General features: G+C 43.4%; 95 protein-coding genes and 1 pseudogene (1 of these 96 running past the window's edge). 66 read left to right on the top strand and 30 right to left on the bottom strand.

Going from position 1 to position 115,343, the window contains the following annotated elements; all coding sequences use genetic code 11:
- Window positions 1-353 precede the first annotated feature (353 nt).
- From IE130_RS06945 to sstT, 4 genes are all read left to right on the top strand, one after another.
- Window positions 354-959 carry a cysteine hydrolase family protein gene (locus IE130_RS06945; protein ID WP_189583685.1) on the top strand — a complete coding sequence of 202 codons (606 nt, stop codon included), beginning with the start codon at window positions 354-356 and terminating at the stop codon, window positions 957-959.
- Between the two features lie 325 nt (window positions 960-1,284).
- Window positions 1,285-2,934 carry a leucyl aminopeptidase gene (locus IE130_RS06950; protein ID WP_189583688.1) on the top strand — a complete coding sequence of 550 codons (1,650 nt, stop codon included), beginning with the start codon at window positions 1,285-1,287 and terminating at the stop codon, window positions 2,932-2,934.
- Window positions 2,935-2,969: 35 nt separating this feature from the next.
- Complete coding sequence (locus tag IE130_RS06955; RefSeq protein ID WP_189583691.1) at window positions 2,970-3,446, top strand: DNA polymerase III subunit chi; 477 nt, start codon at window positions 2,970-2,972, stop codon at window positions 3,444-3,446.
- A gap of 325 nt (window positions 3,447-3,771) precedes the next feature.
- A complete protein-coding gene (gene sstT / locus IE130_RS06960; RefSeq protein ID WP_189583694.1) occupies window positions 3,772-4,974 on the top strand; it encodes a serine/threonine transporter SstT in 1,203 nt (400 codons plus the stop codon).
- Window positions 4,975-5,048: 74 nt separating this feature from the next.
- Here sstT and IE130_RS06965 read toward each other — a convergent pair whose 3' ends face one another.
- The 3 genes from IE130_RS06965 to IE130_RS06975 form a co-directional block, all read right to left on the bottom strand.
- On the bottom strand, window positions 5,049-5,381 hold the full coding sequence (locus IE130_RS06965; RefSeq protein ID WP_189583697.1) for a chaperone modulator CbpM: 333 nt from the start codon (window positions 5,379-5,381) through the stop codon (window positions 5,049-5,051).
- Window positions 5,382-5,465: 84 nt separating this feature from the next.
- Window positions 5,466-6,488 (bottom strand): DnaJ C-terminal domain-containing protein, encoded by a 1,023-nt coding sequence (locus IE130_RS06970; RefSeq protein ID WP_189583713.1) that lies wholly within the window; start codon window positions 6,486-6,488, stop codon window positions 5,466-5,468.
- 72 nt (window positions 6,489-6,560) lie between these two features.
- Complete coding sequence (locus IE130_RS06975) at window positions 6,561-6,854, bottom strand: hypothetical protein (protein WP_189583716.1); 294 nt, start codon at window positions 6,852-6,854, stop codon at window positions 6,561-6,563.
- A 472-nt stretch (window positions 6,855-7,326) separates the two neighbouring features.
- Here IE130_RS06975 and IE130_RS06980 point away from each other — a divergent pair, with 472 nt between their 5' ends.
- Window positions 7,327-7,689 (top strand): septal ring lytic transglycosylase RlpA family protein, encoded by a 363-nt coding sequence (locus IE130_RS06980; RefSeq protein ID WP_189583719.1) that lies wholly within the window; start codon window positions 7,327-7,329, stop codon window positions 7,687-7,689.
- Between the two features lie 99 nt (window positions 7,690-7,788).
- On the opposite strand, the gene IE130_RS06985 is transcribed toward IE130_RS06980, so the two are convergent.
- On the bottom strand, window positions 7,789-9,810 hold the full coding sequence (locus tag IE130_RS06985; protein WP_189583734.1) for an ABC-F family ATP-binding cassette domain-containing protein: 2,022 nt from the start codon (window positions 9,808-9,810) through the stop codon (window positions 7,789-7,791).
- Window positions 9,811-10,243: 433 nt separating this feature from the next.
- On the opposite strand from IE130_RS06985, the gene erpA reads away from it, so the two are divergent.
- From erpA to IE130_RS07025, 8 genes are all read left to right on the top strand, one after another.
- Window positions 10,244-10,624 carry an iron-sulfur cluster insertion protein ErpA gene (gene erpA, locus IE130_RS06990; RefSeq protein ID WP_227669969.1) on the top strand — a complete coding sequence of 127 codons (381 nt, stop codon included), beginning with the start codon at window positions 10,244-10,246 and terminating at the stop codon, window positions 10,622-10,624.
- 307 nt (window positions 10,625-10,931) lie between these two features.
- A complete protein-coding gene (gene gshA, locus IE130_RS06995; protein ID WP_444544482.1) occupies window positions 10,932-12,515 on the top strand; it encodes a glutamate--cysteine ligase in 1,584 nt (527 codons plus the stop codon).
- A gap of 74 nt (window positions 12,516-12,589) precedes the next feature.
- Entirely contained in the window at window positions 12,590-13,117 is a 528-nt protein-coding gene (locus IE130_RS07000; RefSeq protein ID WP_189583741.1) for a disulfide bond formation protein B, read from the top strand.
- A 496-nt stretch (window positions 13,118-13,613) separates the two neighbouring features.
- Entirely contained in the window at window positions 13,614-14,252 is a 639-nt protein-coding gene (locus IE130_RS07005) for a copper resistance protein NlpE N-terminal domain-containing protein (RefSeq protein WP_189583743.1), read from the top strand.
- Window positions 14,253-14,623: 371 nt separating this feature from the next.
- Complete coding sequence (mpl, locus tag IE130_RS07010) at window positions 14,624-16,129, top strand: UDP-N-acetylmuramate:L-alanyl-gamma-D-glutamyl-meso-diaminopimelate ligase (RefSeq protein ID WP_189583746.1); 1,506 nt, start codon at window positions 14,624-14,626, stop codon at window positions 16,127-16,129.
- 386 nt (window positions 16,130-16,515) lie between these two features.
- On the top strand, window positions 16,516-16,770 hold the full coding sequence (locus IE130_RS07015; RefSeq protein ID WP_010197661.1) for a GlsB/YeaQ/YmgE family stress response membrane protein: 255 nt from the start codon (window positions 16,516-16,518) through the stop codon (window positions 16,768-16,770).
- A gap of 199 nt (window positions 16,771-16,969) precedes the next feature.
- Window positions 16,970-17,524, top strand: coding sequence for a peptide deformylase (def, locus tag IE130_RS07020; RefSeq protein WP_189583749.1), 555 nt, complete (start codon window positions 16,970-16,972; stop codon window positions 17,522-17,524).
- Between the two features lie 111 nt (window positions 17,525-17,635).
- On the top strand, window positions 17,636-18,811 hold the full coding sequence (locus tag IE130_RS07025; protein ID WP_010197659.1) for a type III PLP-dependent enzyme: 1,176 nt from the start codon (window positions 17,636-17,638) through the stop codon (window positions 18,809-18,811).
- A gap of 91 nt (window positions 18,812-18,902) precedes the next feature.
- On the opposite strand, the gene IE130_RS07030 is transcribed toward IE130_RS07025, so the two are convergent.
- The 3 genes from IE130_RS07030 to dnaJ all read right to left on the bottom strand — a co-directional run bounded on the left by IE130_RS07030 (window position 18,903) and on the right by dnaJ (window position 22,049).
- On the bottom strand, window positions 18,903-19,805 hold the full coding sequence (locus IE130_RS07030) for a secretin GspD/PilQ domain-containing protein (RefSeq protein ID WP_189583752.1): 903 nt from the start codon (window positions 19,803-19,805) through the stop codon (window positions 18,903-18,905).
- A gap of 81 nt (window positions 19,806-19,886) precedes the next feature.
- A complete protein-coding gene (gene dapB, locus IE130_RS07035) occupies window positions 19,887-20,735 on the bottom strand; it encodes a 4-hydroxy-tetrahydrodipicolinate reductase (protein ID WP_189583755.1) in 849 nt (282 codons plus the stop codon).
- A 183-nt stretch (window positions 20,736-20,918) separates the two neighbouring features.
- Entirely contained in the window at window positions 20,919-22,049 is a 1,131-nt protein-coding gene (dnaJ, locus tag IE130_RS07040) for a molecular chaperone DnaJ (RefSeq protein ID WP_189583758.1), read from the bottom strand.
- Window positions 22,050-22,448: 399 nt separating this feature from the next.
- Here dnaJ and IE130_RS07045 point away from each other — a divergent pair, with 399 nt between their 5' ends.
- Window positions 22,449-23,099, top strand: a complete 651-nt coding sequence (locus IE130_RS07045) for a DUF2939 domain-containing protein (RefSeq protein ID WP_189583761.1) — start codon at window positions 22,449-22,451, stop codon at window positions 23,097-23,099.
- A 43-nt stretch (window positions 23,100-23,142) separates the two neighbouring features.
- Window positions 23,143-24,192, top strand: coding sequence for a homocysteine S-methyltransferase family protein (locus tag IE130_RS07050; protein ID WP_189583764.1), 1,050 nt, complete (start codon window positions 23,143-23,145; stop codon window positions 24,190-24,192).
- Window positions 24,193-24,274: 82 nt separating this feature from the next.
- Here IE130_RS07050 and IE130_RS07055 read toward each other — a convergent pair whose 3' ends face one another.
- Window positions 24,275-25,927, bottom strand: coding sequence for an isovaleryl-CoA dehydrogenase (locus tag IE130_RS07055; protein WP_189583767.1), 1,653 nt, complete (start codon window positions 25,925-25,927; stop codon window positions 24,275-24,277).
- 67 nt (window positions 25,928-25,994) lie between these two features.
- Between IE130_RS07055 and IE130_RS07060 the strand changes: the two genes are divergently transcribed.
- Window positions 25,995-26,816 (top strand): PaaX family transcriptional regulator, encoded by an 822-nt coding sequence (locus IE130_RS07060; RefSeq protein ID WP_189583770.1) that lies wholly within the window; start codon window positions 25,995-25,997, stop codon window positions 26,814-26,816.
- Between the two features lie 210 nt (window positions 26,817-27,026).
- Here IE130_RS07060 and IE130_RS07065 read toward each other — a convergent pair whose 3' ends face one another.
- Together IE130_RS07065 and IE130_RS07070 are read right to left on the bottom strand one after the other, a co-directional pair.
- The gene (locus IE130_RS07065; RefSeq protein WP_189583773.1) at window positions 27,027-28,091 is read right to left on the bottom strand and encodes a disulfide isomerase DsbC N-terminal domain-containing protein; all 1,065 of its coding nucleotides are present in this window, start codon (window positions 28,089-28,091) and stop codon (window positions 27,027-27,029) included.
- 418 nt (window positions 28,092-28,509) lie between these two features.
- Window positions 28,510-29,214, bottom strand: a complete 705-nt coding sequence (locus IE130_RS07070; RefSeq protein ID WP_189583776.1) for a pseudouridine synthase — start codon at window positions 29,212-29,214, stop codon at window positions 28,510-28,512.
- Between the two features lie 245 nt (window positions 29,215-29,459).
- Here IE130_RS07070 and IE130_RS07075 point away from each other — a divergent pair, with 245 nt between their 5' ends.
- From IE130_RS07075 to IE130_RS07090, 4 genes are all read left to right on the top strand, one after another.
- Window positions 29,460-30,056 (top strand): YigZ family protein, encoded by a 597-nt coding sequence (locus IE130_RS07075; RefSeq protein WP_189583779.1) that lies wholly within the window; start codon window positions 29,460-29,462, stop codon window positions 30,054-30,056.
- A gap of 111 nt (window positions 30,057-30,167) precedes the next feature.
- Entirely contained in the window at window positions 30,168-31,241 is a 1,074-nt protein-coding gene (locus IE130_RS07080; protein ID WP_189583782.1) for a YheT family hydrolase, read from the top strand.
- Window positions 31,242-31,287: 46 nt separating this feature from the next.
- A complete protein-coding gene (locus tag IE130_RS07085; RefSeq protein WP_189583785.1) occupies window positions 31,288-31,830 on the top strand; it encodes an acyl-CoA thioesterase in 543 nt (180 codons plus the stop codon).
- A 113-nt stretch (window positions 31,831-31,943) separates the two neighbouring features.
- Entirely contained in the window at window positions 31,944-32,321 is a 378-nt protein-coding gene (locus IE130_RS07090) for a DsrE family protein (protein WP_010197632.1), read from the top strand.
- A gap of 125 nt (window positions 32,322-32,446) precedes the next feature.
- On the opposite strand, the gene IE130_RS07095 is transcribed toward IE130_RS07090, so the two are convergent.
- Complete coding sequence (locus tag IE130_RS07095) at window positions 32,447-34,201, bottom strand: GmrSD restriction endonuclease domain-containing protein (protein WP_189583789.1); 1,755 nt, start codon at window positions 34,199-34,201, stop codon at window positions 32,447-32,449.
- Window positions 34,202-34,542: 341 nt separating this feature from the next.
- On the opposite strand from IE130_RS07095, the gene IE130_RS07100 reads away from it, so the two are divergent.
- On the top strand, window positions 34,543-35,586 hold the full coding sequence (locus IE130_RS07100; protein WP_189583792.1) for an NAD(P)H-dependent flavin oxidoreductase: 1,044 nt from the start codon (window positions 34,543-34,545) through the stop codon (window positions 35,584-35,586).
- A 542-nt stretch (window positions 35,587-36,128) separates the two neighbouring features.
- Here IE130_RS07100 and IE130_RS07105 read toward each other — a convergent pair.
- Window positions 36,129-37,073 carry an alpha/beta fold hydrolase gene (locus IE130_RS07105; RefSeq protein ID WP_189583795.1) on the bottom strand — a complete coding sequence of 315 codons (945 nt, stop codon included), beginning with the start codon at window positions 37,071-37,073 and terminating at the stop codon, window positions 36,129-36,131.
- A 198-nt stretch (window positions 37,074-37,271) separates the two neighbouring features.
- A complete protein-coding gene (locus tag IE130_RS07110) occupies window positions 37,272-37,997 on the bottom strand; it encodes an aspartate/glutamate racemase family protein (protein ID WP_189583798.1) in 726 nt (241 codons plus the stop codon).
- A gap of 279 nt (window positions 37,998-38,276) precedes the next feature.
- On the opposite strand from IE130_RS07110, the gene IE130_RS07115 reads away from it, so the two are divergent.
- From IE130_RS07115 to IE130_RS07145, 7 genes are all read left to right on the top strand, one after another.
- Window positions 38,277-38,531, top strand: coding sequence for a DUF2798 domain-containing protein (locus IE130_RS07115; protein ID WP_189583801.1), 255 nt, complete (start codon window positions 38,277-38,279; stop codon window positions 38,529-38,531).
- A gap of 93 nt (window positions 38,532-38,624) precedes the next feature.
- Entirely contained in the window at window positions 38,625-39,866 is a 1,242-nt protein-coding gene (locus tag IE130_RS07120) for a DUF2157 domain-containing protein (protein ID WP_189583804.1), read from the top strand.
- A complete protein-coding gene (locus tag IE130_RS07125) occupies window positions 39,863-41,065 on the top strand; it encodes a DUF4401 domain-containing protein (protein WP_189583807.1) in 1,203 nt (400 codons plus the stop codon). The genes IE130_RS07120 and IE130_RS07125 overlap by 4 nt, the downstream gene beginning before the upstream one ends.
- Window positions 41,062-41,700, top strand: coding sequence for a GDYXXLXY domain-containing protein (locus tag IE130_RS07130; RefSeq protein ID WP_189583810.1), 639 nt, complete (start codon window positions 41,062-41,064; stop codon window positions 41,698-41,700). Before IE130_RS07125 ends, IE130_RS07130 begins: the two co-directional genes overlap by 4 nt.
- 312 nt (window positions 41,701-42,012) lie before the next feature.
- Entirely contained in the window at window positions 42,013-42,990 is a 978-nt protein-coding gene (locus tag IE130_RS07135) for a zinc-binding dehydrogenase (RefSeq protein ID WP_189583813.1), read from the top strand.
- Between the two features lie 276 nt (window positions 42,991-43,266).
- Complete coding sequence (locus IE130_RS07140; RefSeq protein WP_189583816.1) at window positions 43,267-44,244, top strand: zinc-binding dehydrogenase; 978 nt, start codon at window positions 43,267-43,269, stop codon at window positions 44,242-44,244.
- Window positions 44,245-44,310: 66 nt separating this feature from the next.
- Window positions 44,311-45,324 carry a YhdH/YhfP family quinone oxidoreductase gene (locus tag IE130_RS07145; protein ID WP_189583820.1) on the top strand — a complete coding sequence of 338 codons (1,014 nt, stop codon included), beginning with the start codon at window positions 44,311-44,313 and terminating at the stop codon, window positions 45,322-45,324.
- A 77-nt stretch (window positions 45,325-45,401) separates the two neighbouring features.
- Here IE130_RS07145 and IE130_RS07150 read toward each other — a convergent pair whose 3' ends face one another.
- The 5 genes and pseudogenes from IE130_RS07150 to guaA all read right to left on the bottom strand — a co-directional run bounded on the left by IE130_RS07150 (window position 45,402) and on the right by guaA (window position 50,722).
- Window positions 45,402-46,394, bottom strand: a complete 993-nt coding sequence (locus IE130_RS07150) for a hypothetical protein (RefSeq protein ID WP_189583823.1) — start codon at window positions 46,392-46,394, stop codon at window positions 45,402-45,404.
- Between the two features lie 725 nt (window positions 46,395-47,119).
- Window positions 47,120-47,194, bottom strand: a pseudogene (locus IE130_RS14390) (GMP synthase (glutamine-hydrolyzing)); the annotation flags it as partial.
- Window positions 47,195-47,271: 77 nt separating this feature from the next.
- On the bottom strand, window positions 47,272-48,084 hold the full coding sequence (locus tag IE130_RS07160) for a hypothetical protein (RefSeq protein WP_189583826.1): 813 nt from the start codon (window positions 48,082-48,084) through the stop codon (window positions 47,272-47,274).
- Between the two features lie 45 nt (window positions 48,085-48,129).
- Window positions 48,130-48,816: a DUF2628 domain-containing protein gene (locus IE130_RS07165; protein ID WP_189583829.1), complete on the bottom strand. Its 687-nt coding sequence runs from the start codon at window positions 48,814-48,816 to the stop codon at window positions 48,130-48,132.
- A 301-nt stretch (window positions 48,817-49,117) separates the two neighbouring features.
- Entirely contained in the window at window positions 49,118-50,722 is a 1,605-nt protein-coding gene (gene guaA / locus IE130_RS07170) for a glutamine-hydrolyzing GMP synthase (RefSeq protein WP_189583832.1), read from the bottom strand.
- A gap of 463 nt (window positions 50,723-51,185) precedes the next feature.
- Here guaA and IE130_RS07175 point away from each other — a divergent pair, with 463 nt between their 5' ends.
- From IE130_RS07175 to IE130_RS07185, 3 genes are all read left to right on the top strand, one after another.
- A complete protein-coding gene (locus IE130_RS07175) occupies window positions 51,186-52,946 on the top strand; it encodes an FAD-binding oxidoreductase (RefSeq protein WP_189583835.1) in 1,761 nt (586 codons plus the stop codon).
- 172 nt (window positions 52,947-53,118) lie between these two features.
- Window positions 53,119-54,777 carry a glycerol-3-phosphate dehydrogenase/oxidase gene (locus tag IE130_RS07180; protein WP_189583838.1) on the top strand — a complete coding sequence of 553 codons (1,659 nt, stop codon included), beginning with the start codon at window positions 53,119-53,121 and terminating at the stop codon, window positions 54,775-54,777.
- A gap of 170 nt (window positions 54,778-54,947) precedes the next feature.
- A complete protein-coding gene (locus IE130_RS07185) occupies window positions 54,948-56,516 on the top strand; it encodes an FGGY-family carbohydrate kinase (RefSeq protein WP_189583841.1) in 1,569 nt (522 codons plus the stop codon).
- Between the two features lie 62 nt (window positions 56,517-56,578).
- Here the strand turns inward: IE130_RS07185 and IE130_RS07190 are convergent, their stop codons facing one another.
- On the bottom strand, window positions 56,579-57,745 hold the full coding sequence (locus tag IE130_RS07190) for a MalY/PatB family protein (RefSeq protein ID WP_189583844.1): 1,167 nt from the start codon (window positions 57,743-57,745) through the stop codon (window positions 56,579-56,581).
- A 312-nt stretch (window positions 57,746-58,057) separates the two neighbouring features.
- On the opposite strand from IE130_RS07190, the gene IE130_RS14200 reads away from it, so the two are divergent.
- The 5 genes from IE130_RS14200 to IE130_RS07230 all read left to right on the top strand — a co-directional run bounded on the left by IE130_RS14200 (window position 58,058) and on the right by IE130_RS07230 (window position 65,936).
- Window positions 58,058-60,079, top strand: a complete 2,022-nt coding sequence (locus IE130_RS14200; protein WP_201574449.1) for a YadA-like family protein — start codon at window positions 58,058-58,060, stop codon at window positions 60,077-60,079.
- A gap of 153 nt (window positions 60,080-60,232) precedes the next feature.
- The gene (locus IE130_RS07215; protein ID WP_189583847.1) at window positions 60,233-61,075 is read left to right on the top strand and encodes a hypothetical protein; all 843 of its coding nucleotides are present in this window, start codon (window positions 60,233-60,235) and stop codon (window positions 61,073-61,075) included.
- Between the two features lie 516 nt (window positions 61,076-61,591).
- Complete coding sequence (locus IE130_RS07220; RefSeq protein WP_189583850.1) at window positions 61,592-62,836, top strand: DNA cytosine methyltransferase; 1,245 nt, start codon at window positions 61,592-61,594, stop codon at window positions 62,834-62,836.
- The gene (locus IE130_RS07225) at window positions 62,826-65,066 is read left to right on the top strand and encodes an ATP-binding protein (RefSeq protein WP_189583853.1); all 2,241 of its coding nucleotides are present in this window, start codon (window positions 62,826-62,828) and stop codon (window positions 65,064-65,066) included. The genes IE130_RS07220 and IE130_RS07225 overlap by 11 nt, the downstream gene beginning before the upstream one ends.
- Before the next feature lie 15 nt (window positions 65,067-65,081).
- Window positions 65,082-65,936, top strand: a complete 855-nt coding sequence (locus IE130_RS07230) for a hypothetical protein (RefSeq protein WP_189583856.1) — start codon at window positions 65,082-65,084, stop codon at window positions 65,934-65,936.
- A 58-nt stretch (window positions 65,937-65,994) separates the two neighbouring features.
- Here IE130_RS07230 and IE130_RS07235 read toward each other — a convergent pair whose 3' ends face one another.
- Window positions 65,995-66,798 carry a crotonase/enoyl-CoA hydratase family protein gene (locus tag IE130_RS07235; protein ID WP_189583859.1) on the bottom strand — a complete coding sequence of 268 codons (804 nt, stop codon included), beginning with the start codon at window positions 66,796-66,798 and terminating at the stop codon, window positions 65,995-65,997.
- A 215-nt stretch (window positions 66,799-67,013) separates the two neighbouring features.
- Here IE130_RS07235 and IE130_RS07240 point away from each other — a divergent pair, with 215 nt between their 5' ends.
- Complete coding sequence (locus tag IE130_RS07240; RefSeq protein WP_189583861.1) at window positions 67,014-67,730, top strand: LysE family translocator; 717 nt, start codon at window positions 67,014-67,016, stop codon at window positions 67,728-67,730.
- 65 nt (window positions 67,731-67,795) lie between these two features.
- Window positions 67,796-68,833 (top strand): 23S rRNA (adenine(1618)-N(6))-methyltransferase RlmF, encoded by a 1,038-nt coding sequence (gene rlmF / locus IE130_RS07245; RefSeq protein WP_189583864.1) that lies wholly within the window; start codon window positions 67,796-67,798, stop codon window positions 68,831-68,833.
- A 129-nt stretch (window positions 68,834-68,962) separates the two neighbouring features.
- Here rlmF and IE130_RS07250 read toward each other — a convergent pair whose 3' ends face one another.
- The 5 genes from IE130_RS07250 to dnaA form a co-directional block, all read right to left on the bottom strand.
- A complete protein-coding gene (locus tag IE130_RS07250; RefSeq protein WP_189583867.1) occupies window positions 68,963-69,589 on the bottom strand; it encodes a manganese efflux pump MntP in 627 nt (208 codons plus the stop codon).
- A 264-nt stretch (window positions 69,590-69,853) separates the two neighbouring features.
- Entirely contained in the window at window positions 69,854-72,499 is a 2,646-nt protein-coding gene (gene gyrB / locus IE130_RS07255) for a DNA topoisomerase (ATP-hydrolyzing) subunit B (protein ID WP_227669968.1), read from the bottom strand.
- Between the two features lie 500 nt (window positions 72,500-72,999).
- Window positions 73,000-74,214: a DNA replication/repair protein RecF gene (recF, locus tag IE130_RS07260; protein ID WP_189583870.1), complete on the bottom strand. Its 1,215-nt coding sequence runs from the start codon at window positions 74,212-74,214 to the stop codon at window positions 73,000-73,002.
- A 196-nt stretch (window positions 74,215-74,410) separates the two neighbouring features.
- Window positions 74,411-75,586 (bottom strand): DNA polymerase III subunit beta, encoded by a 1,176-nt coding sequence (gene dnaN / locus IE130_RS07265; protein ID WP_189583873.1) that lies wholly within the window; start codon window positions 75,584-75,586, stop codon window positions 74,411-74,413.
- 205 nt (window positions 75,587-75,791) lie between these two features.
- Window positions 75,792-77,237 carry a chromosomal replication initiator protein DnaA gene (gene dnaA / locus IE130_RS07270; RefSeq protein WP_189583876.1) on the bottom strand — a complete coding sequence of 482 codons (1,446 nt, stop codon included), beginning with the start codon at window positions 77,235-77,237 and terminating at the stop codon, window positions 75,792-75,794.
- 579 nt (window positions 77,238-77,816) lie between these two features.
- Between dnaA and rpmH the strand changes: the two genes are divergently transcribed.
- The 8 genes from rpmH (at window position 77,817) to IE130_RS07310 (ending at window position 85,251) form a co-directional block, all read left to right on the top strand.
- A complete protein-coding gene (rpmH, locus tag IE130_RS07275; RefSeq protein ID WP_007394757.1) occupies window positions 77,817-77,951 on the top strand; it encodes a 50S ribosomal protein L34 in 135 nt (44 codons plus the stop codon).
- A gap of 186 nt (window positions 77,952-78,137) precedes the next feature.
- A complete protein-coding gene (rnpA, locus tag IE130_RS07280) occupies window positions 78,138-78,509 on the top strand; it encodes a ribonuclease P protein component (RefSeq protein ID WP_189583879.1) in 372 nt (123 codons plus the stop codon).
- A gap of 1 nt (window position 78,510) precedes the next feature.
- A complete protein-coding gene (yidD, locus tag IE130_RS07285) occupies window positions 78,511-78,885 on the top strand; it encodes a membrane protein insertion efficiency factor YidD (RefSeq protein WP_189583882.1) in 375 nt (124 codons plus the stop codon).
- A gap of 219 nt (window positions 78,886-79,104) precedes the next feature.
- The gene (yidC, locus tag IE130_RS07290; protein WP_189583885.1) at window positions 79,105-80,802 is read left to right on the top strand and encodes a membrane protein insertase YidC; all 1,698 of its coding nucleotides are present in this window, start codon (window positions 79,105-79,107) and stop codon (window positions 80,800-80,802) included.
- Between the two features lie 262 nt (window positions 80,803-81,064).
- Window positions 81,065-82,453 carry a tRNA uridine-5-carboxymethylaminomethyl(34) synthesis GTPase MnmE gene (gene mnmE / locus IE130_RS07295; protein ID WP_189584139.1) on the top strand — a complete coding sequence of 463 codons (1,389 nt, stop codon included), beginning with the start codon at window positions 81,065-81,067 and terminating at the stop codon, window positions 82,451-82,453.
- A gap of 94 nt (window positions 82,454-82,547) precedes the next feature.
- Entirely contained in the window at window positions 82,548-83,024 is a 477-nt protein-coding gene (nrdR, locus tag IE130_RS07300; protein WP_010197173.1) for a transcriptional regulator NrdR, read from the top strand.
- A 38-nt stretch (window positions 83,025-83,062) separates the two neighbouring features.
- A complete protein-coding gene (gene ribD, locus IE130_RS07305) occupies window positions 83,063-84,133 on the top strand; it encodes a bifunctional diaminohydroxyphosphoribosylaminopyrimidine deaminase/5-amino-6-(5-phosphoribosylamino)uracil reductase RibD (RefSeq protein ID WP_189583888.1) in 1,071 nt (356 codons plus the stop codon).
- A 443-nt stretch (window positions 84,134-84,576) separates the two neighbouring features.
- Window positions 84,577-85,251: a riboflavin synthase gene (locus IE130_RS07310; RefSeq protein ID WP_189583891.1), complete on the top strand. Its 675-nt coding sequence runs from the start codon at window positions 84,577-84,579 to the stop codon at window positions 85,249-85,251.
- A gap of 93 nt (window positions 85,252-85,344) precedes the next feature.
- On the opposite strand, the gene IE130_RS07315 is transcribed toward IE130_RS07310, so the two are convergent.
- Window positions 85,345-88,161, bottom strand: a complete 2,817-nt coding sequence (locus IE130_RS07315; RefSeq protein ID WP_189583893.1) for a response regulator — start codon at window positions 88,159-88,161, stop codon at window positions 85,345-85,347.
- Between the two features lie 448 nt (window positions 88,162-88,609).
- Here IE130_RS07315 and fmt point away from each other — a divergent pair, with 448 nt between their 5' ends.
- The 3 genes from fmt (at window position 88,610) to IE130_RS07330 (ending at window position 92,767) form a co-directional block, all read left to right on the top strand.
- Entirely contained in the window at window positions 88,610-89,668 is a 1,059-nt protein-coding gene (fmt, locus tag IE130_RS07320; protein WP_444544483.1) for a methionyl-tRNA formyltransferase, read from the top strand.
- Between the two features lie 66 nt (window positions 89,669-89,734).
- Window positions 89,735-91,342 (top strand): transcription antitermination factor NusB, encoded by a 1,608-nt coding sequence (locus IE130_RS07325; protein WP_189583899.1) that lies wholly within the window; start codon window positions 89,735-89,737, stop codon window positions 91,340-91,342.
- A 78-nt stretch (window positions 91,343-91,420) separates the two neighbouring features.
- Complete coding sequence (locus IE130_RS07330; RefSeq protein WP_189583902.1) at window positions 91,421-92,767, top strand: KAP family P-loop NTPase fold protein; 1,347 nt, start codon at window positions 91,421-91,423, stop codon at window positions 92,765-92,767.
- A gap of 2 nt (window positions 92,768-92,769) precedes the next feature.
- Here the strand turns inward: IE130_RS07330 and IE130_RS07335 are convergent, their stop codons facing one another.
- A complete protein-coding gene (locus tag IE130_RS07335) occupies window positions 92,770-93,306 on the bottom strand; it encodes a hypothetical protein (protein WP_189583905.1) in 537 nt (178 codons plus the stop codon).
- A gap of 215 nt (window positions 93,307-93,521) precedes the next feature.
- On the opposite strand from IE130_RS07335, the gene thrC reads away from it, so the two are divergent.
- From thrC to IE130_RS07400, 13 genes are all read left to right on the top strand, one after another.
- A complete protein-coding gene (thrC, locus tag IE130_RS07340; RefSeq protein ID WP_189583907.1) occupies window positions 93,522-94,943 on the top strand; it encodes a threonine synthase in 1,422 nt (473 codons plus the stop codon).
- A gap of 348 nt (window positions 94,944-95,291) precedes the next feature.
- Entirely contained in the window at window positions 95,292-96,389 is a 1,098-nt protein-coding gene (locus IE130_RS07345) for a LysM peptidoglycan-binding domain-containing protein (protein ID WP_227676156.1), read from the top strand.
- Window positions 96,390-96,437: 48 nt separating this feature from the next.
- Window positions 96,438-97,685 (top strand): DNA-processing protein DprA, encoded by a 1,248-nt coding sequence (gene dprA / locus IE130_RS07350; protein WP_189583913.1) that lies wholly within the window; start codon window positions 96,438-96,440, stop codon window positions 97,683-97,685.
- 297 nt (window positions 97,686-97,982) lie between these two features.
- The gene (locus IE130_RS07355; RefSeq protein ID WP_189583923.1) at window positions 97,983-98,612 is read left to right on the top strand and encodes an L-threonylcarbamoyladenylate synthase; all 630 of its coding nucleotides are present in this window, start codon (window positions 97,983-97,985) and stop codon (window positions 98,610-98,612) included.
- 116 nt (window positions 98,613-98,728) lie between these two features.
- Window positions 98,729-99,247 (top strand): GbsR/MarR family transcriptional regulator, encoded by a 519-nt coding sequence (locus IE130_RS07360; RefSeq protein WP_010197184.1) that lies wholly within the window; start codon window positions 98,729-98,731, stop codon window positions 99,245-99,247.
- A gap of 157 nt (window positions 99,248-99,404) precedes the next feature.
- On the top strand, window positions 99,405-100,358 hold the full coding sequence (locus IE130_RS07365; RefSeq protein WP_189583926.1) for a fatty acid desaturase family protein: 954 nt from the start codon (window positions 99,405-99,407) through the stop codon (window positions 100,356-100,358).
- Window positions 100,359-100,475: 117 nt separating this feature from the next.
- A complete protein-coding gene (locus IE130_RS07370; RefSeq protein WP_189583929.1) occupies window positions 100,476-100,976 on the top strand; it encodes a hypothetical protein in 501 nt (166 codons plus the stop codon).
- A gap of 23 nt (window positions 100,977-100,999) precedes the next feature.
- Entirely contained in the window at window positions 101,000-101,962 is a 963-nt protein-coding gene (locus IE130_RS07375; protein ID WP_189583932.1) for an epimerase, read from the top strand.
- Between the two features lie 27 nt (window positions 101,963-101,989).
- Window positions 101,990-102,697: an NMCC_0638 family (lipo)protein gene (locus IE130_RS07380; protein WP_189583935.1), complete on the top strand. Its 708-nt coding sequence runs from the start codon at window positions 101,990-101,992 to the stop codon at window positions 102,695-102,697.
- Window positions 102,698-103,391: 694 nt separating this feature from the next.
- Complete coding sequence (locus tag IE130_RS07385; RefSeq protein ID WP_189583938.1) at window positions 103,392-104,261, top strand: fatty acid desaturase family protein; 870 nt, start codon at window positions 103,392-103,394, stop codon at window positions 104,259-104,261.
- Window position 104,262: 1 nt separating this feature from the next.
- Entirely contained in the window at window positions 104,263-104,724 is a 462-nt protein-coding gene (locus IE130_RS07390; RefSeq protein ID WP_189583940.1) for a thiol-disulfide oxidoreductase DCC family protein, read from the top strand.
- A gap of 187 nt (window positions 104,725-104,911) precedes the next feature.
- Entirely contained in the window at window positions 104,912-105,946 is a 1,035-nt protein-coding gene (locus IE130_RS07395; RefSeq protein WP_227676157.1) for a metallophosphoesterase, read from the top strand.
- Between the two features lie 156 nt (window positions 105,947-106,102).
- Complete coding sequence (locus tag IE130_RS07400; protein WP_189583946.1) at window positions 106,103-107,230, top strand: metallophosphoesterase; 1,128 nt, start codon at window positions 106,103-106,105, stop codon at window positions 107,228-107,230.
- On the opposite strand, the gene IE130_RS07405 is transcribed toward IE130_RS07400, so the two are convergent.
- Window positions 107,195-108,490 carry an alpha/beta hydrolase gene (locus IE130_RS07405; RefSeq protein WP_189583949.1) on the bottom strand — a complete coding sequence of 432 codons (1,296 nt, stop codon included), beginning with the start codon at window positions 108,488-108,490 and terminating at the stop codon, window positions 107,195-107,197. The two genes, IE130_RS07400 and IE130_RS07405, sit on opposite strands and share 36 nt — an antisense overlap.
- A 424-nt stretch (window positions 108,491-108,914) precedes the next feature.
- On the opposite strand from IE130_RS07405, the gene grpE reads away from it, so the two are divergent.
- Together grpE and dnaK are read left to right on the top strand one after the other, a co-directional pair.
- Window positions 108,915-109,514: a nucleotide exchange factor GrpE gene (grpE, locus tag IE130_RS07410; protein WP_189583952.1), complete on the top strand. Its 600-nt coding sequence runs from the start codon at window positions 108,915-108,917 to the stop codon at window positions 109,512-109,514.
- 256 nt (window positions 109,515-109,770) lie between these two features.
- Window positions 109,771-111,711 (top strand): molecular chaperone DnaK, encoded by a 1,941-nt coding sequence (gene dnaK, locus IE130_RS07415; RefSeq protein WP_189583967.1) that lies wholly within the window; start codon window positions 109,771-109,773, stop codon window positions 111,709-111,711.
- A gap of 245 nt (window positions 111,712-111,956) precedes the next feature.
- On the opposite strand, the gene IE130_RS07420 is transcribed toward dnaK, so the two are convergent.
- Window positions 111,957-112,766: a methyltransferase domain-containing protein gene (locus IE130_RS07420; RefSeq protein ID WP_189583970.1), complete on the bottom strand. Its 810-nt coding sequence runs from the start codon at window positions 112,764-112,766 to the stop codon at window positions 111,957-111,959.
- A 176-nt stretch (window positions 112,767-112,942) separates the two neighbouring features.
- Complete coding sequence (locus IE130_RS07425; protein WP_189583973.1) at window positions 112,943-114,175, bottom strand: 8-amino-7-oxononanoate synthase; 1,233 nt, start codon at window positions 114,173-114,175, stop codon at window positions 112,943-112,945.
- 288 nt (window positions 114,176-114,463) lie between these two features.
- Between IE130_RS07425 and IE130_RS07430 the strand changes: the two genes are divergently transcribed.
- A complete protein-coding gene (locus IE130_RS07430; protein WP_010197225.1) occupies window positions 114,464-115,009 on the top strand; it encodes a porin family protein in 546 nt (181 codons plus the stop codon).
- 110 nt (window positions 115,010-115,119) lie between these two features.
- A protein-coding gene (locus IE130_RS07435) for a porin family protein (protein ID WP_189583977.1) crosses the window boundary here: on the top strand, window positions 115,120-115,343 show its start. Its footprint extends 331 nt past the window's final position; 224 of the gene's 555 nt are visible here — the first part of the coding sequence; it begins with the start codon at window positions 115,120-115,122; the stop codon falls past the right edge of the window.

Here is a 115,343-nt window from a genome sequence, read left to right on the forward strand (position 1 = left end):
TGCCACTTATAAGTCAAATGATATAAAGATAAGCGATAAACGTAACCGCTAATGCTAGCATATTTTGATAAAAAATGACTGTGAAATGTGTGCTAAAAAATCACCCAAGCCTTGCTGATGACGCATGATTCAGTATGAATAAACACTGGTAGACGTTACCAGTAGTCAATAAATCGCATAAATGATAAGACATGACTGGCTGCGGTATTGCGTCAATTTAATTAGCCAGTGTTTTTGCTTTTAGAAAGGTTTGTTTGTCATTCGTATCAAGTCACAAATATGAGTAGCATTAATTGCTAGACTGATTGATTGTCAATACTCATCTCTACCACAATTATTGGAGCATAAATAAAATGTCTAATCCCTCTACCCTACTTGAGCTGGCTGGTGGCGAATTTGATACCCTTGATTGGTCAAACTGCGCTATCGTCTTTATTGATTATCAAAACGAATATGTCGATGGCGCCATGCCATTAGGTCAAGCAGGCAGCAAAGCCACTGCAAACGCGCGCCTATTGCTTGATAAAGCCCGTAAACAAGACGTTCCTATCTTTCATATCGCTCATCATGGCGAAGACAATGGCAATGTTTTTGACCCATTGTCTGCTAACGTCGCTATTGTGGACGAGCTAAAACCAATGGATGGCGAAAAAATAATCACCAAAAAGCATCCTAATGCCTTTCATGACACTCAGCTTCAAGCACTTATCTCAGCGACCGGAAAAAAACAGATTATTTTTGCGGGCTTTATGAGTCATATGTGTGTCAGCTCTAGCGTCAGAGCAGCGTTTGATTTAGGCTTTGATAATTTTGTTTGCCATGATGCCTGTGCCACTCGCGCACTTCCTAATGCTAAAAGAGAGGGTATCAGCGCTGAAGTGATGCACGATACTGCCATGGCGGCCTTGCAAGATAGATTTGCGGCTTTGGTTGCGACTGACGACTTGGTTAATGGTTAATGGTTAATGTCACTGTGCGTAATCGTCATACATTCGTTAGTATGGCGGTTGCCTGCTTTTAGCTCGCTTTTGACTCTTTGTCAGTTACTAGCAGACTCGTCGTAGAACGTCCCATACGCCTTAGCAAGATAGCGCAGCAAATTTAAACGAAAACATTACCTAACCCTTGCCGACTGCGCAGCGATTCGCTGATATGCTACACTACAATAATAAGCAATTTAAAAATTTAAAAAATAGTGAGACGACATAAGAGTAGTAAAATGCTGATATTGTCTTCATCACTGATTTGCACTTCTAAATTTATAACTCTAATAAGGATAACTATATGAATATTAAATTATCTCAGCACCTGCCAAAAACTCATACTCAAAAAATTCTAAAAAAAGAAGCCAAAAATAAAGATGAGGCCTGCCTAGTCGTCCTAATCGATGACAAAAAAAACATCCTTGCTCAATCGGTATTGGCAGACTATAGCACCCGTATCGAACAATTGATCGAAGTCTCGCACTTCAACGGTAAAGCTGGCGAAACGGTAGTTGATTATGCATTAGCGGGTGATAAAAAAACCACTAAGCAAAACCCTATCCAGCTATTATTGGTCGGTGTTGGCAACGTTGATAAGCTCAACAATACGGTCTTGCAAAAAATCACTCAAACTATCTATAGCAGCACACAAAAACGGGTTGCCTCTATCACCGTTGCGTTAGGCGACACGCTTGAAGAAAACCAATTTGGTCAGTTTGCCCTCAATCTGTTGGCCGCGACCTATCGTTTTGACAAATACAAATCTGAGCAAAGCACGCCTGAGCTAACTGATATTTATCTACTAGCTGACGAATCACTACAACCAGCATTAGAATTCGCAGAGTCAGTATTTGCTGGTCAAAGCTTGACTCGCGATGTAGCCAATGAACCAGGCAACATCTGCTTCCCAGCTTACATGGCAGAACAAGCACAAGAGCTAGCAGCAACCTACCCTGACCTATTAACAGTCACGGTACTGGGTGAAGACGAGATGTCAGCGCTGGGCATGGATTGCTTCTTGGCAGTCGCGCAAGGCTCTACCAAAGAAGGTAAGCTGGTACTCATGGAGTATCGCGGTAAGTCAAACTTTAGCGCCGATGCTGGTAAATCCACGACTAGCAGTGCCAAAGTTAGTGGCCTAAAAGCATTGGCTGATAAACTACCAACTAAGGCTGCTAACAAAAAAGCCTCTAAAAAGAACGATGATACTGTGCAAGCAGCAAATGATGATGCGCCTATCGTATTAGTCGGTAAAGGCGTCACCTTTGACTCAGGTGGTATCTCAATCAAGCCCGGTGCGGCGATGGATGAGATGAAATTTGATATGGGTGGTTCAGCGTCTGTACTTGGTACGATAAAAGCTTTATGTGAAGCGCGTCTACCGATCAACGTCGTTGGTGCTCTCGCTTGTGCAGAAAACATGCCATCAGGTGATGCCACGCGCCCAGGCGATATCGTCAAAGCCATGAATGGCAAATCCGTTGAAATCTTAAATACCGATGCGGAAGGTCGCTTAGTATTGGCAGATACTTTATGCTACGTACAGCGTTATCAACCAAAAACTATCATCGATGTCGCCACATTGACCGGCGCTTGCGTGGTTGCACTGGGTCATGTCCGCTCGGCTGTCTTTAGTAATGATGAAGATGTCTTATTTGATTTAGAAAATGCCAGCAACCTATCTGGCGATCTCATCTGGCATATGCCGTTGGATGACGAGTATCAAGCACAGATCGACTCGCCTATCGCTGACATGCAAAACATCGGCGGTAAAGGTGCAGGTGCCGTCACTGCTGCATGCTTCTTGTCGCGCTTCGTCGAAGAAGGTCAAGCATGGGCGCATTTAGACATCGCTGGTACGGCATGGAACTCGGGTAAAGATAAAGCCGCGACTGGTCGCCCTGTGCCGCTATTTATGCAATACTTAAAAAACAGCGCGAATATGGTCTAATCCGTTGACGAAAACCAACTTATGAAAATCAGTTTATGAAAGTTAGCTTTTATGTATTAAGCGACAGTAAAGCCCAAGATTTCTTGGGCTTTATTTGTCAGTTGACCCAAACGGCACTCAATAAAAGCAGCCAATCGCTGCTCATTCTGGTGGGTGATGACGCAGAATTATCATCGACGCTTGATGAGGCGCTATGGGCACAAGAAGCGACAAGCTTTATACCGCATCAACGCCTTTTAGCTAACAATACTGAAGGCGATGATCCTGAGGTTGATATTAACAAACGATTAGCACCTGTATTGCTTGGCGGCTATATGCCAGCAGATTTCAACGGTATCGTTATTAATACAACAGCACAGCCCGTTAATGCTTTTATGCAAGCAACCAGCAATGCCCAACCTACCCGTATTCTTGAGCTGATTAAACCTGACGCGACCAGTGTTCAAGAAGGTCGTAATAAGTATAAAGCCTATCAACAATTAGGCTATGAGCTGACTCATTTTAAAGTTTAAGTTGCAGCCTGCGCCCTAACTTCTCCTCATTTCTCACGAAAAGCACGATTTCTCATCAGAGAATCCACGTCAATTTTTCTCATATTAAGTCTCTACCTTCACCTGTCCCGCCTATGTCGGTTGGTGGTAAAGGTAGGCTCTTATCCTAAAAAATGCTACCATCCTTCGATTATTTTTCTGTTTTCACTATAAACGTCTTATTTACAGTCGAATTATTTCAAAATGGCGACCAAGCAACCGAGCGTACACTGCGTATTTTAAGCAAGGTTAATGCGGTCATCATTTATAAATAATTTGGAGTATTGACTAAATCGAGGATGTATAGATGCGTTCACTAATTGCGATGTACCAGCGTATAGGGCTGGTGCCGCTCATTATTATTGGTTTGATATTAGGCGTATTGATTGGTTGGCTAGCACCAGATACTGGTATAGCACTAGGCTTGTTAGGGACGCTATTTGTGGGTGCACTAAAAGCGGTGGCACCGATACTGGTATTTACTTTGGTTATCGCAGCGATTAGTCAGCATCGTAGCGGCAATGAAGTCTTCGTTAAGCCCGTGCTCATTATGTATATGTTCGGCACTTTTTTGGCCGCCCTGACTGCGGTGGGCGCAAGCTTCTTATTCCCGACCGAGCTGACGTTGGTGAACGCTACTATCGAGCAAGTACCACCAGCGAACTTAAAAGAGGTGTTGACCAATCTGCTGATGAATTTGGTGGCCAATCCTATCAGCGCCATTGCTGAAGCCAACTATATTGGTATATTGGCATGGGCAATCATCATTGGCTTTGCGCTGCGTCAAGCCAGCGATACGGCTCGTACTGTCGTCGGTGATTTCGCAGATGCCATCTCACAAGTCGTGAAATGGGTCATTGCCTTAGCGCCTTTTGGTATCTTAGGCTTGGTTGCCAATACTGTCGCGGAGACAGGCTTTGGCGCGTTGGCTGGTTATGCGCGTATCTTGATGGTGCTGGTCGGTTGTATGCTATTTATCGCCTTGGTCGCCAACCCTATTATTGTCCTTGTTAAGACTGGCAAAAACCCTTACCCGCTGGTATTCACTTGCCTGCGTGAGTCAGGAATCACGGCTTTCTTTACCCGTAGTTCGGCTGCCAACATTCCCGTCAACATGAACCTTGCACGTAAGCTTGGGCTGCACGAAGATACTTATTCAGTGACGATTCCACTGGGTGCGACCATTAATATGGCAGGCGCGGCGATTACGATCAACGTACTCACTCTCGCCGCTGCTCATACCTTGGGTATCGAAGTGACGTTTGCTTCAGCGCTTCTGCTAAGTTTGGTGGCAACGATTAGTGCTTGCGGTGCATCTGGTGTCGCTGGTGGTTCGTTACTACTGATTCCATTGGCGGCGAGCTTGTTTAGTATTCCAAACGAAATCGCCATGCAAGTGGTGGCAATTGGCTTTATCATCGGTGTGATACAAGACTCGGCAGAAACAGCACTGAATTCGTCAACTGACGTACTATTTACGGCAGCTGCTGATCCAACGTATTCTCGTTAAGTTTTAGCCCGTTATTCATTCTGGCAATAAAAAAGGGTCTAATAAGGCCCTTTTTTATTGTCTACTATTTACTGCTAATGCGGATGCTTTGAGTGTTCAATATCCACTTCAATCACTGGTGCTTGCATATCTAGCTGATGTTTTAATTGGCGGAGTTGCTCCACCTCACCTAATAGCTCTAGTATCAAACCAATCGCTGGCACGCTGGCTTCAAAATCACGACTCAAACGCGATGCGCGGCGTACAATCGTTAGCTGATAGCCAGTAAATTGCTCACGTTCTGGCACATCATATTCGATGATGTTTTCTTCAATCAATTCGATAACCCATTGGCGCTCTTGGCCACAGGCCGATACTAGCTCATCTAAGCTCATGATAATATCGGTAAATTCAGGCGAGTGTTTCATAGCGATTATCCTCGTTTGCTCTTTATTTTATTGTTATCGTATGGTCTTTATCTCTGCTTCGATTTAAGTATTTCTTGGCGGTCATTAACGACTGATATTGGTATCAGAAAAAGCTTGTTTCAGCTGCTCATAAGCTTGGGTAGCGGTTTCGGTACTGATATCAGGGTTGACGATGTTTAAAGTTAAATACAAATCGCCCGCTTGCTTGGCGGGGATGCCCTTGCCTTTTAAGCGCAAGTTGCTACCGGATTTGCTATTTTTAGGAATCGTCACACCAAGCGTACCTGCTGGTGTCGTGAGGTTGATTTTTTCACCCAACGCGGCTTCCCATGGGGCGATGTTGACGGTTTGATAAACATCAACACCTTCGATACGAATATTGTCTGCGTGACGGATTTTCACTTTTAAAAATAAATCACCGTTTTTACCATTACCGCCGCCAGCCGCACCTTGACCTGTCAAACGAATTTGTTTGCCATCAGTGATGCCTTTAGGAATTTTAATTTTGAGGGTTTTATTTTCGTAATCGACACTGCCATTAGGCTGACGAACCGGAACGTTTAATTTAATACTGTAGTCGTCACCGCTATACACCGAAGACAAATCAACGGTAATCTCTGCATGTTGGTCTTGACCCTTGCTATCTTGTGTCCCAAAACCGCCACCAAATTGGTCAAAGCCTCCATTTTGAGAGCGACCACCTGCCTGCCCATTCGTTGAGCCACGTGCACCGCGACCAAATGCAGAAAAGATATCATCGAAGCGAAAGCTACCATCGCCAAACGCTTCACCCTCACCAAACTGGTCTTTGATGTCTTCCCAGCGGAAACCACCCTGCCCGCTGCCTGCTGATTGACCACCAAAACCACTAGCGCCACCTTGACCAGCAAACGGATTGTTTAGCATCGCATCGTATTCAGCACGCTTGTCTTTATCGCGGATGGTCTCATAAGCGTTGTTAATCACAGCAATCTTATTATCAGCATCTGGATCATCACTGACATCAGGATGGAATTGACGGACGAGCTTACGGTATTTTTTCTTGATATCGGCGTCTGAGGCGTCTTTTTTGACCCCTAAAATGTCATAGTAATTTTTCTCTGCCATATTGTTTTTCCTTATCGTATTTATTTCTAATAAATTCAGTTAATACATAATATGGGGATAATGAATGAATATTTAATTTTTCGCCTGCGTCATTATATTGGTAGATTTCACAACGATTTTGGCATTATTATTCTTTGACAACTGTTGCCATAATGTCACTTTGATTGGCATGGTTTTATTACTCAATGCAGATGGCACCTTATCTGACTGCTCATTCTTCAAACATAGCATATCTTGTGCAAATAATGCCGTCTCCAAAAACTCAATATCATAAAAACTAAAATTCTCTCTAATCGCACACATCTCGCCATGGAAACGGCTGAAACGCTCGCCAAAAAAAATCATGGCAGCAGCGACTAAAACCATCGCAACTTATTCAACATACCATTTTTGAAGTGAAGATACGCCCTAGAATAATATTCAAGTTGTACGCTTTACAAAAATGTAAGAATCTAGCAATTTTTATTTACATCAACTTATGCTCAATTTTTATTAAAAACACAACAGCGCTAAGTTATTTCAGTAAATCGATGGAAAATTCAGCCACAGCCGCTATTTTGTAAGGCCTAACCGCTATAAAGACGTTGCTTAAATCACTGCTAACATCGTCTACAACACAATAGTTTTTCTTTGGATTTCGTGCTTTATTTTGGACTTTAACGGTCCATTTTCTTAATTTTCGATATGTGAATATGTGACCTCTAGCGTTCTTTTACAGAACGGTAAGGATATGACAAGCTATGTATTGTAAAATGAATATAATGTTTATACTCATAGGGAGTATGAATAATATAGGCAAGCTTATCTGTCTATTTTATAAATCATTTAAAGGTATTAAATGTCTTATTTCATCAAGTCTTTAGTTATCACTTTATCACTACTGCTGACTACCACCGTTTTTGCCGGTAACACCAGCTATTATGGTAATAAGTTTCATGGTAAGCGCACAGCCAGTGGCAGTATCTTCAACATGAACTCCTTGACTGCGGCGCACAGAACGTTGCCATTCGGTACGAAGGTACAAGTGACCAATAGAAAGACAAAGCAGAGCGTGATAGTAAAAATTACGGATAGAGGACCTTTCATCCGAGGACGCATTCTTGATTTATCTAAAGCCGCTGCTGGTAAGATAGACTGTCAACTTTGTACGACCAGTATGAAGATACTCTCTTATGGTGATGGTAGATACCGTAAGGAATAATGTAATGAAAAAGGGAGAGCTAACGCTCTCCCTTTTTTATGTCTGATTTTATCAATTAGCGACCATACAATAAGCTGTTAATTGTGCTAACCATATTGCTTAACGAGCATTTGCTTCCATTTCCTCTAGCGTGGTCATCGCTAGCAATAGCTTTTCTTCATGGTCGCTGTGCTGCTGCTGTAGCGCGGTTTGCTCATTGAGCAACACCAACAAATCAGACTTTCGGCTGTCTTCATAGAGATCCGTGTTGGCCAGTTTTTCTTCTAGAGCAATTAACTGCGCATCAATTTTAGCCAGTGCCTTTTCTGTATTTTCAATTTCACGGCGAATTGGTGCAGTCAACTTACGTTGTTCGGCGGCCAGTTTCCGCTGCTCTTCTTTACTAAGCGTAGGCTCAGCGGCTTTGTTTTTTGAGGGTGCATTAGACGCTTTATTGCTGATTTGACTATTATCTGTTTCACGTGAAACAAACTTCTTACTCTCTTTTTTGCTTTTTTTCTTGCCAGTGTTTTTATCTGGTGCATTCTCTTGTTTACGCTTTTCTGCCAGCCACTTGCCATAGTCGCTGATGTCACCATCAAACTCTTCGATAATACCATCATGTACCAAAAACAGATCATCACAGACATTCGCAATCAATTCGCGATCATGCGAAACCAGTACCACTGCCCCTTCAAAGCCTTGTAAGGCAATGGTCAACGCTTGACGCATCTGTAAGTCTAGATGGTTGGTTGGCTCATCAAGGACGAGGACGTTCGGACGTTGCCAAACAATTAGTGCTAGCGTCAAACGCGCACGCTCGCCACCAGAGAATAATTCACTTGGGGTATCAATGCGCTCTCCACGGAAGTCAAAACTACCCAAAAACGAACGTAGCATCGCATCAGACGTTTTGCCTGCTAGACGACGCAGCATTTCTATTGGGGTTGCCTTTGCATCAAGAATATCCATTTGATGCTGGTTAAAATAGCCAAGTTTAAGGGTATCAGAGACACGATACGTTCCTGTTAATACGCCAAGCTCGCCGACCAATGCCTTGATAAGTGTTGATTTACCTGCGCCATTCATGCCTAGCAAGCCGAGGCGCGTATCCGGCGTCACCTGCACATTGGCATTATGCAGCAGTGGTACGTCACTATAACCAATATCTGCTTTGGTCAACTCAATCAGCGGTGAGCTCATATTTGCTGGCTCGTAGAAGCGGAACGAGAACGGGTTGTCCGCCATCATTGGTGACAGCTCAGCCATACGCTCAAGTTGCTTGATACGGCTCTGCGCTTGCTTGGCTTTACTGGCTTTGGCACGGAAACGACGAATAAAATCATCCAAATGCGCCTTAGTTGCTTCTTGTTTTTCAAATGCTTGCTGCTGCTGCGCCATACGCTCATGACGGGTACGAATAAACTGCTGATAGTTACCCGTATAAAGGGTAATTTTTTGTTGTTCTACATGAAGAATATGACCAACCGTCGCATCCAAAAATGCTTGGTCATGCGAGATGACGATCACTAGACCGGTAAACGCATTGATCCACGTTTCTAGCCACAGAATCGCATCCAAATCCAAATGGTTGGTTGGCTCATCGAGTAACATAAGATCAGCACGGCTCATCAAGGTTTTGGCAAGGTTCAAACGCATGCGCCAGCCACCCGAAAACCCTTCTACTGGTAGCTCATGCTGGCTCGTATTAAAGCCAAGACCTGCCATGATTTGCGCGGCTTTGGTCGGTGTGCGATACCCATCAATTTCGTCGAACTGCTGATGCAACACCCCAATCTGCTCATCACTAACGCTGCTCAAATCATTCAAAGAGGCATTAATCTCATACCACTGCTCATCACCGCTCAATACATAATCAATCGCAGACTGGCTACTTGCACCAACTTCCTGTGCCATATGTGCCACATGCCAGCTATCAGGGATGCTCACTTCGCCCCTATCAAGTGTGACCTCGGTATCGCCAGTGCCCATTCGAGTCAGCAGTAAAGCAAACAAGGTCGATTTACCAGTGCCGTTATTGCCCGTTAAGCCAACTTTGTGGCCCGGATGGAGCTGGAAGCTTGCACCTGCAAACAATTCACGACCATCACGGCGAACACCAACGTCTTTAAATTCGATCATATAATTTCTTCATCTCAACAGTAATATAAAATATAAGGCAATAAGAAAAACACACATCTGGCATGCTGACTGGCGGCTATTATTTCAAACGCTTGCCTTATAGGCAAACGATTAAATAACTATTTCAAAACCAATCAGTTATTATGCTAAAAAAGCCTGTCATAAAACCCACGTTGACGACTGTCACTCTTGACAAACGAATCGTCACCCCCATTATGATATACTGCCAAAAGATTAATGCCAGCAGACTATTAATATAGTAGTAGCCCGAATAGTAGTAGCCCAAATACCAACCTTATAATATTGCAACGACTTTGCCATAACGACAGCACCCAATCGAATCAAACGCCGCGCGTATCTTTATTTGCAACGATGTCAGTTGCAAACCCAAACAGGACGACGACCGCATTTGATCCTAGCAACTGAGGTAGATATGAACGAATCAGCCAACCAATTTAGCCCAAGCTCAAGCCAGCCAGTAGATCCAACGATATTAAGCCTAACTGATAGTGCCGCACAAAAAGTACGTCGCCTACGTGAAGAAGAAGGTGATAGCGATCTTATGCTACGCGTCTATGTGACTGGCGGTGGCTGCTCAGGTTTTTCTTATGGCTTTAATTTCGCCAATGAGTTGAATGAAGATGATGCCAACTTTGACAATGACGATGTGACCTTGGTTGTCGATTCGCTGAGTTATCAGTATCTGCAAGGCTCTACCGTTGACTATACCGAAGGATTAGAAGGCGCACGCTTTGTCGTGACCAATCCAAATGCAACCACGACTTGCGGCTGTGGGTCGTCATTCTCTATTTAATCTGAATAGACTGTAGCACTATGTTAAATAGCCCAAAACATGACAGTCGAAGCATCTATCTCTCGGGTAGATGCTTTTTTTATAAAGACATAATAGTAATAACAAAGCTGTATTCTTGACCAGTTTGCCCAAAAAAAAGTGCCGAAATCCAGACAAATCACTTCGCCTAAAGCTTATTGTATTTGTAATTGTCCGTGGTTTTCAGGGCCGCTTTGAGCTAAACTGACGTCATTATCAACCTAAATACCCACCTCTTTGATGGTCATACACCAGTCGTGTTTTGAGCCGCCATAACAAATAACAATAGATGACTATTATGAGTAATTTTGTGCCTAGCTTTGTTAGCTTTGAAATCCCCAATTGGTTTGATACTCAGCATTTAACGGGTATGCTCCGTGGTATCGAAAAAGAGGGCTTACGCGTTAAGCCTGATGGTTTTTTGGCACAGACACCGCATCCAGCCAAATTGGGCTCAAAACTCACCCATCCGTTTATCACTACTGATTATTCAGAGAGCTTGCTTGAGCTCATCACCGACCCAAAAGCCACCCCAAAAGAGACGCTAAACATGCTGCGTCAGCTGCACGTATTGGTGTATCAGGGTATGCCTGAGGGTGAGCTGATGTGGCCACTATCTATGCCATGTATGCTGTCGTCCAAAGATGAAGATATCCCATTGGCGAATTATGGTAGCTCTAACACTGGTAAGCTGAAAACCCTATATCGCAGTGGTCTAGGCATCCGTTATGGCCGCCGCATGCAGACCATCGCTGGTCTACATTACAACTTATCTTTCGGTGATGGTCTGTTTGAAGCGTGGCAAGTGAAAGCACCCGCCACCCCAACCCAAACGTTGACAGATTTCAAGAACGAGAAATATTTAGGGCTTATTCGCAACTTCAAGCGCTTAACCAGTCTTGTTCTTTATTTGTTAGGTGCCAGTCCAAGTGTGTGTCCTTGCTTTATATCAGGGCGCGAGCACGATTTGGAGCTGCTGAACGATTCAACCTATTATAAGCCTGCCGCCACTAGCCTACGTATGGGCAAGCTTGGCTATACCAATAGTGTGCAGGAACACCTCGATATCCGCTATAACTATCTACCAGAATATGTCGCTGGACTGCGCCGTGCGATTCAAACGCCACATGAGAGCTTTGAGAAGCTTGGTTTAAATGACGCTGATGGCAATCCTATCCAGATTAATAATCATATTCTGCAAATAGAAAATGAATACTATAGCCCGATACGTCCTAAACAAATTGCGATGAGTGGCGAGACCCCTACCGAGGCACTTGAGCGTCGCGGGATTGCTTACGTCGAGTTCCGCGCTATCGATCTTGATCCGTATAGCGATATCGGTATCCGTCTATCTAGTGCTTGTTTCTTAGAAGTAATGGCGCTGTACTGCTTACTGAATGATTCGCCTGAATTGATGCCTGAAGAGGAAGAAGCTTTGGCCATCAATCTTGAGCGCGTGGTCAATGAAGGTCGCCGTGACAATTTGCACATCATTAACAATGGTGCGGAGCAGTCACTAGAAAGCTGGATGCTGATGCACTTAGGTCGTATGCAACCACTAGCAGCCCTACTCGATGCGCATTATGGTGGCAATGATTACCGTGCGGCGGTGGCGTTGATGCAAGGCAAAGCGGGACATTCTGAGTCGACCATATCGGCGCAAGTAAACTCTGATAGCAAACGTCTAGGCAGTTTATGGCAGCTAGGCTTTACCCTAGCGCAGCAACATCGTGACTCTCTATTGCAGCAAACCCTTAGCCCCAATACCCAAGCCAAATATGAAGTATTGGCTGAAAAATCAATACTACAGCAAGCAGAGATTGAAGTGGCTGAAACAGAAGACTTTATGGACTTCCTACAACAGTACCGCTAATTAACCTTTGTTATTGTCCATCGTTTTTATTATTGATAGTGTTTTATTGATTATATTATAAGAGTATTCGACCAATGCAACAGCTAACCACTTATCGTAACTTGCAAGTATTTTTAGTATTAATGGCAGTGATAGGAATGAGTTTTGCGCTGTTCTATTTACAGCGCCATCTGGGTCTATCACCTTGCCCACTTTGTATTTTTCAACGTGTTGGCCTCATAGTAATGGGCGGTTTTGCCTTAATATCAGCACTGTTTAATCCAAAATCTAAAGTGGTAAGACTCATATTATGGCTTGGTAGCTTAGCAGGTATTGGCTGGGCGAGTGCTGTTGCTGCGCGTCATGTTTGGTTACAACATCTACCTGCCGATCAAGTCCCTTCGTGTGGTCCAGGTCTGAACTATTGGATGGACACCCTTCCTATTCTGCAAGTGTTTAAAGAGGTTTTTGCAGGCTCTGGCGAATGCGCCTCTGTCGACTGGACACTTATGGGCTTAAGTATTCCTGAGCAATCACTGATTCTTTTTAGTATTCTATTAATCGTACACGTACTGATATTGTGGCGTATCATCCGCCCTACCGCAGCTGTTCGTCGTGCTTAATGATAACTGAAGCAGTTGACGGTTCAATAAAACGGTAACCCTTTATCTTTTCATAAAATGGCAACTCTCTAGATATAGAGGTTTGCCATTTTTTTTATTCTTTCCTTATCGTCATTACTAATTCTAAACGCCCTTGTTCACTGCCCCTTCATCCCACTTATCCTCTTTATCATACCGCTTGATAACAAAAAGTCCACATAGGCATCTGTGATGCTTTGATATTGTATGACAGCTTATGTGCTCAGTTGGCATAAGGATATGCTTTGGCTATCCTGTCATTAACTGCCAGCTATTGCCTAATAAGCACCATGTCCAATAAGCTTAACCCTATTATTGATCGATACCAACCGATAAACGCATACTATCAGCGCCTAATGCTGATTTAGTCTCGGTAAGCTTGTCCGCTTTTGTCTCTGATGACATCGCCAAATCGATCTTAACTGACAATACTCGTAACGTTTCTAGAATCTATATTAAAAACTGTTTTTGGTATGCCATGATATATCTTACGTCTATTTTCTTTACTACTTCTAAAACCATAAAACGCTCTGGTCGACTGCTGTTAGCGGTGCCCATCTGTTTGCTACTTCTCGGTTGCGACAGTTCTTCGTCTACGACTAATAAAGGGGTGAGCACTAAAGTTGCCCCCGTCGATAATGCGGAGCGCTCTGACCTGCAAGGGGTCGCCGATGACTCGCAAGACAATGGGCAAGCGAACGCTGATGCGCTGGCTAATGCAGATACTGGACAATCCCTTATTAGCGCCGCACAGCCCACTGATGACACGCATGCACGTAGCGCACCGATGATTTCAGAGTCAAATAACGATAGTGCGCTACAAGCTACATTGATGGGCGATTATGGTGGTATGGTTCCTTGCTCGTCTTGCGATAATATCGACATTACTTTGAACTTGTTTGCTGATGGCTCAGTACTAAAAAAGAGCCTCTATAACAATGCTGAGCCGCCGCGCCAGCCACTGCTTGAGTCGGGTATCTATAGACAAGACAATGATACGATTACGATTGTTTATGAAAGCAAGAATATCGAAACTTACCATATCCAAGACAACCACTTGGTGATGATAGATGAGTATAAAAAACCTGACAACGACTACACGCTGTCACGCAAATAAAAAAGCAGTGGGACAAAATATTTAGGGCATGTTGAACAGCCATAAACAGGCGCTTTTAATACCATCGTCGAAGGATCAAACACACCCTAATATCGCGGTATCCAATGATGCTAAATAAGCCAAACCATCCGTTGAATGACGCCTATCTATCAGGCGTTTTTTATTGGTCATCCAACAGTGTTTACTTTACAATAAGCCCTTGTCTGCCCTCCTGATTGGTTGGTGATTACTTTTAGTTCTTGCTACAGTAATATAACCAGTAATAGCGACATTTAGGTTAAGTATGCCCTAAAAAGCCACGGTTGATATCGGTAACTTTTGGGATAATACTGTATTTTTATTCTCTTCATTTAAGCTCGCACGGAACGTCTATGCATATTCATATTCTTGGTATTTGTGGTACTTTTATGGGCTCGTTGGCCTTGTTGGCGCGCGAGCTTGGACATACGGTCACAGGCTCAGATGCCAATGTCTATCCGCCGATGTCCACCCAACTTGAAAACGCGGGCGTGACCATTGAGCAAGGCTATCTGGTGGCGCATTTGCAACCAGCGCCAGATTTGGTCGTCGTTGGTAATGCCATGAAGCGCGGCATGGATGTCATCGAGTATATGCTGGACACAGGTCTACGCTATACTTCAGGGCCGCAGTTTTTATCTGAGCAGGTATTGCAATCGCGTCATGTGATAGCTGTTGCCGGTACTCACGGTAAAACCACGACGACGACCATGCTCGCTTGGATATTACATTATGCAGGCATCGACACTGGATTTTTAATCGGCGGTGTGCCACTTGTCGATACCACTGATGAGCGTTTACAGCAGGTCTTCGCTCACAGCAGTTATTTGGGTGCTGACAAAATTGATAATGACGATTCGGCAAATACTGGCTATTTTGTCATTGAAGCAGATGAGTATGACTCTGCATTTTTTGATAAGCGTTCAAAGTTCGTTCATTACCGCCCGCGTACGGCTATTTTAAATAACCTTGAATTTGACCATGCTGATATCTTCGCAGATCTCAATGCTATTCAGACACAATTTCATCATATGGTGCGCATGATTCCGAGCACTGGTAAAATCATTATGCCCACGGCGACTGCCAGCTTAGAGGATACGTTGGCAAAAGGCGTTTGGACACCCGTTTGGCGAACCACCGTGCTCGGTTCAGCAGCAAACGCTACCAGTGTAGAAGATGATAATTTAGACAATAGCAGCGAGTGGCAGGCTGAGCTTATCAGCGAAGATGGTGGTCAGTTTAGCGTAAGTTTTGTGGCTGACGCTGCTGATAAAAACGCCACGGGAGTCGTCGATTGGTCGATGAGCGGTATTCATAACGTGAATAATGCGCTGGTGGCTGTTGCGGCAGCTTATAATGTTGGTGTGTGTGTCAAAACGGCTTGCGCTGCATTGTCTGCCTTTGCTGGTATTAAACGTCGCATGGAGCTGATCGGTGAGGTAAATGACATCTTAGTCTTTGACGATTTCGCCCATCACCCCACTGCCATTACCACTACGTTAGATGGTGCCAAAAAGAAACTGGCGAACAGACGTATTTGGGCCATCATTGAGCCACGTAGTAACACCATGAAAATGGGCATTCATCAAGACAGCTTGGCTGAGTCTGCTGCCCTCGCCGACTATACACTGTGGTATGAGCCGACAGGACTAGAATGGGGTCTAAAAGACGTCATTGATCAGGCCACTGCTACAAACTCTACTATGAGTAACCAACAAGTGCTCTCTAGTGTCGATGCCATTATCGAACATATCGACACGCATGCAACAGCTGGTGATGCCATTGTGATTATGTCTAATGGTGGTTTTGAAGGTATTCATCAACGCTTATTAACTGCGCTACATAACAAAGCAACGTAAAAAGGCTATGTAAAATGTATCAATGTGCTAATTGATGACACGCCCTAGCCAGTAAAGATTTAGTCTTGAATAAGAGCGTTGCTTATTATCAATGAGCAACGCTTTTTTATTATCAGACTTTTTTATTATTTTGGAATGTCTCAGCATTTGCAATAGCCATAACTCATAAGCCATGAGTTGCGTTTGCGACTTCGCTACCTTCTTAACCTTTCATTTACTTATCCTACGTGTATCTTAGCAAATCGAGGGTTTTCCTCACACAGCTCATACACTGGTAACATTTCGCGCTTACCTTTAGTTCTAGACAGTCCCTACAATGTAGTTATCGAAATTAATAAACGAATTAATAAATAACATATAATTGATAATAAATTTAGGAGAATGATATGAGCTTTATTTGGATGATTATTGTAGGTTTGGTCGCAGGTTTATTGGCACGAGCTATCAAGCCAGGTAGCGACCCTATGGGTTGGATAATGACCATTGTATTGGGTATTGTTGGTGCTTTAGTAGGTGGCTTCTTGGCCGGACTAATCGGCATAAATGCTGACGGTGGTTTTACTGGTCTAATATTCTCAGTAATTGGTGCCATAATCTTGCTGTTCATCTATGAGATGATTATGAGCAAGCGTCGTATCTAATCACGTTTAATGTGATATACGATTGACAAAAAAAGGTCTGGCGATAAGCGAGACCTTTTTTATTGTCTGGCTGTATTGCGCTTATTCATAGCGACATAAACACAGCGATATCAACAGGTGGCATTGATAAGCATTACTTTTGTCCCCATTTATCTTATAATAGCTCCACTATTTTATATTTATTATTGAGGTGAGCCGTATGGCATTACTCCCTATCTTAAGCTATCCAGACCCGCGCTTACGCACCCTTGCAAAGCCTGTCAAGGAAGTCACTGCTGAAATAAAAACCTTAATCGCTGATATGATTGAGACCATGTATGATGCCCAAGGTATTGGTTTGGCTGCCAGTCAAGTAGATCGTCATATTCAGCTCATCGTTATCGATTTGTCAGAAGACAAAAATGCTCCTAAGGTTTTTGTTAACCCGAAAGTCACGCCATTGGTGGAAGAAAAGCAACCGTACGAAGAGGGTTGTTTGTCTGTACCTGAAGTCTATGACAGTGTTGAGCGCCCAAACAAAGTGCGTATTGAAGCCTTAGATGAGAATGGTGAAAAAATCGATGAAGAAGTAGAAGGCTTACTTGCCGTCTGTATTCAGCATGAAATGGATCATCTGAATGGGGTCATATTCGTCGATTATTTATCACGTCTCAAACAAACTCGAGCGCGTGACAAAGTTCGTAAAGTGCTCAAAATACGTGAAAAACAGGGCGAGCAATCCGCTGAAAAACAGCCGCAAACCACCAATGCTTGATACAACCTGTCTTTAGAGCGTTTGGGGCTTTTTTGCTCGACCATTCTAAAGCGACGCTATTTTTTATTATCCACCACATATTGTTTTTATTAGAGGTTTCCTACCATGACCATGATCAAAATTGACCAATATTTTGACCCTGCCGGCTGGCAGAAATTCACCAAAGCTGCCGAAGGTCGCGAAACCCCATTTTTAGTGGTGGACCTTAGCCGTATTAAAACCAAATATCATGAAATGGTTGGTTTTTTCCCGAATGCCAAGTTGCATTATGCGATGAAAGCCAGCCCTGCAGTTGAGGTCATTAATTTACTGGCCGAGCTTGGTTCAAACTTTGATTGTGCGTCCATTTATGAGCTTGACCGTGTCCTTGACTGCGGCGTTGAACCATCGCGTATTTCTTACGGAAACACCATCAAAAAAGCAGAACATGTCAAATATGCATTTGAGAAAGGCATTGATTTATATGCGACTGACTCAGAAGCCGATTTAAAAAATATTGCTAAGCATGCCCCTGGTTCAAAGATATTTGTGCGTATCTTAGTACAAGGCTCTGAGACCGCTGAATGGCCATTATCACGCAAGTTTGGTTGTCATCCGAATATGGCGATTGAGCTGTTGATTCAAGCCCGTGATTTGGGCCTGGTGCCTTATGGCATCTCGTTCCATGTGGGTAGCCAACAAAAAGACGTTGCCGCTTGGGATGATGCCTTAGCCAAGGTCAAATATATGTTTGACTGGATGAAAAACGAAGAAGATATTAAGCTACAAATGATTAACCTAGGTGGCGGCTTTCCAGCCAACTATATCAGCGAAGTCAATCCGGTAAAAGTCTATGCTGAAGAAATCACTCGTTATTTGACGGATGACTATAATGACGAAGACATGCCAGAGATTATCCTAGAACCAGGTCGTTCATTGGTTGGTGGTTCAGGGGTGCTGGTCAGCGATGTGGTGCTTATTTCGCGTAAATCGAACACCGACTTGACGCGTTGGGTATACACCGATGTGGGCTTATTCCAAGGCTTAATTGAAACCTTGGGTGAAGCGATCAAGTATCCGGTTTATACGCCTAAGATGGAAACGTCAACCAGCGAAGGTACGGTCGTGTTAGCCGGTCCAACTTGTGATTCGACTGATATTATGTATGAAGAAGCAGGCTATCAGTTGCCAGAAGAGCTGGAGATTGGTGATAAAATCTTTTGGTTAACCACTGGTGCTTATACTAACTCGTATTCATCTGTTGAGTTCAATGGTTTTCCACCGTTAGAAGTGATTTATATTGACTAGCATTTCGTCAGTATTATTTAAAAAAAGCGCGGTACTGTGATTCGCAGTGCCGCGCTTTTTTATGCCAAAAACAATATTAATCCATGCAATGCTACTGCACCATTATCCAGATTGGTGTGCTGTTAGTATTATTCATAGCGCGATTACTTGCATAAGTTGAGCGTTGAGTTTGGCTATTCTGTGAAATCTGACCGATAGTCACCCACTGTCCACGTGGCACGATAAGGGTACTATCTAAGCGCTGACCTTGAGTGGCTTGATGACTATTTTTATTATAAGACGCATTAGAGCGCACGAGCCTCTCTTCAACTTGTGATAACTGCACTTCGACTTGACCATTGGCAAGCAGCCTTGGCGTAACGGCAATACCTTGCGTCGTTGGCAATAATACTTGCTGCTGAATAATAATCTGTCCCGACGGGCGATTATAAGTTGGGTACGTATAAGTCTGAGTCAGCGCATAGAGCGTGCCTGTGCTGATACTCGCGGCACTGCCTGACAGCGTTTGCACTTGATATAAATTATTTGTTTGCTGCTGACTGTTGCGCTGGTTAATCATGCCTGCGCCTTGGATACCTCGATTGGTGATAATAACCTGCCCTTGCTGGATGCTACCTTGGGTACTGCTATTATTTCCCACACGCACAGCGACCGTTAACGCTTGTGGTTGGCGGTCAATTTGGCTCAATAGCTGCTGTATTGCCTGATAATTAGCAGCAGTCGTGCGGAGTACCAGCTTATCCTGATAGGTTGCAACTGTGCCACCATCGCGACTGGTATTTAGCTGCTGACGAACTGATGGCAACAATGCATCGCCACCATAGGTATGAATGACGTAGGTTTGGTAAGTGGCCGCTTGTACGGTGGCTGGTAAGATAGCTATGATTACGCTAAAGGTCAGGGTAAATGCTGTTTGACGTACGTAGCTAACACTTTTGAGAGAAGTCAAAGCGCTACTGAGCTTAGCTTTTATAGTCAATTTAGCCTTATTCATACGCCTACCTCACCACTATTCAGCACCCATCACACCAGCAATCAAGAAGCTATAATCACTCAAACATTAATCATTCAAATTTTAGTCATTTAGACCCAAAACATCTTGCATATTATATTGCCCGACTTTTTGCTGAATAACCCAAGTTGCGGCACGTACAGCACCAGCTGCAAAGGTCATCCGTGCGCGCGCGCGATGGGTAATCTCGACGACTTCACCGTCAGCAATAAACATCACGGTATGATCACCAATGATTTCACCACCGCGAATGGCATGAATACCAATAGTGCCTGCTTCGCGCTCGCCTGTTTGTCCTTCACGACCATAGACAGCAACGTCTTTTAAGTTTTGTCCACGTGCTTCTGCGACCGCTTCTGCCATCATGTAAGCCGTACCCGATGGTGCATCGATTTTATGCTTATGATGCGCTTCAATGACTTCTACATCTGCATCATTGCCAAATGCTTTTGCCGCCATGCCGAGCAACTTTAATGACAGATTAACGCCTGTTGAATAATTACCAGCATAGACGATGGCAATTTTTTCACTTGCCGTTGCCAATACTTGCTCTTGTTGCTCATTGAAGCCAGTGGTGCCGATGACCATCGCCACACCGTTAGCCGCGCAAATCTGCATATTTTGTTCAGTGGCATCAGGCAAGCTAAAATCAATCAGCACATCGATGTCATTAATGACCGTTTTTAAGTCATCGACAATTTGCACCTCTAAACGTCCGATAGCAGCGACTTCGCCAGCATCTGCACCCACAAGGCTAGATCCTTGGCGTTCAATCGCGGCGTTAAGCGTGGTTTGCGTGTTATCTTGTACGGCTTCGATGAGCATACGCCCCATACGACCACCAGCACCGATGACACCGACTCTGATGGCTTGTTTATTTGTATTTTCTTGCGCTGTTATCTGTTGGCTCATATTTTTACCCTAAAAGCTCTATATTAATAAGAAAGGTTTTGAATGCTATTTGTCGTAAGTTTAGCAAATATCACCACCTGAGTGGTTTTTTATACTTCCAATAAAAACCCCCAGTGTTTCATGTGAAACACTGGGGGTTTTGTATCTAGTCATTCAACCAAACGAGTGATTAAAACAACTCAGTTAATCGAATAAGTCACCAATCTTTTTGAAGAATGATTTTTTATGCGGTGACTGCTGATGCTTGCTATCACCGTCGAGCGTATCTTGGAATTGACGTAACAAGTCTTTTTGCTCGCGAGTCAGATTAACTGGCGTCTCGATGACCACACGGCAGATCAAATCACCTTTCATGGTCGTACGTACTGGCGTCACACCTCTGCCACGGACACGTAATAATTTACCACTTTGCGTCCCTTCTGCGACCTTGATTTTGACTTTGCCATCTAGGGTTGGAATCTCAACTTCTTTACCCAATGCCGCATCGGTAATGCTCACTGGCACGTCCATATAGAGATCGGCACCTTGGCGGGTAAAGACATTATGCGGTTTGACGCGTACTTCAACGTATAGATCGCCATTTTGCACGCCTGCGCCGCCAGCTTCACCTTCGCCCGATAAACGGACGCGATCACCATCATCAACGCCTGCTGGGATAGACACTTCTAGCGTGCGTGATTTGTCTTTGACGCCATTACCATGACAGTCAGAACAAGGGTTTCTAATCTGTTTTCCAGAGCCGCCACACTGTGGGCAAGCTTGCTGAACGGCAAAGAATCCTTGCTGCATACGAACTTGACCTTGACCATGACACATCTGGCAAGTCACGACATCAGAGGCATTTTTTGCTCCCTTACCATCGCAAGTATCGCAAGGTGCAGGCGCGGTAAAGCTGATTTCTTTTTTACAGCCGCGTACCGCTTCTTCTAGGGTCAGCTCTATGACATAACGCAAGTCTGAGCCGCGACGTGAACGTCCACCGCCGCCGCCACGTGATTGACCAAAGATATCGCCAAAGTTGCCAAAGATATCGCCAAAGATGTCTTGGAAGTTGCCGCCACCAGCACCGCCAGCGCCGCCCATGCCATTTTCAAAGGCTGAATGCCCCATGCGATCGTAAGCAGAGCGCTTGCTTTCATCGCTAAGCACTTCATAAGCCATCGACGCTTCTTTAAACTTGTCTTCGGCATCAGGATCATCAGAGTTGCGGTCTGGATGATATTTCATCGCCAGCTTGCGGTAAGCTCGTTTCACTTCCTTACTATCAGCGGTTTTATTGACACCTAATACTTCATAAAAATCGCGCTTACTCATGGGCTCTCCTATCGTCTTTACAGTGCCGCCTGCTGGTCGATTCACCAAACCAAATCAACTATCGCCTTGTTTCTGTACTCGATTGTTCTGTTAGGTTTCACATGAAACATAGCAGAACACGAGCGAATGGAAGCAATAATGGTATGAATCTTATAAGCGAATACGGCGGGATGCTGCTTAGCCAAATCAATTATTAAAAGTTTGCGCTATTTATGGAGATAGCTGAGTAATTTATCAAGCTTTGACCTCATGAAATTACCGACTCGCTAGGTTTGGTCAGATCAAAAAAGATTTTGGTAGTAAATGGACAAAGCTTTTTATACCCGCCCAAGGTTAAGTCGTGCTAATATTTAGCGCCATATTGATGCCGATTAAGTTTGCGATAAGGTAAGAATTTTTATGAAAAAACTGCTGGTTTTATTGATCATAATTGCTGTGACCATCTATGCGGGCTCACCTTATTATAGTGCTTATCAGCTCAAAAACGCTTACGATGCCAAAGACGGTGCCGCTATCGCTGCCGCCATTGATTATGAGCAGCTGCGTCCAAGTATCGAAACTCAATTGACCGATCAATTTGCCAATACCATGACTCAATATCCATTGGTTGCTGAGCTGGGCGGTGCGCCGTTAACTGACGCAGCCAATGGCTTTATCACGCAGGCAGTCGCTGGTGCCATCACCCCGCAAAACATCGAAAAAGTCATCAATACTCAAGGTCAAGCCAATAGCGCGACCAAAGAGCTGGCCGCTGCATGGGCTATCGCGAGCAATCAAGTCGACCTCAAAAACCTGATTCAAAACTTAATCATTCAGCGCGGCGATGTCAATGCAGTGGTTCAAAACCAGATGCAGCAAATCATGAAAAAACAAGCAGCGGAACTCGAGCAGCAGGCGGCACAAGGATCAGACAGCGACAAGCCGACATTGAGCTATTGCGGTATTAATTGCTTCACTATTAGCGGTCAAGTAAAAGGCTACCCGCTCACGATAGAGATGCAGCGCGACGGTCTGATTCATTGGAAAATCGTTGATATCGTGTTGCCTTAATACGCCTAATTTACTATTGCACTATCTTAGAAGTGAGATTGTCATGCCAACTCAAATAAGACCTCAGGGCATTCGCGCTCAATCTGACGCTCGTCCTCCAATCACGTTGTTAGATGGTGGAATGGGACGTGAGCTTGAACGGCGCGGTGCGCCTTTTCGGCAGCCTGAATGGTCGGCGCTGGCATTGAGTTTGGCACCAAAGAGCGTTCGTGATATTCATTTAGATTATATAAAATCTGGTGCTACTGTCATCACGGTCAATAGCTACGCGGTGACCCCTTACCATTTAGGCGCTAAATTCTTTAGTGATGGCGAACAGCTGATAGAAACGGCCGCCAAGCTCGCTTTTGAAGCTGTACAAGAAAGCAAAAAGCTTATTAGCATAACCTCTATTGCCAGTGCTGCCCCTATAATAGCCCCTGTAAAAATCGCTGGTTGTTTGCCGCCATTGTTTGGCTCTTATCGACCCGATTTATTCGACCCAAAGCAAGCACCAGTGATAGCCCGTCCATTATTAGCCGCGCAAATAGCTTATGTGGATATTTGGCTGGTGGAAACCCAAAGCAGCATTATAGAAGCGACAACATGGCAGCAGTTGATTACCGACTTTACAGAGAATGAAAACGAGGCGACGCCAAAACCTATTTGGATTGCCTTTACGCTAGACGACAGTCAGCTAGACATCACTGATAACAGCAGCGAAGCAAACCCAGTAAATACACCCACGCTACGCTCTGGCGAAACAGTAGCAGAGGCCGTTCGCACCATGATGGCTTTGGATGTGGCGGCAATACTGTTCAACTGTAGTCAACCTGAGGTCATGGATTCAGCACTGCAGGTCGCCAAAGCCATTGTCAACGAAGCAGGAGGCACGCAACAACTTGGTGTCTACGCCAATGCCTTTGCTTCCAAGCAAGTCCATAAGCAAGCCAACGCTCAATTGCGCCAAATACGCACAGACACCACACCTGAGCATTACCTAAAATGGGCCACACTTTGGCAAGCATCTGGCGCGGATATCATCGGTGGCTGCTGCGGGATTGGCGTCGAGCACATTGCCTTACTTGCCCAGCATACAAAAGATACACCGTAAAAAAGTGACGCTGGTATTTATACTACGAGCTATCTTAAAGTTCTCACAATCGCCATACACAACGCCACCCTAGCTGGATAATCTATAGCACTGCTGTGGTTGCGCCCGCAGCACGTTCAATTAATTGCGCCACTGGCGCATCGGGGCTCAAGGTGCCAAAGGTCAGCCCGTGCTCACCTGCAATACGCGAGCGGCAAAATTCCGTCGCGATGTCTGTATGATCTCCCAGCAGAAAAATCGACGCCTGTAGCATCAATGCCAAGCGCTCAATCACATAGCGACTTCGGAACTCAAGCGTCTCAAGATCCTCGAAACGTGCCGCCAAGCATTTAAGTTCGGCATCATAATGCGCATTCTTGCCAGCAGCATTTTGCAATTCAGCGAATAAGGCTTCGCGCGTTTCTGGCTCTTTGCGCAAAGCGCGCAGTACGTCAAGGCACTGCACATTGCCACTGCCCTCCCAGATAGAGTTCAATGGCGCTTGCCGATAAAGGCGTGGCAAAATGTTCTCTTCTACATAGCCGATACCGCCTAGACACTCCTGCGCTTCATTGATCAATACGGGTGCACGCTTGCATATCCAGTACTTACCAATGGCGGTCGCAATGCGTGCCAGCGCAGTCTCATGCAGATCTTTGCCGCTCATTTCAACCGCGCGAGCCACGCGCATGGTCAGAGCGATGGCGGCTTCTGACTCCAACGCCAAATCAGCCAATACATTGCGCATCAAAGGCTGATCGACCAGCAGTTTGCCAAAAGCCTCGCGCTGGCTGGTATGATGAATCGCTTGCACAACAGCTTGGCGCATCTGCGCTGAAGAGCCAATCATACAATCCAAACGGGTTAACGCTACCATCTCTAAAATTGTAACGATGCCGCGCCCTTCTATACCAACCAATTCACCGAACGCGCCATGAAACTCGACCTCAGATGAGGCATTGGACCAATCGCCCAGCTTATCTTTTAATCGCTGTATCCGAACCGCGTTGCACGTACCATCGGGCAAAAATCGCGGTACTAAGAAACAACTAAGACCACCTTCGGTCTGTGCCAATACCAAATGCGCGTCACACATCGGCGCTGAAAAAAACCACTTGTGACCGATGATCTCATAGCTTCCATCCTTTTGACGAAGTGCTTTGGTGGTATTGCGCCGTAAGTCTGAGCCGCCTTGCTTTTCAGTCATGCCCATACCGATAGTACAGCCCGTCTTTTGTTCCATCGGCAGGCTACGTGGATCATATTGTGCTGATAACAGCTTGGGCAACCATTTTTCTGCCAGAGCTGGTGCATGGCGTAGCGCAGGAATCGCTGCATAAGTCATCGACATCGGGCAACCAAAGCCAGCATCTGCCTGCGAGCCAAGATACATCACCGCCGCCCGTGCCACATGGGCCCCTTCACGACTTTCATGGCGCCAAGCAAAGCTACTCATGCCGTATTCCATCCCAGCTGCCATCAGCTCATGATAGGCAGGATGAAACTCGACCTCATCTATCCGATGACCATAGCGGTCAAAACTGCAAAGTTTAGGAGGATTTTCATTGGCAGCAAAACCACTATCAATCAAATCGCCACCAGTACGAGCGCCAAATGCACTCAGATGATCCTGCGCCCATGATCCGCCCTCGCGAGCAACCGCTTCCATCAAGGCTATGTCTGTCTGCCATGCATTATAATTTTCTAGCGCAACCGGCTGATTGCACACCTCATGTGTATTGAATTGGTTCATCATCGACAACATCCTTATTTGGTAGATCGCTTTGGCTTGTACCTTCCATAGTACAATGTTAATATTACATATGAAATCAAATATTGTCAAAAATAGTAATACTTTTTGGCCAACGCCGCGTCTTCTCCTTTTGCGACTACTGACTGTAGCGGACGAGGAAACTTTGACGGCTGCTGAGGCCGTTCGTGCGGGTGCGCTATTTGATATGACCGAAAATAGCGTGCGCGTGACCATGGCGCGGCTGGCGCAAGCTGGGCTGGTCGAAGCAGTCGATGCTGCTATTTATCGCTTGGGTGCTGAAGGGCAAAAACTGGGTGCTGATGTAGCGGCATGGTCGACGGCTGATCAGCGCGTGACAGAATGGGACAACTCATGGATCGCTGTTACCACGGGCGGCCTACCGCGTAGCGACCGCAAAGTGCTGCGCGCCTGTGCTCGCGCGCTTTCTTTGTTAGGCTTCCGCGAGCTGGATACTGGTCTCTATCTGCGCCCCAACAATCTATCGGGCGGCGTCGAAATCGTACGCGCGCGACTGTTAGATCTTGGCTTAGGAGAGGAGGCTGCCGTCTTTAAAGCCAGCGCCTTTGATTGTGTTCGACAGGACAAAGCATTGTCACTCTGGTCCGATATGCAGCTGGAAGCAAGCTATAAAGAAATCTCGCAACGGTTGCATGACTGGTCGGCTGCTAAAGATACACTACCGCGTGATACTGCCTTACGTGAAGTCTATATGCTCGGTGATGCTGGTATCCGCAGTGTGATTTTTGATCCATTGCTGCCTGCACCGCTGGTCAATGAGCGCGCACGGCAACAGTTTTTTGATACCGTCAGGCATTTCAATAGTGAAGGTCGTCGCCTTTGGTATGCGTTTTTTAAGGAAGGTAACTTATGAAAAAGGTCATTTGAAAAGCATTATAGTCAGTGAAAAGTAATATCGAACCATCACGCACTGCTGATATCACTTTTTCTTGCTTGCTGTGTCTACGCAGACATACACAGACAGAGGCTACAAAAAATTGATATCAGCAATATCGTCGCTTTTTTAGGATATTTTTACTATATTTTATAGTGGACAGACGATAAGTTATTTAATGCCCAAAGGTTATTTAATGCCCAAAAACTCTAGAAATTCAGGACTCTCAAAGCTCGCTTGGTAAAGTACGCCGTCCTCACGGTAAATAGCAGGCGTGGCTATGACTGCCAGTCCCGCCGCTTTTTCGCGATTGGGCGTCACATAATCAACATTACAGCTGGCAGCGGCTGGCGTCATTTTTCCACTCAGCATGGCTTTATTAAGGGCTTTGCGGCGGCTGTTCTCATCAGCTTGACACCAGATACCACGCATTTGCGCAGGTGACTGCTCGTATATCGGATAAGCGATGGTTTTTACTGTGACGCCTTTAGTATTGAGCATAGGAAATTGTTGATGTAGCTTACGGCAATAAGGGCAATTGACATCGGTAGCCACATAGATAATGGCTTTTTCTGCGCTGATGGCTGGGTAAGTAATCAATTGCGACTCATCTAAAGCGGCAAATACTGATTGATTTTTGCGTTTTTCAAACGTTTCATCAAGCCCGATAAACTGACCGTTTTCGATGACGGATATCTCACTGTCAGTGATGTATTGCGCATCGTCCGATAGCAAGAAAGGCACTCCTTCTAGCGTTGCTCCCCAGATAACGCCCGGCACTGCCGTATAAAAGAAAGGCGTTTTAGCGCTCATATTCTTCAGTGCACTCATATTGGCAAGTAACGATGATTTGACAGCAGCACTAACTGGCTTGCCTATTTGGTCACGATTACTGCGTACTGGCGTTTTGGTTACTACGCGCTTGCTGGGGTTTTTCTGTAGCTCGCCTTGGATGACATAGCGGCCATCCTCAGTGATATGCAATGGCAGCTGTCCTGCTAGGTTGATTTGATACATATTGGGCAACTTAGAAGGCTCAATTGAAGTTATCTGCGTCTTAATCCCTGCTTGCGTTAGCAACTGGCGCAAGCGCTTGTCCACCGACTGGCTTACCGTGCCAGCGGCTGGCGTGGTTTGCGCGCTTGAGCTGATTTTATTATTGGTAGCATCAGTGGCGCTCGGCTGGGCACAAGCTGTCGTCGCCAATAGTATCGCGCTCATCAAACCAGCAGACTTTAATAAAAATTGTTTCACGGAGACAGTCCCATTTGTTATAAAAGAGATGTTTTAACAGACGTGTTCGGCAAGTTTCTCTAACAAGCATCCACTTCATTATGTAAAAACATAGATTAAAAAGATAACGGGACTTTAGCATATGCGCTAACTTTGACAGCGATTAAAAGGCCAAATTTGCAAAATTGCTACTGAGCTTTAAGAGACAGGCAATACAAATATAGATAGGTCAATATAGATAGGTCAATATAAAAAGGATAAAGCGAGGCTGGGATAATTTTTTGCAGCCTCATACGATAATATCGTGTATCTACTTTATTCAGTATCGACTATAGCTGAAAGAAATAACAGACAGCAAAAAAGCAGCGCACTTTAATAGTGGCTGCTCATGTTAAATCTTATTTTCACAAATTATTTTAGGGTTCAATAAGGCGAAAATTTAGAATTTGGCGACTTCTTCTTCGGTTAAGAAGCGGCTATCCCCTTTATCGAGACCGTCTAAACTGATATGGCCGATACTGGCACGATGCAGCTCCGTCACTCTATTGCCAAAGTAGCCCATCATCCGTTTGACTTGATGATATTTGCCTTGCTCTAGGGTCAGACGGGCATGCGTCTCATCCATGAACTCAAGGACGGCAGGTTTGGTCTCTTCGTGATCGCCTTCTAGTAGAATTCCTTCGGCGACTTCTTTGACCGCATTTTCCTGCGCTGCGCTATCCATCGCATCAGCTAAGGTCAGCTCATAGACTTTGGCATGCTCATGCTTGGGGCTAGTGACACGGTGCAACCAGCCGCCATCATCACTGATGAGCAAAGCACCCGTGGTATCGACATCCAAACGCCCCGCGATACGTAAGCTACCCAATTCTGGTACCGAAATCAGCTCGGTGACGATGGGGTATTCTTTCGCTTTTAAGGTACATTCAAAGCCTTCAGGCTTGTGCAATAGGATATAGCGATTGCCCGCTGCGACCGACAGAGGCTCGCCTGCCCACATGACATCATCATTGACGATATCGACATGGACGCCAGGATCTTTGATTACTTGATCGTTGACCGTGATTTCACCCGCGTGCATAATCTTTTTGGATTCTTTGCGCGACAGCTCAGTGGCTTTACTAATAAATTTATCTAAACGCATACGATTGACTACCATCAGTGTTATGTTACCACTTCCAACCCTGCCGCTAACGGGATGAATTTAACGAAATCGCTAATTCTATCCGCCACGCCGAGGCTACTAGATTAGCACTTAGGCGCGACTCGCTCGTTATCTGTAAGCGTGAGAAATGGTACTATAATGAAAAATTAAATGAACACTGCACCCAATATGGCGACAGTGAAAGTTAGACAAGTTTACCATATCCTACCTAGACCTGATGAAATATGAGCTATCAAACGCTAAAACGTGCCGTCACTGCGCGCCTAGAAATCAAGAAATCTGATTTTATCGCTTATGCGTATCCAGTGCACTCACGCGAGCAAGCAATGTTTCACGTGGAACAGCTGCGCGTACAATATGCGGATGCCCGTCACTACTGCTGGGCCTATATCATTGGCGACCCTGATAACACCACCAGTGCAGGCTTCGACGATGACGGCGAGCCAAGTGGCACCGCAGGACGTCCGATATTAAACGTCCTACAACACAAATCTATTGGCAACGTCATCATCATTGTGGTGCGTTATTTTGGCGGGATCAAGTTAGGTGCTGGCGGTCTGACCCGTGCCTATGCAGGTTCTGCGCAAGCGGCGGTCGACCAGATGACCTTAAGCCCTTATGTAGCCATGGCGCAAGTACAGATACTCGCAGAGTTTGCGACCGAAGCGCAATGCCGCTATGTGGTCGAGAGTCTAAACGGCAGCATCGATGATGTCACTTATAGTAAGCAAGTCACCCTGACCGTGACGCTCGCTGAGGCAGATATTGAGACGTTAAAAGAACGTCTTGCGATGGATGGACGGGTATTGGATGACCCTTAAACTATTGATGATTTTGAGTAACCAGACGTTCACTGAAAACCATTGGTTTTCACCATTGCTAGCGTTATGATAAGCCATTGCTTTTCAATGATAATTAAATAAGACCACCCTATGTCAACTTCAAAGTCCACCAAACCTTTCTCACCCGCCCCTTTTAACCCCCCATTTTGGCTCACCAATCCACATCTACAAAGCATTTTGCCCAAGTTTTTTGCCCCAAAAGCACCTACCTACAGAAGAGTGGTCGAAAAAGACTCTTTGGATGAAAGCGATATTGCTTATGACTTTTATGATGCCCATGAGCCAACCCTAGACACAGGTAATGATGCTGCGCTGGAAGAGACACCGCTAATTGTCCTATTTCATGGGATGGAAGGCAGTAGCGACAGCCATTATGCACGCGTATTGGCTTATGAGATGCATGCTCAGGGATGGCACTTCGTCGTCGCTCACTTTCGCAGTTGTGGCGGTATTCCTGCTAGCGGACGCGTGTTTTATAATGCGGGTGACACGGGTGAGGTGCATCACGCGCTAGAGAATTTACGCAAACAGTATGCACATATTTATGCGGTTGGGGTCTCGCTTGGCGGCAATGCGTTGGCAAAATATATGGGTGAGTATGGTGATAAAGCATTATGCGATGGCGCAGTGGTTATCTCTGCTCCCGTCGATATGTCATCGGCTGCGCTGAGTATGCACAGCTTTTTGAGCCATCGTATCTATACACCGTATTTGCTTAATCCTATTATCAAAAAAGCATTGGCAAATGATATAACCAAAGAGGAGATTGCCTCTATTAAGGCGGTCAATCGTATCAGCGATTTTGATGATATCTTCACCGCGCCGCGTCATGGCTACCGTTCCAACAATCACTATTATCAATCTTCCTCTGCCCTCCCGTATTTGATCAATGTAACCAAGCCTTTACTATTAATCAGCGCCAAAGACGACCCTTTTATCGGCTTTACCGCCACGCCAAATGATGTCTCTGACAGCGTCACCATCCTCGACACTAAGCACGGTGGTCATATCGGCTATCTGCGTTATCGTTCAGACAAAAAACAGTCACAGAGTGAGCAGGCAAAGGGTAAAAAAGCCAAAGCCTCAAAATTCGATATCAATTGGATACCCGAAACCGTCAGTGCTTATTTCAATTCTATTGGCGTACCTTCCAATAATAAATAATAATCTGACACGCTAAATCCTACCTTTTAACTTTTGAGACTGCTCTATGTATCCTTTTCTTCGCTATGCCAGTACCATCGCCTATGCCGCGCTGCAAGTAAAGAGGGGCGATACCTTAACGTTTAAAGATACCAGCGAGATTAAGTTGCGCTGCCGGTTGTCAGATATTGATAACTTCTTAGAGATGAATAATGGGCGCGTGCTAACCCTCTATGACATGGGGCGTACGGACTTTGCAGTACGTACCGGACTGGGCAAACAGCTGTTAAAAAATCGCTGGGGCTTGGTGGTCGCAGGCAGTACCATTCAGTATCGCAAGCGTATTCGCGCCTTTGATAAAGTAACGATGAAAACGCACATTGCAGGCTTCGATGAACGCTGGATGTATATTGAGCAGTCGATGTGGGTCAAAGGCAAACCCTGCTCGTCTGCCCTATTACGTACGGGCGTGACCGAAGGCGGTAAAGTCATCGAAACGGCACGTGTGCTTGCGGCCTTAAATCAGTCTGATTGGAAGCTACCGCCAACTGGCTATGTCGCTGAATGGATTGAAAGTGACAGTGATCGTCCATGGCCACCAGTAGGTTAAGTAACTTAAGCAATACTATTTGATAACAATACAGTATATAAAAAAGTATAATAAATGGTAGTCTATTAGTCAGTCAGTTATTTACTATGACAAAACGCTAATAGGAGAACCATATGATTAACACAACAGATTATGTCGGTACGTTATTTGATAATAGTGAATCAAATCCAAGCAAAATTACCCTAGCCTTCACGATGGCAGGCGTGGCGCTTAAAAAAGGTCATTCTGCCTCAGTGATATTGATGGTAGATGCGGTACATTTGGCATTGCCGAACGCTTTAGATAACGTCAATATTGGCGCACCGTTTGAACCTGCTGGCGAGTTGTTAGAAGCCTTTATCGAAAAAGGCGGTCAAGTATTGGTCTGTAGCGCGTGTATGAAACATGGTGGCGTAGAAGAATCGGCCATTGATAAACGCTTCACGGTCATCAGTGGTGATGATGTGGTTGAGCTGCTGATGAATGCGAAAGGGTCGTTGCAGTTGAATTAAGAAGCTAATTGTTAAAAGTGGGTTAGACTTTAAATTGCTAACCCACTATTTTTGCTAAAAACTTTACATACTCATTATTTAGATTTATAAAATAGAAATCAGAAGGTTATATTTTAGATATTCTTTTAATCAAACAATTTGCTTATTGATATTAGTTTACGGCCGTCTAACTCAACGGTCTTAGAGTTTTCTCTAATAAAGCTAGAGCTTCCAACAAAAGCCATTTCATTTTGCTTAGGCACCCGTAATCGAATGACCGTCATTCCCTTGTAGTCAATTACATCTATTTGGCTTAGTACTTGAGATTTCAAAGGTTCTGATAACTCTGATTTTGATATCTTACCCAGTAGCTTATTAATGTAGTCATCGAGACTACCCTTTAATAATTTTAATTCACGATCTATACCTACAATATACCTTTGGTTAATAACTTTAGGCTCAATGTTATCTAAACTTTTAATTCTTACTGCATCTAACTCCTTATCAGCCACTCCAATGAATAAGTAACCGTCCTCATCTGGTCCAATGTTAGCGATACCACAAATTGTCTGTATCATATCTTTGTATAGATTGTCGTTAATTCGTCTTAAGTCTGAAAGATCATACAAGCCCTGTTTGCACTCATACCTATTTGACTCTATTTTGGATCTTCTAATAGAGTTTTCGAAATCTAAAGCTAAACCAGAACCATGACGCAAAACTGGTGGATCTTTTTTTACAAAAAACCTCTGAATTAGGCCTGTAGTAAGATTAATGTTCTTCTCTCTGTCTGAAGTTACTGAATAATTAGCGCTAGATGTCATCTTCTTCTGTAAATCTAAAAGTGCTTGAATAATTTTTTCATTATCAGCTGGCGACTTTTCTTCTTTTACGATTAGGTGAAAAAAAGCCATAAATATTGCGAAGAAAGACTCCTTAGCAGGATTTCGTGCCTTCCTATTGACCGTATTAATTATTGTTGTTTCCGTATCATCGAAAACACTCTCAATTATAGAAAAGGTAACTTTTATTTCGTGTATTAGTCTTTCAACACCATACTTTATAAGCGCGTTATTAAACTCTGTATGTTCAGTTGTTTCACTATCATAAATTTTATTAAATAATTCCCTGCTTTTTGCTAAAGGTTCATCTTTTACTATACTGGCGATTAAGTCTAGAATCATCTCTTCATCTTCACTATCTCGTAGTTGTTTTTTCCAGATAATCCCATTTTTACACCAAAAAATTTCCTCAGCTACTAAACCATATCCAATTTTCTCACGCGTTGAATCGATACTTATTTCCGGCATTTCTGACAAGTTTAAAATATCTTTAGAGGAGTCTCCTCTAATTTCAGATGCTACTTTTCTAACCGTATCTGACAGGATATCTAACATACCTGCTTGTCTCTTTTCTTGTGGACTTAGTTGTTTTCCTCCGGAATTTATCCTACCAAAAATGTTAGTTATTTCATTTTCATCATTTGTAGGATAGATGGTTATAGCTAATTGGTAATCCAAGAAATTTGCACAAGTCTTTGAATCTAAAAGTATATTTTTATCTTCAATAGGTACAAAAACATCTTCTTTCGCAGATTGCATTGCCCTTGAGGATTGAGTTATATCAAAGTACTTATTATTTATCGAGAATCTATTTTCAATAAAAGAAACTATAGCATTCAGCCTCTGTAACCCATCTATTATTTCTAATTTTCCATCTTCCCTCTGAGCAAGTAATATCAATGGTATTGGTAGATCCTTGACAATGCTATCAATCAAATATTCTTTCTCATCTACTGTCCAAACTAACTTCCTCTGATATTTTCTATTTACTAAAAACTTTCCTTCAGAATAGTTCCTATATGCTTCTTGTAAGCTCATACCTCTGGGAGTGATACTCATATTTTTCTCTTTAAAGGTTAATTTTAGTAAGTATAGTGCAACTAATAATTATAATTAGTTTAATACAACAAGCATTTAGCTACAAAACCATAGTCAACTATTTTAACTACAACTTCGTAGTCAAAACCCACCCCTTATATTCAGCAACTAAATACACATTATCTAACACACACGCCGTTCAGCTTTGCTAAAGTAAGTCATGAAAATTTTCTAATAATACCATTCCCAAAAACCAGAGTAGCAAGGAAAACGAGTGCAAGTACTACATTTGGTAGACTAAGCGAGTTTGACACCGCTAATCGTATTTTTGGGTTTGATATAAAATAAAAAGGCGGCCCGTCATGACCTTACTTAACACCCTTGATTTAACCTACCCTATCGTTCAAGCACCCATGGCAGGCGCAACCACACCTGAGCTGGCGGCGACGGTAAGTAACTTTGGTGGACTGGGGTCGTTAGGGAGTGGGACGACTGCACCAGATGTTTTGCATGAGCATATTAATAGCCTTAAATCGCTCACCGATCGCCCTTTTATGATTAATCTAATGGTGTTATCTGAGCGCGATTCTAATACCTTGGATAGCGAAATTCCTACTTGGTTGAATCAGTACTATCAAGTAAATGATATAGACATGGCGCTACCTGAGCGCCCCGCGCCAAACTTTGCAGATCAACTACAAGTGCTCTATGACAATCCAGTTCCTGTTGCCAGTTTTACCTTTGGCATTATCAGCGCTGAGCAAGTTGAGCACCTGCAAAGTCTAGGCATGCGTGTCATTGGTACGGTAAATCATCCATTAGAAGCGAAAGCATGGGCAGAGGTTGGTGCAGATGCGGTATGTGTACAAGGGGTCGAAGCGGGTGGACATCGTGGTGGTTGGTTAGCACAAAGTGAAAATGATCCATTGGGATTATTGACGCTGATTAGTCAAACGCGTGCGTGTACCGATATTCCGTTAATCGCAGCAGGTGGCATCATGACTGGGCAAGCCATCAAAGCGATTCAAGCAGCTGGTGCTGAGCTGGCGCAAATAGGTACGGCTTTTTTGACCACAGATAAATGCGGTATCAATGATATTTATAAGCAAGCGCTGCTCGATGCCAGTCAAGATAAACGCAGTGCTGAGACACGCTTGACGAGGCTGTTTTCAGGTAAGCAGGCACGCGGTTTATTAAACGATTATCTGCGTGACTTTGCGCAATTTGAAAGCGCACATGAGCTGCCGCCTTACCCACAATTAAATGCGATGACCAAAGTTTTGCGTGGCCATGCGACCAATAATTTTGACCCAGAGCATCAGTCTTTATGGGCAGGACAAGCAGTCGCTTTGGTCAGACAAGAAAGAACGATTGAGTTGTTAGAGCGCTTGGTGAAAACGCTATAGTTTGATTGACGTCAGTTAGGTTCCAACCCAGCATTTTAATTTTGCAATTTTTTAATAGGGTCTGTTGAACATTCAAATATGGCATTGGCGGTGGCTATTTTTTAGACAATACGCAGTGAAATTTTTGACGCCTAGTCATTCTAGGTTAGACAATTTCGCCATGTATTGGCAAAAAATAGCCCCGCCCCGAAGGGCTGATGCTAAAATCACCCCAAACGTTGTTATAAACCTAGCTAAGGTCTCGACATTATCGTCGGTTTACGCCTAGTTTGATGCGATTTTAGCGATCAGCAGTCCTAATATTTGAATGTTCAACAGACCCTACTTTTCAGGGTTAAAAACCCAGCTTACAATAGCTAAATTTCAGGCCTAACTATGTCCAGTGGATTCACTTTATACCAGTCGCACCTAACTAGTAATGTATCGATTTTATTCTGAACTGATTATAGTCAAATCATTCAAGTTATTACCCCTAAACAAAAAAAGGAACACCAGACATTGATTCTAGTGTTCCTTTTTTTGAGTACAATTTTTCTAAATCACTACTTTTTTAGTCCTGCACGAAACGCTTTATAATCTTTTGCCGTATCTTCCACCGCTTCTACCATCGGCACGTGACCCACTTCCGACATCATGATGACCTGTGCTTGTGGCATCAGCTCGCTCATTATTTCGGCAGTCTCAGGTTTTATGACCTTGTCCTCTTCTCCCCAAACGATTAACGTCGGGATATTGTATTGAGCGACAACTTTGGCGCGTGCCTCTACATTGTCTTCGATGATCTGTTTGAGTATCTTAGTATTTAGCGCCCGATTGGCGATGCTTTCTTGGGCAAAGACCGCTTGCACGCTTTTTGGAACATAAGGCGGCTTGTACATGACCGTCTTATACATCGCAAAATACTCTTCAGTGTTGTCAATCAATAACGGGCTATTATCAAGGTCTGACGCTTTGAACTCTCGCTGCGTCTCGGCTGACCAAAATCCGCCACTGTCCAATAACCATAGGCTTTTGACACTATTAGGATACATCGCTGCATAGGCGACACTGATAGCACCGCCCATTGAGTTGCCCCCGACGTGAATAGCGGATGCCAACCCTTTGGCTTGTAGCAGCTCGTGCAGGCGCTTTGCTTGAGCATCTGCGCGATAGTCTGCCTCTGACGGTTTGCTAGAATTACCAAAACCTAGTAAATCAGGGACAATCAGATGATAATCTCCTAATTTATCGGCGATACGGGTAAAGTTGTCTTTATTACCACCAAAACCATGAATCAATAATAAGGGCTCGCCAGCTAAGTTGCCGCCCTCTAAATAAGTCATCTGCTCGCCAGATGCCAGCGTCATAGCTTTGGTCTCAAGGTCTGATTTATTGCGCTCATACTGTACGAGCTTTTGGGTCGTAGCGACGGTAAAACTATTGGGCGTCGTACATCCCACAACAGAAAGAGTCAGTAGAGCAGCTAAACTCGTGCGCAGTAATGTCATTGAAACATCCTCGTTTATGGTTGGCAAAACTTCTTGAATACTTAATCTTAGCATAAGCCCATTTATGGCAAATTGGTTTATGATTACGCGCAAGTCAATGTTTTTACGACAACGAGGATATTAAGGTATCTACTTTATTCAATCGACAATGTTCTATGCAATTGATAGTGTTTTAAATAAGCGAATGGATGAAATGCGTTAGTCTTCACCCAGCAAGAATGCTACCGCCGCTGCCGCATGAATGGCAGTAGTATCAAACACTGGTATTGGGCTATCGGCTTGTTTAATCAGCAAGCCAATCTCAGTACAGCCTAATATCACGCCTTCTGCCCCTTGTGCGGCTAAATCCTTAATCACTTGGCGATAATACTGACGCGAGCTGTCTCTAAATTGACCGACACATAGCTCTTGCTTAATAATCCGATGTACCTCTGTGCGCTCATCACTTTCAGGGATAAACACTTGCAAACCTGCATCGATTAAACGCTGTTTATAAAAATCTTGGGTCATCGTAAACTGCGTACCTAATAATGCGATTTTAGTTAGATTCTGCTTTTTGATAGCGTCAGTCGTCGCATCAGCAATATGAATCACGGGTACACTGGTCACGGCTTGCACGTCATCGATCAATTTGTGCATCGTATTAGAAGCAATCATTATCCCGTCTACGTCAGCGGCTTGTAGACGCTGAGCACTACTGGCCATTATTACACCCAGCTCAGCCCATTCATCTTGCTCTTGGAGCTCATTAATGGGGCCGAAATCTACGCTATGTATGAGCAAATCTGCTGAATGTAATCCGCCCAGCTTATCCTTTATCCCTTCATTAATCAGACGATAATAGCTCTCGGTACTCTCCCAACTCATACCGCCGATGATCCCTAAGGTTTTTTGTTGAGAGTGTCGTTGCTTTTGAGCGGTCATGATATTCTCCTAGGTGTTTTTTATTTTACTTATCGTAGCAAAATCGACTGCCTAAATTGATATTTCTTTAAGGATATAGTCATTATTATTAAGATATAACAAAGCTTATGATTGATAATAATCGTTTTCTCAATAGCTTTACACGCTATATCATAGCCTCTAATAGAATGTCGCTAATAAAATTTAGAATAATGCTTTACTCAACCCTTTACCGAATTATAAAGTCATGCTGGTATTATTATTTGAGCGTGGTTTTTTCATGTAGGACAACCGAATACTATGGCCAACTTTCCCACTATTAGAATACGCACGCGCCGTAAGTACTACCGACTTATTTTTACGGGTTTGATGGCGATGATGATGTCGCTCATTATCTCGACGGCATTGATATTGGTCAAATTAGGCTTTATAGATGGTTTCTTTATGGAGCTACTGCACTCGTGGGGACTGGCCTTTGTTTTTGCGTGGCCAAGCGCTTATATCTGCGCCTACCTAGTGCAAGAGCATGTGTTGAGTAAAATTGAGTTTTATTAAGTTAAACGAGCCAGATAAATTTTAAACTTAAGTCCACCTCTACCATATAAAAACAGCTAAGATAAGCCACACCGTTTTTATATAGAGGGCGCTATGACTCAATCAAGGCGTACAATCGAGCAGTTGCTTAACCAAGGTACGCTTCCTACAGAAAAGGCAGATACCGCAGCACTACTTTTAGACGTTTATCCCAGCAAGCGCACTTGGTTGCAATTTTTTGATAAAGCACTGCTGATTGTCGGTGGGGTAGCGTTGGTGCTTTCGCTGGTTTTCTTTATCGCCTATAACTGGCTATATATGGGCAAATTGGCCAAGTTCGCTTTGGTCGAGGGCGCTTTGGTCATCACTATCGCGCTTTATGTGGTGCTGTCCTTTCGGCGTCGCTTTGCCTTTGTTCGGCAGTTGTTATTGCTGATCGCTAGCATCATTACTGGTAGCTTATTAGCGCTGTTTGGGCAGGTGTATCAGACTGGCGCTGATACGTGGCAGCTGTTCTTTGGTTGGGCCGTATTAATCATACCTTGGGTCATCATCGCCCGTTTCCCTGCACTTTGGCTGCTGTGGCTTGGGCTGATTAATACTGTCACTCTGTTTTATATCGATACTTCATTGTTTTTTGGCATAGATTACTATTATCAAGATTTTTGGCAATTCACTGCAATCACTATCATTAATTTTATTGCTTTTTATCTATGGCTGATCTGCTTTGAAGACAAACGTGATTCAGGACTTTCTAATTTAAAGACATCTAATTTAAAGACATCTAATTTAAAGACATCTAATTTAAAGACATCTAATTTGAAGACGTCTAATTTGAAGACATCTAATTTGAAGACGTCTAATTTAAGCCTTTCTGACTTAGGCATGTCTAGCGTTACTGCTGATATCACTACCAATAGCAAATTAGACACCTTCAATCTTACCAGCACTGCCGCCAAATCCAGCCTACATTGGAGTACCTATGTCGTCGGTCTACTCAGTACGTATACCATCACTTATCTAACGATAAGCACTTTTTTTGATAATAAAAATATTCTGCTGTTCTTAGTCGCGATTTCTTTATGGCTAGGTTGGTGTGTGTTTATGCATTGGCGGTTCCGCAAGCGTACGACTGATTTGCTGATGTTGACTTACTTGTCAGGCTCAGTGATTGCGGTTGTTGTCTTTATTTTAGGCAAAGCACTGCTGAGTGATTTTGACGCTGGCGGTTTCTTATTGTTAGGGCTGGTACTGATCGGTATGAGCTCCTATGCCGTCGTCTGGCTACGCAAAGTTGCGCGTCTTAAAAACGAGAACAATTTGCCCCATACCACCGTTAAAGGGGAGCAATTATGACTAATGATATGAACGATGAGCAACGTCGTCGCCTTTTGCTATTACAACAGCACGGATTTATTAACGAGCAAAATGGGAACGATAGCTTGTTAAACCAGACTGAATCTGAAGAGCATACTCCTTGGTTTATCAACGTACTCTTTGGTCTTAGTGGGATATTTGCCAGTTTATTATTCATTGGATTTTTGACGTTAATATTATTTGAGACTGAGATTTTTGACAGTATCATTGGAGTATTGGTTACTGGCGGCATATTGAGCGCTATTGGCTGGTCTTTATTTTATAATGCCCATTTACGTCATAGCCCATTCTGGAACAGCTTAGCCTTTGCGATTACTGTTGCTGGTCAAGGTTATATCGCCTTTGCCTTATTGACTAATGAGATTGAACAGCCCGTAAATGTAATCATCCTATTACTTATACAGCTGTTTATGACCATCGTCATGCCCAATTTTATTTACCGCCTATTAAGCGCTATGGTAGCGCTGGGCTGTGTAATCTATCTACTCAACTTCTATTACCTGCCCGAGTTAAACTTAGGGCTACTGGCGCTTATGACTGCCGTTGCCAACTTACAACGCTATTCAATATTACAGCGAATCCCTATTAAATGGCGGCTGGCGGCCTTTGATATTAGCAAAGCGCTCTCCTACGCCAGCGCTTTGATGTTGCTCAGCATTTCGGTCTACTTTATCGCCGCTGAATATGGAGGCGGCTTTGATAGCCTTGATAATTATGGCGACACCTTTAGCTATAATTACTACCTCGCACAAGGTTTACTGACGCTTGCCAGCCTTTATGCTGCTTTGCTTATCCTTAAGCGCTATTCAGTCAAACGGCTGTCAGCGGCAGGAGTCATCATCACTTTTGCCATCGTTATATTAGGTGCTATGTCAATCTATGTCTCAGGATTACTCGCGACCAGCCTTATCATCGTCATCGCGATTGCCAATAGCCAGCGGGTGCTATTAGGGCTTGGCATAGTGGCGTTGGTGAGCTATGTCTTTTGGTATTATTATCAGCTTGATACGTCCTTGCTATTGAAGTCCGCTTCGATGCTCACCATTGGTATCGGCTTATTACTGATGCGCTGGCTGCTGATTAAACGTTATTTTGGGATTAGCAAAGGGATTAGCAAAGGGATTAGAAAAGGGGGTGGTGAAGCATTGGTGGCTAACGAGAAGGAGCGCTTGTCATGAATAAAAAAAATGATTCATTGCTAGGGCAAAAGTCTGTAGCCAAGCCGCTACCATGGTGGCAAAAGCGTACATTCACCATCAGCGTTGCGCTACTGGGTTTGATTATAATATTAGCCATAATGACCATTAATGTCGCAAAGTTTGAGACCCATTTGGCTACTGGTGATACCGTGCTATTAGAGCTTGCGCCCATTGATCCGCGCGGCTTTATGCAAGGCGATTATATGACCTTAAGCTATGCGTTAGAGCGTGATGTGTTTGACCAATTAAACGAGAGACTTCCAGAAAACGAATACTATATTAAAGCTAGTGAAGGCTATGTCATCGTCACTTTAGATGAAAATAACGTCGGTACATTCAGCCGTTTAGTCGATGCTAAGCCGGACAATGTAGCATCGAATGAAATAGCGCTTCACTACCGCGTGCGCAATAACAAATTGAAGCTGGCGACCAACGCTTTCTTCTTCCAAGAAGGTCATGCTGAAGCGTTTGAGATGGCAGAGTATGGATTGTTTCGCGTGAATGATAAGGGCGAGCCGCTACTCACAGATATGGTTGATGGAGTGTTTAAAGTGATTGAGCCTGAAGTTAAGAGTGTTGAAAATGAGGCAATACAAAATAATCCTCAAGGTTAGGGTCTGTTGAACATTCAAATAAGAGTAAGCAACAACATCACTTAACCAAAGTAATATTGAGGTACTTAAGCATCCCTTGTTACTGTAGATCTTGGCTTATGACTAGGGCGCATCCTCATTTTTAATATGAGGACATGCCCTAGCAGCCATGACCAATCCCTATACATAATCAAAAAAATATCGTTGATTCAACATAATTTGGATACAAGAAAGGCGAGTGAAAGTACTACAAGTAGTAGACTAAGCGAGCCTGACGCTGTATCTGACTTATATAGGATTGACTACACTCAAAAATAAATAAAGGAATACCTTATGCGTAGTGCAACTTATAGCAACTTTGGCAAACCCACGGAAGTCCTCAGTTTAGGCGACAGTCCTACTCCAGAACCCAAAGCCAATGAGGTACGCGTCAAAACCACCCTCGCCTCTATTCACAACCATGACCTGCTCACTATTCGCGGTCAATACGGCTTCAAGCCAGAACTGCCAGCGATTGGTGGCTCTGAAGCAGTTGGTGTCATCGATGCGGTTGGCAGTGAAGTCAAAGGCTTAAAAGTCGGACAGCGTGTGGCAGCAGCGAGCGTACAAGCGACGTGGGCGGAATACTTCGTAGCGTCAGCCGATATGATATTTCCTGTACCCGACAGTCTGAACGATGAGATGGCTGCGCAACTTATCGCGATGCCGCTCAGCGCTCTGATGATGATTGAATTCCTAGAATTACAACCGGGTCAATGGGTCATCCATAACGCTGCTAATGGCGCAGTCGGCAAGTCGCTTGCGATGCTGGCAGCGGCGCGCGGTATCAAAACCATTAACGTGGTGCGCAGCAGTGACGCAATAAAAGAATTGGAAGCGTTGGGGATCAAAAACAATATCAACACCTCAGATGAAGACTGGCAGGATCAAGTCCGTCATATCGTCGGTGATGAGGCCATCAGTGCAGCGGTTGATTCCGTCGGCGGTGAGAACAGTGGCGAGCTATTATCCTTGCTGGGCCATTATGGTACTTTGGCCTCTTTTGGTCTGATGTCAGGTAAGCCCATGGCCATCAATCCTACTGATATGATTTTTAAACAAGCCATAATGAAAGGCTTTTGGGGCAGCAAGCTCAGCCAAGAGATGAGCGTGAAGCATAAGCAGCGTCTAGTAAATGAGCTCATTGAACGGGCGGTCGATGGCAAATTAAAGCTACCTGTTGAAGCTACTTTTGATTTGGCAGATATCACCAAAGCGGTCGATGGCGAATTGCAGTCGGGTAAAAAAGGTAAAGTACTGCTAAAGCCTTAAACTGTCGTTAACTTGTCATTTAGCCAGCCTTACTTTTATTGATAATGGCAGCGTTCTTTACAGTGAGAGCGCTGTCATTTTTTATGAGCAGTTTTTTATAGCTTACCGCTTATAACTTACCTAGTAGTATATTGATAAACAGCGGGCAACGTTCATTTACCAAAGTCAGGTTGCGGGTATCAAGCCCTACTTGCTAAGGTTGATGAGTGATTAATCACCATCATTTAAAGATTAATAATTAACGATAGCTATCTAACAATAAAAAAGGATATAAGTATGCGCAGCGTAACCTACAACGAATTTGGCAAACCGTCAGACGTACTAACGATCACTGACAGCCCAATGCCAGAGCCAAAAGAAAACGAAGTCCGTATCAAGACTATTTTATCCTCCATCCATAACCACGACCTCATCACTATCCAAGGCCAATATGGCACCAAGCCAAAACTGCCCGCTCTTGCTGGTAGCGAAGCCGTGGGTACTATTGATGCTATCGGCACTAGCGTCAAAGGTATGCAAGCGGGTCAACGTGTGGTGGTCACCGGTGTCGAAGGCACATGGGCCGAGTACTTCACCGCGCCTGCCAGCAGCGTCATCCCTATACCGGACGCCATCGATGATGAAATGGCCGCGCAGCTTATTGCCATGCCGATGAGCGCCTTGATGCTCATTGAGTTTTTAGAACTAGAAAAAGGTCAATGGGTCATTCAAAACGCCGCCAATGGCGCAGTTGGTGAATCGCTTGCGATGTTGGCAGCTGAGCGCGGTATCAATACCATCAACGTCGTGCGTAGTAAAGAGTCAGCAAACGAGCTGACCGAGATTGGTATCACCGAAAACAACGTGGTGAGCGATGATGACTGGAAAGATCAAGTCCGTCAACTTATCGGCGATGCAAAAATAAGCGGTGCGGTCGACTCTGTCGGCGGTCAGTCTGGTGGTGACTTACTAAGCTTGCTCGGTCATGGCGGCATCATAGCAGCAGTGGGTGCGATGTCTGGTCAGCCACTCGCGCTCAATCCGACTCATCTCATCTTTAAGCAAGCGACACTCAAAGGATTTTGGGGCGGTGCATTGATGCAAAAGATGGATGCAGATAATAAAAGCCGTTTAATAAAAGAGCTTATCGAGCGCGCCGCTAGCGGTAAGTTAAAGCTACCAACAGGCGGCATTTATACGCTGGACAATATTAACGAAGCGGTATCTGGTAAGGTACAATCAGGCAAAAAAGGCAAAGTATTGATTAAGCCTTAAGCTGCTGGTTTAAGAGATTCGTTGAAAATACATTCAATACAAAAGCAATAAAATAGGAATAGTATCATGTCTAATAATAAAACCTTTAAAACCTTTAAAGCCTTAGTCGTCCAAGAAACCAGCGACGGTGAATTTAAAAAAAGTATTCAAGAGCGCAATGTCAGTGACTTGCCAGAAAACGACTTACTCATCGAAGTACATTACTCATCGTTGAATTTCAAAGATGCAATGTCAGCATCGGGCAATAAGAGAATCACTAGAGAGTATCCACACACTCCTGGTATCGATGCGGCAGGCGTCGTGGTCAGTGATAAATCTGGCACGTTTAAAGAGGGGCAAGAAGTCGTGGTCTTTGGCTATGATCTCGGCATGAATACCGATGGTGGCTTGGGGCAGATGATTTCTATCCCTGCCGATTGGGCGCTTCCCTGCCCGTCGTCGCTGACATTAAAAGAAGCGATGATTTACGGTACGGGCGGCCTAACCGCAGCATTAAGTGTGCAAAAGTTAGAAAAAATGGGCGCAAAACCAAGCGATGGCCCAGTCGCTGTCACAGGCGCAACGGGCGGCGTGGGCAGCATCAGTATTGCTATCTTGAAGCAGTTAGGCTACGAGGTCATTGCATTCTCAGGTAAGCCTGAGCAAAGCGAGCATCTAAAAGCATTAGGCGCGAGCGAAGTGCGTCATCGCGATACCATCAATGAAATCGGTAACAAACCTATTGGTCGTGAACTGTGGGCAAATGCCATCGATACAATTGGTGGTGATTATCTATCCAACTTGCTCAAGCAAACCAAGGCGGGCGGCGCAGTAACCAGTTGTGGTTTGGCGGGTGGCGCTGAGTTTTCGATGACGGTCATGCCGTTTATTACTCGTGCAGTATCCCTACTCGGTATCGATTCGGTCTATATTCCATTAGACGATAAAAAGGCCATTTGGCAGCGTGTTTCATCCGATATGAAACTGCCTGATCTCGAAAAGTATGCTGAAGAGATTACGCTTGAGCAAACGCCAGAATACTTAGATCGCTTTATGGCGAGTCAAACCGTTGGGCGTTATGTGGTGAATGTGAAAGGTTGAGTTTTTGGTTTAGAAGATAGGTTTTTAAGTAATGGCAGCACTCCATTTAGGGTGCTGCTTTTTCAGATCTGGATAATTTATAAAGACACCGTCACACCTTCGTATTCTTTGCTTGCACCAAATACGTGTTCATGACAGAAAGACACTGTATGTTTATTATAAATTTCTAGTACAGCTAGGTCGTTATGCATACTCTCAACACTGATAGATTTAGGCATCGATTTGAAAAAATCTATAGTTTCTTTTGTTATAAACTCTGGTATATACGCATCTACATCCTCAAAAACATATCTTATAAATGCATAAGAACATAAATTAAACTCCCATACCATCTCACTATTTCCCCCTACATACGTATTATATCCGCGGTCAGAAAGAAGGCACTTTTCGTCATCGTAGGTATACACACACACTCGAACTAAGCGATTCGGGTTCTCATAAATACTCTTTATAAGTCGATCTAAAAAGTTTGGTTGATCCGCTCTCATAGAATTCAATAGAAAAAAGATAGTCGCAAGCCAATATTCATAATCATTCTTTGTTATACCTAATTGTTCGCATAAATGATCCTGCTGTGGCTTATTTCCATTTAGTACACGATTGAAGTTTGCAAGATGTATAGGATCAGTTGGAATCATACCCTTAAGCTCAGAGAAGGTATTCAAAATCTTTTTTATAGAATAAGGATTTCTAATGAAGTTTAGAAATTTAGACCTGAAGATATTAAAAATTTCTAATTTGACATCAGTTTTAGGTGAATGTATTTTAGATAGCAAGCTTTCAGTATTAGCCTTTATTATTACTTCATAGGAATGGAACAGTTTTTCGAAATTGTACTTACTAGCTTCTTTTCCTAATATATCAAAGCTAAATAAATCATTCAAGCTTAGATTTTTGCAAATACTAACACCTATTTCTGAGTCTATGCTGACAGTGCATGAATCACGATCTTGTATGCTAAACGAGTAAATCTTTTGATTTTTACTTTTAGCTTCAGGATTAATTGCATTAAGCCTTTGCTCTACTTGAGGTAAAAAATGCTGATTTTTAGTTACATCACGCAAGTCCATTTTTAACTCTCTATTAGGTTGTATTTCATCATTCTAGCTTATCTAAAAAACTATGGAAATTTTACATTCAAACCAAAAAAAATACCCAACTAAGTTGAGTGCTTTTTTATCATTTAAAACTAAGTATTATCTAGAATCTTGCTCCCACTCAATCGTAACCGCCAGTAGCTGCCTATTTACTAACATTATTGATAACTCTAATAACGTTACTTATGATTTTTAATATTTTCTTAATTGTATATTGAAATTTACTGATGAAGACCACATTTCATAGGTGAGGAATAACCTCGCTAAATTAAAGGATTAAATCATGAGCTTGAAGCCAGGACCGAAACCAATTGCTAAGTCGACTGGGAAGCCAGATCAACGTCGACGTGACAATAAAAACACTCCAGGAAATACTCCATCTGTAAAGCCGAGTAAATCCTCCAAGTGAGGATGAAATAATTTTACTTTTAATGGCAGGCCAGAACTAATTGTACTGGCTTTTCTTCAATACAATAGTACCGAAATTGCCTTTTCTTATTAGCTAATTTGGTCGAGTAAGTCTTAATCTCAGAAATTTACGTTAAACATCCTAATTCAGTGAGTTAGATATAAGAGAGTTAGGTAGTATTCCCAACTTACCAATCTATATGAACTATCAGTGAAAAGATGACAGACATAAAAAAGCCCACGATAACGTGGACTTTTCTAATGATGACAAGCAGTGTCTTATTGGATAATTACTCCCACTCAATCGTCGCAGGTGGCTTACTCGACACATCATAAGTCACACGTGATATCTTAGCAATTGTATTCGCAGTTAGATAAAGATGAAATTAATATGGAGCGAATGACTTACGATCAAACGCAGCCATTTCTACGTCATCAACAACTAGCCACACGCCCAGTCAAAATTGTTATTCAGCAAATCAATTTGACCATTACCACCGCCCATATTGGCATCGCCAAGCATCTCTTCAAACTCAATATAAAAAGGGCTAAATTCTGGCATTGCTTGAATAGGATTAGCTGTACCACCAAAGTGATTTTTTGCATGAAATCTATCAAGATTTAATGCATCGCCTTTAGTAGAAAACATCGGAATATAAGCATTTTCATCACCTTCATCTGGCCACTCATCAAGCATTTTTCCGACATTAGGATCATCTATTCGGACAACGTGCTGAATAAACTGAGCAGGTGCATCTTTGACAAAGCAAGTACTACTCCACTCTTCTACTTCATAGCTTAGACATATAGTATTTTCTTTATTGGGCATCGGTGTGGACCCACCAGAGAACTCTGCTTCCGTTAGCCAAATCAATGCCCAGCCACCACCAATAATATCTTCCAGATAAGTTTCTTGACGATGACGATGGTTAGCATAATTACTCAATGATGCCCAAAAATCTTCAGCGTCTATATTATTCATCTCAGTGAGGTTAGTAATCATGTCCTCGACACCACCAACCCTATCTTCAAAGGCATCATCCGCTTGAAAAAAAGAGATTGCCACTAGATCTTTCCCTTTTACACGATACGCTTCAGGCACTAATATCGTCCATAAGTGCGCCATCGGTAGACCGTTAATCCTGCTTCGCGGCCATTGATCCGTGGTGATGCCGACTGGGCGACCAAAAGCCCAACCTTGCCCATGATCTTTATCCGTTAGTTCCAAATCATATGCTTGTTTTAATGGTTCCATCACTCTTACCTCGCCTCCTTAGATCAACCTTATTTATTAGAAGTACTACACTATCCAGTACCACTCAGGCGCGAGTAAGTAGGTTATACCGCCCGAAAGTAATATAAGTAAGAGAGTAACACCGATTGAACCAATCCACGACGTGCCACCTTGCTTGGCTAATTGTTCATTAATTACAGCCGAATCTGTATAAGTATCCGTAATCTTCGTGATTTTTTTAACACTGTGTTTAAGATAAAAGTAATTACCTGAAACGCCTGCTAGGCCAGCCCATGCTCCTATAAAAACAGACTGCCCTAACATATTATATTTTTCCATGCCCAACAAATACATTAGAGTTAGATCAACGACTGTTATACCAAGTATGATTAAAAAGGCGGCTAGATACATTTTTCGATAGCAAAACCAAAAAGAGCCCAAGAAAAAACCAGCTAGATTGAAACTTTGGAAATTAATTTTTTTATTATCAGCACTTAAAGTAGGTTTATGATTTTTAAACCATTTATTACGGTAGAAATCATCATACTTTTTACCAACGAAGGCTGCTAATAAACTATCAGCTGTCTGAGAGTCAGATGATGGTGTGTTTTGCATGCTTTGCGCATCTTTAGAAATATTGACCGCTGTTAACGGTGGTGGTGTTTGTCCTTGAATGTCAGACAGATTGTGTCCACAGTTTAAACACAAAACCGCTTCATTTGAGTTTTCTTGACCACAGTTATTACAAAGCATCTTATCCCTTAGTTTTACTGAACAGTTTGTAGTTTTATCTCAACTTCAATGATAAATAAAACCGATTAAAGTCGACCATATTATAGACAATAAAGACAAATGTTCAATAAAAAACTGGGGTATTTGCAACTATCTGATGATTTTGAGCAATAAAAAACACCCAACCAAGTTGAGTGTTTTTTCATTGACGACAAGCTGTATATCAATTCGAAAAATTTGAGTAGCGAGGAAAACGAGTGATAGCACTACATCAAGTAGGCTGAACGAGTTTGACGACGCTAATCAGATTTTTAGTTTGATGTTATTCCCACTCAATCGTTGCAGGCGGCTTGCTCGAAACATCATAAGTCACGCGTGATACTTCAGCGATTTCATTCATAATGCGGTTCGATACCGTCTCGATCAAATCATATGGCAGATGGGCAAAGCGCGCGGTCATAAAGTCTACGGTTTCAACGGCACGTAACGCGATTACCCACGCATAGCGGCGGCCATCGCCGACCACACCGACCGATTTGATTGGTTGGAATACCGCAAATGCTTGTGCAGTCTTATCATACCAGCCTGATTTTTCTAGCTCTGCCATGAATATCGCATCAGCTTGACGCAAGATATCTGCATATTCTTTGGTCACTTCACCAAGGATACGCACGCCCAAACCTGGACCAGGGAACGGATGACGATAGACCATTTTGGCTGGTAGACCCAAAGTAACACCCAGTTTACGTACTTCATCTTTAAACAAATCGCGTAATGGCTCAATCAGCTTAAATGCCAAGTCATCTGGCAAACCGCCAACGTTATGATGGCTCTTAATCACATGTGCTTTGCCTTGATGCGACTTGGCAGATTCGATGACATCAGGATAAATCGTACCCTGCGCCAAGAACTCAACGACTTTACCATCGCTCTGCTCGCTCACTTGACGCGCGCTCTCAGCGAATACGTCGATGAACGTTTTACCAATGATTTTGCGTTTTTTCTCTGGATCAGACTCGCCTGCCAATGCGTTTAAGAATAAATCTTCTGCATCAACACGGATGACTTTAACGCCCATGTTTTCTGCAAAGATTTGCATCACTTGGTCACCTTCGTTCAAACGAAGTAAGCCGTTGTCTACAAATACGCAAGTCAGCTGATCGCCAATGGCTTTGTGCAATAACGCTGCGACCACTGAGCTATCGACACCGCCTGACAGACCTAGTAATACTTGCTTGTCACCGATTTGCTCTTTTAACTGTGCAATACGCATATCAGCGATATTGTCTGGTGTCCAATCGCCTGCACAGTCGCAGATTTGATGAACGAAACGACCAAGCAGCGCTTGACCTTGTAGAGTATGGGTCACTTCTGGATGAAACTGTAGACCGTAATATTGCTTGTCGTCATTGGCCATAATTGCAATCGGACAGCTTGGCGTACTGGCAACGATATCGAAGCCTTCAGGGACTTCAATCACTTTATCGCCATGACTCATCCAGACATTGAGCGTGCCAGCCGCATCTTCGATACCATCGATCAAGGTAGAAGTGCCATTGATGTTGATCGTCGCTGCACCAAACTCATGGATATCACTGGCATGAACCTGCCCGCCAAAACGATCTGCCATCGCTTGCATACCGTAGCAAATACCCAGTACTGGTACGCCCAAATCAAACACCGCATCGTTGATACGCGGGCTATTCTCTGCGTGTACGCTCTCAGGGCCACCCGATAGGATGACACCTTTGGCACCAAAATCAGTAATTCGCTGAGTGTCGATATCAAAGGGTAGCATCTCACAAAACACCCCAGAATCGCGCACACGGCGGGCGATAAGCTGGCTGTACTGCGAGCCAAAATCGAGGATAAGAATGCGGTCTTGCTTGATAGTCGGTATTGCAGAAGTGGCAGCGGCAGTGGTCATAAATCGATGTCCATCAATAAATAAATTGGTGGCCTATTTTAACAAGTTTACGCCCTCTATTGGCTATTAGATGCGTAATTGTTCGCGATTATTGATGGTTATCGATAATTATTAGTGAATATTGATAATTATTCGCCAAAGACGATAATTTTTTATTATACAAATGACGAGTACCTATAAAATTTTTGTTTATATTGTGATATGCTCAAATGATAAGCAATTTAGCTTTAATGCGATAGATTTAGTATCGTTAGCTCACACTCATTACCAGACATTGAGCGGTCGCTAAATTGGCTCTAATAATTAACAGCAAACCTAAATAAAAAGTGACAGTCGGTTCAAGATAATTTGGATACAAGGAAGACGAGTGAAGTGTCTACAGGATAGTAGACTGAGCGCGCCTGACCTCGCATCCGATTTATATAGGATTTGACTATATAATAAATCGAAAGGCTAACTCTCTATGAGCAAAATCAAATCTCTTATCCGTAAAAGTCCTGAATCTGACCAGTCTGAACCTATCGCCGCAAATTCTGATAATAAAAATATCGATAACGTCAGTGTAGATAACGTCTCGAAAGATAATACCTCCTTAAATACCCCCATCGAGCAAACGCGCTGGAATGGTTGGGGCAATGTCAGTATCAATAAAAAAGTCTCGCCACATGGCGCAAAATTGATCAAATCGCACATCGGTAAAACCAACAAGCTAAAGTCTGTGAGCTTGCAACAAGTGCTCAAAACTGTGCCCAAATCGCGCTTGCCTACTGCCCTTACCGATCTTGATACGGTATCTATCGATCAAGAGGTCAGGCTCAGACACGCACGTGGGCAAAGCTTCCCCGATTGGATCGCTATGCATGGTGGCGACTTTGAAGTCTTCCCTGATGGTGTCGCTTTCCCTGAATCGACTGATGATGTCGAGCAATTACTTAAACTAGCTCAAGAGCATGATCTTATCGTCATTCCTTTTGGCGGCGGTACTTCGGTGGTTGGTCATATTAATCCACAGAAAGGCTCGCGCCCCGTATTGACCGTCGCTATGAGCAAGATGGACCAGCTGATTGACTTAGATAATGAGAGTCAAATCGCGACTTTTGGTGCGGGTACGCAAGGGCCTGCGGTTGAGGCACAATTGGACGAGCACGGTTACCGTCTAGGACATTATCCACAGTCTTGGGAGCTGTCAACCCTTGGCGGTTGGATCGCCGCGCGCTCTAGTGGTCAGCAGTCGTTGGGCTACGGGCGCATCGAGCAAATGTTTGCGGGCGGTACGCTAGTTACCCCACAAGGTGTGCTAAATATCGCTGATATTCCGGCTTCATCGGCAGGGCCTGATTTGCGTGAGATGATGATGGGCACCGAAGGTCGTGCTGGCATCTTTACGACAGTCAAAATGCGCGTACAGTCACAACCAGAAGAAGAGCTATTCAAAGTCGCTTTTTTACCCAATTGGGCAGCAGGTAAAGCGGTACTCAAACAAGCGGTACAGAGCAATGTTCGCCTGTCGATGCTACGTCTAAGTAATGCGGTCGAGACCGATGCGCACTTGCATCTGGGCACTACGCCTAGTCAATTCTTGGCTATTAGCACTTATCTAAAAGCACGTGGACTCAGCTCAGATAAAGTCATGCTGACTTATGGCGTTTCAGGTGACAAAGCGCATAATAAATTGGCACTTACCCAGTTCAAAAAACTATTAAAGCAGCACGGTAGTGTCACTGGTAAGCTGACCGATATCATGGGCAATATCTGGGCACACGGGCGTTTTAAGTTTCCTTATTTGCGTGGTACGTTGTGGGAAAAAGGCATCATGGTCGATACCTTTGAGACCGCGACCAACTGGATTAATATCGATGAGCAAATGGCGCAGATGCAGGAGGCGGTGAAAAATTCGCTAGCAGATGAAGGCGAGGAAGTCATGGCCTTTACTCATATCTCGCACGTTTATAAGCAAGGTGCCAGTCTTTATACCACTTACTTCTTTAGAGCGGCAAAAGATCACGCTGCTACCTTAAAACGCTGGCAAAAAATCAAACATGCCGCCAGTGTTAGTTTGGCTAATGGTACAGCCACGATATCGCATCAGCACGGCGTTGGTCGTGATCACGCCCCTTATCTTGGCGCTGAAAAAGGCGCGCTTGGCCTACAAGTTACCAGTGATATGATTAAAAGCTTAGACCCTGAACAACGTATGAATCCGGGCGTTTTACTTGAAGAGTGATTGCTTAAAAAGATGAACGATAAGTGCTATAGCAATATTTTTTACGCAGCCTCTGTCTGGCGAAGCGCACAGCATGCAAGAAAAAATCATTGCTGTAGCACACCGTAATCATGACGCTTTTTTGTTTAAAACTGCCTATGTCATATCAATGGATAACTAAGATGAATCATCTATGAACCAAACCAAACAACGCCAACAAGCTTTAGCCGCTCTATCACGTTCAGAACCTTGGGATATGCTCATTATTGGCGGCGGTATTACTGGTGCTGGGATTGCCCGCGAAGCAGCGCGGCGCGGCTTGGCGGTATTACTTATCGAACAAAAAGACTTTGCTTGGGGCACGTCCAGCCGCTCTAGTAAAATGGTACATGGTGGGCTGCGCTACATCGCATCAGGCGACTATAAAACGACTTTGCTTAGCGTGCGTGAACGTGAGCGCATGCTGAGTGAGGCTGGCGGCTTGGTCAACGAGATGCATTTCGTCATGCCGCATTATAAAGGCAAGTTCCCGCCGCCATGGATATTTAATACTTTGCTTCGCGTCTACGATAAGCTGGCAGGCAAGCGCTATTTTACCTACTTTAAAAAGGACGCTTTTTTGCGTCTGAATCCTCATATCAAGCAAAATAATTTTTTGGGTGCCAGTCAGTTTAGTGATGCCGTGACCGATGACTCGCGGCTCGTGATGCGCGTGCTGGACGAGGCCATACATGACGGTGCGCAGGCGATTAACTATTTAAAAGCTGAGACGTTACTCACTAATGAGCAGGGCTTAGTAATAGGTGCAGCGCTAAAAGATACCGCTGATTCAAATTCTATAGCTAACAACGCTCAAACTTATAACGTTCATGCCAAAGTCGTCGTCAGTGCGACGGGCGCTTGGGCAGATACGCTACGGATGCAAGCCAGCCAACAAACCGAACAAACCTTTAATAAGCAAATTCGTCCGTCTCGCGGCAGTCATTTGGTGGTCAGCCAAGAGCGTTTACCGCTTACGCAAGCCTATACCTTTTTGCACCCTGTCGATAAAAGAGCAGTTTTTGTCTTCCCTTGGGAAAACCGCACCGTCCTTGGTACCACCGATTTGGATCATCCACCGTTAGGCGATGAAGAGGTCGGCATCACCAGCGAAGAGGTGGATTATCTATTGACCGCGACCAATGATCTCTTTGATGACGTCAACCTAAACCGAGAGGATGTGATCAGCACTTGGGCAGGCGTGCGTCCGCTGATATCAGAAGGCGGCGATGGTAAGCGCGTCAGTCCGAGCAAAGAAAAGCGCGACCATAGCGTGTGGTTGGATAATAACCTAGTGACCGTCAGCGGTGGTAAGCTCACGACCTTTCGCCTCATTGCGCTTGATGTCCTTAAAAAGTGTCAAGAAGTGCTCGCCCTTGATGAATCAGTTATTCAAAACAACAACCTAGACAGCGATCAAGTTTTTAGCAATCAAATCCCAACCAATCCTAAATTTGCGACTTTACCAAAACCTTTACAACAGCGCTTACAAGGGTTTTATGGCCGGCAACTTGACAGCTTGCTTGAGCTGGCACATGACGAAGACTTAGCTTACGTCACCGATAGCAATACCATTTGGGCGGAGATTCGATTTGCCGCGCATTATGAGCAAGTGATTCATTTAGATGACTTACTATTGCGGCGCACGCGCTTAGGTTTAATACTACCGCATGGCGCAATGACGCCATTGATTAGCGCCAGATTGAAGCCAATCTGCCAAGAGGAGCTGGGCTGGAATGAGCAAAGGTGGCAGCAAGAAGCAGAGCGTTATCAACAATTATGGCAACGCTATTATCATCTGCCTGCGGCTTAGCGCTTCGTTGAATGTAGATGAAAATTAGTGCTGCTTGGGTAAATTTTTTGCAGCCTCTGTCTGCGTAGGCACAACAAGCAAGGAAAATTTTTCCCAGTAGCATGCCACCAGCGCCACATACTCTAAATGAGCTATATCTCTATTACATTACTACATAGTTAAGGACGACTATGACCACGAACCTTGATGACCCGATTTATTTCTTAGCTATCGATAACGGCACCCAAAGCGTCAGAGCACTTATCTTTGATCAATTCGGCACTGAGATCGCCAAAGCCCGTGTGCCTATCGAGCCGTATTTCTCTAAGCAGCCCAACTATGCCGAGCAACATGCCGACTATTATTGGCAAAAGCTCAGCGAGGCCTGCCAGCAATTATGGCAAAGCTGCGATGTCACCCCAGCACAAATCGCCGGTGTCAGTCTCGCGACCCAGCGCTATACGATGATATGCTTGGATAAGAATAAACAGCCGCTGCGCCCTGCTATCGTATGGATGGATTTGCGCCGCGCTGAGACCAATGATATTGGTTTCCTAAGTCCATTGACCAAAATCATTGGCATGGGCGAGCTAGTCTCCGAGGCGCAGCAAAAAGCGCGCTGTAATTGGCTCGCGCAAAACGAGCCTGAAATCTGGGCGAAGACTGCGCACTATGTCAATCTCTCCGCCTACCTCACCTATCAGCTCACTGGTGAACTCGCTGATTCGACAGGTCACTCCGTCGGCTACCTGCCTTATAACTTTAAAGCACAAAAGTGGCTAAAACCCACAGATCTCAAATGGCGCTTATTCAGTTGTACCCCTGATCAAATGCCCAAAATTATCTCGCCCGGTCAAAAGCTCGGTCAAATTAATGTTCAAGCCGCCGAGGCCACAGGTATTCTACAGGGTACACCGATGATTGCTGCCGCCAGCGATAAAGCTTGCGAAGCTCTAGGGGCAGCGGGTCTCGCTACCGACACGGCCTGCTTAAGCTTTGGTACCACTGCCACTATTAACACCATCTCTACCGATTACGTCGAAGTCCTCAAGCACATGCCCGCCTACACCGCCGCCGCGCCAAACTATTACAACCATGAGTATATGATCTATCGTGGCTTTTGGATGGTCAGCTGGTTTAAAGAGCAGTTTGCTCACTACGAGGAGCAGCTGGCGCAGACTCAGGGTATCGATACCGAAAAACTCCTCGACCAAGCGGTCAAAGACATTCCAGCAGGGTCTATGGGTCTGATGATGCAGCCGTATTGGTCGCCCGGTGTTCGTCATCCGGGGCTTGAGGGCAAAGGCGCGCTCATTGGCTTCGGCGATGTGCACACGCGGGCGCACGTTTACCGCGCTATCTTAGAAGGGTTGGCCTACGAGCTTAAGCTTGGTTTTGATACCATTGAGAAGCGCACGGGCAAGCCCATCAAACACTTGCGCGTCTCTGGTGGCGGCTCCCAAAGTGACTCAGCCATGCAGCTCACAGCAGATATTTTTGGCATGCCTGCCTACCGACCGCATACTTATGAAGCCTCAGGCTTAGGCGCTGCCATCAACTGTGCGGTAGGTCTTGGCGTTTATCCTGACCATTTAACTGCGACACAAGCGATGACCCATTTGGGCGATAAATTCTTACCCATTGATGCCAATGTCCAGCTGTACAAGCGCTTGTATAATGAAGTCTATCTAAAGATGTACGAGCGCTTACAGCCCTTGTATCATAGCATTCAAGACATCACTGGCTACCCTGCCAAATAAGATAAAACGGCTGCGTCAGCCTAACCTTAATATTGATTAGGAGTGATGGCTTGCGTTGCTGTTTAATTGTCATCACTACTTAAGGCTGTATAAATACGGTTCAAGCCTTCTCTCAACACCGCTTGAGGACAGGCCACGTTAATACGCATTTTAAGGTGTCCCTCATTACCATATTTGATACCAGAATTTAGCTCAACTTTAGCGTCTCTAAGCGTTTCATAAAGCACTTGATCCTCTTGACCATACGCCGAGCAATCTAGCCAGATTAAATACGAGGCTTCTGGGCGCATAACCTTAATCTTAGGTAGATGCCCTTCTAAAAAGTGAATCGTTAATTCAATATTGGACTCAATGTAAGCCAGCGCCTGTGCCAACCACTCACCGCCCTGTTCATAAGCACTACACATAGCCGCATAAGCAAATAGATTCAGTTCATATTCATCGTTTAAGTTCTGCTGCTCGCTGATTTTTCTGAGTAATGCCTCATCTTTGGCAAAGATCATCGAGCCTTTAATACCAGCGATATTAAAAGTTTTGGTCATAGAAGTAAGGCTTACTACGTTGTGCTCATAATCTTTTGCTAGCGTCAAAAAAGGCGTGAATGTGTGACCTTGTAAGGTTAAATCTTGATGAATCTCATCGCTGACAATCGCCACATTATATTTTTTGCAAATAGACAGCAGCGCTTCTAGCTCCTCTCTCGACCACACGCGTCCGCCCGGATTGTGTGGATTGCACAGTAAATACAGCTTAACCTTGTACTCAACTATCTTGGCTTCGATATCAGCCAAATCCAAGCGATATTTGCCCTCAATCTCTTTTAATGCAGAGGTCACCAGCTTGCGACCGTTTTGCTCCACCTTAGTCATAAAGGGTGTATAAATGGGATCATTGACCAATACCGCATCCCCTACTTCAGTAAATACGCTCATCATCAGTGCGAGGCTTGGCACGACACCGGGTGAGAACAAAATATGCTGCTCATCCAACCACAAATCATAACGACTACCATGCCAGTCAATAATCGATTTATACAAAGCCGCAGTGGGTTTGGTATAGCCCAATATGCCATGCTGCGCAATTTTCTCAATCGCGTTTAATATCGGCTGGGCAGCCTTAAAGTCCATATCCGCCACCCACAGTGGAATCGTGTCATCGGTATAGTGCCATTTGACTGACCCCGTATCACGCCTATCGATTATCTCATCAAAGTTATATAGCACTGACATTCTCCTAACAGATAGTGGTCACTTATTATAGTCTAGATAATGGCGTTGTCTTTACTGTTTGAATGATTAGGACACGCCCTAGCAGTCTTAGCCTCTTTCAACCGTAATTATCTATTCATCGGCTTAAACGACCTTTGGTAAAATAACCATATTATTAGTGAAATAATGGTTAGAAATTAGTGTTACAGTCATATTAACGTACTCTAATATATCATCAAATCATTTATATCAGAGCATGTCGATAATCCAAGGAAGATGATTTATCAAACCACCTATTAAGCCAAAGATGGCTTTTTTAAAAGGATTAAAATTATGGAAATGGACTTCTCAAAACGCTCAGCACTCAAGCTTAGCTCACTCACATTAGCAGTTGCCGCAGCAACACTGGTATCAGTTTCTGCCTTCGCTGACACAAACCCAAATTGTAATACAAATGCTGGCAATCCAACCGCTCTAGAGTGCGGTGTTAACGCTGCTGCGACGGGCATAGATGCGCTCGCTGTGGGTACAGACTCAGTTGCAACTGGCAATTCTACTACTGCTGTGGGTGGTGAGTCAGTAGCGACAGGTCCAGGTTCTACCGCACTTGGCTGGCAATCCTCTTCTGTTGAGCGTGCTACGGCTGTTGGTCACTTAGCGACCGCCCAAGGAATCCGCTCAGTTGCCATCGGTGAAAATGCTGACGCACAAACCAACCTTTCTACCGCCATCGGTAATGAATCAATTGCCAATGGTACGGACGCTTTGGCAATTGGTGATACAGCCAATGCAACAGGCAATTCAACGACTGCCATAGGCGGTGAATCAGAAGCGACTGGCCCTGGCGCAACCGCAATCGGTTGGCAGGCTATTACTCAAGGAAATCGCTCAACAGCACTTGGACACCAGACTTCTGCAATCGGTGTTCAGTCAGTAGCTGTTGGCGAAGATGCGTCAGCTACAGGCAATGGTGCAATCGCTATTGGCGGTAACAACGACGTAAACGCCGACGGAGTCTTAGATGAAGATGGTGTTGGCTCAAACGCCAATGGTAACGATGCTGTAGCAATTGGTGCTGCTGCTAGTGCTCAAGGAAATTCTACTACTGCTGTGGGTGGTGAGTCAGTAGCGACAGGTCCTGGTGCAACCTCTATCGGTTGGCAGTCAAAAGCAACTGCCGAACGTGCGCAAGCATTCGGTCATTTAGCCAATGCAAGCGGTGTACGCTCTACAGCAGTTGGTGAGGCAGCCGCTGCTCAAGGCGAAGCGTCGGTAGCGTTAGGTAATAAATCCGTGGCAGGTGGCACCAACGATACTGTCGCCATCGGTAACGCGGCAAACGCAGGCATGAACTCAGCCACTGCAGTCGGTGGTCAAGCCAATGCAGCAGGATTGGGTTCTACCTCTATCGGTTGGCAGTCAAAAGCCACTGCCGAACGCGCGCAAGCATTTGGTCACTTAGCCTCTGCGACTGGCCTGCGTTCAACGGCAGTCGGTGAAGCGGCCAGCGCTGAGTCAGACAACGCCATCGCTATCGGTAACAACTCAGTCGCTTCGGGCCTTGACGGGGTGGCGATTGGTGGAGACAGAAGTGGTGTACGTCAGACGACTGCTTCTGGCACTTCTTCAACCGCTGTCGGTGCGCAAGCTCAAGCCACTCAAGCAGGGTCTACCGCAGTAGGTTGGCAATCAACTGCAAGCGCCGAACGCGCGCAAGCTTTCGGTCACTTAGCATCAGCAACAGGGGTACGCGCTACGGCAGTAGGCGAAGCGGCAGCAGCGCAAGGTGATTCTTCTGTAGCGGTAGGTAATAAATCTAGTGCTAGCGGCGCAAATGCTATCGCTATCGGTAATGGTGCAACAGCAGCAAGCGACAACCAAATCGTCTTAGGTAATGCCGGTCAATTACAGGCCAGTACAGGATCACAGTCAGGCGCAACCAACATAGTCACTACCGATGCCAATGGCACGTTAGGCGCTAGCGTCTCTGTCAACTCTTTGGCTACTGCAAACCAGCTAGCCAACACGGATGCTCAAGTCGCCAACTTAGGCACAGCCTCAGTTAGCAATGCGAGACAAATTAACGATTTGCGCAACGAGTACAACCGTCAAGAAGATCGCTTAGATGAAGCGGAAGACGGTATCGCAATGGCGCTAGCGCTCGAGACACCAGTCATTCCTTCAGGCAAACGCTACGCCATGACCATTGGCACAGGCTATTATAATAGTGGCTCAGCACTGAGCACCTCATTTGCTGGACGCGTGAATGACAGCATGACGATCTCAGCGGGTGCAGGATTTGGTCTGGATACTGGAAAAGTCGGGGCACGTGGCGGAGTAACCTTCGCTTGGTAAATGGCGCAAAAATATCGACTCAACCAATCGCTATTTAACTCAATAAAACCTCGCGATTGCGGGGTTTCTTGCGGTATGTCTATTTTACTTATTACTGCACCTACTCTTTAATCACACCAACCAGCCTTTTGGGCTTTTAAAAAGGATTTACTCATGAAAATGGACTTTCTACTACAATCAACACTAAAAATTAGTGCGCTTACCCTAGCCATTGCCGCGACCTCTGCATGCACTGCTATGGCAACAGGCGCTGAGGCTCAACCTGTTACTGCAAACGCTCAAATGATGGCAAACGCTAACCTTACTGCCATTACTTTAGGCAATAGTGCTATGTCTAGCGGCACTAACGACACAGTTGCTATCGGTAATATGGCCAATGCAGGTCTGAACTCCGCAACCGCTGTCGGTGGTCAAGCCAATGCCGCAGGCCTAGGCTCAACGTCTATCGGTTGGCAGTCAAAAGCCACTGCCGAACGCGCGCAAGCCTTTGGTCACTTAGCCAATGCTAGCGGTGTTCGCTCTACCGCAGTCGGTGAAGCCGCCATGGCTGGTGGCACCAATGACACCGTCGCTGTCGGTAACAAAGCCAATGCAGGTCTAAACTCCGCAACCGCTGTCGGCGGCGAAGCCAATGCCGCAGGTCTAGGCTCAACCTCTATCGGTTGGCAGTCAAAAGCCACTGCCGAACGCGCGCAAGCATTTGGTCATATAGCCAACGCTAGCGGTGTTCGCTCTACCGCAGTCGGAGAAGCGGCAGCCGCACAAGGTGCAAACTCGGTCGCTCTAGGCAATAAATCTATGGCTGGCGGCATGAATAGCATCGCTATCGGTAACGGAGCAATGGCAGCCAAGACTAATCAAGTCGTCTTAGGCAGCGCTGGACAGGTGCAATCGAGTACGACCTCACAGTCAGGCACGGTCAGAATCGTCACTATCGATGACAACGGCACGTTAGGTACTATGATGGTTGACTACTATAAAAAATCAGCTAAATAATTATAGTTGAGTGGTTAATACTGACGCTGGTGTAGTTATAGTCAGTCATACTAGATAAAACGAAAACCTCGCGATTGCGAGGTTTTTTTGGTTGGTATGTTTGGTTTGCTTGATGGTATTTTGAAGTGCTGCGTTAGATTTCGTGGTTATCAGAGCTACTATGAAGTGGGAGCCAATCCTGCCATCCGCTATTATCTGCTTGAATAGGCGTGGCGCGGCAACGGTTTGGGTCATTCCTGTTTGGTCACGAGACCGCCCCAAAACCTAGCCTTCGCAACACGCCTATTCAAGCAGGATAGCCGCTACTGTCAGGGCTAGCGGTTACATCATATTCTTGCTTATAGCTGTCGTGATCGAAACTGCTAACTACATTTGTACCAACCTCCTGGACTAAAAACTAATTTTGTGACATGCTTGACAATATAGCGAAATATTGAATTAAACCGTGTACTAATAGCGCCTTAATTCATATAATCTCTATATTACTTTAATATTGTTCATAAAACAGGCGTCTAAATGTCATTTAAAGTGCTAGATTTATTCTCAGGTGCGGGCGGAATGGCTGAAGGCTTTCTTCAGGCTGGTTTTGTCATACCTTATGCAAGTGATATCAGTGAGCAAGCCAAAGAAACATATACAAACCGTCATAAACAGTTAGGCCACGATATTAATTTTTTTCAAGGTGATATCAATGAATTGAAAATATCAGAAAATTTAAATAATTTTCTTGGTAACGATATAAACAACATTGATGTAGTGACAGGTGGGCCACCATGCCAAGGATTTAGCTTAGCTGGAAGACGAGACGAAAACGACACTCGAAATAAACTAATTCATAGCTATATTGAAGTACTTGAAACCGTTAAACCTAAGTATTTCGTAATGGAGAATGTATTAGGTATTCTATCATCTGAACTTAGTATTTTTGATGGGCTAGCAGATACCTATCAGAACGAGAAGCTAACTACAATTCTAGAGAAAGAATTTAAGCATATTGGCTACTCACATGTAGTACGTAAAGTTATGGACGCCAGTCAGTACGGCGTACCTCAGAAACGTATGAGGGTGATATTTTTAGGGACAAGAGATGATGTCTATCCTAAATTAAAACATCCAGAGCCAACATTAGACTATTTGAATTCCGCTCAATCCGCTATTGAAGATTTAGAGAGTATTGATATAGGTAAAAAGGTTTTACAATACAATAAGTCTGCTACCTCAAGCTATCAATTAGATTCTAGACAAGGTAGAACACCAAATATAGATGGAAAAACAATTGAAGCGACATCTCTTCACAATCATGAAGCTAGCCGACATACCGCGATTGTGACCGAGCGATTTAAGATTCTAAAGCCAGGCGAAAATATTCGCAATATGCTCGGCCGTCTCTCGTCTGAAAAGGCAAAAAAACTAGCTACCAAAAAGAATAACTGTAAAAAAATCATAGCTGAACAACCTTCACCAACTGTATTAACCTTACCAGACGACTTGGTTCATTATAAGAAAAATAGAATCATGACGGTTCGAGAAATGGCCCGACTTCAGTCATTTGATGATAGCTTTGAATTTTTAGGAAAGCGTACAACTGGTGGAAGTAGACGCAAAATTGAGACTCCTCAATATACGCTTGTAGGTAATGCTGTTCCACCACTCTTAGCCAAAGCAATTGGTAATGAAATAATGGCCTGTTTAGTTAAGTCTAAATCAATTGATACTAAAAATAGCGAAGTAGCTTCAAAGGAGTTGTTGGATGAAGTTTAAAACAAGTTCTGGTATTAAGAGTATTGTCGGTAAAGACTTAATAACGGATCGTTATGTTGCCATATTTGAGCTCGTTAAAAACAGCTACGATGCTAGAGCTACGGAAGTAATTGTCTCTTTTAACACTTCTAATGATTCTGCAGAAGGTATTGGCTCATTAGATGATGGAAAGATTTACATTGTCGACAATGGTGTCGGAATGTCTAAGGATGATTTAGACAATAAATGGCTTAGACTCGCCTACTCAGATAAACAAGAAGGTTCTCTTGAAGAAGAAGATGCTGATAAAAATAGCTTCAGAGAGATCAAAAACCGTGTTCTAGTTGGTTCAAAAGGAATAGGTAGGTTTTCTAGCGATAGTTTAGGTTCAGTCATCACTATACGTACGAAGGTTAACTATGAAAATATTGAGCATCAATTAACTGTAAATTGGGATGATTTTGACAGAGATCTTAAAACACTATTTGAAGATGTTAGCGTTGAGTATAAAGAAAGTAGTCAGTTATCTCGTTCTAATATAGATAGCTATACAATTATTGAAATTTCAAATCTTAGAAATACTTGGACAGAGGAACAGTTAGACGGTGTTACCGAAAAACTAAGACGGTTGAAGAATCCATTTATTGAAGATGATGATTTAGATATCTATTGTGGTGTCAATATATTCATATTGAACCAAAAGTACAACCTTAATAAATCTAACCTTATTTATAGTAACATTGCAAACGTACTCAAAGAAAAAAGTATTAATATAACTGCGTCTATAAACCGCTCAAATGAAGGGGAATATAAAACTACTATTGCGTTGCATGATAGAGGAAATCTAGTATATATAGTTGAGAAATCAGATGATTCAATTTTAACGCATGTTGATGAAATAGAAATCTCGGTAAACTACCTAACTACTAGTGCTAAATCTACATTTACGAGGCGTATGGGTATACAACCTGTAAATTACGGTAATATATTTGTCTACCGTAACGGGTTTCATGTTAGTCCTTACGGCGAAGAGCACTATGATATTTTTGGTTTAAACTTAAGGAAAACTCAGGGTTATAGTCGCTATTTAGCTACACGTGAGCTTATAGGTTTTATCAGTATAAAAGATAGTAAGAATCTATTTAAAGAGACTTCTTCAAGAAGTAATGGCTTCATTGAAAATGGTTACTTCAAAACTCTCGAAGAGTTTTACATGGATTTCATACAAAGACCTCTTGAACGCTATGTTCAGCTAATAAACTGGGGAGAGATTAAGAAGTCTGGAAAGGAAGTGCATTTAGAAGATGTTGATATAAAAGAAAATGAAAAAAACAATTTTAAAAAGTATATTTCTAGAGATAATTTTAAAGTTTTGAGTTTTAATTCGGAGTTGGATTTTGAAAAAAACAAACCTGAAAAAATAATTGAGCGTATTTCTGAAAGTATTAACAACCCTAAGCCAGACAAAAATAAATTAGATGATGATACTAAAACTCTGAGTAAGCAAATTAGAGACTTAAAAAAAGAGAACACTGAAACCGGGAAGAAAGCTGTTAAAACTGAGCGTAAAGCAGATCTACTTGAAGCTCAAAATAAGAATTTAGTTGAAAAACGCGATGGGGTTTCTTATGGAGAACAAATAACTCATCATTTTACAATATTGGCTGAAAATTTAGATTATGCGTTAGATGATCTTTTAGATATTAAAAAAAATATTGAGGAAAGTGATAAAGAAAAATTCCTTAGTGCTATAGAAGGTATTAGATCAACGAAGCTAGAAATGGAAGTGTTTAGATATCTACTTCTAGGTACTAATTTTGATTTGAAAGCACCAGATATTATTAATTGGTACGAAATTACAGACTGGTATTTAAATAAAGGTGGTAGACGCACTTACTATGATAACTTTAAATCTAGCTGTAATATAATGGCAGATGATAAAAGTGAATGGTTAATAGACTCAAGTCATACTGACTTAGTAATGATGATTGAGAATTTTTATAGAAATGCTTTTGAACATGGAGCTTCTTTCATAGATTTTACTTACTATAAAAATCGCCTTGAAATAACTAGTGATTCTGAACTCATTGATGAATCACTTGTGGAAACGATATTTGAGTTAGGTTTTTCTACGAAAAAAAATGGCACAGGAATAGGGTTATCTCAAGTAAAAAGTTTTTTACTTGATATCGATTTTCAAGTTACAGCTGAAAATACAAATAAATTAGTATGTTTTACTATTTTGAAATAGTCTTAGGATTTCTTTATGCGTTTGGATTTTAACTATATTATAGTCGATGATGATCTTAAAAGATCAAGTAGACAAAGGCGTGTGAAAGAACTCGAAGATAGAATAAATAAGAAGATAATAAGTAAAGGGCTCAATCCTAAGCCCAAATTATATAAGAGTTTAGAAGATTTTTATCGAGATGAATCTAATTTGGATGTTAATAGATACGATTTGTATTTAAGCGATAATAATCTAGGTAATAGTGGTAATACTGTCCAACAAGAGCATGCAAATGATGGTATCGAGCTTTATTTAGCCCTGCATTCAAAGTTCCTATGCGATTTTATTTTATATACTGGATCAACTCAAGATGTAATTATTGATAGATTAATACATCATCTAAAAGATAAAAAAGATCCAGGCTTATTTACTAGGTTTACATTCGTCAGTCGTTCATCTGATCGCAATGTTGACTGGCGAGGTAGTATATTAAGTGTTATTGACTATATAATTTCAAGTCGTGAAGAAATGAATACAATGAGAGGTTTTTATGCCCAGCTAACCTCTCAAATACATTCTTATCTAAAAAACGAGTTTAATAATGAGTTAGATTTTAGTCCAGCAATAAGTTGCTTAAATAGACAAAAATATAAGTATAATTTTACGAATGTCGATATAAATAAATTACACGAGATTCGCAAGATAAGAAATGGACTAATGCATCAGGATGAACGAAAATGCGAAACTAAACCTCATACTTACTATTTAATATATTATGAAGATAATGCAAATACGATTGAAAGAAGAATTTATCTTGAAGATTTTGATACTATAAGAAAAGAATTAAGAGATATGCATGAGAAAATTTGTACTGCATTTAATATTGTATGATTTGATTGAATGAGAAATATAGATTTTGCTATATTCCTCATTCAATCAAAGGGTTATCTTACCTCCCCTTAAACTCAGCCTCACGCCTTTCAACCATCGCCATCACACCCTCTTTCGCATCTTCTGAATGAAACAGCGGCGGCAGATAACTATGGATATTCGCCAATGCAGTTGCAGCCCCATTGCGACTGGCATCTTGCGCTGAAGATAAAGCACCTCTCACACCTAAAGGCGCGGCTTTACAAATCTCTTCTGCCAACGTCAATGCCCGATCGTACTCAGACCCATTAGCCACCACTTCGCTGACCAAATTCAGTCTATCAGCCGTTTGCGCATCAAATGCCTTACCAGTAAGTAGATACGGCATGGCTTTTTGCCAGCCTGCTGCTGCGACAAAACGTACCGTCGCACCGCCAAATGGCATGATGCCGCGCTGGACTTCCATTTGGGCAAAGTTGCAGTTATCACTAGCGATGACCACATCACTATTAAGCATCAGCTCGATAGCCACAGTAAAGCACGTACCTTTCACTGCCACCACAACAGGCTTAGTACGCAATTTCCCACTAATGCCCCACGGGTCGATTTGGTTATCGTCAAACTCAAACACACCGTCATTTAGCTTGTCTTGCAGCTCGACCAAATCCAGACCTGCAGTAAAATGATCTCCATGAGCAAATATTAAGGCACAGCGTAAATTATCATCATCTTCATAGCGAGTGAGCGCTTCAGATAACTGTGCAATCATATGACTGTCAAAGGCGTTGCGTTTATCGGCACGATTTAGCCCGATCAGGCAAATATGGCCGTCTGTTTCTTGGGTAATTCGATTGTCTGTGCGGTTATTATTTTCCATAGTCATGGTCTTGTCCTTTTTAGAATGCTAGTTTGCAGGGTTCACCCTATGCCAAATCAATATTGCTAAAGATTTATTCGACTTACTTTTAATATAGACATACGCCCTCTGCAACGCAAGCACCGTTTTCGCGTTGATGAATAGCTGACATCAATATTAGTTGACCTGATTTGCGATAAGTGCAACTATTATTCAAACTAAGACATGACTCAGAGCATTTTATGGAATTTTGGCACGGTTTTTTGCTGATCACTAGCGTTCATCTACTCGCTGCTGCCTCTCCAGGGCCTGATTTTGTCTTGGTATCACAGCAGACATTGGCAAAAGGTCGGCGCACAGGTTTGATTTGTAGCCTTGGCATTACCTTGGGTCTTGCTGTACACATTATCTATTCGGTGCTGGGACTGGCAACAGTGATCGCTCATTCACAGCCGCTATTGACCGCTATTAAATGGTTGGGTGGTAGCTACCTGATTTATCTCGGATGGCAAGGTATTCAAGCCAAACCGAAAAAATCATTAGATTTAGCAGCTTCAGAAAATGTACGCATTGATGTTCCACAAGCCGCGACTACCGAGCAAGCACAGCTGCTTTCCACCAAAAAACCTTTTATTAATAGAGACTCAACTATTAATAGCGACTCAACTTTCGCCATTCTACGTCGTGGCTTTTTTTGCAATGTATTTAACCCAAAAGCGCCGGTTTATTTTGTGGCGATATTTACCCTCGTATTGTCACCTGACATACCGCTTTGGCAGTTAGCAATCTATGGCGTATGGATGATGGTCTTGCAGATGGCATGGTTTAGCACGGTGGTGATGTTACTTTCTATCCCTGTGATTCATCGCCGCTTTCAACGCTTTGAGCATTGGATAGACCGCGTCTTGGGTACAGCGATGATTGTATTGGGATTAAATCTTATCTTACGTAGCCGATAAGACCTTCGTTACATGCAAAATCTGCTAAAATGGTGCATTATATTCAAACATCAAAGCCCGATACTATGACCAGTAAGCCTATGAACCGTCGCCCGACCGCCAACAATCACAGAAACAGATCGCCTGAGACTGCTAAAAAACTCGGTCAGCTACATCCGCGCAATCCGCACCAAGGTCGCTATGACTTTGCGGTATTGACCCGTGCCTTGCCAGAGCTTGCCAAGCATACGATTACCAATCCTAATGGCGAGCCAACGATTAACTTCTCTGATCATCAAGCGGTAAGAGTGCTTAATCAGGCGCTATTGGCCCATTATTATGGCGTCAAGTTTTGGGACATTCCTGAAGGTTACCTATGTCCACCGATTCCGGGACGCGCAGATTACATTCACTATGTTGCCGACTTACTTGCGCAAACCAGTCATACCAATGACGATAACCTCCCGCCAACGGGCAAAGAAATCCACGCTTTAGATATCGGTACGGGTGCCAGCGCCATTTATCCGATTATCGGTAGTCAAAGTTATGGTTGGCGCTTTACCGCGAGCGATATCGACCCTATTTCGGTCAATACCGCAGCGTTAATTTGCGATGCCAATCCAAAGTTAAAAGGCGCGGTGAAAGTTAAGCTGCAACCTAACCCAAAAAAGTTTTTTGCAGGCATCATCGGTCGTCAAGATTACTTCGATGTGGTCGTGTGCAACCCTCCGTTCCATGCTTCATTAGAAGAGGCGATGGAATCCAATACTCGCAAGCAGCATAATTTGCAAAGACATCGTGGTAAGAACGAAAGCGAGCAAGTAAGCCGTAGCTCAACGAAATCTGGCAATGCCGCACAAAACTTAAACTTCGGCGGTCAGCATAAAGAGCTATGGAGTGAAGGCGGCGAGATTACCTTTTTAACTAAGATGATAAAAGAGAGCCAAGACTTTGCCGAGCATGTTGGCTGGTTTACTAGCTTGGTATCAAAATCTGAAAATGTTAAGCCTTTACAACTATTGTTAAAGCAGCTCGATGTCACACAGATGCGCATTATTGAGATGAGCCAAGGACAGAAAAACACTCGTATATTGGCATGGCGTTTTAACACTGACGAAGAGTAGCAGCTACCGTTTTTAATTCTTAAAGTTTCACGTGAAACAAAAAAAGCACCGCTCTGGAACCCAGAGCGGTGCTTTTTATTGAGAATAATGAGATAGTGATACATTGATTTTATTTAGGTCTAACGATAGCTAAAAAAACATCACCTTTAGCCCAATCGCAATCAGTACAAATCCACCTAATGCCTCTGCTTTATCCTCTAACCATGTGCCAGAGCGCCAGCCTAAATAAACACCGAACAGCCCAAATACAGCAGTGACTACAGCGATAATTAAACAAGCCAACCAAGCATTCAACGCCAATAAATTAAGCGTAAACCCTGCCGCCATGGCATCAATACTAGTAGCAATAGCGAGCGTAAGCATAGTGCGATGATTGATATGGTTGTTTGCAGTATGAATGACTGCCACTTCGTCACCAGCCGTATCAATATCATGGGCTTTTAGATGAAGCGCACTGTCTACCGCATCCTCCCCATCGCCAGCAAACACCTCATACAGCATTTTGCCACCGAGACCGATCAGTATAATGCCACCGATCCAAGGTGCAGCAGCAGCCAGCCAACCTAAAAGTGCCGCGCCTAACAAATAGCCAATAAGCGGCATAATACCCTGCGCAACACCAAAATATAAACCCGCATAGACAGCTAAACGCAGCAAATATTGCTTGCTCTGTTTTTGCGACTTAGCACCCAGCCCAATCGCGACGGCAAATGCATCCATGGCTAGAGCAACAGCAAGTAGCACGACTTCAATCATTTTATTTTTTCACTTATGCTAATAATTTATAACTGAGACAGTTTAATGAAGGTTTATAGTCGTTTCAATTTAAAAAGACTACAATGCTGCTGAAATAAATTTTTCGAAGCCTCTAGAGTGCGCAGCGCACAGCGAGCGAGAAAATTTTATATCAGCAGGATATTATTTTTGATTAAGTTTCACGTGAAACAATCTTAACATTAAAAAACCACCGCATTGATTACCAAAGCGGTGGTTTTTTAGTAAGTCACAATATTATGCTATTTAAATATCTAGGTTAGAAACCGTTAACGCATTCTCTTCAATAAAGATACGACGTGGCTCGACATGATCGCCCATTAGGCAGGTAAACATATGATCCGCGGCGATGGCATCTTCGATAGTAACGCGTAGCATACGACGGTTTTCAGGGTCCATCGTCGTATCCCACAGCTGATCGGCGTTCATCTCCCCTAGCCCTTTGTAGCGCTGGATGGCTAGACCACGACGCGCATCAAGCATCATCTGCTGCCAGAGGTAATCAAAGTCACGGACTGGGATATCTTTGCTAGCGCCCGTAGTATTCTCGCGGCGGATAAACGCACTATCCTCAAGCAAAGTGTTCCATTCCGCCGATAAGCGTAGCAACTTGGTATATTCGCCTGAATTGATAAAGCTTGCATCTAGCAGATAATGATGGGCCAATTGATGCACATAAACCGTAATGCGAGGTAACCATTGTGCTTTAGCCGATAACGCTTCACCGTCAGAAGTGTCGCCATCTTCAGCTGCTACGGCAGGTTTCATACCCAATAAGTCTGCAGCGGCTGCATCCATATTTTTTGGTTGCGGCGCATGAATATTAATCAATTCAATCTCAGGGCTCAGATCACTACCGAAGTGCTCAAGCTGAGTTTGCATAGTCTCTTGCCACCCTTGCATAGCAGACTTATCGTAAGTCATGTCAGTGCTAAGCTTCGGCGTATGCGTTAAAGCATCCAAAATCACCGCTGGAAAACGAATTTGCAAACGGGCTTTGATCAGCTGCGTTTGGTTATAGTCGTTCAATAGCGTTTCTAACGCTTGCCCAGTAATCGCAGGTGCATCCTCACTGATATGTAGCTTGGTATTGTCAATCGTAGATGACAGTAGATACGCTTTAAGCGCTTCATCATCTTTTAGATACAGCTCTTGACGACCTTTTTTCACTTTATATAGTGGTGGCTGAGCGATATAAATATAGCCACGCTCGATCAGCTCTGGCGTTTGACGGAAGAAAAAGGTCAACAGCAAGGTACGAATGTGTGAGCCGTCAACGTCGGCATCGGTCATGATGATGATTTTATGATAGCGTACTTTATCAGGATTATATTCATCAGGGCCGATACCACAGCCAAGCGCGGTAATTAGGTTACCCACTTCCGCAGATGATAGCATTTTGTCAAAACGCGCACGCTCAACGTTTAGAATTTTACCTTTTAGTGGCAAAATCGCTTGAGTCTTACGGCTACGACCTTGCTTCGCTGAACCACCTGCAGAGTCACCCTCCACGATATATAGTTCTGAAAGCGCTGGATCTTTTTCTTGGCAATCGGCCAACTTACCAGGCAAACCGGCGATATCCAAAGTGGTCTTACGACGCGTCATTTCACGCGCTTTACGAGCTGCGTCACGCGCTCGTGCTGCATCAATGATTTTATTTGCAATGGCTTTACTAGCCGTTGGATTCTCTAACAAAAAGTCGTTGAATTTGTCATGCATTGCCGATTCAACAGCAGATTTTACTTCGCTTGAGACCAGCTTATCTTTGGTTTGACTAGAGAATTTCGGATCAGGCACTTTAACCGAGACAATTGCGGTCAGACCTTCACGCGCATCGTCGCCCGTCGCGGTCACTTTCTCTTTTTTAAATAAGTTTTCACGATCCATATAACTGTTTAGACAACGAGTCAATGCTGAACGAAAGCCTGATAAATGCGTACCACCATCGCGCTGCGGGATGTTGTTGGTAAAGCACAGTACCTTTTCGTTATAAGTATCTGTCCATTGCAGTGCCACTTCGACACTGATGCCGTCGTCTTGCTCACTATCAAAATGGAAGACTTCGTTGACGCCATCTTTGCCCGCATTAATATAGCTCACAAACTCTGACAATCCGCCTTTATGCTCAAACTCATGACGCTTATCGATACGCTCATCGGTCAAGACGATGCGTACACCTGAGTTCAAAAACGACAGCTCACGCAAACGCTTGGCTAAAATATCATATTCGAAGATAGTGCCAGTAAATACGTCGTTACTAGGGTAAAAGCGGATTTGAGTACCGGTTTTATCCGTTGCCTCCATTTGCTGAATGTCAGCATCAGGCACACCATCGGTATAAGTCTGATGGTAGTGATAGCCTTCACGCCAGATATTCATTTCCAGCTTTTTAGATAATGCGTTAACGACTGAGACGCCGACACCATGCAGACCGCCTGAGACTTTATAGCTGTTATCATCGAACTTACCGCCTGCATGCAGGACAGTCATAATAACCTGCGCCGCTGACACACCCTCTTCTGGATGGATATCGACAGGGACACCGCGACCATTATCCATGACACTGACCGACTCGTCTTCGTGAATGACGATATCGATCTGATCACAATGACCGGCCAACGCTTCATCGATAGAGTTATCCACTACCTCAAAGACCATATGATGCAAGCCAGTGCCGTCATCGGTATCACCGATATACATCCCAGGACGCACGCGCACGGCTTCTAAACCGCGTAAGACACGGATATCTTTGGAGCTATAATCAGAAGGTAAACTCTCAGGAACGGCGGCAGGGACAATCGTGTCAACGACAGTATCTGACACTGTAGCATCTGAAACTGTCGTATCGGCTGTCAATTGCTCGTAATCGGTAGGTAATGAATCACTCATGTGCATTCCTTAATCTAGCCATCATCAGCCCATCACGGGCGCACCATTACGGTGACGCCTCACGATGTTATCTTAGACTTAACGTTTTATGGTCAAAGTCTTTCATGCGTATTAGTAGCTAAATAGCGTTAGCTACAACTTTGTGGCGGGTCTTTAAAGACATAAAATTAGCGCTCATTTTTTTAATACTAGCTTCTGTTTTTTTGAACATTATTGAAGCCAAGTAAAATAAATAAAACGCATGTTTATCAGCCACTTAGAATTTTATAGATAATAAAAAAACTCTATATCACGCCATAAGATAACTTGCTGAGAATAGGACAAAAATAAAGCCCCATTTTAGCATTTTTTCCCTTCTAAGTCACTGTTTACTGGCAGTTTTATCACTATTCGTCAAGTATTTTAGGATAGTGAAAATTATGTTGGAATAAGGGTGGAATTTATAGATCAAATGCAGAGTTGACGACAAGGCAAGGAGGCAATAATATCAAAAATAATTGCTATTGGGCAGATGAGATTTGACCTTGTTTCACATGAAACATATTAGGTTCTGACCAGAATTTATTGACTAGCGGCACGATATCCTCGGTTAAACTGGTCATAAATACCTGACAAGGCAGCTGTGCTAGCGTTGACAATAAAATCTCAATCGCCCTATCATCCAGCTCTGCGGTGATATCATCTAACAGTACCACGGGTGTCACTCGTGATTTAAAATCATTGTTAGAGTTATCAGTACCTTTTTCAGTATTAAGTAGCAGCGGCAACTGTGATAAGCGCAATGCGGTGATCAATAGTTTCTTTTCACCACGCGACAATACATTAGCGGCCTGCTCTTTTAAAACGGGTAATTTCGTGTGCACATCGCCTTCTACTTTCGTGCTTTTAGTTAGCTGCCCTTCATGCATGGCTAGCGGCTCGCTAGAGCGCCAATGGACATGGATATCAGCACGGTGGTTACCGATGCGGGTATAGCCCAGCTGCAAATCCTGCTCTAAACGCTCATTAAGCTGCACATCGAGCGCAACATTGGTGTCGTAACCGGCGCTATAGCTCAAGCTTAATTGCTCCGCATAAGTAGGCAATAACTGAGCAATGCTTTGAGCAAAATAAGGCTGCCATTCGCTAAATATTCGTTCTCGATAGTGATGGATAAGCGCTGCATGATTGCTCAGACCTTTGTCCCATGCTTTTAGCTCAGCGAGTTGAACTTGGGTCAAATGACGCGATTTTTTTAGCAAACTATTGCGCTGTCTTAACAGGCGTTGATAAGCCACCCACTGCGGATGAAAGCCTTGTTTCATGTGAAACACCAACCAATCCAACAGCTGCCGACGACTGGCACTGCCCTGCTCTAACATGTCCATCGTAGAGGGATCTATCAATAGTGTGGGGAGCTGCTCGGTTAAGATGCTTTGATTGTAGACCGTGGTTTGATTAAGACGTAGTATCGTCGTCGCATCGGCTTGCTTTTGAATCGCTAAAGTACTGCTGTCACTGAGCTTAGCATGTACCGTCGCGTTGTCTTGATGATGCTGAATATAGCGTTTGGGCTGGTGATGACGAAAGCTTTTACCTCTTGATAATAAGAATATCGCTTCTAATAGCGAGGTTTTGCCACTACCATTCGCGCCGATAATGACGTTGCAAGCAGTGGCAGGTAGATTGACTTGGCTGAGGTTACGTAGGTGTGAGATTTGTAGACGTTCAATCATAATGTCGACAGCCGCCTATTTTCGCCACCTACATTTTAGCAGGCAAAAGTTTAATTAGTTAAAGATTTTTTGAGGTTGCAGATGTTAGTTTTGAATATAAAAACGGTCTTTAAAACAACGCTATAAAGATAGCGACACCGTCTAACAGGACAAGTGCCACGGTCTAACCAACAGTCTTCCGAAAAAACTAAAAACACTATATACGCATTGGCATAATGACATATTGATGGAATTCATCATTCAGCTGATTTACTAGCACTGAGGCGTTAGATTGGCTCATATGCATTTGCAAATCACCTTGGATGACACCTAGCACATCTTGCAAATAGGCGGCATTAAAGGACAGCTCCATCGGCTCCCCTTGATACTTAGCTTGTATCATCTCAACTGCTTCATCTTGCTCAGCGTTATTGGCGCGTACTTCTACCATACCGTCGCTGGCGAAATTAAACACCACGCCACGTGATTTTTCGTTACTCAAAATCGCGACACGGCGTAGCACATCCGTCATCTTCTCTTGATTAAACAAAGCCAATTTATCGGTATTGCTTGGCATGACACGGCGATAGTCAGGGAACTTACCGTCGATCAGACGCGCGGTAAAGGTAACCATTAGATTATCACTCACCTGCCCTGCACTATCCACCTCACCGAATGGCAAGCTTACTTGCAAAAACTCGCGACCGAAACTTAGCGTTACTGCGTTATCTTGATCACCTAGCATTTTACCAAGCTCAGAGGCCAAACGCTCAAGCTCAATCACCGCTTTGCGCGGCAGGATGGCTTGCATGTTCAGATCTGCACTCACATCAATAACACTACGCGCCAATGCCAGTCTATGTCCGTCAGTCGCAACGGTGGTTAGCTGCTGCTGTGAAACATCGAACAGCATACCAGTTAAATAATAACGGACATCTTGAATGGCCATGGCAAACTGGGTTTTATGAATCAAATCAGTAAGACGGCTACGGCTGATGGTCAACGGTGTGATGTTTTCAGGATTGCCCAAGCTTGGATAATCTTCGCTAGGCAATGTACCCAAGGTAAAACGGCTCTTACCACTGGTCAACAAACAGCGCTCGTTCTCTTGCGTGGCAAGACTGACTTGTGCTTGTGCTGGTAAAGATTTGCAGATATCTTTCAGCTTGGTCGCAGGTAAGGTGGTTGTCCCTGCTTCCACGCAAGCACCAGCAGGCAATTTCAACGTCGATGTCAGCTCTACCTCTAAATCAGAAGCGGTCAAAATAAGCGCTGACTCAGACAACTGTAGCTTGATATTACCCAAGATAACCATATTGTGGCGTTTGTCAGCGGCTTTGGCGATCAGGTTAATAGCTTTTAGTAACGACTCTCGATTAATCGATAATTGCATGCTTAGTTACTCTTATTTGAATGATTCTTTTTATATAAATGTAAAATAATGACTCAATAATACCTTGTCTACTGACGATAATCCATAAGGTATCTGTCTGTTGACACTCGCAATATTATAAACCATATCAGCCGACTAAAATATAGTGTAACCACAGCCTAAAAATAGTGCAGCCACACCCTAAATTTAGCGACTGCATACGCCTTTAACCTGCTTGTAACATCAGCGCAAGTGTCTTGTAATCCTTATCGAACGCAGGATCGGCGGCGCGCAGCTCATTAACTTTATCACAAGCATGCATCACCGTCGTATGATCGCGACCGCCAAAAGACTGTCCAATCTCCGGAAAGCTATCGCTGGTCAATTCACGTGATAATGCCATGGCTATTTGGCGTGGTCTAGCAATACTACGCGTGCGCTTACGGCCCATCATATCCTTGATAGTCACATCATAGTACTCAGCAACCACTTTACGAATATTATCCATATTCACGGCTTGGACACGCATTGCGACGATGTCTTTCAACGCATATTGCACCATTTCGAGAGTAATCTGTGCACCCGTCAAATTGGCATTGGCAAATACTTGATTTAGAGCACCTTCTAAACGCCGAACATTTGAAACCACATTTTGAGCGATGAATAATGCGCATTCTTTAGGCAGTGTCATGCCATGTGATGCCGCTTTTTTCTGCAATATTTGTACTCGTGTATCAATCTCAGGTGGATCAACAGCCACCGTCAAACCCCAAGAAAAACGGGATCTAAAACGTTCATCAAACTCCGTCATTTGCGAGGGATGACGATCTGATGCCAAAATCAGTTGCTTGTCACCACTGGTAAAATCTGCAAATAACGTTAAAAACTCATTACTACTTTTAGTCTTTCCTGCTAAGACATGAATATCATCTACAATCAATAAATCTACTTTTTTTATTTTCTTTTTAAAATCTTCTATTTTATTATTTCTTAATGAATAAACCAATTGATTAATAAATTTTTCAGAAGTGAAATAATAAAAACTTTGATTATTTTTTAAATAGCGATGTGCTACCGAATGCATTAAATGCGTTTTTCCCAATCCTGAAGGGCCATATATAAATAAAGGATTATGACGGTTTTTTGACTGGCGTTTACCAAGCTCATAACAAGCTTTATACGCCAGATTATTAGACTTACCAGTAACAAAAGTCTCAAAGGTAAAGTCAGGGTTTAGATAGCTCAAAGATTTGGCATCAGCAGAGTCTACTAAGGCAGCGTGACGCATGTTGGCATCGATATCTGCACGCGCATTATTCTGATGTATAGATTCAAATTTGTGCTCGGCAGGGGTAGGGGAGGGTTTGTCCTCTACAAATAGCGAACCTGATTGTGACTGATTATTTTCATCTGACTCTCGACCCGCATTGTCGACCCGCACGATCACTTCTTCGATAACACCTTGACTGTGCTTAGCCACCAGTTGCTGGATATCTTGCAGATGGTTTTTTTTGATATACGTCACAAAATAATCGTTAGGCGCAAGAATGATCAGCGTTTGTGCTTCTTGATGGGCTGACAAAGGTCTTAACCACATAGTAAATACATTATCTTTGACGTTATAACGTAGGTCGTTTAGACATTTATCCCAAATAGTTGCTGTATCTATCATGAAAAACAATAACCCCATAATCCGAAATAATAAAGGTGCCTAAACGGCATAATTGGTCGACCAGCATCCGATATTGTCGCTGAGTACTATCTCAAAAAAACCATTAGAGAATACGCCAAAATCATATATCAAGCAGGGGGCTAATCTAACACAAATACCCTGTGGATAACATCCTGTTTTTTGTGGATAAGACTGTGGATAGTTTTGTGGATAAGTCAATAACCCAAGTTATCCATATTTCACCCACAGGTTATCCACAGGTTTACCCATAGTCTAGTATTTTGATAATAAAGGATAAATAAGACTTAACCCCAGATAATCGTGCTCCCAATAACAACAATATTTATATATATTAATCATTAATTATTATAGAGCACGACGATTTCTGTGGATAACTTTATGAAATTAAGACTGAGATCAGCCAGTCAGTAACTAATAAATTAATGGAATTCTGCAGTTCAGTTGAAAGAATTTAATCATCACGTTGACAACAAAAAATTAGTTTATTGACCAAAATACAATGCAATGGTATAATCCTCCGTTATTACGAATTTAGTCCATTATTTTGATAGGTGAGTTATGAAACGTACATTCCAACCAAGCGTGATCAAGCGTAAACGTACTCACGGTTTCCGTGCTCGTATGGCAACTAAAAAAGGCCGTCAGGTCTTAGCTCGTCGCCGCGCTAAAGGACGTCATCGTCTTACTGTATAATTACTAGATAACGATAAGCATGGCTAATAGTGCTTGTTGTGTTTCTATTGTTTATAGATTGCGATAGTCAATCATCACAACTGACACGTAGCCGTATATCAAAAGCGCCCAAATAGGCGCTTTTTTTGTCTCTATATTTTATGGTTATTTCTGATATTGTCACCAGCTCTTATACTAGGTTGTACTATGTCCACTACTGTTCCAGCTACATCGACTGCCCGCTTCACCAAAGCACAACGCCTGCTAACGCCTGCGGCTTTCCGTGAAGTGTTTGACGCTCCTGAGCGTAAGCTACACCAAAGCCATCTCATGGCTTTTGTACGCACCAATACGCATGAGCAGCCTCGAGTCGGTATGGCGATTACCAAGCGTAAAGTACCTACTGCGGTCGCTCGAAATTTAATAAAACGTCAAATACGTGAGCAGTTTCGCGTAAAGTCTTCAATGTTAGAAAATAAAGATATTGTTTTTATTGTAAAAAAATCAATTAAAGAATTAGGTAACAAAGAATTAAAAAATGAAATAATTAATATTTTTAAAAAAATAGAAAAAAAATAAAATGAATTTAATTTATAAAAAAATAAAATTTTTGTTATATTATTTTTTTTATTACATTATTGTTATTTATCAAAAAATGATAAGCCCAATCATTCCTGCCCGTTGCCGATATTATCCAACGTGTTCTAATTATGGCAAACAAGCTTTAGCGTGGCATGGAGTGCGAAGAGGCAGTTGGCTATTGTTAAAACGTATTGGGCGCTGTCACCCATTAGGTGGCCATGGTATTGATTTTGTGCCTCTGCCCTTAGCGGCTTATAATTACCAGTATTTGCCCTCTACTAAGTTGGGCAATTCTAAAAACTCTGGCTTTGGGGTGTATCGAGACGATAAGAGTTATGTGAGCCGCTTAAACTATTTGCTGAAGACCACCTAAAATAGGTGCTCGACTGGCTGTTTTGTTAGGTCTTCAGAGTTACCCACAAGTTATCCACACTCTTGGTATCATTCGAGGTGGATTTTTAGTAAAATGATGCACATTTTATGTAAATGACTGCCAATACTGTTGTCATGGCGATAATAGATAACGGTGCTTTGTGTTCATGACACATGCCCTAATTTTTCATTCCCTAATTTTTTAATCTAGGAAAGGTTTATGCAAAAGATATTTCGGGTGATGATCATCATTGCGATGCTAATCACCGCTTATCTGCTGATTTTGGCATGGCGAGATGATTATGCCGATGCACCAGCTGTAGACACGGTACCAGAAGCTGCAACGTCAGTAGGTGCTGACATTCCATCTACGACTGGTGCAGCAGGTGATATTCCGGTACAGACACTACCTGTGGATAACGCGACTGCTGTTAACGGCACTGTGACGGCTACTCCAGCGAAAGATGCTGGTTTGATTACAGTTACTACCGATCGCTATGATATAAAAATCAATCCAGAAGGCGGTGATATCGTTTATGCTGCTCTCAAGCAGTATGACGCGACGCTCGATAGCGAGACGCCTTTTGTACTATTAGAAAATAATAGCAATCGCGTTTACGTGGCTCAGTCTGGTCTGATTGGTCAAGACGGTATTGATACCGCAGAAGGTCGTGCCAATTATAGCCATACTGCTAATAACTATGTAATGGAAAAAGGGCAACAAACGTTGTCTGTACCGCTTACTTATAAAAAAGATGGCGTGACGATTACCAAGACCTTTACCTTTACGCAAGACAAATATCCGATTGATATCAGTTATCAAATTCAAAATGCCTCTGCCGCAGCGTGGCAAGGACAGATGTTTGCGCAGTTAAAACGTGATGATAGTAAAGATCCTGGGATGTCTGATAAAGGCGCGCTAAGCATGGCGACGTATTTGGGCGGCGCTTGGGGCACACCTGATGATCCTTATAATAAGTTGAAGTTCGGTAACTTTAGTGATGGTGAGTTAACGACAACCAGTGATAAAGGCTGGGTCGGCATCGTGCAGCATTATTTTGTCTCTGCATGGACGCCTGAAAATTTCACGGGTAAGTTCTTCAGTCGTGAAACTGCTGATGAGTATTTTATCGGCTTTAACAGTCAGCCAGTTAATGTTGCACCGAACAAGCAAGTCACACTAAATGCAACGTTATATGCTGGGCCGAAAGTACAGTCTGAGCTTAAAGATGTGGCAGTTGGCTTGAACAAAACGGTCGATTATGGTCTGTTATGGCCAATATCGAAGATCTTATTTGCTATCTTGGACGGCATCCATAAGGTAATTGGCAACTGGGGTTGGTCAATTATTGTACTGACTATCTTGGTTAAAATTGCTCTCATGTGGTTCTCAAACAAGAGCTACTACTCAATGGCGAAGATGCGTGCCATCGCACCGCGACTTAAAGTGCTCAAAGAAGAGCATGGCGATGATCGCATGAAGATGTCGCAAGAAATGATGGCGATCTATAAAGAAGAGAAAGTCAATCCGATGGCGGGTTGTCTGCCTATCTTGATGCAAATGCCGATTTTCTTAGCACTATATTGGGTACTGGTTGAAAGTGTTGAGTTGCGTCATGCCCCGTGGATCCTATGGATTCAAGATCTATCAGCGATGGATCCATGGTTTATTTTGCCATTGCTAATGGGCGCATCGATGTTTGTACAGCAACAGCTAAATCCGCAGCCCGCTGACCCAATGCAAGCAAAGGTAATGAAATTCTTACCGATTATCTTTACTGCATTCATGCTGTTCTTCCCAGCGGGTCTGGTTTTATACTGGACAGTGAACAACTTGTTTAGTATGACTCAGCAATATATCGTTAATAAGAAAGTTGACGAAGAGCAAAAGCGCCGTACGGTTAAAGTGCTCGACTAATCGACAAGTAGTTAGCTCTATAATAAAAAAACCATCGCATAAGCGGTGGTTTTTTTATACGTCAAACCTAGTATTTGCTTATATTGGTACGCGCTAAAAAGCGCAAAATCCCGCTATGTAAAGATTGCTTTGTCAGCATGCTTTTAGCCGTCTATAATGGGGTTTTTATCTATTGAGAGTAAGCGTGAATTCTGTCGAAGTGACATTAGCACTTGGTTCATCTGAAAAGCCTGATTCCTCTAAAAATCATAAATCATCTGGATTGGCCACCATTGCTGCAATTGCCACACCGCTTGGGCGCGGTGGCGTTGGGGTTATTCGTCTGTCAGGTGCGCGTGCTTATGACATTGCCTGTCAGCTCACTGGTAAGACTGTTTTTGTCCCGCGTATGGCCAGCTTTTGCCGTTTTTATCAAGAGGATGGCACGACCATTGATGAAGGCTTAGTGTTGTACTTTAAGGGGCCGCACTCATTTACTGGCGAAGATGTGATTGAGCTGCAAGGGCATGGCGGCATGATTTTGCAAAACCAGCTGCTAGCACGAGTGTTTGAATTGGGTGCAAAACAAGCCAGTGCAGGGGAGTTTTCTTACCGCGCTTTTGACAACGATAAGCTGGATTTGGTACAGGCAGAGGCTATCGCTGATGCGATTGATGCGACCAGTGCCGCGGCTGCCAGTAGTGCTATACGCTCGCTAAGTGGTGAGTTTTCACAAAAAATTAATGAATTGCTTGAGCAGCTTATTCATCTGCGTTTACATGTTGAAGCCGCCATTGATTTCCCTGATGAAGAAGATGTTGATTTTTTATCTGATGGCGTTATACAAACCAATCTTGAGAACACGCAACACAAGATACAGCAAGTACTTTCGACCGCAAAACAAGGTCAGCTATTACGTGATGGTATTCACGTGGTATTGGCAGGCAGACCAAATGCTGGTAAATCGAGCTTGCTGAACCGTCTAGCAGGACAAGAGCGCGCTATCGTCACTGATGTCGCAGGTACGACACGCGATACGCTACAAGAGACCGTGGTACTGAATGGCTTGACGCTGCACCTAACCGATACAGCTGGCCTACGTGAGACAGAAGATACCGTAGAGCGTATTGGCATTGAGCGCGCGCGTACCGCTATTACGCAGGCTGATATGCTGATGATGGTCTATGATGTGACACGCGACCTTGAAGAAGAAAGTACGCCACTACAGCTGGCTGAGCAGTTATTTGGCAAGCTACCAGAGGCTAAGCGATTATTGATTATTGCCAATAAAAGCGATTTACTAAACGGTTTGAGTGACGAGGATGCCATGTCCGCTTCACAGATTGAAATAAAGAATCGTGGTTATGAACAAGTCAATGTTTCATGTGAAACAGGCGCTGGTATCGATACATTGGTCGAAGCGTTGTGTGCTAAAGTGGGTTTCCATCCGCCCGAAAACAGTCTCATTGCCCGTACGCGGCATTTAGATGCACTCAGACGCACAGCAGACTATTTGGCAGAAGCACACGAACAATTAACTGTCTTTCAGGCAGGTGAGTTGGTGGCTGAAAGCTTACGTCAAGCTCAGCAAAGCTTGGCTGAGATTACTGGTGAGTTCAGTGCCGATGATCTACTGGGTAAAATTTTTGGCAGCTTTTGTATTGGCAAGTAGCTTTTTTAAGCCAGCATAATTAATGGCTTTGTTGAGCTACGCTTGAATAAAACTTTGATGTTGCCGCCTTTAATATTAAGACAAGGAAAGTAGTATGCATTGCCCGTATTGTAATGCGTCAGAGACCAAGGTAATTGATTCACGGCTGGCGGCAGAAGGTGCGCAAGTCCGTCGCCGCCGTTCCTGTAATAGTTGCCAAGAGCGTTTTACCACGTTTGAGATGGTAGAAGTAGTGATGCCAAGAATTATCAAATCAAGCGGTAAAATTGAGCCTTATGATAACGAAAAGCTGCGCCGCTCTATACTATTGCCGCTACAAAAGCGTCCCATCACGATTGATGAGCAAGAGGCAATGATTAGCCGGATAGAGAAGCGCGTACGGCAAATGGGTGAGCGTGAGATTAGCAGCAAGGTCTTGGGCGAGATTATCATGAGCGAGCTTAAAACGCTTGATGATGTCGCTTATGTACGCTTTGCTAGTGTTTACCGTGACTTTCAAGACATTGATGCTTTTCATCAAGAAATCGCTAACATCCGCCCCACCGAAAAAACTGACGATAACGTTAAGTAGTCTTTATTAGCTACTTTCTTATTAAGTGTGACCTCTTTATGACGCTCTCAAACCATCAACTTTCAAACCATGAACAAAATGCTCAAGACCAGTATTTTATGATGCTTGCTATCGAGCAGGGTAAGAGAGGTCTCTATACTACGAGGCCCAATCCAGCGGTAGGATGCGTCATTGTTCAGGCAGAGTCTATTGTCGGTCAAGGCTTTCATCCGAAAGCAGGCGAGCCACATGCCGAGGTGTTTGCCCTGAAAGAAGCAGGTACGCGAGCAGTAGGGGCAACTGCTTATGTAACCTTGGAGCCGTGTAGTCATACAGGACGTACGCCACCTTGTGCGCTTGCGCTAATTGCTGCGGACGTTAAGCGAGTGGTGATTGCAGGTCTAGATCCCAATCCACAAGTCGCTGGACGCGGTGTACGTTTACTAGAAGAGGCAGGTATTGACGTCACTATTGGTGTATTGACGCAGCAAGCAGAGGCCTTAAATCGCGGATTTTTGAAAGCAATGCGCACTCAGATGCCTTATGTTCGCCTTAAGATTGCCACCAGTCTTGACGGTCGTACCGCGATGGCGACAGGGGAGTCAAAGTGGATTACAGGCCCTGCTGCCCGCGAGGATGTGCAAAAGCTACGTGCCCGTAGTGGGGCGATTATCACGGGTAGCGAAACCGTTATCGCTGATAATCCTCAATTAAATGTACGCTCAACTCAATTGGGCGTACATTCTGATCAAGTTCCCACTCCTATCGTAGTGGTGCTGGATAGACGCCGACGCTTGGCGCACGACCTACAGTCTGATTATCAGTTATGCCGCCGTCCTGAAACACTATATTGGCATGAAGATAACTTAATGGCATTATTAAAGAATTTAGTCAGCGAGCATCAGTGTTATGAAGTATTGGTTGAAGCTGGTGCGAGCGTGGCAGGCAGCTTTCTAGCCCAGCAGCTGGTAGATGAGCTTATTGTTTATCAAGCGCCTTGTTTATTAGGAGCACAGGCTCGCCCTATGGTTAACTTTAATCCACTATCGTTGGCGCAGCAGCTGCGTTTTGATATCGATAATTATGAACAAATTGGCGCTGATCTAAAACTGACCTTATTGCCTTTATAACTCGGTTATCCATCACTGGTCTGCTCACAATATGCGTTAGATGTGTGCGGAATGTGGATAAACCAGTAAATCTATTAATGGTTTCACATGGAACTGTGCATAACTTTGTTTCACATGAAACAGAAAAGTCTATTTTTATAAATAATATTAATATATATGTATAAAAATCAATGGTTTATGGTTTAATGTGGGAGCTTTTAGGTTTTTATACCGACCATGACTTTCTGTGGATAACTTGGTAAAAACATAGGTTTTTAATGGAATACGGGTTGATTTACTATGACTTATCCACAACTTATCCCCTATTACGCTTAAAATAGGTGTGTTTCACCTAAAAGCTGTGTGTTTCACTTAAAAGTTAAGGCCAGCAAACGCTGCCATCAATATTGATAAATGCCAATACGTTGTCTATGACGACAATATAACAATGAGATGAGGTTGATATGTTTACCGGAATTATAGAAAGTGTCGGAAAGGTTAAATCCATGCAGCCTACGGGTGGTGATATACGCTTGACGATAGAGTCTGATGGTTTAGACTTCAGTGATGTGAAACTGGGTGACTCTATTGCTTCTAATGGTATTTGTTTGACGGTTGTGGATTTTGGCAGCAATCATTACTCGGTTGATGTCTCACGTGAAACAATTGCGCATACAGCGTTAGAAGATTTAAAGCCAGGTCATATCGTCAATTTAGAGAAGGCGATGTTGCCAACCACACGTTTTGGCGGCCACATTGTCGCAGGTCATGTGGATGGTGTCGGCGTCGTGCGTAAGTTGCAAAAAGACGCGCGTTCTATCTATATTGAGATCGAGATACCGCAAGAGTTGGCGCATTATACAGCGACCAAAGGTTCTATTACCCTTGATGGCATTAGCCTCACCACGAACTTGGTACGCGATAATATCGTCTCGTTAAATATCATCCCGCACACCGCACAAGTCACCAATATTGCTCAGCATTGGCTGGTAGGTGATAAGGTTAATGTTGAAGTGGATATCGTCGCGCGCTATTTGGAGCGGCTGTTAACCAAGTCACAAACTGACAGTAAGACAGCGCACAATACACCAAGTAATATCACTGAGACTTTCTTGGCTGATAATGGCTTTATGAGATAATAAGTAAAAATAGTAAGTAGGGTTTTTCAGCATATTATTTATATTGACTAAGGCGTGCCCTCATTTTGATAATGATAAAAATGAGGGCACGCCTTAATTTTTAATAAGGCTCTGTAACACTGTTTGTAGCTTATTTTTATTGATAGGCTTGGTCAAAAATTCATCCATCCCTACGGCAAAGCAAGCGTCACGATCTTCTGTCGAATTGTTTGCCGTCAGCGCCACAATAGGAATATCATTTCCTTGTGCACGAATGGCCTGAGTCGCTTGTAAGCCGTCCATAACCGGCATTCGGCAGTCCATCAAAATAAGCGCAATCTCTTTATGCTGCGCTTGCAATTGACTCAACGCCTGCTGCCCATCTTCTGCGACCACGGTACGATAGCCAAGCTTGGTTAATATCTTACAAGCTATTTTTTGATTGGTCGGACTGTCTTCTACTACTAAAATAAGCGGCGCTGCGATCTCATCGTTGACAGTATCTGTGATCACGTTATCTGTCTCTGTTACCAGTGCGCCATTTTCTTTATTCACTTTTTGGATTGGTGCGAATGTCTGTCTGGCTGGAAGGGTTAAGCGCAGCAGCTCAGATAACAATAAAGCACTGTCTAAAGGTTTGGCCAAAAAACCATCACATTGATCTAACAGTACAGAGGAGATACGGCGCTCAGGCTTCATGCTCAGCAGTATTTTAGGCATTGAGATAGTGGCCAGTAATTGGCTTAAGGCCTTACGCCGGTTATGACTGATTGTTTTATCGTCTCCTTCTGCTGGTTTAGGAAATACGATAGTGTTGCTCTCATAATATTCATAATCTAGTAGCAGAATGGGTGCCAGTGTTTGCGCATTCTCGGAGAGCTGTTTCGTTAACTGCCTAATGGTCGCACTATTGATCGAGGTATGAATAGTGGCTGGTATGGATAGATAGTCGCACAAACGTTGCAGATGTTCCGCACCCAGCGTTTGATTCATCACTGCAACCAGATGAATATGAGTCAATTGTTCATGAAAACGATAGACTGGCTGATAGTTTGGACGATGACAAGGCAGGTATAGATCAATGCTGATACCTTCATCGGCGGTGCTATTTGACTCAATAAAGCCGCCCAATAATTGTGCAAAACTGTTCGCCGTATTGAGTTCTAAAATTGCTTCAATAGAAGGCTGCTGTACAGGATAGTTGGCTGGGTTGTTTGCTTGATTGATATAAGTAAAATGCTGTGCTTGCTGCTGCGATGGGTTGCTCGTCCCAGTACTTTGTAGGCTAAACTTCACCCAGTTATGCGGATTTTTTGTTGTGCTGTCTTCGCGGATAGCCAGCGGCTCATTCTTGGTGGCTGATGGTAAAGGGTTGTCGGTAATTGCTTCAATCGTTAGAGAAACAGAGCCTGCAAGAGTGGATGTGATGGTACTGTCTAATAAATTTAGTAAAATTTGGCACAAGCGTTTGTGATCCGTACTAATATAACGCGGGCAGCTAGGGGCAAAAAAGTAATGCAGCTCGAGCCCTTGTCGTCGAGTATCATCTGTGACTAAGTCATTGACATGTTGTCCCAGTTTGTATATGTCGACAGACTCAATCCTAAGACGGGTTTTCTTGACGTCGAACTCTCCTACACCCAGCATGTCATTGAGCTTCGTTAACATAGAGTCGCTCGACCTCATTAGCGTCTGTAACAACGCATTCTGCTGCACAGAAAAAGTCTCGGGATTCATGGCTTCAAGAGTGTCGATCATAGTCTCTAGTGGTCTATGCAACTCATGATATATAGCGGGTTTGAGCCCATTAAATTCGTCGATTTTTCCTTGTAGCTGTTGGTTTTGTTGTTGTAGATGCGCGTTCTGATGGATGATTTCATTGACATTATTAAGCAGCACCGTAAAGCCATGTACTTGTCCGTGCTCACCAAACCAAGGGGTAATGTGCAATTGATAGGCTTGTTGATTCTCTAGACCGTGAACGTTTAGAGTACGGGTGACATACAAATTAGAGAGTTTTTGTAATAGTAGCTGGGTGGGCTCATCGTCAGCCGAGACAAAATCCGTCAATTGATAGTTGGTATCGCTTTGAAATGGGGTGGCAAATATCTGCTCAAAACGTTGATTGAAAAAGCTGATCTGACCGTGACGCATGATCATGACCATCGGTAGCGGTGCTTGCTCAACCAAACGTTCAAGACGATGTTGCAGCGTTTGTATGCGTCGGTGGTTACTATGAAGTTGGTAACTGATACGACTGAGCGCATGACCTAGGCGCAAAAACTCAGCCGTAGAATTTTTGTTAATAAAGGGTGGCGGCAGATAAGCGTCTTTCGCCTTGCTACTTAAATTATCGGTATAAGCTATCAGCTGTTGCCAGTTACTTTGGCGATTTAATGTATAGAGTAACGCCATGATGAAGAACATAATCGCCGTCATTAGCGGTAGCCAATAGCGATAGGATATCCAGTCTATCTCAAGTGGTTTGTGGCGTAATATTATATAGAGTTTGTGACCACTCTCAAGCTCAATGGTTCCTGTTAAATTACTAGAGTTGAGCTTATAGGCACTATAATTATTGCTATCAGAAGGCAGTGAAGTAAGGACATTAGGGAAGGTGACGGTGGCAAATGCACGCTCATTAGGACGGACATAGCGATGGATATGAGTCTGCCCAGATGGCATCATAGAAATAATCTGATAACTAACACCTGCAAAAGAAGGCTCGGTCAATATTTCTTGAAGGTCAGAGTTTAGAGGTTCTGCATGTTCAGTAACGGCATGCTGCAATGACTCAAACGTGTCTATACTCTGCTGATGATTATGCGTGTTTAGGTCATCAAACTGCGCGAAGTAATACAGTGACAACATGGCCAGCAATGTCACTGTATAAAAGAGCAGCAAACGCTGTAAAGACTGAAACTGTTGCATGAAAGCCTGACCCTATATCGGAACGATAAAATACAATTATGATGCGTCTGTCACCAATTTAATAAATGCGCGACACTTGTTATGGGTCTGTTCTATGTTGATAAGTCGTTTAGCTCAATTAATAAGTCGCTTGGCTCACTATAAATGATGACACGCCCTAGTGTTGTTACTAGTGACAAACGAGAGAAAATTCACTACGTGTCAATAATGAGTTCCCGTAGTACAAATACAAAGACTTCCTATATATAAACCTCTTCATAAGAGGGTGTTAAAAAGAGATCGTGATGGGCTTTATTGCTATTATAAAGATAAATGGGCTTATTAGTAACGCTGGATTGACACTATTACAATCATGGCACAACGTCGTAAACTCACCTATAATGGGCACATCAATCATATATTATAATGCATGACTATGAACACAATTGCTTCCGCCTCTGATCTGTCTATGGATTCTAGTAAACCTCAGCAAAATCCCATTCTTGGTGCTCAGCAGGGTACTAGCCCTTTAAGGCTAGTATTTGCGGGGACGCCTGAGTTTGCAGCGATTAGCCTAGAGGCTTTGATTCGCCAACAAGAATCCCTGAATATAGAGATTGTCGCGGTGTACACCCAGCCTGATCGCAAAGCAGGTCGGGGACAAAAACTCTCAGCTTCTGCTGTCAAGCAAGTGGCATTAGCCAATGATATCGCTATAGAGCAACCGCTCACCTTTAAAAAATCCAGCACCGAAGGCATGGCAGCGCGGCATACCTTGCGTACTTATCAGCCAGACGTGATGATTGTCGCCGCTTATGGCTTGATATTGCCTATTGGTGTATTGGACATGCCTACTTATGGTTGCCTAAATATTCACGCTTCATTATTACCACGCTGGCGCGGTGCTGCACCGATTCATCGTGCACTATTGGCCGGAGATGATGAGACAGGCATTACTATTATGCAGATGGACAAAGGTCTTGATACGGGCGACATGCTCTATAAAGTCAGCGCCAGTATTGAGCCTACTGATACGGCCGCCAGTTTGCATGATAAGATGGCTGAGCTTGGTTCGACGGCCATTGGCACTGTGCTAAAAGACTTGGTACATTACCAAAAACAGGCTGTATCTCAGGATGACAGCCAAGCCAACTATGCTGAAAAACTGGTCAAAACGGAAGGCGAAATCGACTGGACGCAATCCGCTACTGAGATTGAACGAAAAATTCGTGGACTGACCCCATGGCCAGGTGCTTATACTTTCTTGGCAGGGCAACGCGTCAAAGTATTGGCTAGCTTGCCTGTGAACCGCTCACAGCAAACCAATGAGCCTGTTGGCACTGTTATCAGTATTGGACGCAAAGCGATTTTAGTCGCTTGTGGCAAAGAGAGCGAAGCTGAATCATCAGCCACTACTTTAGCCATTACTCACTTACAGTTTGCCGGTGGTAAGCCGATGACCGCTGAGCAAATTTGCCACGGCAATCAGCTAAATGATGGCGATCAATTTATGACAGAATCAAAATAGCTTTTACTTATATTCAACCTACTTGCACAAGACGCTATCGACCATACGTCAAGGAAATAAAACTTAATGAGACAAACCAGCACTGCGCCAAGAAACAATAAGCTCAAACCGTCAAGCAACCTTATCATGAATGGCAGTGTGCGCGTGCGCGTGATTCGTACTTTGCTCGCTATTCAAAACGGTCAGTCGCTCTCAAGCGTCCTTGATCCATTATTGAATAGTTTGCATGATGGTGACAAAGGCTTCGCCCATGCGCTATTGCTCACGACATTGCGCCAATGGCATGCGCTGGCACGTTTGCTCGATACTTTAGCAGACAACCCTATCGATGAAGTGGAAGTGCGCACCACCATTCAAGTAGGCTTAGTACAGTTGCTGTATTTAGAAGTGGCTGACCATGCGGCGATTCATGAAACCGTTGAAGCTGCAAAAGAGATTGAGTTCGCTCATTCAACTGGTTTGGTGAATGCTATTTTGCGCAAAGTCGCTAAGAATCCAAGCAAATTCCGTAAGAAGTGCGATAAAAAACACAGCCTACCGAATTGGCTCGCTTATCAGCTTAAGCAAGATTGGAGCGAGCAGTATGATGAGCTGACACAAGGCTTGCGCCAACCAGCACCGATGTTTTTACGAGTGAACTCGGCGGTTACTTCGGTAGAGGAGTATCAGCATGCATTGGACGGGGCAGAAATTGATGCAGACATCGTTGAGCTAACGACTGGTTTTAAGGTAGCGAATTCGTCAGAGTCTGCCACTCCTACAACGCTATCAACCAAAGGTCTTAGACTACATCAAAGCACTGCCGTTAACGCTTTGCCTGAGTTTGCTTTAGGGGTTGCCAGCGTTCAAGACATGCATGCGCAACTTGCTGCACCGATTATTAATAAAGCATTGATGGCTAAGCTTAGCGCTGAAAATAACAGTGCTGAAAGTGCGAATACTGACAGCGACAGTGATGAAAGTAATAATAATGAGCTACACATTTTAGATGCTTGTGCGGCACCTGGTGGCAAGCTTGCTCACTGGTTAGAGCTCATAAGTGCTAATGACGAATCATCGTTGTTTCACGTGAAACAAGGTAATGCTGAAACGTCACCTGCAATTACTGATATCAAGGTAACGGCTATTGATAATGAAGCACCACGTATCGAGCGTATTCGTGAGAATTTACAGCGCCTAAATCTGAGTCAGCATGATTTGCAGCAAGCAGAGAAAAGTGTTGCACTTAATATTGTCTGTGCAGATGCAACCAGATGGCAGCATGGCAAGAATAAAAAAGCGGCGACAAATGAACCCGTATTTGATGCGATATTATTGGATTCTCCTTGTACCGCGACTGGCGTGATACGTCGTCACCCTGATATCAGTATCTTGCGTACCGAAGAAGACATCGAGCAAACGGCACTGCTACAAGCAGATATCTTGCATAACTTATGGCCACAACTCAAAGCTGGTGGTTATCTGCTGTATGTGACATGTTCTATCTTAAAGCAAGAAAACGTCGAGCAAATGCAGGACTTTATCACTCATCACAATGATGCGGTAGCGATTGAGTTTACCGACGATTGCAGTTGGGGTATCGAACAAGCGATTGGTCGTCAATGCTTGCCGATTGATAGCGCGAGTGGCGATGGTTTTTATTATGCGTTGTTGCATAAGCAGGGCTTAGGTTAACGTAGCGCAGCAAAGAGCTAATCTAATTGATATTCTAATGTGATAGTACTTGTATATTAAGACTTTAGGGATAAGGCAATGGAATTAAGACGACATAATGTCGAAGTTAATGATGCTGATCCTTTTGCAAACGATTGGTTGGCACGTAAGGGATTTGCTAACCAACTAACGAATATTATTGAGAATAATAAACAAGGTGAAGTAGTTATAGGTCTTAGTGGACAGTGGGGTGAAGGTAAGACGACTTTTGTAAAAATGTGGCAAAAGCATATGGAAAAAAAAGAAATTTCTTCTATTTATTTTGATGCATTTGAATATGACTACTTAGAAGATGTGTTTCTATCTTTAGCTATTGAGATATACAACTATGCCAAGGCAAATGGTCTCACTGTAAAAGAGGACTATCTAAATAAGTCTAAGAGCACTTATCACCTACTACAAGCCATGATAGCAAAAACTGCACCTATCAATATTGACTCAACTCTTCAGGAAAAACTAACCCATGACGAGAGCCCCATACTTGATATTTCTGAAGTTATTAAAAACAGCTTAAATTTTGCGTTAGATAATGCTTTTGAACAAGCATTGAAACAAAAAGAAGTATTTAGGGACTTTAAAGATTCTCTATCTCAACTTGCAACTCAAGCTTCAAATCAAGATATGCCTCTTGTCATCATAATTGATGAGCTAGATAGATGTAAGCCTAGCTTCGCTGTTGAGGTTTTAGAAAAGATAAAACACTTATTTTTAGTGGAAAGTGTCGTTTTTGTTTTATCTATGCATCATGAACAATTAGAAGAATCTATCAAAAAGGTGTACGGTCAGAATATAGATGCTCATACTTATTTACAAAAATTTATAGACTATCCGACTAGACTGCCAACAGCCGATTTATCTAACAACAGCAATCGCAGGAAATACTTTTGGAACCAAGTAGATTTCATAGGATTACCTGTGCGTTCATCTCATTCAATGAATAGGTCATATGAATTGTTTCTAATACTTTCGATTCGTTACGACCTTTCCTATAGACAGTTGAACAAAGCTTTGCAGAATTATAAGTACCTTATAGCTAGCTTAGACCTTAATTCCGATTATTCTTATCCTACAATGTTTTTAATGGTCTTTATAAGCATACTCAAGGTTAAGAGTGGAACTTTAATTTCTAAAATAAGAAATAATTCTGCTACTTATCAAGATTTAGTTGAAGGTATTTCAGAAGTTAGAGGGCAGAATGACTTCAATCTTGAAGTGCTTCAGAATCTTATCAGGATTAGTTTTCTTACCCGCTCTAGTTTTCGAGAAACTGAACATGGTTCTCACGAAAGTGATTTCTATAATAACTTTAGCAGTTTAATAGGAGAGGATGAAAACAAAGTCTTGATGAATTTGGTTCAGCGTTTAGAGTCTTTTGAAGACTATTAAATTTAGCTAAAGAATTTAACTACTTCCGCCGCTGTCACTCCTAGAATACTTGCAATGGTCCCGTTATTAAGGAGGTCAAGTAGTTTGCTTTTCGCTTCGGTATCACCACTCTTTTCAATCTCATTGATTAAGGTTTGTAGATTGATATTAATATCAGTAGCATTATGGGTATTGGTTTGACTGTTGTTATTACCAAATTGTGCATTTCCACTAACATTGTAATTTGTAGTCATTTTTTCTTCCTTGTTGTGAATGATAGCAGTATCAAAACTGTCAATCAGTGTTTGTAAGTTATTTATCGTATCATCATCAGATACTGTATTGCTTTTATTCAAGTACACTCGGTTAAATACGTCTATCACTTGTATATTACAAGCATCATCTCTTAGTATCATAGAATAACCATCTATGAAAGCTATAAATTCATTTTGAACTTCTTCTAAATCACTAACAGTGATACTGTTTGGGTTAGCTAGATATGCATTTATTTTGGTTTTAAAATTAGCTAGTATTGCTACCCATTCTGACTTATAAGACATTAGACTACCTGTAATCATTTGAATTTTAGGTTCATGTTATCTTATATTTCTATACAAGAGCTATGACTTATCGATTGTTTTTCAACGCGTCTAGTAGAGGTTGGCAGGGTTATTCAAAAAAACCTATAAACCGTTTATTTGATATAGCTTGTCGCTAAATATATGCTACCCTTTTTCTATTTTAAATTAATATAATTCTTTCACAGGACAATCCAATGAAATATATCAGTACTCGTGGTCAGACAGCACCAATGGATTTTAGTGATGTGCTTTTGATGGGTCTTGCCCCAGATGGTGGTTTGATGTTGCCTGAGCATTATCCAAACATCGATAGCGCTGTACTCGATGAATGGCGTACGCTTAGCTACCCACAGCTTGCGATGGCGATTATGCAGCGTTTTGCGACAGATATTCCTGTGGCTGATTTGCAAGACCTCATTGAGCGTACTTATACCGCGGAAGTATTTGGTAGTGAAGAGATTGTTCCTGTCCGTAAGCTTGAAGATAACTTATATATTCTAGGATTATCAAACGGTCCGACATTGGCATTTAAAGATGTGGCCATGCAGTTTTTGGGCAATGCCTTTGAATACGTGCTTAAGAAAAAAGATGCGCGTATTACTATCATCGGCGCAACCAGTGGTGACACGGGTAGTGCGGCAGAGTATGCACTGCGAGGTAAAGAAAATATTGAAGTCTTTATGCTGTCACCGCATGGCAAAATGAGTGAATTCCAGCGCGCGCAAATGTATAGCTTGACTGACGATAATATCCATAATATCGCTATCGAGGGTATGTTTGATGATTGCCAAGATATCGTCAAGGCATTGCAGCAAGATGCTGAGTTCAAAGCGGCTTATAACCTAGGCACGGTAAACTCTATCAACTGGGGTCGTATCCTTGCGCAAATCGTTTATTACTTTAAAGCCTATTTTGCCGTGACTGCCAATAACGACGAAAAAGTCAGCTTTAGCGTACCGTCAGGTAACTTCGGTAATATCTGTGCCGGTCACATCGCTCGTGAAATGGGACTGCCAATTGATCGTTTGATTGTCGCTACCAATGAAAACGATGTGCTAAATGACTTCTTTAACCAAGGCGCTTATCAGCCGCGTCCGACTGAAAAAACCTATATCACCTCAAGCCCATCCATGGATATCTCCAAAGCGTCCAACTTTGAGCGTTTTGTTTATCTGCTATTAGAGAAAGACAGCGCGCGCGTTCATGAGTTGTTTGAAGGGGTGAAATCTGGTCAAGGTTTTGATTTATCTGATTTGATGGATGCGGTCAACAGCCGTTACGGTTTTGCGGCTGGCAAGTCTACCCATAACGACCGCCTGCAAACCATTAAAGCGCTTTATGAGCAGCATGGTGAATTGGTTGATCCGCATACCGCTGATGGTATCAAGGTCGCCAAAGAGTTGCAGAAAAAGGGCGAAATCATTGTTTGTGCAGAGACGGCGCTACCTGTTAAGTTTGCAGATACTATCGTTGAGGCCATTGGTCAGATAGACATTGCTCGCCCAGCGCATACTGAAGGCTTGGAGAGTTTGTCGCAGCATGTGGTCGTGCTAGATAATGACGCTGAGCAAGTCGCTGAGCAAATTCGTCAGCATGTCAGGCCAAATCCAGCCTAAATCAAAGCTGGACTTGTTATTAGCTTTGTTTAACCATTAAACAAGCGTCCACATAAAAGTTACGCCATTGTAATAAAGTGTTTATGATTGTGTTATGGTAGATATAATTGTAATATTGGAAACAGCGTCGGCGACTCATCATTTTGCTAGACGCTTTTTTAGCAATCACACCAGCCAATTACACTGAACAGCTGCCCTATAGGCGTTATGATAACCGTACTGTTAAGCCCTTTTATGCTCTTAATTACTTGTCATTAATTTTAATAATGCTCAAAGATTAAGATTAAATCAAGGGTCTAAATAGTATTAATTGTGGCGACAACAGCGGTACATATTGTGGATATAACAATGAAGATGAGCTTAAAAACGATAGCAAAAGCCCTGTTGATCACGACATTTAGTAGTGCGATGCTAATGAATGCTGCCCACGCTAACAATCCACCGCCCACCATCAAAGCGGATGCGCCCAACCGCTATACGGTCAAAAAAGGCGATACATTGTGGGACATCTCAGGACGCTATCTAGACAGTCCATGGCGCTGGAAAGAAATTTGGGCAACCAATAAGCAAATCAAAAACCCCAATCTTATTTATCCTAACGACATTCTTATCTTATGTGTGATTCAAGGTAAGACTTTGATTGGTGTCGATACGGGTGAGGGCTGTGCTGGGATTGAAAAACAATTGACCGGTACTGCAGTTGCCACATCGGTAACAGTCACGTCGACGGCGAATAGCATTCCTCCTATCCCATGGTCTGCTATCCAGCATTGGCTAGATAAAACCATCATCGTTAATCCAGCAGATTTTAATACCACACCTTATATATTAGCGTCTAAAAAAGGCAACTTAATCACGGCAAGCGGTGATAAAGTTTATGCCAAAGGCGTGCCGCTTATCGTTGGTCAGCGTTATGGTATCTACCGTGAAGGTGAGATGTATGTCGAGTCAAAGACTCAGCAAGTCATCGGACTTGAAGTCACACAAGTCGCGACTGGATTGGTTACGTCTACAGAAACCAATGGCGTTACCAGTTTGCAACTTACCGACAGCTACGGCAAAGAAGTCCGTGAAGGTGATCGCGTTTTTGTTGAGTTAAACAACTCTATCCCGCCCGTATTTTACCCAACGCCTGCAACTGTTAGCCGCGGCGGTATGATTGTCCGCGTCATGGACTCAATCAGTTCAGCGGCGAAGGGTAGTGTGGTCGCGATTAATCTGGGCAGCGCAGAGGGCGCCAAACCAGGGGATGTGTTGACTGTCTATCAAAAAGGGGCGTTGGTACGAGATATCAAAGATAATGATGCCTCTGTACGCTTGCCTAGTGAACAGAGCGGTATGGTGATGGTGTTCAATACTTTTGACCATATCAGCTACGCTTATGTGCTTGATTCTGAGCTACCGCTCAATGTGGGTGATCAATTACTACCTCCCCCTTATCTATAAGCCAGACTTCTTGAGTCAGTTGAATCCGTAAATGCGAGTCAGACAATTATGACGGCAGTTTCTCCAGTATTACCCGACGAGCAGCGTGCAATATTGGCGCTGTGGACCGAGGTGAATGCGTCATTATCGGCTTATCATAAACTTATTACCTCTTTTGGTACGGCGGAGCTTGCTTGGCAAGCCAAAGCAGAAGCATGGCGTCAGTTGGGTATTCACCATACGCATCTTGCCCGCCATGAACAGCCAGCGCAAACACAAGCCAGTATCGATAAGATTCAGCAAGCGCTCAACGAGGGACGCTACGGTCTGCTATTTTCTGATCAGCCTGATTATCCTACTCAGCTTTTACAAATCTATGATCCACCACCATTATTGTTTTATCGTGGTAATCATGCACGCCTGCATCAAGCACAAATCGCTGTCGTCGGCAGTCGAAAACCCACCGCCCATGCCCAAAAAATCACTTTCGATATGGCACAGTATTTGGCGCAAGCTGGTTATATCATCACCAGTGGTCTTGCCATGGGGGTAGATAAGCGTGCGCATTTGGGTGCGCTGGCTCAGACAGATAATGAGTATCAAGGTCGAACGATTGGAGTCATGGGTACAGGGATTGATGTCAATTATCCCAATCATCATGATAAGTTATTTACTCAAATCATCGATCAAGGTGGCTGTATTATCAGCGAGCTGTTACCACACACGCAGCCGCATAAGCATACTTTTCCACGCCGCAATCGCTTGGTGGCGGGTTTAAGCTTGGCGACCATAGTGACGGAAGCCACGATTCAAAGCGGCTCACTGATTACCGCGCGCCTAACCTCGGAGCAAGGCAAGCAAGTTTTTGCGATTCCCAGTCATATTGACAATAGCAATGCTGAAGGCTGTCACCATTTGATACGTGAAGGCGCGACGTTGATTTATCATCCGCAGCAAGTAATCGAGGACGTAAATGGTCAGCTGGATTATGACAATAATAGCTATCGACCAGCACAACAGACGGCCAGTGCCAATCATAAGCTATCGGATAGTCATCAACCTTCTCATGCCGCAGAGGCAGACTCTTTGGCAACGACGAGCCAACCGACACCGTCTAATATCAAATCTCCTAAAAGCGCTATCGTCGTCCCAAAGCATTTAGCGCTTGTCTATGAGCAGCTTGATTGGCATGGACAAGATTTAGACGCGCTGTTGGTCAGTACCAAGCTTACGCCACCGCAGCTGATTGGGCAGTTAATGGAGCTTGAGTTACTGAGTGTTATCAGCGTGCAAGGTGGGCGTTATTTACGCGTTTAAAGTCGTACTCTCTCTCTCTACTTTTACGTTTTTATACTTATTAATTTTAAGTGATTGAATACGGTACAATTTCATAAATATAGTCAGTGAAAAGTACTATCGAACCATCACGCACTGTTGATATCAGTTTCTCTTGCTTGCTATGCCTGCGCAGACAGAGGCGACAAAAATAGATATCAGCAAAACCGTCGCGTCGTTAAGATATCTTGACTATATTTGAATTTGGCTCACTTAGTCAGCTTCTCTCCTATGTTATTATTAATGCTTAAACTCCTACCTTTTCGAAGCCTTCAAGCCATGAAAAAATCCGCATCCTTTACTACTGATTCTGTCGTTCAAGCTGCTACGTGGCTAAAAGAAGGGCAGCTGCTTGCGTATCCCACCGAAAGCGTTTGGGGTATCGGTTGTGATGCTTACGACGAGATAGCCGTTCAGCGCATTTTGGATATCAAACAGCGTCCACAAGCCAAAGGCATGATTGTCATTACTGACAGTGCGGAGCGTTTAATGCCTTTACTAGAGCCTTTAGAAGACAGTCAGCGCCAACAAATTATCAAGAGTTGGCAGGCAGATAGCGACAATATAGAGCTGCAATGCAAGCAAGCGCATACTTGGTTGCTACCCATTCCGCAGGCTCTAACGGCAGTGATACCTTCTTGGATAACCGGGCAGCATCAAACAGTGGCAGTTAGAGTTATTGCCCATCCTATGGTTCGTCAATTGTGCCAACAATTGGTAGACGTTCAAAACCCCTTTGGGCTATTGGTTTCTACAAGTTGTAATCCATCAGGGCAACTGCCTGCTATGACTTTCACTGATGCATATGGGTATTTTGGCGAGCAAATCAGCTACTTGCAGGCTGACACTCTAGGTTATACCTTGCCTAGTCAAATTCGTGATGCAACGACAGGATTGATTATTCGCTAGACAAATTACAGTTATTTAAAGATTGATACTTATAATTATTTCACTATTGACAGAAATAAAAGAATAGCGCAAGATAAGTTAATCTAATAGTATAAAAAATTAAGTGAATGGCTCTTATGAAACTAAATCCTGTGACCGAAAAATTTATCTTACATTGGGGTGAGATGGGCTCGCAGTGGGGCGTTAATCGCACCATGTCACAGATACATGCGTTATTGTTTATCATTGGCAAGCCACTAAATGCTGAAGAAATCACTGACACACTTGGCGTCGCGCGCTCTAACGTTTCAAACAGTATTAAAGAGTTACAGCATTGGGGCTTGGTACAAAAGATTTCGATATTGGGTGACCGTCGTGACCACTTTACGACCAATACAGATGTTTGGGAGTTGGCACGTATTATTGTCGTTGAGCGTCAGAAGCGTGAGCTTGAGCCAACAGTGCAGTTTTTACAAGAACTTATGGACAGCCCTGAATTTGAACATGAAAATAATGAGGTAAAGTCACGTATCCGTGATACCCAAGAATTCGTTAGTACCTTAACTACATGGTCATCTGAGATGCTTAAGCTGCCCACAAGCATCCTCAAAAAAGTCCTCAAACTTGGCGCTAGTATTAAAAAGGTTTTGCGTTAACAGTAAGCTGTATGATTTAAAATAAAAAATTTGAGATTTAATTTCTGTTTTGACAGAAATATATGTAATAGATATAAAAGCCAGCTAAGTTTAAGTGACACGAGCTTGAGTAAAAGTAGCAGCAATAAGAAACAGCAACGACAAATGGATGTGTAAAATGACAGTCAATCAAACACACGCTAATAAAGAGCAAGCCATTAAAAAGGCTATCGCTGCAGTCGAGTGGCAAGACTTGCGTCAGTTAACGCGCGGTCAAATCGCTTATAACGTTATTTTGCCTTATCCATTTTTGTTGTTGTCTTGGTGGTTCGCCAGCCAATCTTGGTATGTCTTAGCATGCGAGGCTTCTTACTTATTTTTTGCTGCCGCATTTCGCCAAGCGCACGATGGTTATCATCATAGTTTAGGGACAGGTAAGCGTACGACCACCGCGATATTACTATTGCTTAGCGTGCTACTGATGACCAGTTTGCACAGCATTCGAGCCACGCACATGGCACATCATCGTGATCCGCTGGGCGATAGTGACATTGAAGGAAGTCTAGCAAAAGTGTCATGGTGGCAAGCACTGCTCGGCGGGATAACTTATCGGCTCGATATTTATCGTCAAGGACTGCGTCTAAGCAGCCGTCGCAATCAAAGCTTGGCTTGGCTAGAATTTGGCTTGATTGCTTTAGTTATCTTGGTTGCCTTCGTACTGACCGTATTTACTGTCGCTGTTCCTGCTCTGACCATGTTAGCGCAAGTATTGATATACCACATATTGACCATGATGTTGGCCAATGCTAGCGTTGGCATCATTGCTGTATGGGGCGTGCACCATGATTGTGATGAGACAATCGCTCGCACTGAGCGTAATTCTGTAGTCAATTTCCTAACTTTTAACCTGTTATATCACGTAGAGCATCATCTATTCCCTGCCGTCCCATCAAACCATTTACCTGAACTTGCCAAGCGTTTGGATACGGCTGCGCCACACCTGACTAAAGTACATGTGTTACTGAGTGTGGCTAACGTCATAGATTTCATTAATCATCGTTGGAACAAATTAAAGAATAAATCTCAAAATAATAATGATAGTGAGTGTCCTATTCGTAAGCATTTTGCCTAATAAGTAGGCTAAATAAAATCAAGATACTTATCCATCAATTATCCACAGTAGTTTCATTGGCTTTGCCAACGCCGTATTTATACTCAATTCACGATGAATGTTAATGGGATAAATAGAATGAAAACTAATAATGAGTTAGGTGTGTATCCTTATCTACAAGTTATTATTTTGTTTGCAGGAATTGGAAGCATAGTTGGTGGATTGATTGCAGAACTGGGTTTATTGTTTATTTTTAGGAATGCGGACTTTGCGCAGATTGGTTATCAGCCATTGCTATATGTCGGTCTGCTTGGTTTTATTCCTGCCTTATTAACGGGTATTCTCGTCGCTTATAAGAATATATGGCGCGATGATCATAAGAGTCTACGCACGACATTTTTGATTGGGTTTATAACGTCAGCAGGTTATATGGGCGCAATCGTTTTATATTTAGGCATTAACTCCTTGATAGAAGTTGGCGTGCTACTGGCCTTTATGATTGGTATAGGACTATTTGGCGCTATCAATTCAGCCATCGCTGGCTGCATTGCTTTACCAAAAGCATGTAAAAGTCGTTTTGATATAAAAGTTAAAAAAGAAGACGATGACTATAGCGAATTAAGTTTTACTAAACGATAAGCGAAAAATATAAGGAATAGGACATGAATATTTTAATCAGTGGTGGCTCAGGATTTTTAGGTAGTGCCTTTAGCAATGAAATTATGTCGCGTTACCGTGCCCAAAATAAAGCGCTGCATATTACTTGGCTGACGCGTGATAGCAGCCAAGCACATCCGAATGATATCGAAATGATGACTTATGATGAGCTGACGAGCTCGGATAAAAGCTTTGAGGTTGTTTTAAACCTAGCAGGTGCAGGTATCGCTGACTCGCGCTGGAGCGATGAGCGCAAAGAGCAACTTATGGCGAGCCGTATTAAGCCTACCGAATCCTTATTGGCATTTATTAAGCGCACCAGTATCAAACCTAAGCTATTAGTTAGTGGTTCAGCGATTGGTTGGTATGGCACGCAAGGTGACAAACCTCTTACCGAAAGCAGTGGTTTTGAGACTGATTTTGCTCATCGATTATGTAATGAATGGGAGCAGCTAGCATTGACAGCAACCGAATATGGCGTGCCCATGGCTATTGTGCGTACTGGCGTGGTGATTCATCCTGAGGGTGGTATGCTCGGTAAACTATTAACCCCATTTAAAATGGGTGTCGGTGGACAATTGGGTGATGGTCAGCAGATCATGAGTTGGATCAGTCGTGAAGACTGGGTAGGGGCAGCGATATTCATTATTGAACAGCATCTTACTGATGATGCGAGCAGTCAAACCACGCATGAAAATACCCTACAGACTACAAATGATACGACAGCGGTCGTGTATAACCTAACGGCACCCAATCCAGTGACCAATCATACTTTTACCAAAACGCTTGGAGCATGGCTACATCGTCCGACATTTTTTGCCTTACCAAATTTCTTACTCAAGCTGATGTTTGGTGAAATGTCGACGCTGCTTGTAGACGGGCAAAAGGTATTGCCGCAAGCATTACAGAGCGCAGGTTATGAGTTCCAGCAGCCAACGCTAAAGCAGGCGTTAGAAGGACAGAAGTAAACTTTCGAATATATTTGAGGAATAATTATGAACAAAAAAGCAGTCAGTTTAATTCTACTATCTACGCTGTCAGGTTTTACCTTATCAGCTTGTGGTAAAAATGATAGCGAGAGTAGTATCGAGGAATCTGTAGTAGAGGCCAATAATCTAGCAGACGAAAGGAGTCTTCAAACATCTAAAGCCATTGCTATTGAAGATAAAAATGTTAATGAAGTAGGGCAGACTACAATAGGTAGTGTTGGTTCAACCAGTCCTATGCAAATTGCTCAGGCAGAATCGTTCTTAAATATATATAGCACAACATGTGCCAAGTATTTACCTAACTTGGATGAATTGCGTGACAAGCTCAAAGACCTACCGCAACTAACGGATGTGCAAGCAAAGCAGTTTTTAAAAGGTCATAGTGGCTCTGCTTGGTCAGTGCCGGATGATCATGGAACCTTTGTTTTAACACTAATAGAAGAAAAAAACATGTGCGCCGTATATGCGAATAAGGCAAATTCGCAAGTAGTTGAAAAACAATTTAGCAATATGTTTGCTAGTGCACCCAGTCCATTAACTTCTAATGAAAGAGATAACAGTAAACAGACAACGATATCAGGAGAAAGAACGACGCTATCGTATGAATGGGCCCAACAAGGAGCGCAAAGAAAAATGCTATTCATGCTGACTACTGATAGCTCTGCCGATGCTGATGTACAGGCCTTATTTACAGCATCTATGATTCAAGAATAAATATAGCTTTAGTTATTGAACGGTTAAGTTTTTCGTAGGTGATGTTTCATGTGAAACTTAATTGATTTGTCGTTTGCAATTCAAGTTTCATGTGAAACAATAGTAGAGGTGTTTATGAGTGACATTGAGAGTAGAGCTACAGTTACTGTACCTAGCTCTAGCTATCCGAAGGGTAATGTAATAGGACTCTATGGGTTATTGGGCGGAGTAGTAGGAGGTTTAATTCTCTTTTTATATCTAGCGATAGGACTGTCAATAGATATCGGCATCCCGCTACGAGACTCACTACTCTTCGTCAAGGTGGCCCCAGCATTTATCCTATTAGGTTTTTTCGGAGGTTTACTACCAGCATTATTGGCAGGTTATATCGTCTCTAAATTCAAAATATATTTTAATTCGGTAGCGAAGGTCATTCCCTTATTTATAATAGGTTTTATGAGCACGTTTTCATTCGTAGTGTGGTTCATGATAGGGGATGGCTCTGTAAATTCTTCTATGACAAGTGATATGTTATTTTGCTGTAATGGCGGTGTCAGCGCTATCATCACAGGATGGTTCATATTACCTAGCCACAAATAAAATTTATCCATATATTTCACTTTTGACAGAAATAAAATAAATAAAACTAGATAATTAAATTAAGTGGTCGCGCCAGCAAGACAGCTACTGCTTATCACTAAGTAAGGAGAACATCATGCGTCATCCTTCGTTAGCCAATATTGAATGGCAAGATTTGCGTCAGCTCAAGCCCACTGAGACCGTTTACAATATCTTTTTATCGTTACCATTTTTATTATTGTCATGGTGGAGCGCGTGGCAGGGGTTTTGGCTACTTGCGCTGGCTGCGACGTTTTTCTTTTTTACTGCCGCACTTAGACAAGCCCATGATTGCTATCACCGCACTTTAGGTGTGAGTAAGGTCGCCACAGAGCTCATGCTATTTATGCTGAGTATCACCATGCTTTGTAGTACGCATGCCATTCGGCACACTCATCTCAATCATCATAGAGATCCGCTTGGAGACAGCGATGTCGAAGGTAACTGGGCACGCCTGCCGTGGTATCAGGCGATATTAGGCGGTGGTATTTTTTCGATTATGATTCAGTGGTTTGGTTTGACGCATGGTAGTAGCCGCAATCGCATGCTCGTTGGCTTTGATATGCTGCTTATTTTCGCAGTGATTGCCACCGCTTTTATCACGATGCATCCCGTATTGATGTATCACGTATTGGTGATGATATTGGCCAATACGATGGTGGGATTCTTTGCCGTATGGAGCGTCCATCATGGCTGTGATGAGGTGGTATATGCCCGCAGTGAGCGTCATCCATTGATTAATTTGCTAACCTTTAACTTGCTTTATCACATCGAGCATCATCTGTTTCCAGCGGTGCCGACCAATCATTTACCGGCACTGGCTAAGCGTTTAGATGCTACCGCTCCACAGTGGACGCAGCAACCAGTCATTCCTTTTTTAGCACCAGTCAATAAGTATCCAGTAGTTAACATGAACAAAAATTCTAATAGTCTTAATACTGAGGTATCACTCATAAAGGAGTCATAACATGATTATTCAAAATCATATCAACAGCTATAGAGAGCAAGCGAGTTTATCCATTATCATGTACTACGATGATGCGTGTGTGATATGCAGCACCGAGGCGCATAATATGAAAAAACGTCAACCAGAGAAGATACGCTTAGTTCCTGTGGAAGAAGGGCTTGATGAGTTGGCCGTCGCAGGATTCAGCCGTGAGGATGCGATGACTTATATGTGTGTGCAAGACAGCTACGGCAATTGGTATACGTACATGGATGCCGTGCGACTGCTCTACAGAACGGGCGGCGTGAAATGGTCACCCTTGTTGTTTTTGCCAGTGGTCAAACAACTGGGTGACTTGGCTTATCCTTATGTCGCGCGCAATCGCTATAGAATTCCGAATTGGGTGACCAAGTTGCTCTATGGTCAAGCGCTGATGCAGGCTTGTGAAAACGGGGTCTGTAAAATAGCACCAGACAAACGCTAAAGTGCTTTTACTGTCCACTATTTGGTTTTGTGGCAACAGCACTTTAGAGGTAAAGCATATGAAGTTTTCGTGAAAAAAAAGACGCTATGTTCAGAGCATTCAGCTTTTAACGTAAGATAGCATCCTCTTTATCTGATGAGACCTTATTATGTGGTTCTTTATCATTTTCACTCAGTTGCTAGCTGTTATGACCAGCGTTCTTCTCTGCTGGTTTGTAAAGCCAAAAACCACGTCTGCTAAAATCGCGCTGATAGCTGCTGTCTTTATTATTAATAATGTGGCTCTCATTTATGGTTTGACTGAGTTTTGGGGTGAGCGCTTTCATGTCTATCTGGTCGTTAGTATTTTACAAGGTTTTATGCTTTATGCTGGTCTGATAACTGCTGCGGTGGCGCTACTCGTTTATCAGCTCTTTAAGCGAAAATCTCTTCCAATATTCATTCGCGCTCTAGCTGTCACGACTTATATAGCCATTGTTAGCTTAGCGGTATTTAATGCTTACTCGCCCGTTGTACATCGTTTGACAGTTACGATTGATAAGCCGCTAGCTAAGCCAATGGATATCGCGCTTGTCTCTGATACGCATCTGGGTAGATGGTTTGGCAATCGACAGATAAAAAAAATGGTAAACCTTATCGATGCGCAACATCCCGATGTCGTGGTTATCGCTGGTGACATTATGAATGACGATACCATTGCTTACGATAATACGAATATGCATGAGCAGCTATCAAAGCTAAAGGCACCGCTTGGCGTCTATGCAACTTTAGGCAATCACGATTATTTCGGTTATGACCAACAGATCACACAGGCGGTGGAAGAGGCGGGCATCAAAGCGCTTGATAATGAGAGTGTGTTATTAAATGACTCGGTATGGCTGGTGGGGCGCTCAGATGATATCGATCGTACCAGACTGTCAGCTGAGGAGTTATTAACGCAAGTAGAAACAGATAAACCAGTGCTATTTTTGGAACATCGTCCTAGCGCGATGGATGAGGTCAGCGCCCTGCCAGTTGATTTGCATCTGTCTGGGCATACCCATGGCGGGCAGATATTCCCGTTAACGATATTGATGAATTGGTTGACACCGCTAAATTATGGCAGCAAAAAAATAGCCGATACGCAGTTTTTGGTGACCTCTGGTTATGGCATCGGTCCCGTACCATTTAGACTGGGTACGCGTTCTGAGATTTGGATAATTACGTTGCAGTCTGGTGTATGAGCCATTTAAATAAATAATGTTATCCTTATGATAAAGCCTCTACCATATCTAAATGGTAGAGGCTTTTATTTGCTGTTAGGCTGGCTAATAGCTACTTTGCTCGTCTAGTCAGCTAAAAACATACTGCATTGACGCCATCATACTCAGGGATTTTTTATGCGCTACGCATTTTTCATTACCATTTTTGCGCTATTGCAGCTGTTTAGTGTCGGCGCAGCTCTAAGCGTGCAATGGTGGCTACAGCCTTGGCAGACAGCAGGTTTGCAAACTTCGGTATGGGTCATCATATTCATTATTACCAACGGTTTGCTGCTACTCAGTGTCAATAGAGCATTTGCCAATAGCTATCGCTGGATCAGTGGTTGGATGTTGGCCATGCACTTTATGCTATTGACGGCTTTAGTTACCAGCCTATTTTATGGTGGCTATTGGTTAATCACATCGCTAACTGGTGACGTACTCGCTACACCGGCTACCGTCGATTTTGGGTTGCGCATATTAGCATTGGCAGTATTTATCGGGTTGTTTGTTTACGCTCTATACAGTGCTTATGCGCCTGTGGTACGTGAGTTATCTATTGATATTGATAAGCCTTTGGCCAAGCCGCTACGTATTGCGGTCGCTAGCGATTTGCATATCGGGAGATTGTTTGGGATTGGCGCAATAGATAGGCTGCATCGTCTTATTGTGCAGCATAAAGCAGACATATTGCTGATGCCGGGCGATATCATGGATGACAATACACAGGCATTTACTGATTATAATATGGCAGAAAACTTGGCTGAGTTATGCAAAAGCCTGCCGTATGGGGTCTATGCGACTTTAGGCAATCATGATTTATACGGGCATGAGCAGCCGATTGTCCAAGCGTTGCGTGCTGCTGGCGTGCAGTTATTAAATGACGAAGTCATACGCCTCACGCATCAAAGGCAAGCACTTTGGCTGATGGGACGCTTCGACAATCATAAGCGTCAGCGCGTCCCGACGACTGATCTATTGGCACAGGTTAATAGCGCTGAGCCGCTGATATTGTTAGACCACAGACCAAGTGATATTGCCGAGCACAGCCAAATGCCGATTGATTTGCAGCTCTCTGGGCATACCCATAACGGTCAGATATTCCCCGCCAACTTCATTGTCAGTGCTATCAACCGCTTGGGCTATGGCTATGAGGTCATCAATGACAGTCACTTTGTGGTGTCATCTGGTTACGGCTTTTGGGGCATTCCGTTTCGACTGGGCTCGCGCTCAGAGATTTGGCTCATCACCCTCACTGGTCAGTAGGTTTTGCACAAAACAAGCAAACGACTTGATAATATAGTTTGTTTGATTGCCAAGACCCTGATGGACACTCATCAAGTTAATAAAACCATGCGGTGCGCCTAGTACTGTATAGGTTTCTATCTTAACGCCTTCTTTTTGCAAAAGCTCAGCATAAGCCAGTCCTTCATCTCGCAAGATATCTAATTCCGCAACGACGACATAGCTGGGACACAGGTGTGAGTTGTCACCCTGCATGACTGATATAAGAGGATGGGACTGCGTTAAACCACTGTGCTGAGTGTAGGCAGTATTAAAGACATTTGCATCGTTGTGATCGAGCAGCAAGCCTTCACCATAAAGCTCCCAACTCGGATATTCAGCCTCATAATCAGTGACAGGGTATAGCGGCAATTGTGCTAAAGGTCGCGGCAAATCAGCCAGTGATTTTTTAAAGGTATTATTGGCTTTTTTAGCAGTCTCAGTAGCTTGATTGTTATCTTGCCATAACGCCTCAATAGGCTTGATAACCTGCTGCGCCACCAGTGCTGCCAAGCAACCACCTGCACTATCACCAGACAATACGATGCGCGATGGCAATGCACCAAGTGACTGAGAATGTTCAGCCAGCCAAGCATACGCTGCTAGACAATCTTTAAGAGCTGTTGGCGCTGGATATTCAGGAGCCATGCGATAGTCGACACTCACGACTGCCCAGCCAGTTTGGGCACAGACCGTATGACAAAACTCATGATGCGTGTCGATATCGCCAATACAAAACCCGCCGCCATGAAAAAACAGCATGGCGACTTCATCCGTACTTTTTCCCTCGTTATTCTGCTTCGACTGCTGGTAGCAGCGCACGGTCATATCACCACCATCCGCATTGGCAATGGTCTTATCTTGCCAGCTGACGGCATTCTCTGAATTTCCTGAGGCCTCCGCATTTTGTTGCCAAACGCTAGGTGCTTGCAACGACACCGCATCTGTACCAAATTTCTGCCGTAGGTTGGGTAGCTTATCCAGTGCTAACGGGCGCTTGAGCTTATTACTGACCGCAAGTATCAGGCGCAGATGGGCGTCAGCAAGGGGATATTGCTCCGCTGTAGACGCTTTTAATTGGTGATTAACTCGTTCGAGTAGCGGCGTTGGCAGATTATCCAATCCTTTTAGCGTATGGTGCAAAATATGATGCTGGTGCACATTTTTAGCGGCTGTCTTTTTTACGGTCTTAAGCGTTTTTGTCAATAAAGCATTGAGCGATGGCACTGGTAAAATAGGCATAAACCCTCTCTTGTAATCGATGTTTAAACAAAATTAGTCGGCTTTATAAGTGAACGATTAATATAGCAGTTAATCATAAGATTTATACTAAATTCAAATCTATCTTAAAAGCTCGTCACCATAAAGCTAAGCATGGCTCGATGACAAAAATATAATCATGTCTCCCCGTTATTTATCGCAGCATTTATTGCGTTATTGACAATAATCCTTATGCTCTGCAATGATTTATCTGGCTAAAGCGAAAAATTCCTCATATTAGGCTTGAAATTTATGGTCATCACCTTTATCAAGCAGCTATTGAAGCGCATTTAAAAAAGAATGAACAAAAACAGTTAGGCCATTAATAAAAGCACAATGATCAGCCCTTGGTCGGTTTGTTGTGCCTTAAAACCAACCATTATATTAATAATCCTAAGGAGCTACCATGAGCGAGCAGAATACGAACCAAGAATCTCTTGAGCAAAATGTGTCACATGACAATATTGACCACGATGAGAGTATTTTAGAAGAAACCTTGAAAGAGTTTGATCCACAGAATAACTCAGGTGAAGAGATGACGATCGAAAATGACATCAATCTTGACACTTTTAAAGCCCGTATCGCTGAGCTAGAAGGCGAAGTAAAGCAAGCTAAAGAAGGCACCGCACGTGCCAATGCTGAAGCTTATAACGCGCAAAAACGTATGGAACAAGAAGCGGATAAAAGCAAAAAATTCGCCCTACAGAAATTTGCTAAAGAGCTACTGGACATCGTTGATAATTTAGAGCGTGCCATGGAAAACGCTGATGCCAATGACCCAGTCGCTGAAGGCGTTCAATTAACGCACAAAGCGCTATTAGCACTACTAACCAAAAATGGCGTAGAAGTCGTTGAACCTCAAGGTGAGAAATTCAACGCTGACTTTCATGAAGCGGTAGGCATTGATCCAGACGCCGAAGCAGATACCGTCGGTACGGTACTACAAAAAGGCTATAGCTTGAATGGTCGTCTGTTGCGCCCAGCGATGGTTCGTGTCGGTCAATAATATTTGAGCTGATATCGTCTAAAGCAGTAACGCTTTAAGTCATCGGTTTATTATATAAGTGGTGAACAATCAGTTTTTAACTGTGCTAAACCTCATTATTAGTAAGGGTTTTCACAAAAAGTCACACAAAAGACAGTTTTTGCGTGGCTTTTGACTTGAAAAAATTAATAAGCAAACCGATATATAGCAACAAGTGACCAACTATGGTCTGAACATATAAGTATTTATATTTAAAACAAATTAGGAGCATTTGATTATGGGTAAAGTAATTGGTATTGATTTAGGTACAACGAACTCATGTGTAGCAGTAATGGAAGGTGACAAAGTTAAAGTCATCGAAAATGCTGAAGGTACGCGTACCACACCATCGATCGTTGCCTATAAAGACGACGAAATTTTGGTTGGTCAGTCAGCCAAGCGTCAAGCCGTCACCAACCCAAACAACACCTTGTTTGCGATTAAGCGTCTGATCGGTCGTCGTTTTGATGACAAAGTCGTGCAAAAAGACATCGGCATGGTGCCTTACAAAATCGCTAAAGCAGACAATGGCGATGCATGGGTAGAAGTCAACGGTAAAAAACTAGCACCACCACAGGTTTCTGCTGAAATCTTGAAAAAAATGAAAAAAACAGCAGAAGATTATCTTGGTGAAAGCGTGACTGAAGCAGTCGTAACTGTACCTGCTTACTTCAATGACTCACAGCGTCAAGCCACTAAAGATGCGGGTAAAATCGCTGGTCTTGATGTAAAACGTATCATCAACGAGCCAACCGCTGCTGCACTTGCCTATGGCATGGACAAAAAGCAAGGCGATAGCACTGTTGCTGTATATGACTTGGGTGGTGGTACTTTTGACGTATCAATCATCGAAATCGCTGACGTCGATGGCGAGCAGCAGTTCGAAGTACTAGCAACCAACGGTGATACATTCCTTGGTGGTGAAGACTTTGACTCAGCATTGATTGACTTCTTAGTAGACGAGTTCAAAAAAGACCAAGACGTCAACCTAAAAGGTGACTCATTGGCAATGCAGCGTCTAAAAGAAGCGGCAGAAAAAGCGAAAATTGAATTATCAAGTGCCCAAAGCACCGAAGTAAACTTGCCGTATATCACTGCCGATAGCAATGGTCCTAAGCATTTGGTTGTGACCATCAGCCGCTCAAAACTAGAGAGCTTAACGGAAGCGCTAGTACAACGTACCATGGGTCCTTGTAAAATTGCCCTTGAAGATGCTGGCATAAAAATCGGCGACATCGATGACGTTATCCTAGTTGGTGGTCAGACTCGTATGCCACTGGTACAGCAAAAAGTACAAGAATTCTTCGGTCAAGAGCCACGTAAAGACGTGAACCCTGACGAAGCAGTAGCAGCTGGTGCAGCCATTCAAGGCGCGGTATTGTCTGGTGAAAAAACGGACGTATTGCTACTTGATGTGACGCCATTGACCCTTGGTATCGAAACGATGGGCGGTGTCATGACGCCAGTTATCGAGAAAAACACCATGATTCCTACTAAGAAATCACAGGTATTCTCAACCGCTGAAGACAACCAGCCAGCAGTAACGATTCAGGTATATCAAGGTGAGCGCAAAATCGCTAACCAAAACAAACAGCTTGGTCGTTTTGATTTGACGGACATTCCACCAGCACCACGTGGTCTACCACAAATTGAAGTGTCTTTTGACATCAACGCTGACGGTATCATGAACATCTCAGCAACGGATAAAGGTACTGGTAAAGCGCAAAGTATCCAGATCAAAGCGGATTCTGGCTTGTCGGACGAAGAAGTTGAACAAATGGTTCGTGATGCAGAAGCCAATGCTGCTGAAGATGAGAAATTCGCTAACCTAGCGCAAGTACGCAACGAAGCAGATGGTCGCATCCATGCCGTACAAAAAGCGCTGAAAGAAGCAGCAGATAAAGTGACTGATGAAGAAAAATCAACAGTAGAAACGGCTATCACTGAGCTTGAAACAGCGGCTAAAGAAGATGACCATGATGACATCAAAGCCAAGCTTGAAGCATTAGACAATGCTTTCTTACCAATCAGCCAAAAAATCTATGCTGATGCAGGTGCTGGCGCTGAAGGTATGGATCCAAGCCAATTCCAAGAAGGCGCGGATGCTGCTGATGGCAACCAAGCTGATGACGACGTGGTTGACGCTGAGTTCACTGAAGTAGACGAAGATAAGAAGTAGTACCAAATCCAAAAACGCGATTAGCTGCGTCAAACTCGCTTAGTCTACTCAATGTAGTACTTACGCTCTTTTTCCTTGCTACTCAAGTTTTTGAAAATGGTAGAATCGATAAGCAGTTAAATTAAAAAACGCATCCTTCGGGGTGCGTTTTTTTATGGCTATAATTTCTGTTAGTAGGGTCTGTTGAACATTCAAATATCAGCAATACCGTCGCGTTTTTAGGATGTTTTGACTATATGGCTGATTTAGGGTTTAAACGCACTCACAGTCAGTACTTCATAAGTCAAATTAACGCAAGACTGACCATCTTCGTTTTGTGCAGAAAAATGCTGCCAATAATCTGACTCAAATTGTTGTAAACGCGCTTTCGTCCATCTGAAAGGTTGTGTGTTCCTTGACGATACTTGCGTTTGACTGGTTGAGACACCCGTCAGTTTCATATGCTTCAACACAGCATAAGGGTTGATAAATGGTAAGTCGAAACGCTCAATTGAAAGCTCGATATGCTCGAAATCAGCATTCGTCAATGCTGACTGCCACTCAGTGATATCTGGGTAATCAAGGCCTTGACCAGTTAGCGCTTTAATTTGCAAAAAATTATTGGGCGTAAAGGTGCTGAAGAGGAGTTGACCTCCAGTCTGTAGACGCTGTGCTGATTGCGTGACAAAATTCAACGGATTATCAAACCACTGCACTGCATTGGCACTGACTATCAAGCTGTGTATTCCTTCCAAGTCCATGGTTTCAGCATCGCCAATCGCTATGTCAGCCGTTGGTAAAATTGATTGCAAGGTAGCTGCTTGTTCAGCGCACAATTCATTGATCAGCCAGTACTGGCTTTGTATATGCTCAGCCAGTAGTCGTGTCATTTGACCTGTGCCCGCACCGACTTCTAATACACTGCTTTGTTTGGTATGAGCAATATTTTCTAGTAAATACTGACAGACTGTCTGCTGAATACTGGCATGCTGGTCATAGTCGCTGGCACTGGCAAAATGGCGAGCGATGGTTTGTTTCCTAGCGCTAAAACTATCAGGTGTAACGAGAATTTCCATAGATCTTATTACATCCAATTGAGCCAATTATCGATCGATATAGTCATTCCATTATAAAAATATTACTGCGTTAACCTCGCTTGAAGTATTAAATATACATCTACGTTCGGTTGCCTTGTACTACTTTTAAATTGAATCGACTATAGTAGGACCATGGTCCTTGCTAGATAGTGGAATTATAACTGTTGTATTAGCCGTTCACAGTCTTCGTTGGTTAGTTTGGCATTCATGACTAAGCGAATACGCGCGGTGTTTGCAGGAACGGTAGGTGGTCTGATGGGCAATGCGTAAAACCCTGCGGCCTGTAACTGTTTTGCTTTAGCAAGCGCACACGCATTGTCGCCCAATATATAGGGGATAATAGGTGAATCATAGCTTATGTTTTGAGAAGTTGGCGATGCGCGGTGTTGTTGGTCGATGGCTCGACTAAGCTTGATAGAGATCTGCGCCAGATGTGTGCGTTGGTGGGTCAAGTTTGGCATTTTTGCTAAAATAAATCGGGTCCATGCGTGATTGATCGGTGGCAATGCAGTACTAAAAATCAGCGGACGCATGGCATTGATCAGCCATTGTTTGACGACCTCATCACACATGATATAAGCGCCAACTGACGCAAACGCTTTACCAAACGTCCCCACCAAATAATCAATATCTGCTAACGTGTGTGTTTCTTCCGCTAGTCCCAAGCCAGTGTCACCTAACACACCAATGGCATGAGCCTCGTCAACATATAGCTCAATGCGAGCATCTTTGGCTTTTAATTGTACCAATTGAAGTAAGTCAGCACGGTCACCATCCATACTAAAAACACTCTCGGTGACAATAATAATGCGTTCAACCGTTTCATCTGCTTGCTCGATAAATCTGGCTAAATGCTCGTAATCATTGTGACGGTAACGACGATAGGTGACCAGTTTGCTTTGGCTGAGACGCATCCCATCAATAATACTGGCATGTACCAGCTTGTCAGCCAAAATAAGTGTCTTAACTGGCAAAGATGTTAATGCTGGCAATATACCAAGATTGGCATGATAGCCGCTGTTTAATACCAGCACCGATTTTGAAGCGGATAAGTTTTGCTTGTCAGTTGCATTTTGATACCAGCTTTGCAATTCAGACTCTAATGCTTGCAACTGTGTATCGTTGCCAGTAAGTAACCGCGAGGAAGTGGCACTCATCTTTGGTCGTTGCGCCACTGGTAACCGATCTATTTGCTTGAGAAACTCGCCTTGTAACTCTGTATCGCTACCCAAGCCTAAATAGTCATTACTGGCGATATTCAGCAGTGTCTTACCTTGGCTGACCACATAACGTCCTTGATGTTCTAAGCTTGGTAAACTGCGGTATTGCTGCTGAGACTTCATATGCGTCAATGATTCTTGCAGTTGCACCACGATAGAACTTGTCATATTGATGTCTTCCTTAATCTTATTTTTGACTTTTTAACATTCATTGACTGCCTGATAAGTAGGAAGTATTGCACAAATCGGCTACTTGTAACAAAAAATTTCATATCTCGACCTTTGTAACCCATAGGCTGACAAACGCTTGCAAATCTTAACTCTGATGCCATCAAACACAGACAGACTGTATGAAATACTTTGTTACTATATATTCATCGTTAGCAAGCAGGGCGATGAGGCTTAGAAAGCCATTAAGAATAACTTGCTTGCCCATATAAGTTAAAGGAGCTAATAATGAAAACTCTACAAAAAACTCTATTTGCACTAGCAGCTGGTTCTTTACTAACGGTCAGTGCACAAGCAGCCGTCTCTTATGGTAACGGTTATACCGGTCAGCCATACGTTGGTGTTAAAGTCGGTCAATTCGATCTAGACGTCGATAATGCTGATGATCCAACGGCCTATGGTGTATACGGTGGCTATAACTTCGATCCTAACTTCGGTGTTGAAGCAGAGTACGTCGGTTCAGATGATGCTGATTACAGAAACGGTGATCTCGATGCCAAGACTTATGGCGCTTACGGTACTTACCGTTATGCCTTCCCAAATACGGGACTATACGCTAAAGGCAAACTTGGTGTCGCCAAAACTGAAGTAGAAGGTGACTATACTGTTGGTCCAGTTAGAGTGTCAAACTCTACTAGTGACACAGGTATCGCTGGTGGTGTTGGTCTTGGATATTCAGTAAACCCTGACTTCGGTGTTGAGGCTGAATACTCAATGATGGACAGTGATGTCGATGCTAAGTTGTTAACCGTTGGCGCACATCTTAAGTTCTAAATCTCAGATAGATTCATGATAGAAGGAAGAAATGGTCAGTCTACTGGTCGTTTCTTACCCCAATAATTCATATAAAAGCAATTAAAAAAAGACGATATTAGGAGAACACAATGAAAATTCTACAAAAAACATTACTTGCACTAGCCGCTGGTTCTTTAGTAAGCATGGGTGCACAAGCCGCCGTTTCTTATGGCAACGGTTATACTGGGCAGCCGTACATCGGTGCTAAAGTCGGTCAGTTTGACCTAGACGTAGACGGCGCTGATGATCCAACCGCTTATGGTGTATACGGTGGCTATAATTTCGATCCTAACTTCGGTGTCGAAGCAGAATA

Source organism: Psychrobacter glaciei, from assembly GCF_014652895.1.
GTDB lineage: Bacteria > Pseudomonadota > Gammaproteobacteria > Pseudomonadales > Moraxellaceae > Psychrobacter > Psychrobacter glaciei.

Bases quoted from the DNA above. Each gene is read 5' to 3' on its own strand.
- IE130_RS07005 (WP_189583743.1), top strand. From the start codon at position 13,614: ATGATATATCTTACGTCTATTTTCTTTACTACTTCTAAAACCATAAAA.
- IE130_RS07390 (WP_189583940.1), top strand. From the start codon at position 104,263: ATGATTATTCAAAATCATATCAACAGCTATAGAGAGCAAGCGAGTTTA.
- IE130_RS07030 (WP_189583752.1), bottom strand. From the start codon at position 19,805: ATGAATAAGGCTAAATTGACTATAAAAGCTAAGCTCAGTAGCGCTTTG.
- IE130_RS07315 (WP_189583893.1), bottom strand. From the start codon at position 88,161: ATGCAACAGTTTCAGTCTTTACAGCGTTTGCTGCTCTTTTATACAGTG.
- IE130_RS07430 (WP_010197225.1), top strand. From the start codon at position 114,464: ATGAAAACTCTACAAAAAACTCTATTTGCACTAGCAGCTGGTTCTTTA.
- IE130_RS07370 (WP_189583929.1), top strand. From the start codon at position 100,476: ATGAAAACTAATAATGAGTTAGGTGTGTATCCTTATCTACAAGTTATT.
- dprA (WP_189583913.1), top strand. From the start codon at position 96,438: ATGACGGCAGTTTCTCCAGTATTACCCGACGAGCAGCGTGCAATATTG.
- IE130_RS07330 (WP_189583902.1), top strand. From the start codon at position 91,421: ATGGAATTAAGACGACATAATGTCGAAGTTAATGATGCTGATCCTTTT.
- dnaN (WP_189583873.1), bottom strand. From the start codon at position 75,586: ATGCAATTATCGATTAATCGAGAGTCGTTACTAAAAGCTATTAACCTG.
- IE130_RS07325 (WP_189583899.1), top strand. From the start codon at position 89,735: ATGAGACAAACCAGCACTGCGCCAAGAAACAATAAGCTCAAACCGTCA.
- IE130_RS07385 (WP_189583938.1), top strand. From the start codon at position 103,392: ATGCGTCATCCTTCGTTAGCCAATATTGAATGGCAAGATTTGCGTCAG.
- IE130_RS07185 (WP_189583841.1), top strand. From the start codon at position 54,948: ATGACCACGAACCTTGATGACCCGATTTATTTCTTAGCTATCGATAAC.
- IE130_RS07025 (WP_010197659.1), top strand. From the start codon at position 17,636: ATGATCAAAATTGACCAATATTTTGACCCTGCCGGCTGGCAGAAATTC.
- IE130_RS07235 (WP_189583859.1), bottom strand. From the start codon at position 66,798: ATGACTATGGAAAATAATAACCGCACAGACAATCGAATTACCCAAGAA.
- IE130_RS07060 (WP_189583770.1), top strand. From the start codon at position 25,995: ATGAAATCAAATATTGTCAAAAATAGTAATACTTTTTGGCCAACGCCG.
- IE130_RS07345 (WP_227676156.1), top strand. From the start codon at position 95,292: ATGAAGATGAGCTTAAAAACGATAGCAAAAGCCCTGTTGATCACGACA.
- IE130_RS07090 (WP_010197632.1), top strand. From the start codon at position 31,944: ATGATTAACACAACAGATTATGTCGGTACGTTATTTGATAATAGTGAA.
- IE130_RS07240 (WP_189583861.1), top strand. From the start codon at position 67,014: ATGGAATTTTGGCACGGTTTTTTGCTGATCACTAGCGTTCATCTACTC.
- guaA (WP_189583832.1), bottom strand. From the start codon at position 50,722: ATGACCACTGCCGCTGCCACTTCTGCAATACCGACTATCAAGCAAGAC.
- rlmF (WP_189583864.1), top strand. From the start codon at position 67,796: ATGACCAGTAAGCCTATGAACCGTCGCCCGACCGCCAACAATCACAGA.
- IE130_RS07075 (WP_189583779.1), top strand. From the start codon at position 29,460: ATGAGCTATCAAACGCTAAAACGTGCCGTCACTGCGCGCCTAGAAATC.
- IE130_RS07420 (WP_189583970.1), bottom strand. From the start codon at position 112,766: ATGGAAATTCTCGTTACACCTGATAGTTTTAGCGCTAGGAAACAAACC.
- IE130_RS06985 (WP_189583734.1), bottom strand. From the start codon at position 9,810: ATGATCGAATTTAAAGACGTTGGTGTTCGCCGTGATGGTCGTGAATTG.
- IE130_RS07100 (WP_189583792.1), top strand. From the start codon at position 34,543: ATGACCTTACTTAACACCCTTGATTTAACCTACCCTATCGTTCAAGCA.
- IE130_RS07180 (WP_189583838.1), top strand. From the start codon at position 53,119: ATGAACCAAACCAAACAACGCCAACAAGCTTTAGCCGCTCTATCACGT.
- nrdR (WP_010197173.1), top strand. From the start codon at position 82,548: ATGCATTGCCCGTATTGTAATGCGTCAGAGACCAAGGTAATTGATTCA.
- IE130_RS06970 (WP_189583713.1), bottom strand. From the start codon at position 6,488: ATGGCAGAGAAAAATTACTATGACATTTTAGGGGTCAAAAAAGACGCC.
- IE130_RS07055 (WP_189583767.1), bottom strand. From the start codon at position 25,927: ATGATGAACCAATTCAATACACATGAGGTGTGCAATCAGCCGGTTGCG.
- rpmH (WP_007394757.1), top strand. From the start codon at position 77,817: ATGAAACGTACATTCCAACCAAGCGTGATCAAGCGTAAACGTACTCAC.
- IE130_RS07375 (WP_189583932.1), top strand. From the start codon at position 101,000: ATGAATATTTTAATCAGTGGTGGCTCAGGATTTTTAGGTAGTGCCTTT.
- thrC (WP_189583907.1), top strand. From the start codon at position 93,522: ATGAAATATATCAGTACTCGTGGTCAGACAGCACCAATGGATTTTAGT.
- gyrB (WP_227669968.1), bottom strand. From the start codon at position 72,499: ATGAGTGATTCATTACCTACCGATTACGAGCAATTGACAGCCGATACG.
- IE130_RS07045 (WP_189583761.1), top strand. From the start codon at position 22,449: ATGAAAAAACTGCTGGTTTTATTGATCATAATTGCTGTGACCATCTAT.
- IE130_RS07115 (WP_189583801.1), top strand. From the start codon at position 38,277: ATGGCCAACTTTCCCACTATTAGAATACGCACGCGCCGTAAGTACTAC.
- ribD (WP_189583888.1), top strand. From the start codon at position 83,063: ATGACGCTCTCAAACCATCAACTTTCAAACCATGAACAAAATGCTCAA.
- IE130_RS07130 (WP_189583810.1), top strand. From the start codon at position 41,062: ATGAATAAAAAAAATGATTCATTGCTAGGGCAAAAGTCTGTAGCCAAG.
- gshA (WP_444544482.1), top strand. From the start codon at position 10,932: ATGACTATTATGAGTAATTTTGTGCCTAGCTTTGTTAGCTTTGAAATC.
- dnaA (WP_189583876.1), bottom strand. From the start codon at position 77,237: ATGATAGATACAGCAACTATTTGGGATAAATGTCTAAACGACCTACGT.
- mpl (WP_189583746.1), top strand. From the start codon at position 14,624: ATGCATATTCATATTCTTGGTATTTGTGGTACTTTTATGGGCTCGTTG.
- IE130_RS07395 (WP_227676157.1), top strand. From the start codon at position 104,912: ATGACCAGCGTTCTTCTCTGCTGGTTTGTAAAGCCAAAAACCACGTCT.
- IE130_RS07400 (WP_189583946.1), top strand. From the start codon at position 106,103: ATGCGCTACGCATTTTTCATTACCATTTTTGCGCTATTGCAGCTGTTT.
- IE130_RS07310 (WP_189583891.1), top strand. From the start codon at position 84,577: ATGTTTACCGGAATTATAGAAAGTGTCGGAAAGGTTAAATCCATGCAG.
- IE130_RS07220 (WP_189583850.1), top strand. From the start codon at position 61,592: ATGTCATTTAAAGTGCTAGATTTATTCTCAGGTGCGGGCGGAATGGCT.
- IE130_RS07085 (WP_189583785.1), top strand. From the start codon at position 31,288: ATGTATCCTTTTCTTCGCTATGCCAGTACCATCGCCTATGCCGCGCTG.
- IE130_RS06980 (WP_189583719.1), top strand. From the start codon at position 7,327: ATGTCTTATTTCATCAAGTCTTTAGTTATCACTTTATCACTACTGCTG.
- IE130_RS07190 (WP_189583844.1), bottom strand. From the start codon at position 57,745: ATGTCAGTGCTATATAACTTTGATGAGATAATCGATAGGCGTGATACG.
- IE130_RS07250 (WP_189583867.1), bottom strand. From the start codon at position 69,589: ATGATTGAAGTCGTGCTACTTGCTGTTGCTCTAGCCATGGATGCATTT.
- grpE (WP_189583952.1), top strand. From the start codon at position 108,915: ATGAGCGAGCAGAATACGAACCAAGAATCTCTTGAGCAAAATGTGTCA.
- erpA (WP_227669969.1), top strand. From the start codon at position 10,244: ATGAACGAATCAGCCAACCAATTTAGCCCAAGCTCAAGCCAGCCAGTA.
- IE130_RS06950 (WP_189583688.1), top strand. From the start codon at position 1,285: ATGAATATTAAATTATCTCAGCACCTGCCAAAAACTCATACTCAAAAA.
- IE130_RS07120 (WP_189583804.1), top strand. From the start codon at position 38,625: ATGACTCAATCAAGGCGTACAATCGAGCAGTTGCTTAACCAAGGTACG.
- IE130_RS07230 (WP_189583856.1), top strand. From the start codon at position 65,082: ATGCGTTTGGATTTTAACTATATTATAGTCGATGATGATCTTAAAAGA.
- IE130_RS07215 (WP_189583847.1), top strand. From the start codon at position 60,233: ATGAAAATGGACTTTCTACTACAATCAACACTAAAAATTAGTGCGCTT.
- dnaJ (WP_189583758.1), bottom strand. From the start codon at position 22,049: ATGAGTAAGCGCGATTTTTATGAAGTATTAGGTGTCAATAAAACCGCT.
- IE130_RS07070 (WP_189583776.1), bottom strand. From the start codon at position 29,214: ATGCGTTTAGATAAATTTATTAGTAAAGCCACTGAGCTGTCGCGCAAA.
- IE130_RS06945 (WP_189583685.1), top strand. From the start codon at position 354: ATGTCTAATCCCTCTACCCTACTTGAGCTGGCTGGTGGCGAATTTGAT.
- fmt (WP_444544483.1), top strand. From the start codon at position 88,610: ATGGATTCTAGTAAACCTCAGCAAAATCCCATTCTTGGTGCTCAGCAG.
- IE130_RS07105 (WP_189583795.1), bottom strand. From the start codon at position 37,073: ATGACATTACTGCGCACGAGTTTAGCTGCTCTACTGACTCTTTCTGTT.
- IE130_RS07175 (WP_189583835.1), top strand. From the start codon at position 51,186: ATGAGCAAAATCAAATCTCTTATCCGTAAAAGTCCTGAATCTGACCAG.
- IE130_RS07355 (WP_189583923.1), top strand. From the start codon at position 97,983: ATGAAAAAATCCGCATCCTTTACTACTGATTCTGTCGTTCAAGCTGCT.
- IE130_RS07150 (WP_189583823.1), bottom strand. From the start codon at position 46,394: ATGGACTTGCGTGATGTAACTAAAAATCAGCATTTTTTACCTCAAGTA.
- IE130_RS06975 (WP_189583716.1), bottom strand. From the start codon at position 6,854: ATGGTTTTAGTCGCTGCTGCCATGATTTTTTTTGGCGAGCGTTTCAGC.
- IE130_RS07015 (WP_010197661.1), top strand. From the start codon at position 16,516: ATGAGCTTTATTTGGATGATTATTGTAGGTTTGGTCGCAGGTTTATTG.
- dnaK (WP_189583967.1), top strand. From the start codon at position 109,771: ATGGGTAAAGTAATTGGTATTGATTTAGGTACAACGAACTCATGTGTA.
- yidD (WP_189583882.1), top strand. From the start codon at position 78,511: ATGAATTTAATTTATAAAAAAATAAAATTTTTGTTATATTATTTTTTT.
- IE130_RS07140 (WP_189583816.1), top strand. From the start codon at position 43,267: ATGCGCAGCGTAACCTACAACGAATTTGGCAAACCGTCAGACGTACTA.
- IE130_RS07160 (WP_189583826.1), bottom strand. From the start codon at position 48,084: ATGGAACCATTAAAACAAGCATATGATTTGGAACTAACGGATAAAGAT.
- IE130_RS07125 (WP_189583807.1), top strand. From the start codon at position 39,863: ATGACTAATGATATGAACGATGAGCAACGTCGTCGCCTTTTGCTATTA.
- IE130_RS07380 (WP_189583935.1), top strand. From the start codon at position 101,990: ATGAACAAAAAAGCAGTCAGTTTAATTCTACTATCTACGCTGTCAGGT.
- sstT (WP_189583694.1), top strand. From the start codon at position 3,772: ATGCGTTCACTAATTGCGATGTACCAGCGTATAGGGCTGGTGCCGCTC.
- IE130_RS07135 (WP_189583813.1), top strand. From the start codon at position 42,013: ATGCGTAGTGCAACTTATAGCAACTTTGGCAAACCCACGGAAGTCCTC.
- IE130_RS07165 (WP_189583829.1), bottom strand. From the start codon at position 48,816: ATGCTTTGTAATAACTGTGGTCAAGAAAACTCAAATGAAGCGGTTTTG.
- IE130_RS07145 (WP_189583820.1), top strand. From the start codon at position 44,311: ATGTCTAATAATAAAACCTTTAAAACCTTTAAAGCCTTAGTCGTCCAA.
- IE130_RS07095 (WP_189583789.1), bottom strand. From the start codon at position 34,201: ATGAGTATCACTCCCAGAGGTATGAGCTTACAAGAAGCATATAGGAAC.
- IE130_RS07000 (WP_189583741.1), top strand. From the start codon at position 12,590: ATGCAACAGCTAACCACTTATCGTAACTTGCAAGTATTTTTAGTATTA.
- IE130_RS07225 (WP_189583853.1), top strand. From the start codon at position 62,826: ATGAAGTTTAAAACAAGTTCTGGTATTAAGAGTATTGTCGGTAAAGAC.
- rnpA (WP_189583879.1), top strand. From the start codon at position 78,138: ATGTCCACTACTGTTCCAGCTACATCGACTGCCCGCTTCACCAAAGCA.
- IE130_RS07080 (WP_189583782.1), top strand. From the start codon at position 30,168: ATGTCAACTTCAAAGTCCACCAAACCTTTCTCACCCGCCCCTTTTAAC.
- dapB (WP_189583755.1), bottom strand. From the start codon at position 20,735: ATGAGCCAACAGATAACAGCGCAAGAAAATACAAATAAACAAGCCATC.
- IE130_RS06955 (WP_189583691.1), top strand. From the start codon at position 2,970: ATGAAAGTTAGCTTTTATGTATTAAGCGACAGTAAAGCCCAAGATTTC.
- yidC (WP_189583885.1), top strand. From the start codon at position 79,105: ATGCAAAAGATATTTCGGGTGATGATCATCATTGCGATGCTAATCACC.
- IE130_RS07050 (WP_189583764.1), top strand. From the start codon at position 23,143: ATGCCAACTCAAATAAGACCTCAGGGCATTCGCGCTCAATCTGACGCT.
- IE130_RS06965 (WP_189583697.1), bottom strand. From the start codon at position 5,381: ATGAAACACTCGCCTGAATTTACCGATATTATCATGAGCTTAGATGAG.
- IE130_RS14200 (WP_201574449.1), top strand. From the start codon at position 58,058: ATGGAAATGGACTTCTCAAAACGCTCAGCACTCAAGCTTAGCTCACTC.
- IE130_RS07110 (WP_189583798.1), bottom strand. From the start codon at position 37,997: ATGACCGCTCAAAAGCAACGACACTCTCAACAAAAAACCTTAGGGATC.
- def (WP_189583749.1), top strand. From the start codon at position 16,970: ATGGCATTACTCCCTATCTTAAGCTATCCAGACCCGCGCTTACGCACC.
- IE130_RS07335 (WP_189583905.1), bottom strand. From the start codon at position 93,306: ATGTCTTATAAGTCAGAATGGGTAGCAATACTAGCTAATTTTAAAACC.
- recF (WP_189583870.1), bottom strand. From the start codon at position 74,214: ATGATTGAACGTCTACAAATCTCACACCTACGTAACCTCAGCCAAGTC.
- IE130_RS07425 (WP_189583973.1), bottom strand. From the start codon at position 114,175: ATGACAAGTTCTATCGTGGTGCAACTGCAAGAATCATTGACGCATATG.
- IE130_RS07365 (WP_189583926.1), top strand. From the start codon at position 99,405: ATGACAGTCAATCAAACACACGCTAATAAAGAGCAAGCCATTAAAAAG.
- IE130_RS07405 (WP_189583949.1), bottom strand. From the start codon at position 108,490: ATGCCTATTTTACCAGTGCCATCGCTCAATGCTTTATTGACAAAAACG.
- IE130_RS07360 (WP_010197184.1), top strand. From the start codon at position 98,729: ATGAAACTAAATCCTGTGACCGAAAAATTTATCTTACATTGGGGTGAG.